The sequence below is a fragment of the Micromonospora sp. NPDC023966 genome, from assembly GCF_040639095.1.
In the GTDB taxonomy this organism is placed as follows: Bacteria; Actinomycetota; Actinomycetes; order Mycobacteriales; family Micromonosporaceae; genus Micromonospora.
This window is the reverse complement of sequence record NZ_JBEZZJ010000002.1, coordinates 222,116-337,458: the sequence shown is the minus strand read 5'-3', so window position 1 is coordinate 337,458 and position 115,343 is coordinate 222,116. Positions and strand designations below refer to the sequence as shown.

Here is a 115,343-nt window from a genome sequence, read left to right as displayed (position 1 = left end):
GTCGACCAGCATCCCGACGGCAGCACCATCCGGGCCACCGCGCCCGGCGTCGAGGTCGACCTGGTGGCGCCGCTGCGGCCCGGGCACGAGTCGCTTGGCGTGGTGGTGCCGTGGAGCACCCGCCGGTTCCAGTACACGGTGAAGGACGTCGGCCGACCGGTGCGCGGCACGCTGCGGGTGGACGGCACGGCGTACCCGGTGGACACGGGGGAGTCGTTCGCGGTGCTCGACCACGGTCGCGGCAAATGGCGGTACGCGGTGCGCTGGAACTGGGCGGCCGGCAGCGGACCGGGCCGGGCCGTCCAGCTCGGTGGCAAGTGGACCGACGGTACGGGTTCGACCGAGAACGCGGTCTTCGTCGACGGGCGGCTGCACAAGATCGGCGCCGACCTGGCCTGGAGCTACCACCGCGCCGACTGGCTGCGGCCGTGGCGGATCACCGGTGACCGGGTGGACGTGGAGTTCCACCCGTTCCACGAGCGCGTGGCGCGCACCAATCTCGGCGTGCTGGCCGGCGAGACCCACCAGTGCTTCGGGCACTTCACCGGGTGGGCCGCCACCGACGACGGCGAGCGGGTCGACCTCGACGGCCTGGTCGGCTGGGCTGAGGAGGCCCGCAACCGCTGGTGACGGCGGAGCCCCGCCGCGCCCGGCCGGCGCGGCGGGGCTCCGCTGGCGGTCAGGCCGGCAGTCGCCAGACCTGGTTGGCGCCGCCGAAGCAGTCCCAGATCTGCAGCCGGGTGCCGTTGGCGGAGCTGTTGTCGGTGGCGTCCAGGCACTTGTTCGACTGCGGGTTGCGCAGCGTGCCGTTGGACTGGGCCTGCCAGACCTGGGCGCCGGTGCCGTTGCAGTCCCAGAGCTGCACCTTCGCCCCGTTGGCGGTGGAGCCGCTGGTCACGTCGGCGCACTTGCCGAGCGCCCGGAGGGTGCCGTCGCCGGCCACGGTCCAGCTCTGCGCGGCGGTGCCGTTGCAGGTGTAGAGCTGGATCGCGGTGCCGTTGGCGGTGCTGGCGGCGGCGACGTCGACGCACTTGCCGCCGATGCCGGTGATCGGGCCGGTACGCCCGCTCGGCGGCGGCGTGCCGCCGCCCATGACGGTGTCGTAGATCGCGCTGACCAGCGAGGTCGCGCCGGTGGTGTCCTGGGACAGCTCCCAGTTCATCATCCCGCCGGCGTTGGCCAGCGCCCACTGGGTCTTGCGCTTGACGGTCGGTACGCCGTTGTAGCACTGCTGCACGCCGCTGACCGTCGTGCAGTCGCGGTTGGCGTTGGCCGGGTCCATGCCGACCAGCGCGGCATAGGTGTAGTAGCCGGGCCGGCTGTAGAAGGGCACGCCGAGCACAGCCTTGGCGGCGGGCAGGCCGCGCGACTTCCACAGGTTGACGCTGTTGATCGACCAGTCATAGTTGGCGTGCGGGCTGCCGCCGTCGTACGCCATGATGTTGAGCCAGTCGACGGAGCCGAAGACCGCCGGCGGCACGCCGTCGACGTAGTAGCCCTCGGAGACCACGGCGGCGGTGAGCAGCTTGCCGCGGCTGTGCAGAGCGCTGCCGAGCTGCTGCATCAGCAGGGTGTAGTTGTTGGCCGAGGCACCCGGGTCGGGATACTCCCAGTCGATGTCGACGCCGTCGAGGTTGTACTGGTTGACGAAGTTGACCACGTTGGTGACGAACGCGCCGCGGGCGCCGGAGTTGGCGGCGAGCGCCTCGAACGCGGAGTCGTCGCCGTCGTTCCAGCCGCCGATCGCGATCGACACCTTGACGTTGTTGGCGTGTCCGAGCGACACCAGCGAGGACAGCTTGCTGGGGTTCTCCACCGGGCGCAGGCTGCCGTCGTTGTTGGGCAGTGCGAACGCGTAGTTGATGTGGGTGAGCTTGCCGTACTGGATGCTGTTGACGCTGCCGCTCCAGGACGGCATGTAGCCCACGCTCTTGAAGTTGTTGGGCAGGACGACGGCCTCGGCGGCGGTCGGGGTGAGGGCGAGCGTCGCGGTGGCGGTGGCCAGCGCGAGCAGGCCGGCGGCCAGGGAGGAACGGCGGCGGTGGTGCGGTGCGGACATCGAGGGCCTTCCCGTTGCAGGGGGCGCCGTGCCGCCCGACCGCGCTGGTCAGGGGCCAGCGCCGGTCGGGCGTACGGGTCGGACAGGGGACGGTCTTCCTCGAGGTAGGCCAAATATTAAAGAGCATTAACTAAGCCGTCAACGATGTCTTTCGATGGTTCAGCCGGAGTAGACCTCCAGTTGGGCGAGCTGGCCGGCCGGCCAGCCGGTGTTGCCGGTGAAGCGGACCTGCACGTATCGGGCCGGGGCGGCGGCGAAGGCCAGCGCCACCTGGTTGCCGGTCGCCGGGTCGAACACCCGGCCGGCGGAGGCGACCAGGGTGATCCAGCTTCCGCCGTCGGTGCTGCCCAGCACCGAGAGGGTCTGGGTCCGCGCCGACCAGGCCGTGGACGGCGGCAGCCGGAGCACCACCCGCCCGACCGGGTTGGCCGCGCCGAGGTCCACCTGGACCCACTGGGGGAAGGCGTTGTTGGCGCTCTCCCAGTAGGTGTCGGGGTTGCCGTCGACCACGTTCCCGCTGCCGTAGCTCTGGGTGTGGCTGCTCTCGGTGGTCGGCCGGCCCCGGGCCAGGTCGGTCTGCGCCGCCGGGTCGGTGGTCACCGTGACCGCGTTCGAGGGCGCCGAGACGGCGCCCGTGGTGTCCCGGGCGACGACCGTGAAGGTGTACGTGGTGGCGGGGCTGAGCCCGGTGACGGTGGCCGAGGTGCCGGTGACCGAGGCGACCGTGCCGCCGCCCTGGCGTACCCGGTAGCCGGCGATCCCGTCGGCGTTGGTGGCCGCGGTCCAGGCCAGCGACACGCTGGTGGCGGTCCGCCCGGTCACCGTCAGGCTGCCCGGAGCGGTCGGCGGGGCACTCGTGGCGGTGCCCGCGTACACCTCGACCTGGGCGAGTTGGGCGGCCGGCCAGGCGGTGTTGCCGGCGACGGTGACCCGGACGTGGCGGGCCGTGGTGGTCGGCACGGCGACGGTGGCGGTGTTGCCGGACGCCGGGTCGAACCGGACGGCGGCCGGCGCCGCCAGGGTGGTGAAGGTGCTGCCGTCGGTGCTGCCCTGCACCGACAGCGTCTGGGTCCGCGCCTCCCAGCCCGGAGGTACGGCGAGCACGACGCGGGCCACCGGCTGGGCGGCGCCGAGGTCGACCTGCCACCACTGCGGGAAGGCGTTGTTGCCCGACTCCCAGTAGCTGCCCCGGTCGGCGTCGACGGCGTTGCCCGCGACGAACGGCCCGTTCTGGCTGCTCGCCGACGCCGGCCGGCCGGCGGCCAGGTTGCCGCCGGGCGGCTGCCCGCTCCCGGCGACCGGTGGGGTCGGCCGCACCGCGGTCAGCGCCAGTTGGCCCTTGAGCATCCGGCCGCCGTCGGCGGTGATCCGCAGGTAGTAGTCGGCCGAGCAGAGGGTGCCGTCCTCGTCGAGTGCCCGGATGCCCACGCCGGCCGGGGTGGTCGCCGCCGTCTCGCTGGTCTTGGCGATCTGGTTGCCCTCGTTGAACTCGTCGAACATCGAGACGTAGAGGCCCTGCGCGCCGAGCCGCACCATGTTGTAGAGGTGCCGCCAGTAGAAGTCGCCGTGCCGGCGGTGGCCGGCGGAGAGGTCGCCGGGCATCACGCAGGGCTGGTAGTCGATGCCGTGGGCCACGCAGTCGGCCAGGTCGGGGACGTTGACGTTGTTGTAGAACCAGTCCAGCCCGTCGAGGGTGCCGGTGCGCCCGACCATCCACGGCGAGAGCATGTGGAAGGCGTGGTAGACGTCGGCGAAGCCGGGCCGGGAGTCGTTGATGCCCTGCCGCCAGTAGGTGGGTACCCCGCCGATGACGTAGCAGCCCTGCGCCCGGAGTCACTGCACGACGTCCAGGCAGGCCGCCGGGGTGAACGGGCGGCCGTCGTCGTTGAACCCGAACCCCCAGACGCAGACCACCGGCCGGCCGTTCTGCCGGGCGTACGCCGGTGAGCCGGTGTGCGCCGACATCCGGGTCGTCCAGTCCTCCTTGAGCTGCGACTGCATGGCGGTCCAGCCGGTGACGTCGTACATGACGTAGAACTTGCGGCCGAAGCGCTCGGCGGCGGAGCGGACCTTCACGGCCATCGCGTCGCGGGTCGGCCCCTCGTCGCCGAACGGGTTGAACCGTTGCAGCGCGGCGGTGTCGCAGCCGTACTCCTGCATCCAGCGGAAGTGGGTGTCCACGGTCTGCTGGTCGTAGGAGGAGAAGAGCGTGGCCGGCTGGCCGTTGCCCAGGTTCGGGTAGGCGGTGGGGTAGCCGCGGGCGTACTCCCGCATGTCGGGCCAGGACACGATCGTGGTGTTGGTCGGGGAGGGGGACTGGAACCGGTCCCGGCTCCAGTGCCACCAGCCGCCGATCGGCGCGCCGTCACCGGGGCAGCTGAACCAGCCCTGGTAGCCGACGGAGACCTTGCCGACCACGTCGCCGGGGGGACTGGCCGCCGCGGCGGCCCGGGTGAGGGTGGGGACCAGGTCGGGGAGCGCGGCGAGGGCGGACCCCGCCGCCACGGACCGGATCAGGGTACGGCGGGTGAGCGCCATGAGGACCGCTCCTTCGGGGAAGGAAGAAATTGACGGTCATCATGGCAGTGTCGGACGTCCGATCGCAATACTTAAACAAATCAATGAAAAAGTCAGCGCAGCCGGACCGGGCCGGCGTCGATGCGGGTGCGGAACAGGGCGTACGGCTTGCGCCGCAGGTCCCGGCCGCCCTGGTACTTCGCCTGCCGGTGCAGCTGGTTGGCGGTGACGTAGAGGTGACCGTCGGCGGCGACGGACATCGTGTCGGGCCAGAGCAGCCGCGGGTCGTGCAGCACGGTCTCGAACTCGCCGTCCGCCCGGCGGCGCAGTACGGCGTTGTGCTCGTAGGAGGTCAGGTAGAACGCCCCGGAGTCGTCGGTCTCCAGGCCGTCGGAGCCGCCGCCCTTGTCGCCCTCGTCCACCACCGTGGCCGCGACCTGCTCCTCGCTCAGCGTCCGGTCGGCGAGGGCCTCGGTCGCCACGCTGTACCAGCGGCGGGAGGCGAGCGGGCAGTAGAAGAGCCGGGCGCCGTCGGCGGAGATGGCGATGCCGTCCGAGCCCCTGGCCACCGGCTTCGGCGGGCCGTCGGGCGGGCGCTCCAGGAACGGCCGGCCCTCCACCACCGGCCGGAAGGAGCCCAGCGGCTCGGGCCTGGTGGACGGGTGGTCGTGCAGCCGCCGCCACGACGCGCCGGTGGCCAGGTCCGCCACGACGATGCCGTTCGACCCGGAGTCGGTGATGTAGGCGATGCCGCCGTCACCGCGGCGCAGGTCGAAGCGGACGTCGTTGAGGTAGGTGGTGGGCAGCGCCACGTCGGCCGGGAAGGTGATCACCTGACCGACCGTGTCGCTGTCCAGGTCGACCCGGACCAGCTTCGGCCCGCCCGGCTGGGTCGGCCGGGACATCGGGCTGCCGGTGTCCAGGACCCAGAGCCGGTCGGCCGGGTCGACCACGACGCTCTGCACCGAGACGAAGGCGTTCGGGTCGTCGTCCCCGGACGGGCTGTTCCAGGCCTCGTCCGGGAAGGGCGCCTCCCGGCCGTCGCGCAGCTCGACGACGGTGGCCGACACGTCGTCCCCCCACTTGGGGAAGTTCACGAAGACCCGGCCGGTGTGCGACACGCTCACCCCGGTCGGCATCGGCCCGGTGAAGGTGTGCACGAGTTCGAGGTCGCCGACCGGCTCGTCGCCCATGGGCCCGTTCATCCGCTGCTCCTGACCGTGAGGCCAGCGTCGTTCCCGGCTCCGCCGGTCGCAAACGTCGGCCCGGGCGCGGCGCGGAGCGGCTTCAGGGCTGCCGGGGTACGGCCACGGCCGTGACCACCAGCCCGTCGGCGACCAGCCAGCGGCCGTGCAGCGTGGCCAGCGGCGGGCCGCCGTCGGCGCGGGTGGCGTCGACCAGCACCCGGGCCGTGAAGCTCCCCGCGGCCGGGTCGACCGCCAGTTCGGCGTCCTCGAAGCCGAGCCAGCGCCCGGTCAGCGGGTACCACGCCTTGTAGACCGACTCCTTGGCGCTGAACAGCAGCCGGTCCCAGTGCACCGCCGGGTGGGCGGCGCGCAGCCGGGCCAGCGACTCCGGCTCGCCGGCCGTGGTGACCACCTTGGTCACGCCGTCCGGCAGCGGCTCGTGCGGTTCGGCGTCGATGCCGAGCCCGGCCAGCGCGGTGTCCCGGGCGACCGCCGCGGCCCGGTAGCCGGCGCAGTGGGTGATGCTGCCGACCACGCCCGCCGGCCAGAGCGGCTCCCGCCTCGGGCCGGGGCGGATGGGCGCCGGGGCGTACCCGAGGCGGGCGAGGGCCTCCCGGGCGCAGCGGCGGGCCGTGACGAACTCGCGCCGGCGGGCCTCCACGGCGCGGGCGAGCAGGTCCTCCTCGCCCGGGTACGGGGCCTCGCCGGGGATGTCGGAGAACGCCTCGACGGGGACCGCCGCCGGGGGGAGCAGGGCCTCGATCACCCGGCGCCGCCGAGGATGCGCCGCATCGGCCGTGGCTCGCCGCCCCGCCGGCCCCACTCGCGCGGGTAGCCCAGCGACACCTCCTCGAAGCGCACCCCGTCGTAGTGGGTGGTGCGGGGGATGTGCAGGTGCCCGTAGACCGCCACCGTGGCGCGGTGCCGCAGGTGCCAGTCGGCCGTGCGGTCGGTGCCGCACCACTGGGCGAACTCGGGATACCAGAGCACGTCGGTGGGCTGGCGGACCAGTGGCCAGTGGTTGACCAGCACGGTGGGCAGCGCCGGGTCGACGGCGGCCAACCGTCGCTCGGTCTCGGCGATCCGCGCCCAGCACCAGGACTCCCGGTCGGGATGCGGGTCGGGGTGCAGCAGCATCTCGTCGGTGCACACCACCCCCGCCGCGTACGCGGCCCGCAGCGACTCCTCCTTCGAGTTCGTGCCGGGGGCGCGGAACGAGTAGTCGTAGAGCAGGAACAGCGGCGCCACGGTGACCGGCCCGCCCTCGCCGTGCCACACCGGATAGTCGTCCTCAGGGGTGAGCACGCCCAGGTCGCGGCACATCCCGACCAGCGCGTCGTAGCGGGCCCGGCCGCGCAGGGTCACCGGGTCGCCCGGGTGGGTCCACAGCTCGTGGTTGCCGGGCACCCAGACCACCCGGGCGAACCGGTCGCGGAGCTGCCGCAGCGTCCGCTCGATGTCCGCGAACAGCTCGCCGACGTCGCCGGCCACGATCAGCCAGTCGTCCGCCGACTCCGGCCGCAGGCCGTCCACGACCGTGCGGTTCTCGGCGTACGACACGTGGAGGTCACTGACCGCGAACAGCACACCCGTCACCCGGCCGATCTTGCCAGCGCCGCCCCCGGATGGACAGCCGCGACCTGAGCGCTGTCGGAGGTCCGACGCGGAACCGTCAGGTGAGCAGGTCGGCGAAGTGGTCGGTGGCGCGGAGCAGTTCGCGGGCGATGCCCGGCTCGGCGGCCGAGTGGCCGGCGTCGGGCACGATGCGCAACTCGGCCTCGGGCCAGCGCCGGGCCAGGTCGTACGCGGACACCGGCGGGCAGCACAGGTCGTAGCGGCCGTTGATGATGACGGCGGGCAGGTGGCGGATCCGGTCCACACCGTCGAGCAGTTGCGTCTCGGTGAGGAAGCCGCCGTTCACGGCGTAGTGGGAGAGGATCCGGGCAATCGGCAGGGCCTGCTCCTCGGCCGTGAAGTGGGCGAGCACCCCGGGGTCGGGGCGCACCGACGAGTTGACCGCCTCCCAGCGCCCCCAGGTCACCGCGCAGGCCCGGGCCTCGGCCTCGTCGGGCCCGTGCAGCCGCCGGTGGTACGCCGCCAGCACGTCGTCCCGCTCGGCGGCGGGGATCGGGGCGACGAAGCGGTCCCACTCGTCCGGCTGGAGGTGGCGCAGGCCGCCCTGGTAGAACCAGTCCCGCTCGCTGCGCCGCAGCAGCAGCACCCCACGCAGGATCAGCCCGGTGACCCGGTCCGGGTGGGTCTGGGCGTACGCCAGGCCGAGGGTCACCCCCCACGACCCGCCGAACAGCAACCAGGAGTCGATCCCGAGCCGCTCGCGGATCGTCTCCAGGTCGGCCACCAGGTGCCAGGTGGTGTTGGCCCGCAGCTCACCGAACGGGGTGCTGCGCCCCGCGCCGCGCTGGTCGAACAGCACGGCGCGGTAGCGCCGCGGGTCGAAGAACCGCCGCGCCGCCGGCACCAGGCCGCCGCCGGGCCCGCCGTGCAGGAAGACCACGGGTACGCCGTCGGGCCGGCCCACCTCCTCCACGTGGAGTTGGTGGCCGTCGCCGACGGCGATCCGGTGGGTGGCGTACGGCTCGACGGGCGGGTACAGGCGTGGCTCGGTCATGCCGGACCATCCTGCCCGCTCGCGGCGGGTCGTGCGGGGACGGTCAGCAGGCGATGCTGCTGCCGAGGTTGTCCAGCAGGGCGTCGGCGGCCCAGCCGGACACCCCGGTCGTGGTGTCCTTCAGGTAGGTCCAGGTGTAGGTGGTGTGCCCGTTCGCGCTGACCTTGTCGCCGTTGGTGTAGCAGTGGAAGTCGACGCTGTGGCTGAGCTGGCCGTAGCCGAGCGAGCCGCAGGTGGTGTGCGGGCCGGAGCGGATGTTGACGTTGCTGGCGTTGAAGAGCGTGCCGAACTTCGTGTCGATGTTGGAGTGGGAGTGGCTGCAGGTCGCGCTCGCCGGGCCCGCCGCGCTCACCAGCGCGACACCGGTGCAGCCGACCGTCAGTGTGACCGCCGCCGCGATCGAGGAAGCCTTGCGCATGTCGATCAACCCCCGAAACTCGAACCACCCGTGCAGTGATCAGAATATTGACATCTTTCGACATGCTCGGGCAAGGGTGTCACCGGGCCAGCAGCGCGCGCAGTTCCTTCACCACCTCGGCCGGGGCCTCCTCGGCCATGAAGTGCCCGTACGACACCGGCACGTGCCGCAGGTCCGGCGCCCAGGCCCGCCAGCGCGCCGCCGCGTCGAAGCCGAGCACGGCGCCCCAGTCCTGCTGGAGCACGGTCACCGGCATCCGCAGCACGGCGCCCGCCGCCCGGTCCGCCTCGTCGTGCGCCAGGTCGATGCCGGCCGAGGCCCGGTAGTCCGCCACGATCGAGGGGACCGCCGCCCGGCAGGCCCGCAGGTACGCGGCCCGCACCTCGGCGGGAATCGCGTCCGGGTCGCCGGCCCAGAGGTCGAGGAAGTGCCCGAAGAACTCGTCGGGCGCGGCGCCGATCAGCCGCTCGGGCAGGCCCGGCGGCTGGGCCATCAGGTAGAGGTGGAAGCCGACCGCGGCGCTGACCCCGTGCATCACCTCCCAGGTGTCGAGCGTGGGCAGCACGTCCAGCGCGGCCAGGTGGGTGACCGTCTCCGGGTGGTCCAGCCCGGCGCGGATCGCCACCAGGGCGCCCCGGTCGTGCCCGGCCAGGGCGAACCGCTCGTGCCCCAGCGCCCGGGCCAGCGCCACCACGTCGGCGGCCATGGTCCGCTTGGCGTACGCCGTGCCGTCGGTGTCGGCGGGCTTGTCGCTGTCGCCGTAGCCGCGCAGGTCGGGGCAGATCACCGTGTGGTCGGCGGCGAGGTCCGCGGCGACGTGCCGCCACATCAGGTGGGTCTGCGGGAAGCCGTGCAGCAGCACGACGGGACTGCCGCTGCCGCCCACCGCGGCGTGCAGGGCGACCCCGTCGGCGACGGTGACGCGGCGCTGCTCGAATCCGTTGATCATGGGAGGTCCTCTCCGGGTGCGATCGGGTACCCGTCGAGCCTGCCCGGGGCCGGTCAGTGGCCGATCAGCATCGGATGAGTGCCCTGGCCGGGCCGCCGGTGGGCGCGCCGGGTGCTGCCTAGAGTGGGCGGGGTGACCAGCCCGCCGCGCGTACCCGGAGTGACCTTCGGGGTGCTCGGGCCGCTGGTGGCGGCCGGTGCGCGGGGCCCGGTGGCGCTGAAGGGCGCCCGGCAGCGCGCGGTGCTGGCTCGCCTGCTGGTGGCCCGGGGCCGGATGGTGCCGGTCGACCGGCTCGTCGGCGACCTGTGGCCGGAGCCGCCGGAGGGCGCGGTCGGCGCGGTCCGGACCTTCGTGGCCGACCTGCGCCGGGCCCTGGAGCCCGACCGGCCGCCGCGGCAGCCGGCCCGGCTGCTGGTCACCGCCCCGCCCGGGTACGCGCTGCCAGCCGCCCCCGAGTCGGTCGACGCGGGCCGGTTCGAGGCGGCGGTCGGGGCGGCGGGGGAGTTGCTCGGGGCCGGGCGCGCCGGACCGGCGCTGGCCGCCCTGGACGACGCGCTCGCTCTCTGGCGCGGCCCCGCCTACGCGGAGTTCGCCGCCGAGCCCTGGGCGCGGGCGGAGATCGACCGGCTGGACGAGCTGCGGCTGCTCGCCGTCGAGCGGCGCGCCGAGGCGCTGCTGGCCCTGGGCCGGGCCGCCGAGGCCGCCGGTGACCTGCGCGCTCAGGCCGCCGCCCAGCCGCTGCGCGAGGAGACCTGGCGGCTGCTCGCCGTCGCCCTCTACCGGGCGGGCCGGCAGGGCGACGCGCTCGCCGCGCTGCGGGAGGCCCGCGCGGTGCTGGTCCGGGAGCTGGGGGTGGACCCCGGACCCCGGCTGCGCCGGCTGGAGGCCGACATCCTCGCCCAGGCCCCGCACCTCGACCCGACCCCGGTAGCCGCGCCGCCCGCCCCGGTCGCGCCGCCGGCCGGGGTCGCGGGGAGCAGCGGCGTCCCTTCGTCGGGCGCGAGGCCGAGCTGGCCGGCCTCGCGGGCCTCGCCGAGGAGGTGGCCCGGCGCGGCGTGCCGGCCCTCGCGCTGGTCTCGGGGGACGCCGGCGCGGGCAAGACGGCGTTCGTCGAGGCGCTCGTCGACCGGCTCGCCGCCGCCGGCTGGACCTGCGCCGTCGGGCGGGTTCCCGAGTACGAGGGCGCCCCGGCCGCCTGGCCCTGGACGCAGCTCGCCGCGGACCTGCCCGGCCCGGCGGAACCGGCGGCACCGGCGACCGGCGAATTCGCCGCCGGCGGGTCGGTGGCCGGTGGGCTGTCCGGTGCGCCGGTTCCCGGTGGGGTGTCCGCCGAGCCGGGCGGCGGCGCGGCGGCGGACGCGCCGGGCGGTGACGAGCCGGCCGTGGCCCGGTACCGGCTGCACCGGATCGCGGGCATCCGCCTCGGGGCGGCGGCGCGGCGCGGGCCCGTGCTGGTCGCCCTCGACGACCTGCACCGGGCCGACGAGGACACCCTCGACCTGCTGACCGCGCTGTTCACCGGCCCGGAGCCGGTGACCGGGCCGGTGCTGGCGGTGGGCACCTACCGGGCCACCGGGATCACCCCGGCGTTGACCGGAGCCCTGGCCCGTCTCGCCCGCACCGAGCCGGTCCGGGTCTACCTGGGCGGGCTCGCCGAGGCGGAGACCGCCGAGCTGGTCCGGACCGTGGCCGGGCCGGCGGACCCGGACACGGTCCGGGCGCTGCACCGGCGCAGCGGCGGCAACCCGTTCTTCGTCCGGGAACTGGCCCGGCTGCTCGCCGTCGAGGGGGCCGCCGCGCTGGACACCGTCCCGGCCGGCGTACGGGACGTCATCCGGCACCGCCTGGCGCAGCTGCCCGAGTCGACCCGGACCGTGCTGCGGCGGGCCGCGGTGCTCGGCCGGGACCTCGACGCGGACGTGCTGGCCGCGCTGGTCGGCGAGGAGGCCATGCTGGAGGCCGTGGACCGGGCCGCGCAAGCCGGGTTCCTCACCGCCGACGGCACCCGCTTCGGCCACATCCTGGTCCGCGACACCCTCTACACCGACCTGTCGGCGCCGCGCCGGGCCCGCTGGCACGCGGCCGTCGGGGCGGTGCTCGAACGGCTCCGGCCGGACGACGTGGCCGCCCTCGCCCACCACTTCGGACAGGCCCCCGGTCCGGACGCCGCGACGCGGGCCGCCCGGTACGCCACGGCCGCCGCCGAACGGGCCGAGCTGCGTTGCCACCCGCACGAGGCGGCCCGGCTCTGGCAGCAGGCCGTCGCCGCCCACGACCGGGCCGGCGGGCACGACGTACGCGGGCGGCTGGCCGCGGTCATCGGCTGGGGCCGCGACCTCGCCGTCACCGGCCACCTCGACCGGACCCGCGGGCTGCGCGCCGAGGCGGTCGCCACCGTCGAACGGCTCGCCGACCCCGGGCTCACCGCGGACGTGCTGGCCGCGTTCGACGTGCCGGCCGTCTGGACCAGCAACGACGACGAGGAGCTGTCCCGGCGGATCGTGGCCGCCGCCGAGGCCGCCCTCGCCGTGCTCCCCGCCGATCAGGCGGCCCGGCGCGGGCGGCTGCTCTGCACCCTCGCATTGGAGCTGCGCGGCGACACCGGCGACCGGGGCCGCCGGGCGGCGGCCGAGGCGGAGGAGATCGCCCGCCGCCTCGGTGACCCGGCCCTGCTGGCCTTCGCGCTCAACGCCCGCTTCATGCACGCCTTCGACCGCGCCGGCCTGGCCCCGGAACGGGCCCGCATCGGCGCCGAACTGGTCGACCTGGCCGCCCGGCACGGGCTGGTCACCTTCGAGGTGCTGGGACACCTCATCGCACTCCAGGCGCACTGCGCCCGCGCCGACCTCGCCGCCGCCGACGCCCACGCGGCCGCCGCCGACCGCCTCGCCGCCCGCTACGAACTGCCGCTGGTCGGCGTCTTCACCGCCTGGTACGCCGCCCTCCGGCTCGCCATCGCGGGCCGTCGCACCGAGGCCGAGGCGGCGTACCGGGCGGCGGCGGTCCGGCTGGACGCCGGGCAGATGCCGGGCATGGCGGCCGGGCTGCTGCCGTTCGCCCTGCTCTGCCTGCGGCTGTCCACCGGTGACGACCTCGGTCCGGCGCTGGCCGACGCCACCGCCGCCGGCCCGTACGCGCCGTGGGTCCGGCCGCTGGCCCTGCTCGCCGCGGGACGCCGGGACGAGGCCGCCTCCGCGCTGCGCTCCCTGCCGGAGTCACCGCACGACCTGCTGCGCGAGGCCCGGCTCTGCGTGGCCGCCCGGGCCGCCCTCGCGCTCGACGACCGGGCCACCATGGCCCGGCTGCACGCCGCGCTGCGCCCCGCCGCCGACGAGCTGGCCGGCGCGGGCAGCGGCGTGCTCACCGCGGGTCCGGTGGCCCGCCACCTCGCCGACCTGGCCACGGCGCTCGCCTGACCGCACCACCACACCCACGCACGGCCCGGCGGCGGGGACGGGCGGGGTCAGGCGTTGGCGGGCACGCCGCCTTCCGGACCGGCCGCCAGCTCCCCGGTGGTCTCCGCGTCCGACGCGGGTCGCTGCGCCGGAGTGCGCACCGCGAACGCGTCGAAGCTCGGCCGGCCCAGGGTCGCCCGCTCCAGGAACGGCTCGGCGGTCGGCCGTTCGCCGTCCGCCTGCTCGCCGGCCTCCGGGTCGACCAGCGCGGCCGGGTCCACGAGCACGGCCGGGGCCGGCACCACCACCGGCGCGGGCGCCACCACCGGGGGCGCCGCCGGGGCGGCCTCCGCGGGCGCGGCCACCGGACGCGGCGCCACCTGCGGGTACTCGGCCGTCTCGCCGCCGCCCGCGGCGGCCGCCATCACCGCCGCGGCGGCCAGGTCGGCGACCCGCTTGGCCTCCCGTTGCACCCGCGCCCGGGTCTCCTTGGCGTGCTGCTCGGCCAGGTCCGCCGCGCGGCGCGCCTCGTCCAGGCGCTTGGTCTCGGCGGCCAGGTCCCGGCGTACGCCGAGCAGCTGCTCCTCCAGCGCGGCGCCCTCCTGCTCGACCGTGGTGATCTCCCGGCGGGTGTGCTCCAGCTGCTGGCCGACCGTCTCCAGCTCGGCCTGGAGCTGGGTGAGCGCCTCCTGCCGCTGCTGGATCTCCTGCTGCACCGTGGCGAGCTGCTCCTGGTGCGCCGCCGTCTCCTCGTCGGCCCGCTCGCGGACCTCGGTGGCGTACTGCTGGGCCTCGGCGACCAGGGCGGCGATGTCCCGCTCGGCGGCCGTGGCCCGGTCGGCCAGTTCCTGCTCGGCCGCGGCCCGCCGCTCGTCCAGCTCGCGGGCCATGTTGGCCTGCCACTGGGCCAGCTCCTGCTGGGCCTTGCTCCGGTTGGCCTGCACCTCCTGCTGGATCTGCGTACGCGCCGCCTTCACCAGCGCCTCCGACGCGGAGCGGGCCTGCTCGACCTGCTGGGCGCTCTGCTCGGCGATCCGCTTCGCCTCCTGCTGCGCCCGGTCGTGGGCCGCCTGACCCTCGGTGCGCAGCTTCTCGGTCAGCTCCCGGATCGCGGTCAGCTCCGCCTGCGCGGCGGCACGCCGCTCCTCGTCCGCCTGCTCCTGCTCGGCCCGGCGGGCGGACAGCTCCTCTGCCAGCTCACGCCGCTCCCGGTCCGCGTCGTCCCGCGCGGTGGCCAGCACCCGCTCCGCCTGGGCCTGGAGGTCGGCGGCGCGCTTGGTGGCCGTCTCGGTGATCTGGCCGGCCTGCTTCTCGGCCAGGTCCAGGATCTGGTCGACCATCGGGCCGAGGTCGCGGAAGGACGCCCGGTCCACCTGCGTCGGGCGCTGGCGCAGCTCGGCGGCCTCGGTCTGCGCCCGCTGCGCCTGCGCGGTCAGCTCCCGGACCTGGGCGTACGCCCGGTCCCGGTCGGCCGTCAGGGCGGTCAGTTCGCCGTCCATCTGCTCGACGTACCGGTCCACCTGGCGTTTGTCGTAGCCGCGCAGCGCCGGGTCGAACCTCGGTCGCGCGGACACGTCGTCGTGGGGTGCGAACGGTTCCTCGCCGTTGGACATTGCGCCATCCTCCGTCGGTTCGCCAGCGCCAGGCCGGCGGATGACCGCCCCGCAGGGCATATGAGGCGCAACGGTACCGCCGTCGGCGCGCGGGTTCCGCCCCGCCCCGCCCCCGACGCGGATCCGGGTCCACACCGCCCGGTCCGGACGGCCGCCGGGTGAGCCGGCTCAGATCGGGAAGTCCGGGTTCCCCGCGGTCAGCCGGACGGTGAAGCCGTCGGCGTCGCGGTGCAGCGCCACGTGATTGCAGGACTGGTGGCTGATCCACAGGCCCAGGCCGCCGGCGGCGCCGTTGCCCGCGGGCAGCAGCCCGGCGTACGGGTCGGTGGGGCCGGGACCGCGGTCGTGCACGGTCACCACCATCCGGTCCGGGCCGCTCCACAGCCGCATCCGCACCGGCGGCACACCGTGCCGCAGCGCGTTGCTGGCCACCTCGCTGACCGACACGACCAGGTCGTCGAGGTCATCGGCGGAGAGCTGGCCCCGGTGGGCGGCGCGCACCGCGTCCCGCGCCTCGGCCGGGCTCGGGTCGGTCAGCTCGACCGCCGGCGCCGTCCACTGCAGCGGGTCGGGCAGCATCAGGTGGTGCTCGGCCAGGTAGCTGGTCGGCTCGGTGTAGCCGTCGGTCGCCATGTGGCCGCCGTCCGGCAGCGCCACCCGGGGATGGGTCCGCGCCACGTCCGTCAGCACCCGGGACGGCGTGGTCCGGGTGTCGTACGCGCACATGCTCCAGAGCGGGAAGTCGTCGTAGGCGTGGTTGATGGCCGACTCGTAGCGGGCCCACCAGTCCCAGGTGGCGCCGAGCACGGCCGGCGGCAGCTCGCCGACGATCCGGATCTGCCGGGCGCCGTCGGCCACGTACGAGCCGAGCAGCTTGCGGTAGGCGCGGATCGCGGCGGTGGGGCGGGCGTAGACGTCGCCACCGGGCAGGAAGGTGACCGCGGTGCCGGTGGGCAGGGCCCGGCGGACCAGCTCGGCGTTGCGCTCGCCGAAGCCCACCACGGTCGGCTCGCCGGCCTCGACCCCGCCGAGCAGGAACGGCAGCACCACGGCCAGCAGGTGCTCGTCGGAGTCGTAGAGGATCGCCTCGTGGTAGTAGCCGACGTGACCGGCGGCGGCTCCCGTCCTCACCGGACCACCTCCACCCGCACCTCGTCCAGGTCCAGCAACTCGGCCAGCCGGGCCGCGGCGGAGCGCGAGGTGCGCAGCACGGCGGTGGCGTCGTGCCGCCGGGCGTGGTCGCGCAGGTGCAGCAGGCAGCGGTGGTCGACGAAGCGCAGCCCGGTCGCGTCGAGCACGAGCCGGCCGTCGAGCGGTCGCGGGTCGGCCCGGTTCAGCGCGGCGGCGAAGAGCCGGTTGTTGGACGGGTCCAGCTCGCCGCCGACCTCGACGACCGCCTCGCCGCCCCCGGCGTGCAGCCGGAACAACACGTCGGCGTTGGTCTCGGGGTGCATGCAGGCCAGCTCGGCGATCGCCGCGTCGCTCAGCTCGCGCCGGTCGTAGGCGCAGATCGCCGACATCGGGTGGTGGCGCATCCAGCGGTCGATGAGGTGCTCGTAGCGGGCGAAGGCGTCCCGCTGGGCGGTGGAGCGGACCATCGTGGTCGCCTCGGCCACCACCCGCAGGCCGGTGTAGCCGGCGGCCAGCGCGTCAGCGGTGGCCGCCGCGTACGCCCGGACCTGCTTCTCCGGGTCGACGATCTCGCCGTGGCGGTAGGCCTGCTCGACCGGGACGAGCCGGAGCGCGCGCCGGCGCAGCGCCTCGTCGAGGCCGGGGAGGCGGTCCAGCCGGTGGGCCAGCGAGTCGGGGCCACCGGGAGCGACCAGCCAGACCTGCTCGCCGGCCGCGAGTCCCGCGGCCAGGTGGGCGACCGCCCGGGCCTCCAGCGCCGCCGGGTCGTCGTAGGCGAGGCAGAGGTGACCGTACGTCGTCGACGACACGCTGTCGCTGGTCACTCGGCCCGCCCCACCCGGCCAGTCTAGGGGCCACCCGGCGGGCGGGCCCGGCCGGCGGTTGCCGGGCCCGCCCGCCCTCCGGTCAGCCGAGCTGGAGGTTCCGCCTGGCGGTGGACTCCAGCGGGGGGTCGCCCAGCTCGAACTCGGCCCAGTTGTTCCAGTACGCCACCGCGTCCACGTCGCTCTGCTGGCGCGGCCACGTCACGTGGTCCCGGATGGCCTGCGCCCGGCCCGTGCCGGTGGTGTCGGCCGTGGTCCGGCTCAGCCCGTGCCACGTCGCCCATCGGCTCGTGGTGCCAGGTCAGGTGGATCGGCGGCAGATGGCGAAAACCCGGGCCGGAAACCGCTGGCCTCCGCCCGGTGCGGCCCGCATCCTGGGCCGCGTGCCGATCACCGTACGGGAGTTGACCGAGGCGGACTGGCCGCGGCTGTGGCCGATGCTGCGGGACATGGGCGTCGGCGACGAGCCCGTCGAGGTCCACCGGGAACGTTTCCTGCTCCTGCTCGCCGACCCGCACTGGGCGCTGCTCGGCGCGGTGGACGACGACGGGCTGGCCGGGTACGCCGCCGCACAGGACCACGGGCTGCACCTGCGCTCCGGCGACGCGCACCGCACCGTCCGCCTGCACGACCTGCACGTACGCCCGGACCGGCGCCGGCGTGGCGCGGGCCGCGCGCTGTTCGCGGCGGTGTCGAAGTGGGCGGCCGGGCGGGCCCGGCACCTGGAGTGGCAGGCCCACCGGGAACGGGCGGCGCCCTTCTACGAGCGGCTCGGCCACCGCGGCGACCCCTGCCCGCAACCGGACTACCCGACCTTCCTGGTCGACTTCGGGCCGCGCTGACGGCGCGCGAGCGAAGCGGGCGGAGTCAGCCGAGCGGGTGGGAGATGCCGCGGGCGTGGTCGGTGACGGCCGCGCCGACCACGGTGGCGGTCAGCGGCAGCACCTCCAGGCAGCGGCGCACCGCCGCGGCCATCAGCGCGTTCGGTACCCGCATGGAGAGCGTGCAGTGCGGCACCCAGCGGCCCGGTTGGTAGTGCTCCACCAGGCCGATGCCGGCCCGGGCCAACCGCTCGTGCACCGCGCCGTGGTGGGCCAGCAGTTCCGGCGTGGGGGCCGGACCGAGCCAGAGCACCCGCCCGACGAACTGCCCGGCGTGCTGGAACTCCAGCCGCAGCGGGGCGGCCACCACCATCCCGGCGAGCGCCTCGGCGACGCGGTGCGGATCGAGACGCGGCGCGACCGCCAGCGACACGTGCGGCCGGTGCCGCTGCTCCAGCAGCGACTTCATGCTCTGCACGCCCTCGGCCTCCAACGCGTCCCAGAGCACCCGGATCCGCCGGGTGGCGTCGATGTCGAGATACAGCTCCAGCGCCGCTACCACGCGATCACCCTAAGGGGGTGAGGTTTGCCCCCGGGACTGCGCGGTACAGCTCGGGTGGCACCGACGGCGGAGGAGCGTGGACCGTGGACGTGAACGACCTGCTGACCGAGGCGTACGGCCGGCTGCCCGACCTGGTGGCGGGGGCGCTCGACGGGCTCAGCCCGGAACAGCTGCGGCAGGCCCCGGCCGCCGGGGCGAACCCGGTGGGCTGGCTGGTCTGGCACCTGACCCGGATCCAGGACCACCACGTCGCCGACGTGCAGGGGGAGGAGCAGCTCTGGGTCACCGGCGACTGGGCGGCGCGGTGCGGGCTGACCGCCGACCCGAACGACACCGGCTTCGGGCACGGCCCCGAGCAGATCGCCGCGGTGCGGCCGGAGGACGGCCGGGTGCTGCTCGACTACCACCGGGCGGTGGTCGACCGGACCCGGGCGTACCTGCGCGGGCTGCGCCCGGCCGACCTGGACCGGGTGGTCGACGAGAACTGGGACCCGCCGGTCACCCTCGGGGTGCGGCTGGTGAGCGTGCTGGACGACGACCTCCAGCACGTCGGCCAGGCCGCGTACGTGCGCGGGCTCATCCAGCGGGGCTGACCGCCGCCCGGGCCCGCTCCAGCGCGGCGTGCCCGAGCAGGTGGAACGCCTGCGCCTCCGGCGAGGTGCCCGGCCCGGCGAAGTCCGGCGCCCCGCTCACCCCGGTCACCCGCCCGTGGCGGTCGACCCGCCGGCCCGCGGCCGCCAGCAGTTCCGCGCCGGTGCCCAGCCAGGACGCCGGCAGCCAGCCGTCGGCCACCCCGGTCAGTGCCGCGTACCCGAGCAACTGCGCGGTGTTCGCCTCCCGGAACGAGCCGGGGTCGTCGAGCACGTCGGGGAAGAGCCCGTCGTCGGTCCGGTACGCCAGGCAGGCGTCCAGCACCGTGCGGGCGTGCCCGGCCAGCTCGGCGCGGAGCCCGGCCGGCCAGTCCGGCGCCAGGCGCAGCGCCCGGGCGATCCCGGCGACCACCCAGCCGTTGCCGGTGCCCCAGGGCCCCGGCCGGTCCAGCTCGCCCCGGTCCTCGTCCCAGCGCGCCGCGTAGAGCCCGGTGCGCGGGTCGAACAGCCGGCGGCGGTGCCCGTCGACCTGCGCGGCGGCCAGGTCCGTCCGGCCGGCCAGGGCGAGCAGCGGCACCACCATGTACACGGTGTCCGCCCACACCTGCCGGTTGTCGAGCAGGTGGAACAGGGTGCCGTCGGCGGCCCGGGGCGCCCGGGAGACCAGCCAGTCGAGCTGCGCGTCCAGGGCGGCCGCGAAGCGTGGGTCGCCGTCGGCCGCGGCCGCGTACCGGACCACCTCGCCGCAGGCCGCGCCGTTCACCGCGCCGGCCTCGCCGGAGACGTCGCCGAGCCGCCCGTCCGGGTGCTGCCGGGTCACCGCCGCGTCGGCGACCAGCACGGCCAGCTCACCGAGCCCGAGGTCGAGCAGCGCCTGCCCGGTCACCCCCTGCTCCCAGGACTGGCGCTGCATGGCCAGCAGCGCGGCGAGCACGCGGTCGGTCGTGACGTCCCCGGTCATCCCCATTCCTCCGGACTACCCGACTTCACCCCGGCGCACCAGCCCGGCTCACCCGGACGGGGTGAGTTGGCCTCACCCGACCGGCGGGGACGCTGCGGGAGCGGGCGGACCCGCCCGGCGGGGAGCCGCGACCACGGACACGGGGAGGGACCGATGAGCGCCTCGGCGGCGGAGTACCTGGCCCGGCAGGTCGCCGGCCCGCACCCTGACCTGCCGGAGACCACCGCCGGCACGGTCCGCCTGGACCTGCGTGACGGGGCGCGGACCGACCACTGGTACCTCACCATCGACCATCAGGAGGTCCGGGTGGATCGCCTGGCGGACGAGGCCGAGCTGGTGATCGGCGCCGACCGGGAGGTGTTCGACCGGATCGCCTCGGGCCGGCTGAACCCGGCCGCCGCGCTGCTGCGCAACGACCTGACGGCGCAGGGCAACCTGCGGCTGCTGCTGACCCTGCGCCGGCTCTTCCCGGGCCCGCCCGGCGCCCGGCACCCGCGTGAGGTGGCCGGCGAGCGGATCCGGGTGGGGGCGGCATGAGGCAGGAACTGGTGAACGTCCTCGCCGGCAACGCGTTCGCGCTCAGCGACGCGCAGGGCGACATGGAGGCCGAGCCGTACGCCCCGATCGGCCTGTTCTCATTCGACACCCGCTTCCTGTCCCACTGGGTGCTCACCGTCGACGGCGAACGGCTGAACGCCCTGTCCCGGGACGAGCTGGCCTACTTCGAGACCCGGTTCGTGCTGGTCCCCGGCGCCGCCAGCCACTACGTGGACGCCGACGTCTCGGTGATCCGGCACCGGTCCATCAACGACAGCTTCAACGAGCGGCTCACCGTGCTCAACCACTCGGCCGAGCCCGCCGAGTTCACCGTGCGGATGGAGATGGGCAGCGACTTCGCCGACACCAGCGAGATCCTCCGCCCCGCGCCGCGAGGGCCGGTGGTGGTCGCCGACCCGGTCCAACGGCAGCTGCGGATCTGCCACCAGCGCGGCCGGTTCACCCGGGAGACCGTCGTCACCAGCACGGCCCCGGTGGAGGTCGACCAGCAAGGCATGACCTTCCGGATCCGGGTCGCCCCGGACGGCGAGTGGCACACCGACCTGCACATCGCCATGATCATCCACGGGGCGCAGGGCCGGGATCTGCGGGCCAGCCTGGAGTTCCACCGCCGGCACGTCCGCCAGGACATGCGGGAGGACCTGGCCCGCTGGTTCGACCACGCGCCGCAGCTCATGGCCGAGCGGGAGCCCCTGATGTCGGCGTACCGGCAGGCGCTGACCGACTTGGCCTCACTGCGGTACACGCCGCTGTCCTACATCGAGCGGGTGCCGGTGGCCGGCCTGCCCTGGGCGATGGCGCTGTACGGCCGGGACGCCATCATCACCTGCCTGGAGACGTTGCCGTTCACCCCGGAGCTGACCCCGGCGACGCTGCGCCTGCTCGCCCTGCTCCAAGGCGGCCGGCTCGACGACTACCACGACGAGGAGCCCGGGAAGATCCTCGCCGAGCTGCGCTACGGCGAGTCGGCCGCCTTCGGTGAGCAGCCCACCGCGTTCTACTACGGCGCGGCCGACACCACGCCGCTGTTCGTGGTCCTGCTCGACGAGTACGAGCGCTGGACCGGCGACGTCGACCTGGTCCGGCAGTTGCGCCACCCGGCCCGGATGGCGCTGGACTGGCTCGACGAGTACGGCGACTCCGTCGGCGACGGCTACCTGCGCTACCAGCCACGCAACACGGTCAACGGGGTGGCCAACCAGACCTGGCGGAACTCGCCGGGGGCCATCGTCGACCGGAACGCGGTCGAGCCGCCGTATCCCCGGGCGACCTGCGAGCTGCAGGGGTACGCCTACGACGCGAAGGTGCGGGGCGCCCGGCTGGCCCGGGAGGTCTGGGGCGACCCCGGTTACGCCGACCGGCTGGAGGCCGAGGCCGCGCGGCTGCGCGAGCGGTTCGACCGGGACTTCTGGCTGCCGCACCGGGGCTACTACGCGCTGGCGCTCACCCCGGACGGGCAGCCGGTGGACGCGCTCACCTCACACCTCGGGCACCTGCTGTGGAGCGGCATCGTCGAGCCGAAGCGGGCCGACGCGGTCGCCACGCACCTTGTCGGCCCGGAGCTGTTCTCCGGCTGGGGGGTGCGTACCTACGCCACCGGGCAGCGGCCCTACAACCCAGTCGGCGCGCACCTCGGCGCGGTCTGGCCGTCGGACAACGCGCTCGTCGCGGCGGGCCTGCGCCGCTACGGGTACGACGCCGAGGCGGCCCAGGTCGCGGCCGGCATCTTCGCCGTAGCGGAGACGGTCGGCGGGTCGGTGCCGGAGGTGATCGCCGGCTACCCGCGCGAGATCACCAAGTACCCGGTCCAGCTGCCGGCGGCCGGCCGGCCGCAGTCGTGGGCCTCGGGCGGCCTGCTCATGCTGCTCGCCACCATGCTCGGGCTGCGCCCCTGCGAGGAGAACCTGCTGGCCGACCCGTACATCCCCGACGGGTACGGCCGGATCGAGCTGCTGGACGTGCCGGGGCGCTGGGGGCGGGCCGACGCCTACGGCCGCGACCGCACCACCGGCCGGCGGGTCCGCGTCGGGGGCCTGGCCGGTGAGCGGCGCACCGTCGGGTGACCGTCCGGGCGGGGCCGCCGGTCAGCGGGGCCAGGCCGCGCTCTCCTCGGGCGCGACGACGAGGGCCGGTGCGGGCTCGGCCGGCACGGCACCGGTTCGCCGCGCCAGACCCCGGTCGACGCCGACGAGGAGGAGGCCGAGCAGCCAGAACGCGACGGCGAAGAAGATCGCGCTGAGCCCGACGCCGCCGTAGCCGAGCTGCCCGGCGTCGAGGAACGGGTACGGGTAGCGGTGCACGAGCAGCCCCCGCACCAGGGCGAACCCGAGATACGCCAGCGGGAACGCCAGCCACCAGGCGGCGTACCGCGGGCGCAGCCGGCCCCGCCGGTCGAGCAGCGCCCAGTCGGCGATCGCCAGCAGCGGCACCACGGTGTGCAGGAACTGGTTGCCCCACCACTCGCCCGGCGCCCGGTGCGGCTGGGCCATGGCGAACGGGCTGGCCGGGTTGGCGAGCACCAGGTGGTAGACCGTGCCGGTGATGGCGATGTAGAGGGTGACGGCGCCCTTGAGCGCGCTCGGCGGCTCCGGGCGGCCCTGCCAGGCCCGCCAGGCGGCGTATCCGGCGAAGACACCGACGGCCACGTTGCTCTGGATGGTGAAGTAGGGCAGCAGGCCGGTCACCGTGGCCGGACCCAGCGCGGTGAGCATGATGCCGGCCACCACGCCGAGCACGACGGCGAGGCGGAAGAGGATCGCCAGTCGGCGACGCCGCGGAGTCACCGGGGCAAGCTACCAGCCGGCCGACCCCGGTCACCGGGGTGAGAACCGGTGCCCGGCTGCTCCGGCGCGGCGGGTCGGGCCGCGTGCGGCTCGACCGCCGGGACACTCCCCCTGGCGGCCGGCGGGTCGGCGGAGCGGCCGCGGGACGGCGCCTCGCCGGGGGCGGGCCGCGGCCGGGCCGCGGTGGCCGGCGGCGTGCCCGCCGCGGACCCGCGCCGGCCGGCGCCGGCGCCCGTGGCCGGCCGGTCCGGCGCGGTGTGCCTGCCGGTCCGCGGGGTCGGCCGGTCCGGGGTGGTGTGCCGGTCGCGGCCGGTGCCGGTGAGCGGTGCCGTCGTGGCCGGAGCCGTCGCGGGCGACGTGGTGGCGGGCGGTCGCCCGGGTGTGCGGTCGTGGCCCGGGTCGGGCGCGGGGTCGCCGTCGGCGGGCAGGACCGTGGCCGGGGTGGTGGACACGTCGTCGGTCCGTTCGGGAGCGATCGGCGTGGCACCGGGGGTCGCGGGCGGGGCCGGCGACGGAACCGGGGCCACCCCGGGCGCCGGCAGGCGCTGCCACAGCTTCGCCAGGTCGTCGCGGATCCGGGTGGCGCCCGGGCCGTCGCCCAGGCGGGTCAGGAGCGCGGCGGCCCGTTCGAGGTCGGTGCGGGCCTCGGCGTACCGGCCGGCGCGCAGGTCGCGCCGGGCCTGGTCGAGCATCCGGTCGATCTCCCGCTCGGCGACCAGCGTGTCGGCGCGTTCGGTCCAGACCAGCTGGGTGACCGGCCAGAGCAGTCCCCCTGGCTCGGCCCGGGCCGAGCCGAACCCGAGACCGCCGGCCAGGGTCACCAGGGTGAGCGCCGCCCCGGAGAGGACGCGGACCCGCCGGCGCGGGATCCGGCCGCCGGGCCGTCGCCGTTTCGGAGCGGTCCCGGCCGGCTCGCCGTGCTCCGGCGTACCCGTCGGGTCGACCGGGCGGTCGAGCTTTTCGGCGGGCGGGACGGCCCGGACGGGCACCGGCCCGGCCGGGTCCAGGTCCCGGGCGGCCCCGGGGGCATCCGCCGGCCGGCCGTCGAGGGGTGGCCACGGCCTGGCCTCCAGCTCGACGGCGCGGGCCTCCACCTCGGCCTGCCAGCCGCCGAGCAGGGCGGCCACCGGGTCGTCCGCCGGGGGCGCGCCGCGGCGGAGCGCGTCGAGCAGCTCGTCGTCGCGCCGCACCGGGTCCTCGTGCGGCGGGGTGGGGCCGGTGGCGCTCATCCGATCACCGCCGACAGGGAGTCGCCGGCGAGCGCGCGCAGCCGGGTCAGCGCGCGGTGCTGCGCCAGCCGTACGGCCCCACCGCTCATGCCGAGCACCGTACCGACCTCGTCGGCCGTCATGCCGACCGCCAGGCGGAGCACCAGGATCTCCCGGTGGGTCGCCGGCAACTGGGCGAGCAGCTCGCTGAGCCGGGCGCCCAGGTCGGCGGTGACCGCGCGGGGCTCCGGCCCGGGCGACGGATCGGCGGTGTCGGGCACCTCGGCGACGCTCTCCGACCGGTCGCGGCCCGCGCTCCGGCAGGCGTCGGCGACCTTGCGGGCGGCGATGCGATAGACGAAGGCGAGGAACGGACGGCCCTGGTCGACGAAGCGGGGCAGCGCGCGCAGCACCGCGAGGCAGACCTCCTGGGCGACGTCCTCGGCGGTCGCGCCACCCGCGCCGACGTGGCCCAGCCGGGCCAGGCTGTAGCGCACCACGATCGGCCGGATCTCGGTGAGTATCCGGGTCACGGCCGCCGGATCGCCCGCCGCCGCCCGCCGCACCAGGTCGGGATCCGGTGTGTCCATAGAGGTCAACGAAGCCCTTCCGCTCTGGCTGGATCGACCGTAACGGGCGCCCGCCGTGCCGCCAAGTGGTGGGGTGAAACACCGCGGCGGCCGGTGGCGATAACCGGGCAGGAGGCCGTGCCCCCGCTCGTCGACCTGGTGTTCCCGACATCGGGTCGGTCGTTGTGCGGCTTTTCAACCTAATTTATATATTTCCAATAACGAATGTCGTCACCCTCTGGTCCGGCGGCCCCCCACGGGTCAGCCTCGGCGTGGGCCATCCGCCCTTACCGCACGTGGAGAGGAACCCCCATGCGCAAGACACTGGGCGTCGCGATGCTCACCGGCATCGTCGTCGCCGCCTCGGCGACCGGCGCCACCGCCGCCCCGCGCGCCGAGGTGGAGAGCGGCTACATCGTCGTCCTCCGCGCCGACGCCAACTCGGCGTCGGTCGCCGCCGAGCAGTCCCGGGCGACCGGCGCCACCGTCGGCCACGTCTACGAGCACGCCCTGCACGGCTACTCCGCCCGGATGAGCGCCACCGCCGCGGCGCGCCTCGCCCGCGACTCGCGGGTGCTCCTCGTCCAGCCCGACGGGGTGGTGACGGCCGACGCCCAGACCACGCCGACCGGCATCAACCGGGCCGACGCCGAGCTCAGCCCGACCGCGAAGATCAACGGCGCCGACGAACGGGTGAACGTCGACGTGGCGGTCATCGACACCGGCATCGACCTCACCCACCCGGACCTGAACGTCTACACCGCCGGAGCGAAGAACTGCTCCACCGGAACCAGCGCCGCCGACGGCAACGGCCACGGCTCGCACGTCGCCGGCACCATCGGCGCGCTCGACAACGGCATCGGCGTGGTGGGCATGGCCCCGGGTGCCCGGCTCTGGCCGGTCCGCGTGCTCAACAACGCCGGCAGCGGCTCGTTCTCGAGCATCATCTGCGGCATCGACTACGTGACCGCGCACGCCAGCGAGATCGAGGTCGCCAACATGAGCCTCGGCGGCGCCGGCTCCGACAGCGCCTGCGGCAGCAACACGGACGCGATGCACGAGGCGATCTGCAACTCCGTCGCGGCCGGCGTGACGTACGTCGTGGCCGCCGGCAACGAGACCGACAACGCCGCCAACCACGTTCCGGCCGCGTACGACGAGGTCATCACGGTCTCCGCGCTGGCCGACTTCAACGGTGTGCCCGGCGGCGGCGCCGCGGCCACCTGCCGCAGCGACGTGGACGACACCATCGCCGACTTCTCCAACTACGGCGCCGACGTCGACCTGATGGCCCCGGGCGTGTGCATCTACTCGACCTGGAAGGGCGGCGGCTACAACACCATCTCCGGCACCTCGATGGCGAGCCCGCACGCCGCCGGTGGCGCCGCCCTCTACAAGGCGACCCACCCCACGGCCACCCCGAGCGCGGTCAAGTCGGCCCTCCAGGCGGCCGGTACGACCAACTACAGCTGGCCGGCCGGTGACCCGGACGGCATTCAGGAGAAGCTGCTGAACGTGGCCACCTTCTGACCGTCACGCCACGACCGTGCCGGCCCGACGCGGGCCGGCACGGTTCGTGCGGATCCGGGGGAGCGCCCCGTGCGCGCGGGTCAGCGCGGGGACGCGCCGACCGAGGCGGGCTGCCGCACCGACGGGCCGGCGGGGCGGCTGGTCGGCGCTGTTTCGGCCGACGGCTTGGCCGGCGTCTGCTCCGGCCGACCGGTGACCCGGTCGCTCGGCGCGGAGCTCGGCCGCCGCGTCGGTCCCGCGCCGGGCCCGCTCGGTTTGTCCTTGTCGTCGAGCAGGTCGTCGCAGTAGCCGGCGACCTGCTGCCGCCCGCCGGCGGCGGCGACCAGGTCGGCGTAGCGCGGCGTCTCCAGCACGCGGCGCCGGTCGTCGCCCTCCGCCCGGTACGCGGTGCAGAGCCCGGCCAGCGCGGACGGGCTGGCCGGGTGGTCGCTCGGGCCGACCGCGGGGGTGGTCGGAGCGGTGGCGGGCGTGGGCCGCCCGTCGGGCCGGGTGCTCGGGGTCGCGGAGCTGGCTGCGCCGTCACCGCCCGGCAGCGGACCGGGCAGGTTGCCGGTGACGGCGGCCAGGGCCACCCCACCGGTGGCGGTGGCGAGCAGGCCGGCCAGGGCGAGCTTGGCGCCGAGCAGCCCGGCGCGGAGCCGCCGCTCGGGACGGGAGACCGCCACCGGGCCGCCGGCCCGCGCCAGGCGGAACGCCTGAAGGGCCGCCCCCTCACCGTCGAGTTCGTGCGGGCGGGGTGCGGCGCGGACGGCGGCGAGGAACCGGACGAGCGCCTCCGGACCGTCCTGCGCGTCGGCGACGGGACCGACGAGCAGGCGCTCGGCGGTCTCCTGGTCCATGCGGTGTCCGTTCATCTCGTGTCCCTCAGCGCCGCCCCCGGTCGTGGCGTCACACCGGAACCGCGCCGGCCGCCCGTGCGGGCGGGTGAGATCGATCACCGCACCGCGGTCAACCCATGGTCTTCGCCCCGTCGATCGACTCGCGGATGATGTCGGCGTGCCCGGCGTGCTGCGCGGTCTCGGCGATCAGGTGCAGCAGCACCCGGCGGACCGTCCAGCTCGCGCCCGGCTCGAACCAGGGCGCGCTGGGCAGCGGGTGCGCGGCGTCGAGGTCGAGCGTGGCGACCAGCGCGTCCGTCTCGGCGGCCACCCGGTCGAACTCGGCGAGCAGCCCGGCCAGCGTCTCGCCCTCGGTCATCCGGAACTGGCCGGCCCAGTCGATCGGCTCGCTCTGCATCGCCGCGGCGCCGCCCACCGCGAACCGCATCCACCGGTGCTCGGTGCCGGCCACGTGCTTGATCAGGCCGCCGAGGCAGAGCTCGCTGGCCGTGCTGCGCCGGGCGGCCTGCTCGTCGTCGAGCCCCGCCACGGTCTGCCGGAGGAAGTCGCGGTGCCGCTGGAGGGAGGCGAGCAGATCGGCCCGCTCGCCCGTGAGGACCTGATCGGAGACGCCCATGCCGCCCGCCTTTCGTTGAGGACCGGGGACACCGTACGACCCGTCACCGACAGTTTTCCGGCTCCGCACCGGACCGTCCCGGGTTGCCGTTTCGTCCGGATCGGGGTGCACTGAATTACATGGGTGTCATCAAGGTGGGCACGTCCTCCTGGGCCGACCAGATGCTGGTCCGCTCGGGCTGGTATCCCCGCGCGGTCAACACCCCGGCCGGCCGCCTCGGGTGGTACGCCGAGCGGTTCGGTCTGGTCGAGGTGGACACCTCGTACTACGCCATCCCGGCGCCGGAGACCGCCGAGGGCTGGGCGGCCGCCACCCCGCCCGGCTTCACCTTCGACGTCAAGGCGTTCCGCCTCTTCACCGGCCACCACACCCCGGTCGACGCGCTGCCCAGGGAACTGCGCCCGGCCGGCGGCCCGAGCCGGATCCGCTGGCGCGACCTCTCCGCCGGGGCGTACGACGAACTCTGGGACCGGTTCCACGCGGCGCTGGCGCCGCTCGCGGCGGCCGACCGGCTCGGCGCCGTGCTGCTCCAGTTCCCACCCTGGCTGGCCCGCGGCGACGCGGCGAAGCAGCGGATCCTCGCCGCGGCCCGGCGGTGCCGGCCCTGGCCGGTCAGCGTGGAACTGCGGCACTCCTCGTGGTTCACCGAGGACGCCGTGGTGGACACGGTGACCTTCCTGCGCGAGCACGGGCTCGGTTACGTCTGCGTGGACATGCCCCAGGGGCACGTCTCCTCGGTGCCGCCGATCCTCGTCGCCACCGGCGACCTGGCGGTGGTCCGGTTCCACGGCCACAGCACCGCCTGGGAGAGCGGCGACAAGCAGGACAGGTTCCGCTACGCCTACGGCGAGGAGGAGCTGCGGCGCTGGTCCGTGCTGCTGCGCGAACTGGCCGACCAGTGCGCCGAACTGCACGTGCTGCTGAACAACTGCTGCGGCGACCAGGCCCAGCGGGACGCCGCCCGGCTCGCCGGGCTGCTCGGCGTCGCCCCCGCCGCCGCGCGCGCCTGAGGTTTCCGCCGGTACGCCCCGGGTACCGGCGGTGCCGAGGAACAACAACGAGGGGGACGCGTGGACGAGCGGCGGGACGAGCCCGGCGGCCTGGCCCGGGACGACCGGGATCCCCGGGCGACCCGGGAGGCCGAGGAGGCGCACGGCGGCAGCATGGCCCCGGGCGTGGTGGACGACACCGGGCACCCGGTGGGCGAACCGGACGGGCCGGAGAACGAGCCGTCGGTGCTGGGCCGGCCGGGGGAGGACGGCACCGGTTCCTGACCGGTGGGCGGACGCCCGGGGCGGTGAGGCGCCCCGGGCGTCGTGTCGTCCCCGTCCGCACCCTTCGGGCGGGCGGTGCGGGTCAACCGCGCCGGCTGACCCCTTCCGGACGCATGCCGGTGGCGTCCTCCAGCGGGTTGTCGCCGAGGTCCCCGTCGGCGCGGTCGTCCGGGAAGGTGCGTCGCGACGGCGCGGGGTCCGGCGGCGCGCCGGGTCCCGCCTCGGTGGCCCGGGTGGGCTCGACCGAGCCGAACCCGTGCCGGCCGGCCTTCGGACCGTCCGGTCCGGCGCCCGCCGCCCGGCGTTCGCCCCGCCGGCCCTCGGGCACCGCGTTCTCCTCGCTGCCCTCGTCCATCGGGTCGTCGTCGCCCGCGCCCCACGGCGGGTCGGCGTCGAAGCCGTCGGTGGTGCCCCACGGCGCGGCCGACTCCGGCCCCCGCGCCTCACCCCTGCCCGATCGGTCCTTGCTGCTCATGGCCACCTCACCTGGCTGGATTCCCGTGCCCGCGCTGATTGCCCGCCAGCGGTCCGGTCATGCGCCGGACCCGGGTACGCCGCGGCCGGCGCCCCCCACGAGGTGGGCCGCCGGCCGCGGGACGGGTCACTTGCCGGCCATGGCCATCTGTCGCTTGTTCGCGCCCATCCCGGCCATCCTGCCGATCGCCGCCGGGGCGGTCGCCAGCCCGCCGGCCCGGCCGAGCAGGCCCCGGAACACCTGTCCGGGCTTCTGCTGCTCGCCCATGTACGCCGACACCACCACCAGGGCGCCGGTCAGCGCCGGGACCGCCCACTGCAGCAGCTTCATCTGCCGCTGCGAGGAGGCGACGTGCGCCGGAGTCTGGTAGCTCGGCTCGGTGGTCCCCTCGACGGGCGGCGAGCCCGCCTTCTGCAGCTTCATGCCGAGCAGCCGGCTGTAGCCGGTCACCGCCAGCGCGCCCACCGTCAGGGCGGTCTTCACCGTGCTCATCCTCGCCACGCCGGCCTGGCTGGCCACCCGTGGGCTCTCGGTCACCAGCTCGCCGACCGCGCCGGCCAGGTGCGCGCCGATCGCGGCCGCGTTGACCGGGGTCCAGCGGGCCCAGCCGGCCGAGGCGACCGGCAGCCGCTGGGTCGAGTCGTCGATTTTCGCCGCCGCGCCGTTGACGCCGAGCGCCCCCATCAGTGAGCCGCCGAACCAGGCCGCCAGGCCCAGATCGTGCATCGAGCGCAACGCGGTGTGCCGTTCGGACATCCTGATCCCCCTCCGCCGTGTTCGGGCGGTGCGGCTTACCCACCTTCGGCGCGGCTACGCATCCGATTTCCGGCGGCGGACCCACCGGCCCGGCTGTCCCGGGTCAGCGGGGCGGCAGCGCGGCGGCGAACGCGGCGACCCGGGCGGCCAGCGGGGTGGCGGCGCGTACCCAGGTGAAGTGGTCCAGCGCGGCGCCCGCCTCGGCGACGGTGTAGCGGTGTCGGGTCACCGGCGCGGCGGCGAGCTTGCTGCAGAGGTGGTCCAGCGTCTCGTGCGGCGTGTACTGGTCGTCGTCGACGCTGACCGCGAGCACCGGGGTGCGGACCCGCCGGACGGCCGCCTCGGCGTCGACCCCGTCGAGCACCGGGAAGCGCCCGGTCCGCGCGGTGTACGCCCAGTCGCGGATCACCCCGCGCGCCTGCCGGCCGCCGAACCCCCAGCCCGGCCAGACCCCGAGCAGCCGCGCGATCGCCGCGATGCCCTGGGTGTACGGCAGCACGCCCCAGCCGCGCCGTCCCGGGTACCCCCGCCACCAGGGGATGCCCACCGCCACCAGGGCCAGCCCGTCGACCCGGTCCGGGTCATGCAGCGCCTGGTGCAGCACGGCGACCTGCCCGCCGAGCGAGTGCCCGAGCAGCAACCGGGTCCGGCCGTCCAGCCGGGGCTTGAGCGCGTCGAGTACCGCGCCGACGTCGCCGGCCAGCTCGGCGTAGCCGTACCGGCAGGCGCGGGCGGGGGCCGGGGTGCTCTCGCCGGTGCCCCGCAGGTCGGCCACGACGACGGCCAGCCCGGCGTCGCGCAGCGCGGCGGCGAAGGGCCGGTAGTAGCGGGCGCGGACCCCCATGGCGGGCCAGATCACCACCACCGGCGCGCCGGGCGGCCCGTCCGGCTCCGGGTAGACCTGGACGCCGATGCGCGCGCCGTCGACGTCCACGAACTCCTGCGTGTACTCCCCGCTCACCGGCTCAGCCTACGGCGGGAAGCTACCGGCGGGTAGCAAGGGGTGGCTCGGCCGCCGCCTGCAGCGGCACCAGGCGCGCGGTGACCGCCCGCGTCCGCGACCGGTCGGCCGCCGTCACCCGGTCCACCGCCGCCAGCACCGCCGGCACGTCCAGCTCGGCCAGCGCCGGGTGCACCGCCGGGCCCTCGCCGGCCGGGCGTGGCCCCACCCAGAGCGCCTCGTGCCACGGCCGGTCCGCCGGTGGCCCCCACCACGCGGGGGGCACCGGGCCGAAGAGCAGCACCGACGGGGTGGCGAAGGCGGTGGCCAGGTGACCGATGCCGGTGTCCCCGCAGACCACCAGGCGGGCGTGGGCGACCAGCGCGGCCAGTTCGCCGACGTCGGTCGCGCCGGCCAGCACGGCGTCGGCCGGCAACCCGGCCCGGCGGGCCACCTCGCCGGCGATTCCCCGCTCGCCGGGACTGCCGGTGACCACCACCCGGTGGCCCCGTCCGGCCAGCTCCCGGGCCACCGCCGCGAAGCGCTCCGGCGGCCAGCGGCGCTGCACCGCCTTGGCGCCCGGGTGCACCACCGTCACCCCGGTCGGCAGCCCGCCGGGCCCGGGACGGCGCAGCGCCAGGTCGGTGCGGTCGGCGGCGATGCCGTACCAGCCGAGCAGCCGGCACCACCGGTCCACCTCGTGCTCCTCGGCCCGCCACGGCGGACCGTCGTGCCACCCGGCCTCGGCGTTGGCGAAGGCCAGCAGCCGCCGCGGCCGGACCTCGGCCAGCATCCGGTGCGACTGCGGCCCCCGGCCGTGCAGGTTCACCGCCACCGCGGGCGGCGGGCCGGACCACCCGAGGTGGCCCAGCCCGTCCGCGAACACCTGTCGGTCCACGCCCCCGACCAGCTCGACCAGCGGGGTCAGCCAGCGCGGCGCGACCAGCGCCAGCTCCCGTCCGGGGTACGCGGCACGCAACGCGCGCAGCGCCGGCACCCCGGTGGCGAGGTCGCCGACGCCGAGCGCCCGGAGCACGAGGATCACGGGTACGACGACTCCTGTTCGGCGCAGACCACCAGCTCGCGTACGGCGCAGCCGGGCGGCTGGGAGAGGGCGAACATGATCGCCTCGGCGGTGTCCGCCGGGTCGTTGAGCACGGCGTCCGGGCCGGGCTTGTACCGCTCGTCCCGGTCGTCGAAGAACGCGGTCCGCATGCCGCCGGGGATCAGCAGCGTGACGCCGACCTTCCCGGCCAGCTCGGCGGCGAGCGCCCGGGTGAAGCCGACCACCCCGAACTTCGCCGCGCAGTACGCGGTCGCGTCGCTGACCGCCTTGACGCCCAGCGTGGACGCCACGGTCACCACCGTGCCGTGCGCCCGCTCCAGGTGCGGCACCGCGGCCCGGATCACCGCGGCGGTGCCGAGCAGGTTGATGGTGACGATCCGGTCCCAGGTCGCGCCGTCGACGTCGGCGAGCCTGCCGGGCACGTCCATGCCGGCGGCGGTCACCACGGCGGCCAGCTCGCCGGCCTGCTCGGCGAGCTGCCGGGTGGCCGCCTCGGCGGCCCGGGTGTCGGCCAGGTCGCACTCGACCCAGGGCACCCCGTCCGCCGGCGCCTGCCGGTCCAGCACGTACGGCCGGCCGCCGGCCTTGCCCACGGCGGTCACCACCGCCGCGCCGAGGCCGCTCGACCCGCCGGTGACCAGAATCGCCCGTCCGTTCAAGTCCCTGCTCATACCGCTCCCTTAACGAGGTGGAGGCCGCGCTGGCGCGCGGCGGAGATGGTGCCGGTGGTGGACCGGCCGGCCAGGAAGGGCACGGTGACGACCCGGCCGCCCCAGCGGTGCACCAGCTCCGCCTCGGGCAGCTCGGGCGCGCCGTCGCCGGCGTAGTCCCCGCCCTTGACCCAGACGTCGGGGCGCAGCCGGGCGAGCACCTGGTGCGGGGTGGGCTCGTCGAAGACCACCACCGCGTCGACGCAGTCGAGGGCGGCCAGCAGCCGGGCCCGGTCCTGCTCGGGGTTGAGCGGGCGGTCGGGCCCCTTGAGGCCCCGGACGCTGCGGTCGGAGTTGAGGCAGACCACCAGGCAGTCGCCGAGGCGGCGGGCCGCCTGGAGGGTGGCCAGGTGACCGGCGTGCAGGATGTCGAAGCAGCCGCCGGTGGCGACCACCGTGCCGCCGTCGGCGCGTACGTCGGCCACCAGCTCCTCGGCGGTGCGCGCGACGGCCGGCGCGGCCGGCGGCTCCGTCGCCCGGTGCAGGCCGGCCGCCCCGCCGGCCGCCACGTACGCGGACGCGGCCTCGACCGCCGCCTGCACCGCCTCGGCGACCGACGCGCCGTCGGCCAGCGCCAGCGCGGCGGTGGCGGCGAACCGGTCCCCGGCGCCGCAGGTGTCCTCGACGTGCTCCAGGGTGGACGGCGGCGGCACCACCAGCGGGGTGCTGCCGGAGTGACAGAGCACCGCCCCGTCCGGCCCCATGGTCACCGCGACCGCGCCGACCCGCCACCGGCGGCGCAGCTCCTGCCCGGCCCGGGTGGCGGTGGAGAGCGCCGAGCCGGCCCCCGCGTCGCCGGTGAGCCCGCGCAGTTCGCCGAGGTTGGGCGTGGTCAGCCGGGCGCCGGCCACCGCGGCGGGGCCGCGCGGGTGCGGGTCCCAGACCACCGGGGCGGCCGCCTCGGCCAGCGCCGCGCGCAGCGTGGGCTGCCGGGCCAGGCCGCGACCGTAGTCGCTGACCAGGATGGCGCGGGCCCGGGAGAGCAGGTCCAGCACGGCCTCGGACGGCTCGCCCGGCGGCCGCGGCTCGCCGCCCCGGTCCAGCCGCAGCAGCGTCTGCCCGCCGGCGCGCAGCCGGATCTTCTCGGCCGTCGCGCCGGGCAGGCGCATCGGGTACACGGCCACCCCGGCCCCGGCCAGCAGCTCGGCCAGGCGGGCTCCGCCGGTGTCGTCGGCGAGCGCGGTCACCAGCGCGACCTCGGTGTCCTGTCCGGCGGCGAGCAGCGCGGCCAGTCCGGCCCCGCCGGGCCGGTCGACGGCCGACCGTTCGTCGAGCACCGGCACCGGCGCGTCCGGGGCGACCCGGCCGACCACGCCGGCGACGTCCCGATCCAGCAGCGCGTCGCCGACCACGACCAGCGGGCCGCTCACGGCTGCACCCACCCGGTGCCGGTGGACCCGTGCCCGGCGCGCCCGTTGGCCGGCCGCCCGTTGGACGCGTGCCCGTTCGCCGCGTGCCCGTTGTGCCCGTTACGGCCGTGCCCGTCGACCGGGCGGTGCCCGTTCGGGCGCGCCTCGTCCCGGGCGTGCCCGTCCAGCCCTCGGCCGATGCCCAGGTGCGAGCCGGAGCCGACCCCGGCCAGCAGATGGCCGTCCGCCACGGTCCCGTCGACGCCGTTCCGGTCGTCGCCGGTGGGGACGGGTGGCGGTGCCCAGCGGGCGAAGGTCCCCGCCCGGGGCGCCGGGACGGACGCGGTCGGGAGTTGCCGGATCAGCGGCAGCGCCTGGTCGACGTACTCGCAGAGCAGGTGCGTGGACACCAGGTGCAGCTCCTGCACGACCTGGCTGTCCGGGGACGGCACGGCGAGCACGTCGTGGCAGGACCCGGCGAGCGGGTTGGGGGCGGGGCCGGTGAAGGCCCAGCAGCGCAGGCCGGTGTCGTGGCCGGCTCGGGCGGCGGTGAGGAGGTTGGTGCTGGTGCCGCTGGTGGACATGAGCAGGAGGATGTCGTGGGGTCGGCCGTGGGCGCGGACCTGGCGGGCGAAGACCTCGTCGTAGCCGTAGTCGTTGCCGATGGCGGTGAGGGCGGAGGTTTCGGCGTGCAGGGCGATGGCGGAGAGGGGTTCGCGGTCGTCGCGGAGTTTGCCGACGAGTTCGGCGGTGAGGTGCTGGGCTTCGGCGGCGCTGCCGCCGTTGCCGGCCACCAGCAGCCGCCCGCCCCGGGCCAGGGTCCAGGCCAGCTCGGTTCCCCAGGCCGCCAGCCGCTCGGCCTCCCGCCGGTACGGCAGCAGCGCCGCGGCCAGCCCGGAGAGGTGGGCGTCGAGGGTGTCGTGGTGGGTCATCAGGCCACCGCCGGCGCGGGCCGGGACACCGTGGTCAGCGCGGCGTAGACCGCGCCGAGTTGTTCGGCGCAGCGCTTCCAGGAGTACCGGCTGCGGATCCGGTCCAGCGCGGCCGTGGCGTACGCGAAGCGGCGGACCTTGTCGGTCAGCAACCGGCGCAGCGCGGTGCCGAGTGCGCGGGGATCGCGCGGCGGCACCAGCTCACCGGTGAGCCCGTCCACGACGGTGTCCGCGATGCCGCCCACGTTGGTGCCGATCACCGGCACGCCGCAGGCCATCCCCTCCAGCGGGGTGAGCCCGAACGGCTCGTACCAGGGGGCGGCGACCAGCACGTCCGCCGAGCGGTACCAGGCGCCCATCTCCTCGCGCGGCACCGCGCCGACCAGCTTCACCCGGTCGGCCACGCCGCACGACTCGGCCAGCGCGGACAGCCGCCGGGCGAACGAGTCGGCGGGGAGCAGGTCGGCCGGCGGGCCGCCGACCACCACGCACTCGGTGTCCGGCACCGCGGGCAGCGCCCGGACCACGTCCAGGAAGCCCTTGCGCTCGACCATCCGGCCGACGGTGAGGATGCGCGGGCGGGCCGGGTCGCGCGGGGCGACCCTGCCGTCGGGGCGGAACACCGCCTGGTTGACGCCGGACGGGACGAGCGCCATCCGGGAGCGGGGCACGCCCATCCGGACCAGCTCCCGGACCTCGTCCTCGCACTGCACGATCACCCGGTCGACCGCTCGGCCGAGCGCCCGCTCGTAGCCGATCCGCCCTGGTGGACTGGTGTCCTTCGCGCCCTGGTGCCGGCGCTTGACCGTGCCGAGCGCGTGGTACGTCAGCACGGTCGGCACCCCGGTCCGCCGGCCGGCGTGCACCGTGGCCAGCCCGCTCATCCAGAAGTGCGCGTGCGCCACGTCTGGGGTCCAGCCGCCGTGCCGCCAGGTGTCCGCCAGCCAGCTGCCGAACTCGCCCATGTACGGCAGCAGTTCGTCCTTCGGCACCCGATGCGCCGGGCCGGCCGGCACGTGGCACACCTGATAGCCGTCCGGGGTGGACACCGCCTCGGGGAGGGTGGTGGAGTCCCGGCGGGTGTAGACGCGGACGTCGTGTCCCTCGCCGACCAGCGCGGACGCGAGCTCCGCCACATGGGTGTTCTGACCGCCGGCGTCCTCCTCGCCGAGGACGGCGAGCGGGCTGGCATGCTCCGAAATCATCGCGATGCGCATGTCTCCTCCTCCATGATCCGGTCCCAGTCGGCGAGGAACCGGTCGAGCCCGAAGCGTTCCTTCGTCACCTCGCGTGCCCGCGCCCCCAGCCGGTACGCGGCGTCGCGGTCCTCGGCGAGCCAGCGGGCCGCCTCGACCAGCGTGTCCACGCGGGTGGAGAGGACCCCCGCGTCGGGCGGCACGGCGTCCACGGCCTCGGTGGTGGCCAGCGCGACCACCGGCATGCCGATGGTCATGGCCTCGATCAGGCTCAGCCCGAGCGACGTCCAGCGGCACAGGTGCAGGTAGGCCCGCCGCCGGGCCACCTCGGCGTGCATCCGGTCCTGCGGCAGGTCGTCGTGGGTGGCCAGGCGCTCCGCCGGCAGGCCGAGCCGGTCGGGCAGGCCGTCCACCCCCATCCCGAACACGTCCAGCGGGGCGACCGCGGCGAAGCGGGGCATCAGGTCGGTGCCGGTGACCCGCCAGCGGCGGACCGGCTCGTTGGTGACCACGGCGAGGCGGTCCAGCTCGCCGGTCCACTCCACCCTCGGCGGCACGATGCCGTGCTCGACGACCGCGGTGCGGGTGCCGCCGTTGTCCCAGAACAGCTCGTTGAAGTGGGTCACGTGGGTGAGCAGCAGGTCGTCCCGGTCGGCCATCGGGTGGCGGGTGTTCGGCACGTCGCCCTTCGGGGTGTTGTGCTCGACGTAGACGGCCGGCACGTCCCGGCCGGGCCGGCGGCCCAGCCACCGCTCGGCCAGCTCCAGCTCCTCGGGCCGTTGCAGGACGACCAGGTCGACCTCCGCCCGTCCCAGCTCCTCCGGGGTCACCTCGACGGCCTTCTCCGGCCAGGCGTAGGTACGCGCCCGACCCAGCCCGTACGGGCCGCGGTCGGGCGTGACCGGCACCAGGTACCGATGTCTCCCGTGCACGAACGACGTCGTCCAGGAGCCGTGCACGTGCCACAGCAGAACGTTCATCTCTCTCCTCGTCGGCGACTGTGCGGGGGGCGGGGGCGGGGTGGGGGTGGGGGTCAGCCGGGGGCGAGCAGGCGGACGGCGGCGACCACCCGGGCCGGGTCGACGCCGCTCAGGCAGGGGTGCCCGGCGACCGGGCAGCGGGCCGCCCGGGTGTCCCGGCAGGCCGCTCCGGCGTCGCCGAGCCGGACCGTCGGCACCCGGTAGGGCGCCCACTGTCCGAACGGGACGGTCGGGGCGAAGAGGCTGACCACCGGGGTGCCGACGGCGGCGGCGAGGTGGGCCGGCCCGGTGTTGCCGACCACCAGGCAGCGGGCCCCGGCGACGATCCGGGCCAGCCCGGCCAGGTCGGTCGCCCCGCCGAGGTCGGTGCCGCCGGCGGCGGCGACCCGGGCGGTCAGTTCCCGTTCCCCGGGCCCGCCGGTGACCAGCACGCGGTGCCCGTCGGCCGCGAGGGCGGCCACGATCTCGGCGCAGCGCTCGGGCGGGCAGGCCCGGGCCGGCGCCGACGAGCCGGGGTGCACCACCAGGTAGCCGCCGGCGGGCAGGTCGACGGAGCGCGCGGGCAGGTCGGCGCGGAGCCGCAGCACCGGCTCGTCGCCCGCCGGCAGCGCGAAGCCGGCCGCGGCGGCCAGGGAGAGCGCCCGCTCCGGTTCGGGGACCCCGACCGGCACCCGGTGCCGGACGTCCAGCAGGGAGCCGGGGTAGTCGTCGCTGATCGCGCTGATCCGGGGGACGCCGGCCATCCGCAGCAGCAGGGCGAGGGGAAGCGGCGACTGGTGGAAGGAGGTGAAGACGACCGCCTCGTCGGCCCCCACCGCGGCCAGCCGGGCGGTGAGCCGGCGCATGTCCTCGGGGTCGACCGGCTCGGGGGACCCGTCGATCCAGGGCAGCCGCCACTCGATCAGCTCGTCGACGCCGGGCAGCAGCTCCGCCGCCGCCCGGCCGCGTGGCCCGCAGAGCAGCACCACCCGTTCCGCCCCGGCCGCCACCGCGCGGATGCCGGGGCCGGTGACCAGCACGTCCCCGGCCGAGTCGCTGCGCACCACCAGCACCGTGCCGGCCCGGCCGGTACGCGGCGCCACCGGCCGTACCGCCCGGTCCCGGCGCAGGATCTCGTCCGCCGCGCCGGGCAGGTCCAGGGCGACGGTCGGCGCCTCGGCGACCTCCTCGGGGCGGGTGACCGGGGTGGGCACCAGGATCCCGGTGGCGCCGGCGGCGAGCGCGGCGGCCATGTCGCGGCCGATGTCGCCGACCAGCACGCAACGCCGGGGCGCGGTGCCGAGCGCCCGCGCGGCCTCGTGCACCAGCCCGGGGGCCGGCTTGCGACAGGCGCAGCCGTCGGCGTCGTCGTGCGGGCAGATCGCCCAGTGGTCGAAGGGGCCCAGCAGCTCCTCGATCCGGGCGTGCACCGCGTGCATCTGCGCCTCGGTGAAGTAGCCCCGCGCCAGCCCGGACTGGTTGGTCACCACGCCCAGCCGGAGTCCGGCCGCGCGCAGCCGGTCCAGCGCCGCCCGGGCCCCGGGCAGTGGCCGGACCTTCTCCGGGTCGCCGTTGTAGGGCACGTCCTCGACCAGGGTGCCGTCGCGGTCGAGCAGCACCGCGTCGTAGAGGGCGGGACCGGACGGATTCATGGGTGGACAGTTGCCCTGCGACAAGGAAGTAAACATCACCTTCCCGCCCCTGGGTCAGGGGCGGCGACGAGCGCCCCGGCGGGAACGGCGCGGGCACGCCACCAGCCGCGTACCCAGTGGACGACCGCCAGCGGCGGGATGAGCGCGCTGGTCACCAGCATGGTGGCGACCTCGTCGGGGGTGCGCGGGCCGGGCGCGACGCGGGCCCGGGTGAACTCGGCGGTGCCGGCCGCCCAGCCGAGCGCGGCCAGGCCGCCGACGGCGCCGAGGGCCCACCGGGCGCGGGCGGAGCGGAGGGAAGCGGCGCGCACCGTCGCGGCGGCCAGGGCCAGCGCACCGGCCGTGGCGACCGCCAGGTGCCGGGGCCGCCGCCCCGGCGGCAGGCCGAGGTCGGTGCGCCAGGCCGGGCCGTAGAGCCGGCGGAGCAGCGCGTCGTCGGCGTTGCCGCGCTGGGTGCGCAGGCTGATCCAGCGACTCTCCGGGCGGACCGGGTGGGTCACCCGACGGTGACCGCGGACCAGGTCCCAGCCGGCGCGCCGGACCCGGTGGGCCAGCTCGGCGTCCTCCCGGTAGGCGCGCGGGAAGCGCTCGTCGAACCCGCCCACGGCGGCGAGGGCCGCCCGGCGGTAGGCCATGTCCGCGGTGATCCACTTTCCCTCGGCCAGGCCGGCGGTGCCGCGTTCCCAGTCGGTGGGGCGCCGGTGCGCGGGCAGCGGCACGTCCACCACGCCCTGCACCCCGCCGATCCCGCCGGCCACCGCGAGGTCCTCGCGCAGCCGTCGGACCCAGTCCGGCGCCGGCACGACGTCGTCGTCGAGGAAGACCACCCACTCGCCGCGGGCGGCCCGCCAGCCCAGGTTGCGGGCCGCCGCCGGGCCCGCGCCGCGTCCGGTCAGCACCTTCGTGTACGCCGCCAGCGCCCCCGGCACCGCCAGTTCCCCGGTGTCGTCGCGCCGGTCGTCGACCAGCAGCAGTTCGGCTCCGGGCAGCTCGTCGAGCTGGTCGGCCAGGGCGTCCAGCAGGGTGGCCAGGCTCGGCCGCCCCAGCGTGGGCACCACGACGCTGATCACCGGGCACCACCGAGCCCTCGGCGGTGCACCGCGAACGGCCCGAGGGCGAGCAGATCCACCGGGGCGGAGCCGAACAGCTCCATGGCCTCGCGCGGGGTGTCCACCATGGGCCGCCCGGCGGTGTTCAGCGAGGTGTTCACCACCACCGGCAGCCCGGTGCGCCGCTCGAACTCGGCCAGCAGCTCGGCCACCACCGGCTCGGATTCCGCGTGCACGGTCTGCACCCGGGCGGTCCCGTCGACGTGGGTGACCGCCGGGATCCGATCCCGCCAGTCGGGCTTCACCCGGTGCACGAAGAGCATGTACGGGCTGGGGTAGACCCCCTCGAAGATCTCCGCGAAGCGTTCCGCGCGGACCATCGGGGCGATCGGCCGGAACTGCTCGCGGCCCTTGACGTCGTTCATCCGGCGGGTGGTGTCCGGGTCGCCGGGATGGGCCAGCAGCGACCGGTGGCCGAGCGCCCGCGGGCCGTACTCGCTGCGCCCCTGGTACCAGGCGACGATGCCGTTGTCGGCGAGCACCCGCGCCGCCTCGGCGGCGATCGACGCCGGCCGGGTGTACGGCAACGCCGCCCGGCGCAGCTCCGCCTCCAGCTCCTCCTCCGACCAGCCCCGGCCGAGGTCCGCGCCGGTCATCGGGGTGGACCGGTCGCCCAGCTCGCCGGCCACGTGCAGGGCCGCGCCGAGCGCGGTGCCCGCGTCGCCGGCCGCCGGTTGCACCCAGACGTCCCGGTACGGCCCCTCGGCCGCGATCCGCGCGTTGGCCACGCAGTTCAGCGCCACCCCGCCGGCCATGGCCAGGGTGGTGGCGGCGCCGGAGGCGTCGTACAGCCAGCGGGACAGGTCGAGGATGACCTCCTCCAGCCGGGCCTGCACGCTGGACGCCAGGTCGGCGTGCTCCTCGGCCAGCTCGCCGCCGGCCGCGACCGCCTTGGCCATGCTCGTCCAGTCGATCCGCTCGACCTGGAATCCGCCGTCGTCGGTGACCCGCACCAGCTCGCGGAGCATGCCCAGGTGCTTCGGCCGGCCGTAGGAGGCCAGCGCCATCACCTTGTACTCGTCGCTGGAGTGCAGGAAGCCGAGGTGCCGGGTGAGGTCCTCGTAGAGCAGGCCCAGCGAGTGGGGGAGCTGCTGCGAGTACAGCGGGGACAGCCGTCCGTCCCGGTAGACGCCGGCCAGGTGGCTGGCCACCTCACCGCGGCCGTCGAGCACCAGCACGGCGGTGTCGTCGCCGGCCGGTGGGGCGGCCAGGCCGGCGGAGGCCGCGTGCGCGACGTGGTGGGGCACGAACCGCACCCTGTCCGGGTCGAGCCCGGGCAGGGCGGCGGCGAGGAACTGCGGGGCCCGCCGGGCGTAGTCGACCCGCAGCCAGTCCCAGGGGTCGCTGAGGCCCAGCTCAGCGGCGTCGCGGCAGAGGCCGGGGTCGAAGGAGTACGCCACCGCGTCGAGGCTGTCCACGTCGATCCCCGCGCTGGCCAGGCACCACGCGGCGGAGAGCTCGGGCAGCTCCCAGGCGGAGAACGGGACCGGGCGCTTGCCGTGCTTGCGGCGGCTGAACCGTTCCTCTTCGGCGGCGGCCACCACCCGGCCGTCGACCACCAGGGCGGCCGCGGGGTCGTGGAAGACCGCGTTGATTCCAAGGACGCGCATGAGTGGTCCCTACCCTGGCGACCACGGCCTAACCTGTAGATCATCGACTTCTCCGAGGAGCCGAATCTCCGTTGTGGAGTTTCCTGAGTCGGGACCAAAGCCCCCGGTCGCCGCGGTCGGCGAGCCTCAGCGCAGCATGCCCGGACCGAACACCTCGTACGCGATCCGCTCGGCCGGTACGCCCCGGCGCAGCAGGCCGCCCCGGACCAGGGCCATGAACGGCACCGGCCCGCACAGGTGCACGTACGCGCCGGGGGCGAGCGGGACCAGCGCCGGGTCGACGAGCCCCTCGGCGATCTCCGCCTTGACCCCGGCCAGTTCGCCGCCGGCCGTGTCCTCGTACCAGAGGCAAACCGACAGGTTCGGCAGCCGCTCCTGGAGCGCGGGCAGTTCGCGGCGCAGCGCGTGCGCGGCTCCGGTCCGGTCCGCGTGCACCAGCGTCACCGGCCGCTCGGGCTCGGTGGCCGCCAGGTGCGCCAGCGCCGACATGGCCGGGGTCAGCCCGATGCCGGCGCTGACCAGCAGCAGCGGCTGCCCGTCGCCGAGCGCGCTGACCTCGCCGAACGGCGGGCTGAGCCGGAGCGTTTCGCCGACGGCGACGCGCTCGTGCAGGAAACCGGAGACCATGCCGTCGGGCGCGCCGGCGGTGGCGCGTACCCGCTTCACGGTGATCCGCCAGTGGTCGGCGCCGGGCCGGCCGGAGAGGCTGTACTGCCGGATCTGCTGGCCACGACCGCCGTCCAGGTCGACCGCGACGGAGGTGTACTGGCCGGCGGTGAAGCCGGGCACCGGACCGCCGTCGGCCGGGACCAGGGTGAAGGACACCACCTCCGGGGTCTCCGCGGTCTTCCCCGTGACCCGCCACTCGCGCCACACCGAGCCGTTCTCCGGCACCCCGGCCTCGGTGTAGAGGCGCGCCTCCCGGGCGATCAGCTCGCAGGCCAGCAGCCAGTACACCTCGTCCCAGGCCGCCGCGACCTCGGGGGTGACCGCCTCGCCGAGCACCTCGGCCACCGCGGCCATCAGATGCCGGCCGACGATCGTGTACTGGGTGGCGGTGATCCCCAGGGAGACGTGCTTGTGCGCGATCCGGTCCAGGATCGGCCCCCACGGCATCCCGCTGCCCCCGGTCAGGTGCTCGGCGTACGCGACCACGGCGCCGGCCAGCGCCGCCTTCTGCGTGCCGGTGGCCTGGTTGCTCCGGTTGAAGATGTTCAGGAGCTCCGGGTGGGCGGCGAACATGCGCTGGTAGAACCGGCCGGTGATCGCCTCGCCGTGGGCCTGTACGGCGGGCAGGGTCGCCGTCACCACCGCTGCTGAGGATTCCGAAAGCACGACTACTCCTTGTGGCGTCGAACGGGTCGATCACCACTGAACAGGAGTCCGAGATTCGCCTTCAGGGTCGAAGGTCCCGGGACCGGCGTGGTGTGGATCACCGCCCCGAACGGCCTGGTCGGCCCGTGTCGCGCCGAGCGCGCGCTGGCTAGGGTCGAGGCGTGAAGCTCAACCGGTCGACCGACATGGCCCTGCGGATCGCCATGCTGACCGCCGCGTCCCCGGCCCGGACCACCGTGGACGAGCTCGCCACCCAGCTCGCGCTGCCGCGCAGCCACGTGGCCAAGGTGGTGCAGCGGTTGCAACGGCTCGGCGTGCTGGTCACCATCCGGGGCCGCTCCGGCGGGGTGTCCTTCGCCGAGCCCGCCGGGGAGTTGACCGTCGGCCACGTGGTCCGGGCCTTCGAGGGCAACGACGAGGTGGTCAACTGCGAGCAGCCGTCCTGCCCGCTGGTCGCCGGCTGCCGGCTGCGCGGCCAACTGCGTCGCGCCCAGGCCGCCTTCCTCGCCGTGCTCGACGGGGTACGCCTCGGCGACCTGGTCGACGGCGCCGCCGGTCCCCTGCTGCTCACCCTCAGCGCTGCGGAGGCCCGTGCCTGATGGCCGTCTCGCATCCGATCTTCGCCCGGGTCTTCGCCCGGGCCAGCGTCGTCATGGACCGGGCCGGCGCCGCCGCGCACCGGCGCCGGCTGGTGGCCGGGCTGCGCGGCCGGGTGGTCGAGGTGGGGGCCGGCAACGGGCGGAACCTCCCGCACTATCCGCCGACCGTGACCGGGGTGCTCGCCGTGGAGCCGGAGTCCCGGTTGCGCGACATCGTCCGGGCCGCCGCGCCCGCCGCGCCGGTGCCGGTGACCGTCGCCGCCGGCCTGGCCGAGGCGCTGCCGGTCGCCGACGCGAGCGCCGACGCGGTGGTGCTGTCGCTGGTGCTCTGCTCGGTGCCCGACCAGGCGGCGGCGCTGCGCGAGGCGCGCCGGGTCCTGCGCCCGGGCGGAGAACTCCGCTTCTACGAGCACGTCGTCGCGGAGACCCCGGGGCTGCGCCGGGCCCAGCGCCTGGCGGACGCCACGCTCTGGCCGCTCTGCTGCGCCGGCTGCCACACCGCCCGGGACACCGTGGCGGCGATCCGGGCGGCCGGCTTCACCGTGACCGAGCTGGACCGGTTCCGCTTCCCGCCGACGGGGATGCCGGGACCGGCGTCGCCGCACGTGCTCGGCCGGGCCGTCGGTCCCTGACCGCGACGAGGCGCGCCGGGCTTCGGGACGCCTCGCGGCTGGCGGCGGGTCAGCCCACCGTGACCGTGCCGTCCGGGGCGCGGACGCAGGACACCGCCCGGGCGCCGGTCGCGGCGGCCCCGGTCAGGCAGCGGCCCAGCACCCGATGGCCGGCGGCGCTCGGGTGCCAGGACTCCTGGCAGGTCTGGAAGTACGTGCCGCAGGCGTTCGCGATCCGCTGGATGTCGAGCTTGTCGTAGCCGGAGAGGCTGGTCACGAAGACGCCGGTCGGGCCATCCATCAGCCGGATCGGGGTGGCCAGGGCGTTGCCCGGGCTGCCCGCCGACTCGCAGAGCCGGGCGCCGTCGAAGGCGCGCTGCACGTTGAGGTAGACCAGGTCGTCCTGCGGGAACTCGGCCGCAAGGGTGCTCCGCACGGCGTTGACCAGGGTGCCGAGGCCCTGCGAGAAGCGCTGGCCCGGCGCCAGGCTGCCCCGGTGGATCGGGCAGCCGGCCGCGTACCGCTCGGCGCCGAGGGCGCGGAACTTGTCCCGGGTGTCGTCCCGGTCGTCCTCGGTCCAGTAGACCGAGGCCAGGTCGGCGGGGAGCGGGTTGGTGTAGTCCTGGAACACCACCCGGTGCTGGCCGTCGGCATCGACCTGGTCGAGGGTGGTGAGCAGCTGCCGGACCGCCGCCGTGGTCTCGGCGGTCGCGGCGCTGAACTGCGCGGCGGTGGCCAGGTCGGCGTCCGTGCACGGCTCCTGCTCGACCGGCCCGCCGAGGTACGCCCAGAACTCCCACCAGCCGGTCCAGGCGTCGGCGATGAACCGGTTGGCGCACTTCTCCGCCACGCTGCCGAAGGTGAACGAGCTGTTGTTCGAGCCGAGGCCGACCAGCACCAGGTCGATGTCGTGGGTGCTCGCCACCGCCCGGAGCTGGTCGAGCTGGGCGCTGACCTGCCGGCCCTTGGTCCGGGTGGCGGAGGCGGCGGCGATGTCGTAGGGCTGCCCGCCCGAGCAGGCCAGGTTGAACCGGGCCGCGATGCCCGGCAGGTCGGCCTGGAACAGCGAGGCGTTCGGCGAGCGGTGGCAGAAGTAGGCGTTGTTGTTCGGCGCCGACCAGCCGGGGAAGCCCTGGGCCACCCCGTTGACGTCGACCACCGGCGCGTACGCTCCGGCGCCCTCGCCGCTGATGAAGCTGTCGCCCAGCGCCACCGCGGCGGTGGGCAGGGCGGCGGCGGCGGGTCCGGCGGGCGCCACGGCGGCCGGCAGCGCCACCGCGGCGACGGCCAGCGCCGTCGCGAGCGCGGCACGACGGAACACGGACATGGCCCGACCCCCTCACACATCGAAATGTGAAAGATTCTTCGAGGAGGCGATCAGACCACGCTCGTGTGACGCCCGTCAATGGACGGACGTCCGGGCGGCCGCTGCCGGAACCCCGGCCGGGAAGACAGCGGCGGGGCCCGTCGTTGTCGTCCACGGACGCCTCCTCGCCACCGGCCGCGCCGCACCGCACCGGGTGCCACGGGTCTGTCGGAGCGCCGGGCTAGGCTCGCTCCGGCGCGCCGCGCCTGGCGATCGACGTGGGGGATCGCACGGTGAGCGGCACCACACCGCCGAGACCTGGGAGTACGACCAGTTGACCGCACAGCCTGAGACCCTGTATGGGGCCGACGACCTGACGCACCTGGAGGGCCTGGACGCCGTCCGGAAGCGCCCCGGCATGTACATCGGCTCGACCGACAGCCGTGGCGTGGGTCACCTCGTCAACGAGATCCTCGACAACTCGACCGACGAGGGTGTCGCGGGTCACGCCACCAAGGTCGACGTGATCCTGCACGCCGACGGCTCGGTGCGGGTCGACGACGACGGTCGCGGCATCCCGACCGACGTGCACGCCAAGTCCGGCATCTCCGGCGTCGAGCTGGTGCTGACCCGGCTGCACGCGGGCGGCAAGTTCGGCGGCTCCGGCTACAAGACCTCCGGCGGCCTGCACGGCGTGGGCGCCTCGGCGGTCAACGCGCTCTCCCGGCGGTTCGACGTCACCGTCCGCCGCGGCGGCAAGGTCCACTCGATGTCGTTCCGGCACGGCGTACCCGGGATCTTCGACGGCGACGGCCCGGACGCGCCGTTCACCCCCGGCCCCGGCCTGCAGGTCGTCGGCGCCATGAAGCGCGGCCAGCGCACCGGCACCTCCATCCGCTGGTGGCACGACCCGCGCTACTTCGAGACGGGCGCGGCCCTCGACACCGAGGCGGTCCGGCTCAAGCTGCGCAACACCGCCTTCCTGGTGCCGGGCGTGGCCTACCGGCTGCGCGACGAGACCGGCGAGAAGGTCGTCGAGGAGAGCTTCCACTTCCCCGACGGCCTCACCGACATGGTGGAAAACCTGGCCCCGGCCGGCGACCGCCCGGTCTCGGGCACCCTGCTGGTCACCGGCGAGGGGACCTACCGGGAGAACGCCGCCGACGCCAACGGTGTCATGCAGTCCAACGTGCAGCGCCGGGCCGAGGTCGAGGTGGCTTTCCGCTGGGGCACCGGCTACGAGCGCACCGTCGAGTGCTTCACCAACACCATCCGCAACGCCCACGGCGGCACCCACCGCAAGGGCTTCGAGCGGGCCCTGGCCCGGACCCTCGCCGAGGCCGCGCGCAACACCCGCGGCCTGCTCAAGCCCAAGGAGGACGCGCCCACCCTGGACGACGTCCTGGAGGGCATGACGGCCGTGGTGCACGTGCGGATCCCGGAGCCGCAGTTCACCTCGCAGACCAAGGACGAGCTCTCCACCGCCGGCATCACCAAGGTGCTCCAGGGCCTGGTCGAGGCGCACCTCAAGGCGTGGCTGGAGGACCGGAAGACCAAGGCCGAGGCCCGGACGGTGCTCCAGAAGATCGTCGACGCGGCCCGGGTCCGGCTGACCCAGAAGCAGCAGAAGGACGCCGCCCGGCGCAAGACCGCCCTGGAGGGCGCGTCGATGCCGGCCAAGCTGGTCGACTGCCGCGCCACCGGGGTGGAGCGCAGCGAGCTGTTCATCGTGGAGGGTGACAGCGCGCTCGGCACCAGCCGGATGGCCCGCTCCTCGGAATACCAGGCCCTGCTGCCGATCCGCGGCAAGATCCTCAACGTGCAGAAGGCGAACCTCCAGCAGGTGCTGGACAACGCCGAGTGCGCGGCGATCGTGCAGGTGCTCGGCGCCGGTTCGGGGCGGACCTTCGACCTCTCCGCGCTGCGCTACGGCCGGGTGCTCATCATGGCCGACGCCGACGTGGACGGCGCGCACATCCGCACCCTGCTCATCACGCTCTTCGCCCGCTACATGCGGCCGCTGATCGAGGCGGGCCGGCTCTACGCGGCCATGCCGCCCCTGCACAAGATCACCACCAAGGGGCGCAACCCGCAGACCGTCTACACCTACACGCAGGCCGAGATGGAGGCGACGGTCCGCAAGCTGGAGAAGGCCGGCAAGCAGATCGTCACGCCGATCCCGCGGTTCAAGGGTCTCGGCGAGATGGACGCCGACGAACTCTGGGAGACCACCATGAACCCGGCCACCCGGGCGGTCCGCCGGATCACCCTCGACGACGTCGAGGCCGCCGAGCGGATCCTCGAACTGCTCATGGGGGAGAAGGTCGAGCCCCGCCGCAACTGGCTCATCGACTCGGCCGACCTGGTCGACCGCGACGCCATCGACGCCTGACCACCGGGTTCTTCGAAGGGAAAGCTGAACCATGGCACGCCGCAAGGACGACCGCGCGAAGGCGGACCTCTCCGCCTTCGACCAGGCCGGCGCCCGGGTCTTCGACAACCCGCTGGTAAACGAGGTGTCGGACTCCTACCTGGAGTACGCGTTCTCGGTCATCCACTCCCGGGCCCTGCCCGACGCGCGGGACGGGCTCAAGCCGGTGCACCGGCGCATCCTCTGGTCGATGCACGAGCAGGGCCACCGCCCCGACCGGGGCCACGTGAAGTCGGCCCGGATCGTCGGCGACGTGATGGGCAAGTACCACCCGCACGGCGACGCGGCGATCTACGACGCGATGGTCCGGCTCGCCCAGGACTTCTCGCTGAACGCGCCGCTGATCGACGGCCACGGCAACTTCGGCTCGCCCGACGACGGCCCGGCCGCCGCCCGCTACACCGAGGCCCGGATGTCCCGCGAGGCCATGCTGCTCGTCGGCGAGCTGGGCGAGGACACCGTCGACGTCGAGCCCAACTACGACGGCTCGCTGACCCAGCCCACCGTGCTGCCGGCGGCCTTCCCCAACCTGCTGGTCAACGGCGCGTCCGGGATCGCGGTCGGGATGGCCACCAACATGATCCCGCACAACCTGGCCGAGGTCGTCCAGGCGGCCCGCTGGCTGATCAACCACCCGGACGCCACGCTGGACAAGCTCATGGAGTTCGTCCCCGGCCCCGACCTGCCCACCGGCGGGCTGCTGCTCGGCCTGGACGAGGTGCGCCGGGCCTACGAGACCGGGCGCGGCGTGGTGCGGATGCGGGCCCGGGTGCAGACCGGCCCGCTGGAGGGCAGCCGGGGCCGGCAGGCCATCACGGTCACCGAGCTGCCCTACGGGGTCGGCGCGGAGAAGGTCATCGCCGCCATCACCAACGAGGTCAACAAGACCAAGCGGCTGACCGGCATCGCCGACGTCAAGGACCTCACCGACCGGGAGAACGGCACCCGGCTGGTCATCGAGTGCAAGGTCGGGGTCAACCCGCAGGCGCTGCTGGCCGACCTCTACCGGCTCACCCCGCTGGAGCAGTCCTTCGGCGTCAACAACCTGGTGCTGGTGGACGGCCAGCCGCAGACGCTGGGGCTCAAGGAGCTGCTGGAGGTCTTCCTCGCCCACCGCTACGAGGTGGTCACCCGGCGCAGCGCGTACCGCAAGCGCAAGCGCGAGGAGCGGCTGCACCTGGTCGACGGTCTGCTGATCGCCCTGCTCGACATCGACAAGGTGGTCCGGCTGATCCGGGCCAGTGAGGACGCCCAGGCCGCCAAGGACGGCCTGATGCAGAAGTTCAAGCTCTCCGAGGTCCAGGCCACCTACATCCTGGACACTCCGCTGCGCCGGCTGACGAAGTACGACCGGCTGGAGTTGGAGGCCGAGCAGGAGAAGCTGCGCGGTGAGATCGCCGAGCTGTCGAAGATCCTCGACGACCCGAAGGTGCTGCGGAAGCTGGTCTCCGACGAGCTGGCCGCCGTGGTCAAGCAGTTCGCCGCCGACCGCCGCACCACCCTGGTCGACGGCGACCTCAAGGAGGTCCTGGCCGCCTCCGTGCCGGCCGGCCCGCTGGAGGTCGCCGACGACCCCTGCCAGGTCATCCTCTCCGCCACTGGGCTGGTCGCCCGGACCGCGGCCGAGTCGGAGGAGGCCGCCGAGGCGCGCCGGCGCAGCGGCCGGGTCAAGCACGACGCCGTACGCGCGGTGGTGCACTCCACCGCCCGCGGCCGGGTGCTCCTGGTGACCAGCGCCGGGCGGGCCTTCAAGATCGACGTGTTGCCGCTGCCGGTGCTGCCCGAGCAGTCCGGCACGGTGTCGCTGCGCGGCGGCATGTCCGCCGCCGAACTGGTGCCGCTGGAGCCCGGCGAGACGGTCGTCGGGCTGGCCCCGCTCGGCCCGTCCGCCGAGGGCTCACCCGGGCTGGCGCTCGGCACCCGGCAGGGCGTGGTGAAGGTCTGCGCGCCCGAGTGGCCGGTCCGCTCGGACGAGTTCGAGGTGATCTCGCTGCGCGACGGCGACGAGGTCGTCGGGGCGACCTGGCTCACCGACGGGGCGGAGACGCTGGCGTTCGTCTCCTCGGAGGCGTCGCTGCTGCGCTTCGCCGCGTCCGTGGTGCGGCCGCAGGGCATCAAGGGCGGCGGCATGGCCGGCATCAACCTGCCGGCCGGGGCGCGGGTGGTCTTCTTCGGCGCGATCCGCACCGACGACCCGGGTCACGGTGAGCCGATGGTGGTCACCTCGACCGGCGCCACGGTCAAGGTGACGCCGTTCAAGGCGTACCCGGCGAAGGGGCGGGCGACCGGGGGCGTGCGCGCCCAGCGGCTCCTCAAGGGCGAGCTGGACCTGGCCGTGGCCTGGATCGGCGCGCGCCCGGTCGGCGCCACCGCCACCGGCGACCCGGTCGAGCTGCCCCCGGCCGACCCCCGCCGCGACGGCTCCGGCTTCGCGGTCATGCTCGGCCCCACGGTCATCGGCCACCAGATCGACCGCGACTGACCCTGACTGAAGGGGCCCCGCGGCTGCGCCGCGGGGCCCCTTCCGCACGTCCCACCCGCCCACCGCCGTCGAGCATGAAGTTGACGGCGCGGAACCGGGCAGTTCGCACCGCCAGCCTCATGATCAACGGCGCTGGCGGGGTCAGAGTTCGGGTTCGGGGCCCTGGCGGGAGGCGGGGGTGGTGCCGCGGAGGTGGGCGATCAGGCGCATGCCGTGGTGGATGACCAGGGCGGCGGCGGTGCCCAGGGCGATCCCGTTGAAGGAGAGGTCGCCCGCGGTGAGGGTGTAGTTGGCGGCGCCGACGATCACCGCGACCGCGGCCGTCATCAGGTTGACCGGGTCGTGGAAGTCCACCCGGTTCTCGATCCAGATCCGGGCGCCGAGCACGGCGATCAGGCCGTACAGGGCCGTGGTGGCGCCGCCCAGCACGCCGGCCGGCACGGTGAGGATCAGCGCGCCGAACTTCGGGCAGAGCCCGAGCAGCACCGCGGCGAACCCGGCCACCCAGTACGCGGCCGTCGAGTAGACCCGGGTCGCCGCCATCACGCCGATGTTCTCCGCGTACGTGGTGGTGCCGGAGCCGCCGCCGGCGCCGGCCAGCACGGTGGCGACGCCGTCACCGAGGAACGCGCGGCCCATGTCCCGGTCCAGGTTCCGCCCCGTCATCGCGGCGACAGCCTTGACGTGCCCGGCGTTCTCCGCGATCAGCACCAGGATCACCGGGATGACCAGCACCACGGCCCGCAGGCCGAAGCTCGGCGCGTGGAACTGCGGCAGCCCCACCCAGGCGGCCTCCTTCAGCGTGGTCACCGCCTTCGCGTCGAGTTGGCCGAGCAGCGCCGCCAGCACCCAGCCGACCACCACGCCGACCAGGATCGACAGCCGGGCCAGGAAGCCGCGGAAGAGCACCGTGGTGACCAGGATCGCGACCAGGGTGATCACCGCGATCAGCGGCTGGGCCTTCACCCCGGTGCCGCTGCCGCCGCCGTCCCAGGCAACCGGGGCCAGGTTGAGCCCGATCAGGGCCACGATCGCGCCGGTCACCACCGGCGGCATGAGGGCGTCGATCCAGCGTGCCCCGGCCAGTTGCACCACCACGCCGACCAGCGCGAGCACCGCGCCGGCCACCAGGATGCCGCCGAGCGCCGCGCCGATGCCGCCGTCGGTCTTGGCGGCCAGCACCGGGGCGATGAAGGCGAACGACGACCCCAGGTACGAGGGCAGCCGGTTGCGGGTGATGAGCAGGAACAGCAGCGTGCCCAGCCCGGAGAAGAAGAGCGTGGTGGCCGGCGGGAAGCCGGTGATCAGCGGCACCGTGAAGGTGGCGCCGAACATGGCGACCACGTGCTGCACGCCGACACCGACGGTGCGGGGCCAGGAGAGCCGCTCGTCGGGGTGGACCACGTCGCCGGGCGTGACGGCACGGCCGTCGCCGTGCAGGGCCCAGGGGGACCGGCGGGAGGTGGGGGACTGGGTCATGGGTCGCCCTTCGCGTCGTCAGGTGACGGGGGCGTGATCGACCCTGAGAGTTGTTTCTAGCATGCCGCCGGCCCCGGCCTCGGGGCCGGCTCGGCGTCAGGCCACGCCGGCGGGGCGGAACTGGACGCTGACCCGGGGGCCGACCGGCCGCGCCGTCTTCGGGATCGCGTGCTCCCAGGTGCGCTGGCAGGAGCCGCCCATCACCACCAGGTCGCCGTGGCCGAGCGGGAAGCGCAGGCTGGTCCCGCCGCCGCCCCGGGGGCGCAGCAGCAGCGGCCGGGGCGAGCCGAACGAGACGATGGCCACCATGGTGTCGGTGTGCGCGGAGCGGCCCTGGGTGTCACCGTGCCAGGCCACGCTGTCCCGGCCGTCCCGGTAGAGGCACATGCCCGCGGTCACGAAGGGCTCGCCCAGCTCGGCGGCGTAGTGCCGGGTGAGCGTGTCGCGCGCCGCGGTGAGCACCGGGTGGGGCAGCGGCCGCCCGGCGCCGTACCAGCAGAGCAGGCGGGGGACGTCGACCTCGGCGTCGTACATGGTGCGGCGCTCGGCCCGCCACGGCACCTCGTGCAGCAGCGTGTCGAGCACCGCGTCGGAGCCCGCCACCCAGCCGGGCAGGTGGTCGACCCAGGCGCCCCGGCTCAGCTCGTGCCGACGGAGCCGGCCGGCGAGCGGACCCAGCGTCGGGCCCTGCTCGGCGAAGTCGAGCATCGAGGGCTGGTACGCGACGTCGGACACCCGCCGATCCTACCCCGCCGATCGAACAGGCGTACGAGGATCAGCGCTTCAGCAGTCGACGGACCGGGCCGCGGACGGCCTGCTTGATCCGCTCGCGCAGCGGGGCGACCCGGGCCGAGCCGGCCCCGACCTCGCGGCACCCCGCGCCCGGCGGCTCGTCCACCCTGGCCGGTGCCGCGCTTCCGGGGCGGTGCGACACGCCCGGCGACGGTGCGATGTGGTGGCATCGGCGGTAGTTTGTACCCGTGCTGCCGATCGCGCTCACCTGTCCCTTGTGGTGGGTGGCGCGCTGGACCGCCCGGATGCTGGCCAGCCTGGCCGTGCTCGTCGCCTGCTCGTTCGGCGCGGCGACGCTGCCGATCGGCGGGGCCGCCACCGCACCGGTGGCACCTACCGTGGCGGCCTCCGTCGATGGCCTGGCCCTCCGGGCCGTTGCCGTCGAGGCTGCCCCCAGGATCCTCCGGGATGACGAGGCCGTCGACCGGCCGGCCGTGTCGGCCGGTGGGCTGGGGTCGGTGGGGGCGCTCCGGGCCATGACCCGCCCGGCCGACCGGCCGCTCGTTCTGGCCGGGCTGGTCCCGGCGACCGTCGGCTCCCGGGCCCCGCCCGCGGGCTGACGCCCCCGTGGGCCATCGGCCCGCGCCCGCCGCACCCACCGAACCTCACCCCCGCACCCGCCCGTCGGCGGCCCGGCGGCACCCTTTCCCCGGTGCGCCCCCGCCGCTCCCACGGGTCGTGCGGACACCTCTCCGCCACGTTCTCTCTGTGAGGTGCCGACCATGCCGCAGACCGTTCTTTATCACTTCCTGACCGAGGTCCCCGAGGCCGCCGCGATCTGGTCGGCCCTGCTCGTGCTCGCCCTCGGGGTGCTCGCCGTGCTGGTCGCCCGCCCGGAACGGGACGACGGGTCCGACCCGGCTCCCGACCCCGCTGCCGAGGAGGCCGCCCGCCGGGCCGATCTGCTCCGGTACGCCGACGAGGTGGCGGTGGCCGCCGCCGGCGCCGCCCAGACCGCCCGCCGGCGGCGGGAGCAGTGGCTGACCGTCCAGGACGAGGCCGAGCGGGCCTGGCGGGCGTACGACGAGGCCGAGGCGGCCGCCCGCCGATTCGCCGGCGCCGCCGCCCTGCCCGCGCCGCACACCCCGCGCACGCCGGCCGAGTACGCGGCCCGGGAGCGCTGGCTGCACCACGCCGCGATGACGGCGCACTGGCGGGGCTACCTGACCGCCCGGCAACTCGCCGACGTGCTGGCCCACCGCAACGGGTGGGACCCGCGCCGGCACCCGGCCGAGCAGGAGATCGTCCTGGCCCGGGCGGTACGCGAGGGCCGTCGGGCCGGCTGGGCGGCGGCCGCCGAGCGGGAGCGGCGGGCCTGGCGGGACGCCGAGTCGGCCGCCGAGGCGGCCCGCACCCTGGCCGCCGAGGCGTACGCGGCGACCGCCGCGCTCCGCCCCGCCCGCGCCGACGAGGCCGCGGCACCGGTGAAGGGGCGGGACGAGGCGGCGACGGTGCGGATCCCGGTCCAGGGGTCGGCCGCCGTGTCCGGCGCGCGCTGGCGCCCCGCCCGGGTCGGCTGACGCCTGGCCCGATCCGGCTCGCACCCACGGGATCTCGGCCGAATCGTTACCCGAATTCCGTGAGCCCGGTCACCCGTCCGCCGGAAACGGTCATCGAGGTCAGGCCGGCCTATTGGCCCCGCAATTCCAGGGCAGGTCGCCACCGGATGTCCGCTTTCCGCCGGACGGTGCCGCCGTAACTGCTCGTCCCATTGAGTGAAGTCAGTGACCGACTGTTCCGATATCCGTAGTGGTGCACGAGGTTTAAGCAGGTGGGAGCGCTTGGCAGGCGAGGTACCCACCGGTAGTGTCGGCGCGTCCGGAGCGGTTTTCGATCGCAAGTGGCGACGCCGCGCCGACCCGCCTAATCGTGCTTCCACGAACCGGGGACCCACAGCAACACCGGGGTGAATCCGCGGGCCACGGCCTGCGGTAGGGCGTACTTCCCGCCCGAATCCGTCAGCTAACCCGGTCGGCGGTCACGGAAGGAGTGCCATTCCCCGTGCTCACCACCCCCCGCTCGTCCCCCCGCCTCCACGGCATCCCGGTGCCGGCGCTCGCCTGACGGCGACCGACCCCGGCAACCGACCCGATCGCCCGGCCCCCGGGCGCTCCCTTTCCGCGGCAGACCCGCCCCGCCAACGCGCGTGAGTTCCTCCGCGCGTCGGGCCGGTGTGCGCCGCTCACGCACCGTGGAGGAAGAACCCGTGAAGCACCACCTGAAGCGCCAGCTGCGGCGCCTCGTGACCGAACGCCCGTACCAGATCCTCGCCGGCTCGGCCGTGGCACTCGTGCTGGCCGGCGGCACCGGCGCCGCCGTCGCCGCCACCGACGACGCCCCGGTCCGGGAGAACACCGCCGCCGTCGCCGAGCTGGGCTCCCGGCTCGGTGAGGTCGCCACCCGGGGTGAGGCCCGGGTCGCCGTCCCGTCGCCGTCCGCCTCGCCGAGCGCGTCGCCGTCGGTTGCGAAGTCCGCCGTCAAGGCGGCCAGCACCGACCCGGACACCACCCGCCCGGCCAAGCCGAAGCCGCCGTCAACCAAGGTGCTCGACTACGACTACGAGGCGCAGACCACCTACTGGAACTGCGGCCCGGCCGCGGTGCGGAACGCGCTCAGCGCGAGCGGCGTCGAGACCACTCAGGAGGCGATGGCCGGCCCCCTCGGCACCACCGAGAGCGGCACCAACTCCGCCGAGGACACCACCCGGGGCCTGAACCAGATGGTCAAGGGCAACCCGTACCGGACCCACATGTTCGGCGGCTCGGCGAGCCCGGCCGAGATGGACCAGCTCCAGGCTGACGTGGTCGAGGCGATCACCGACGGCCGGGGCGTGGTGGTCAACGTGGCCGGGGACGCCACCGACACCGACGGCGGCTGGCACTCGTTCCCGGGCGGCCACTACATCGCGGTGGTCGGCTACAAGAACGACGGCCGGACCGTGCGGATCGCCGACTCGGCGAACCCGGCGCTGCCGGCGTACTGGATTACCACGATCGACCTGGCGAACTGGGCGGCCACCCGCGGCTACTCCGCCTGATCGAACCCCTCCCGTCGGGCACCGGCTCCTCCGAGCCGGTGCCCGACGTCGTCGCGCCGGCTGTCCGCTCTCGCGCATGCTGTCCGTCCGGTGGCACACTGCGCCCTATGGGCGACGCGACGGGTACCCGCCATCTGCTGCTTCTGCACGGCATGGGCGCCACCGGTGAGGTGTGGCTGCCGTGGGCGCCGCTGCTGGAGCGCCACTGGGCGGGGCGCTGGCTCGCCCCCGACCTGGCCGGCCACGGCTGGTCGCCGCCGCTGTCCGCGTACTCCTTCGAGGAGCTGGCCCGTCGGGTGCTCGAAGGGCTCGGCCCGGTGGCCGAGCGGCTCGGCCCCCGCGACCGGCTCGTGCTGCTCGGGCACTCGCTCGGCGGGGTGGTGGCGCTGGCGCTGGCCGCCCGGTCACGGCGCCTGCCGGTCGACGCGGTGGTCGGGCTCGGCATCAAGGCCGTCTGGTCCCCGGCCGACCTGGAGAAGGCCCGCGAGCTGGCCGCCCGCCCGGTGACCTGGTTCGCCACCCGGGACGAGGCGGCCCGGCGCTACCTGCGGGTCTTCGGGCTGGCCGGGCTGTTCGCCCCCGACCATCCCGTGGTGGAGGCGGGGCTGCGCCGCGAGGACGGCCGCTGGCGGCTGGCCATGGACCCGGCCGCCTTCGCGGTGGGCGAGCCCCGGCTGCCCGCGCTGCTCGCCGCCACCGACGTCCCGGTGCTGCTGGCCCGGGGCGAGCAGGACCCGATGGTGAGCGACGCGCACCTCAAGGAGCTGGGCGTCCCGGTCGCCACCCTGCCCGGGCTGGGCCACAACGCGCACGTCGAGGACCCGGCGGCGGTGCTCGCCCTCCTCGACCCGTACCTCTGAGCGCCGGTCAGGCGGTGGGGGAGAGCGGCGAGCCTTCCCGCGGGGCCGGCGCGGTCCAGTCCGCTGCGAGCTGCCGGCGGGCGGCGTCGAGGAACACCTCAGCGTACGAATCGGCCGGGAAGTCACCCAGGTAGCGGGTCCGGGTGGCCCAGCGGGCCGCCGCCTTCGGGTCGGTGTCCAGCAGCTCGGTGAGCACCTCGTCCACGTTGGACATGTCGCGGCGCAGCACGTAGCCGGAACCGGCCAGCGGGAACCGCTCGACGAAGTGCTCCCCGTCGACGCCCATGTCGGTGACCGCGTACGGCTTGCCGGAGTAGAGCCAGTCGGAGATCACCCCGGAGACGTCCGCGACCAGCGCGTCGGCGCGGTTGACGCACTCGGTGAGGGTCAGCTCGCGCCCGGCTGCCGCGCCCCACAGGTGCGCCCGGCCGGTCTTCGCCCGGTCGGCGGCGAGCAGCTCGGTGAGGCGGGCCAGCTGCCGCGCGGAGGCCGGGTTCTGCGCCGTGTACGGGTGCGCCCGCAGGATCACCGTCGCTCCGCGGTCGAGCAGCCGGCGGATCACCGTCTCGGCCACCGGCAGCGAGCAGTAGTTGGCGTCGGCGTGGTGCCCGGTCCAGGTGGGGGTGTAGAGCACCGTCGGGTGGGCCAGGCCGGGGGTCGGCTCCCGGCGTACCTCGATGGCCTCCACCTGGGGGCGGCCGACCACGACGAACTTCTCGGCGGGGATCTCGACGCCGGCCCGGGCGTACCGCTCGATGGCGGCCGGCCCGGCCACGAAGATCTTGTCGAAGATCGCCGAGACCGGGTTGGCGCTGGGCGCCTTGTCGCTGTCGCCGTGGTGCAACTGGACGTGGGTGAGCTGCGAGAAGCGGATGCAGTGGCTGTTCTTCGCGCCGTGGTTGACGTAGAAGGCCGCCCGCAGGCTCGGCACCAGCGCCTCGTCCATGGTCTTCAGCGTGGGGCAGAAGACGACCGGCGCGCGGGTCGCGGCGGCCACGGTGTGCAGGAACTCGGGCTCGCGCAGCAGCACCAGGAACGGCCGGCCGATCCGCTCCAGGTAGGGCAGCCACATGGTGACCTGGTACTCGGAGCCGGGCGGGGCGGAGAAGTAGAGCAGGAACTCGGGCTGGTGCCGGCGCAGCGCCCGGCCCACCGGGCCGCCGCCGGCCGGCGGCCGGAACCGGCGCCGGGCCAGGTCGAGGCCGACCGCGCCGCAGCCCGCCCCGACCAGCAGCGCGGCGGCCAGGGCCACCCAGGCGGGCAGGGCCAGGCCGGCGGCGAGCGCCACCAGGGCGAGCAGCACCAGCAGCGCGTCGCCGAGCCGGGCGGTGACCAGCGGGGTCCAGGACCGGACCGGCAGGTTGGCCGCCCGGATTTCCAGCGCGCCGGCGTCGCGCAGCGGCCCGACCAGCAGCACCAGGCCGAGCAGGACCAGTGCGGTGGCGGCCAGCGCCGGGTCGAAGCCGGCGTCCAGCCGGCGGGCGTAGCCGACCAGGATGCCGGCGGCGATCAGCACCGACTCGGCGAGGCCGTCGGCGGTCGGCCGGACCCGGCGCTCCCAGGCGGCGGCGGCCAGCCCGGCAACCGCGAGCGTCAGCCCCCACCCGGTGGCCCCGGTGAGCGCCACGACGAGGAAGGCCAGCACCGCCAGCCCGGTGGTCAGCACCCGGGCGAGCAGCTTCCGGACCAGGTCACCACGCATCTGGCTCGTGTCCCGTCCCGCTGATCAGGCGTTGACGCCGGTGGGCAGTTGCTCTCCGGGGTGCGTGCCCGGCTGGGCGGGCACCGCCGCGACCGGCTCGCCGGGCGCCCGGCGGACGTCGATCACCTGGCCGGTCAGCTCGGAGATCAGCACGTCCAGGGAGGCCTGGGCGACCGCCTCGGCGGAGAGCAGGGTGTGCTCGGGCTCCTCGCCGAACGCCTTGGTGCGCATCGGGGTGGCGGTGCGCTCCGGATTGACGCAGTTGACCCGTACGCCGAACTCGGCCCACTCGTCGGCGAGTGCCTGGGTCAGGTTGACCAGTGCCGCCTTGGTGGCCGAGTAGAGCGCGTAGCGCGCCCGGCCCCGGGTGTAGGAGCTGGAGGTGTAGAGCAGCAGCTGGCCCTTGGTCTGCTGGAGGTACGGCAGCGACTGCCGGGCGATGGTGACCGGCCCGACGAAGTTGACGTGCAGGAGGCGGTCCATCGTCTCCTCGTCCATCTCCGCCAGCGCGCCCTTCTCCAGGATCCCGGCGGTGACCACCACATGGTCGATCCGGCCGGTCGCCTCGAAGGCGGTCTTCAGCGCGGCGGACACGTCCTCGGCCCGCTCGACGTGGGTGCCGGTGGTGGAGCGGCTGAACGGGAAGACCTGGGCGCCGTAGCGGCGGGCCAGCTCGGTGAGGTCGTGGCCGATGCCGTAGCTGCCGCCGAAGACCACGATGGTCCGGCCGGTCAGCTCCTCGGTGTAGCTGCGGTGGTCGCTGACCTTGGGCGCCTGGGCGGCGGCGAGCTGGAAGAGCTTGTCCGCCAGGTGGACGTCGACCGGGTGGGTGACCTTGATGTTCTCGTCCGAGCCGTCGATCACCTTGATCGGCGTGCCGGGCAGGTAGCGCAGCACCACGCCGCAGTCGTCGGTGGCGGCGAAGTCCGGGTCGCCCTCGGCCCGCCGGTACGCCTCGCGGATGGTGCCGGAGCGGAAGGCCTGCGGGGTCTGGCCGCGGCGCAGGGTGGCGCGGACCGGGATGTCGGTGATGCAGTCGTCCTGGTCGACCTGGATGATCGTGTCGGCGGACGGGATGGCCACGTCGACCGCCGCGTAGGTCCAGAGCGCGTTCACGCACTCGCGCACGATCCGGGTGCTGATCAGCGGGCGCACCGCGTCGTGGAAGAGGATGTTGACGTCACCCTCGCCGACGGCGTCCAGCGCGATCCGGGTGGTGTCGTTGCGGGTGTCGCCACCCTCGATCACCTTGCTGACCTTGCGGAAGCCCGCGTTGGCGACGATCCGCTCGGCGTCGGGCACGTGACCGGCCGCCATCAGCACGATGATCTCGTCGATCTCCGGCGCGGCCTCGAAGACCGCCAGGGTGTGCTCGATGATCGGCTTACCGGCGATCTTCAGCAGCTGCTTCGGGATGCCCAGCCCGAGACGCGTCCCGGTCCCCCCGGCGAGGATCACGGCCACCGTCCGCGAGGGGCGCCAGGGTGCCGGGCTCGCCGGCGCGGCGTCCGGTGCGGGGGTGCGGTCCTGCGTCATTGCCGTTCCTCACTTCTGCGGTGGATGAGGGGTTTGCGCGTCGGTGACCGGGTGGTGAACTTTGGTCGGCGCCGAGGAGAACCTTAACGCGTACGACGGAGCGCACCGACCCGGGCGAACCCGGGACCGGTGCGCTCCGGGCGGCTACTTCTGGTTCTCGTAGGCGTCGCAGACCTCCTGGGTGGGGCCGTCCATCTTCAGGACGCCGCTCTCCAGCCAGATGGTCCGCTCGCAGGTGTCCCGGATCGAGCCGATGGAGTGGCTGACCAGGAAGACCGTGCCGGCGCTGTCGCGCAGCTCCCGTACCCGCTGCTCGCTGCGGACCCGGAACTTGCGGTCGCCGGTGGCCAGCGCCTCGTCGATGAGCAGTACGTCGTGCTTCTTCGCCGAGGAGATGGCGAAGCGCAGCCGGGCGCCCATGCCGGAGGAGTAGGTGCGCATCGGCAGCGAGGCGAAGTCGCCCCGCTCGTTGATCCCGGAGAACTCGATGATCTCCGGTGCCAGCCGCTTGACCTCCTCCGGCGGCATGCCCATGGCCAGGCAGCCGAGCACCACGTTGCGCTCGCCGGAGAGGTCGTTGAGCAGGGCGGCGTTCACGCCGAGCAGGGACGGCTGACCCAGCGTGTAGACCGCGCCCCGGGCCGGCGGGAGCAGCCCGGCGATGGCCCGCAGCAGGGTCGACTTGCCGGAGCCGTTGCTGCCGATCAGGCCGATGGCCTCACCCTGGTAGGCGGTGAAGCTCACTCCCTTGACCGCGTGCACCTCACGGATGTTCGGCGCGCTGGTCCGGGACACGATGCGCTTGAGGGCGGAGACCGGGCTCGTGCCCCCGGTGGCGCCCTTGTGGATCTTGTAGATCACGTGCACGTCGTCCACCACGACGGTGGGGACCCGTCCCGCGTCCACCACGGCGTTGCCCGCCGGCTGGGTCTGCTCAGCCACGGCCGTACTCCTCTTCTCCGCGCCAGAAGTAGACGAATCCGCCGATGCCCATGACGACCGCCCAGCCCAGGGCGAGCAGCCAGAGCCGGCCGGGCGAGGTGACCAGGTTCTCCTGGTTGGACTCGAGCAGCGCATGCCGGGCCAGCTCGATGAAGATCAGCGGGGGGTTGCACTCGAGCAGGTTGGCGGCCCAGTTCGGCAGGTGCTCCCGGAACAGCGAGACCGGGTAGAGCACGCCGGAGGCGTACAGCCAGGTCCGCATCACGAAAGGCATGACCTGCTTGAGGTCGGTGACCTTGGCGCCGAGCCGGGCCATCACCATGGTCAGCCCGACGTTGAAGATCGTCTGGAGCAGCAGCACGGGCACGATCAGGAACCAGCGGAAGGTCAGCGGCTCACCGGTCACCAGCACGATGCCCGCCAGCACCACCATCGACATGAGCAGCTGCTGGAGCTGCACCAGGGTGACCGTGATCGGCAGCGCGGCCCGGGGGAACTGGAGGGCCCGGATCAGGCCGAGGTTGCCGGTGATCGCGCTGGTGCCGTTCTGCACGGCGGTCTGGGTGAACATGAAGATGAACACGCCGGTGCAGAGGTACGCGATGAAGTTCGACACGTTCCGGTGCTGGGAGAGGATCACGCCGAAGATCAGGTAGTAGACCGCCGCGTTGGTGAGCGGGGTCAGCACCTGCCAGAGCTGCCCGAGCTGGGTGTTGCTGAGCGAGGACGCGACCTTCGCCCGCGAGTACGCAGTCATGAAGTGTCGGTACGCCCACAGCCGGCGGGCGTACTCGGCCAGAGGCGGGCGTTCCCCGGCGACCCGCAGCCCGTACCGCTGGGCGAGCTGGGCCCGGGTCAGCCCGGATTCGGGGTCGGCCACCGCGGTGTTGGCCATGGTCAAGGCGCTCCGATCTTTCGTGCCGATGGGGAGCTGGGATGTGTCGCGGCGTTGAAATCTAGCGTGGCCGGCCGGGGAGGGTGCCTCGCTGCTGCGTGGAAGGTAGTCCAAAACACGTCGGGACGCAACCGTAGCGTCGTTGCGCTACATTGTCCCACGTGACGACCGAGAAGAGGCGTGCCCCGGCCGGCGCGGCGGTGCTGCGCGGGGAGATAACCAGTGCCATCCGCGCCGCCGTGATGCAGGAGTTGGCCGAGGTCGGCTACGGCCGCCTCTCCATCGAGGCGGTGGCCCGCCGGGCGGGGGTCAGCAAGACCGCGATCTACCGCCGCTGGCGGTCGAAGCTCGACTTGGTGCTCGACATGGTCTCGGCGGCGGCCGGGCGCAACCTGCCGCTGCTGGACACCGGGAGCCTCCTCGGCGACCTGGAGATCCTGCTCCACGTGATGGCCCGCGCGCTGCGCCACCGGCTGGCCTCGCAGATCATCCCGGACCTGCTGGCCGAGGCGGCCCGCAACCCGCAGATAGCGGAGAAGCTCCAGGCCGCCCTGGACGACTACCAGCAGGCCGTCGGCCGGATCCTGATCGGCCGGGCCGTCGAGCGCGGGGAACTCTCCCCGGACACCGACCGGCGCGCCGCGGTGGACCTGATCGTCGGTCCGGTCTACTGGCGGATGGCCATCTCCCGGGCGCCGCTGGAGCTCGAGGAGGTGCCCCGACTGGCCTCCGCGATCGTGGCGGCCCTCCGGGTAGCATGCTTGGGGCCTGTCCGCGACGAGGTGGAAGTCTGACCCCCGGTCCCCGGCGCGGTGTGCCAGTCGATCATGAACATCAGGACACAACTGGTCGGACAATGGTTGCGACCGGGTTGTTTCCGGCAGCAACCGCTACCATCCCCCCAAACCGTCCCCCGAATTGAGAACCGTGTCGACAGGAGGAAGCCCCATGGTCGGGCCGCACCCAGAGTTCATTCCCCCAGCACGACCGATCATCGGTGAGGCCGAGATCGAGGCGGCTGTCCGGGTGCTGCGGAGCGGCCGGGTCGTGCAGGGCCCCGAGGTCGCGGCGTTCGAGGAGGAGTTCGGTGACCTGGTCGCCGGCCGGCACTGCGTCGCCGTCAACTCCGGCACCTCGGCGCTCCAGCTCACCCTGATGGCGCTCGGCTTCGGCCCGGGTGACGAGGTCATCGTGCCCTCGTTCTCCTTCGCCGCCAGCGCCAACGCCGTCCGGCTGGTCGGCGCCGAGCCGGTCTTCGTGGACATCGAGCCGGGCAGCTTCTGCGTCGACCCGGAGGCGGTCGCCGCCGCGGTCACCCCGCGCACCGTCGCCATCATGCCGGTCCACCTCTACGGCCACCCGGCCGCCATGGACCAGATCATGGCGATCGCCGAGCGGCACGGCCTCGCCGTGGTGGAGGACGCCGCCCAGGCGCACGGGGCCACCCTGCACGGCACCCCGGTCGGCGCGTTCGGCACCGCCGGCTGCTTCAGCTTCTACCCCACGAAGAACATGCACGCCCTGGAGGGCGGCATGGTCACCACCGCCGACGCCGAGCTGGCCCGCACCCTGCGGCTGCTGCGCAACCAGGGCATGGAGCAGCGGTACGCCAACGAGATCGTCGGCGCCAACATGCGGATGACGGACGTGGCCGCCGCCATCGGCCGGGTGCAGCTCACCCAGCTGGCCGAGTGGACCGAGCAGCGGCGGGCCAACGCCAAGTTCCTCGACTCGAAGATCACCGGGATGGTCACCCCGCCCGTGGCGGACGCCGCCAAGCACGTCTACCACCAGTACACGGTGCGGGTGCAGGGCAACCGGGACGCGGCCATGGCCCGCCTCACCGAGCTGGGCATCGGCAACGCGGTCTACTACCCGACCCCGATCCACCGGCTCAAGCCCTACCTGGACTCCGACGGCAAGCCCGGCCCGTGGGACCTGCCGGAGACCGAGCGGGCCGCCGCCGAGGTCGTCTCGCTGCCGGTGCACCCGTCGCTGAGCGCGGCCGACCTGGAGCGGATCGCCGAGGGTGCGAACCTGGCCGGGGGTGCCCGGTGAGTGAGAGCCGCAAGCTGCGCGCCGGCCTGATCGGCCTGGGCGCGATGGGCCGCAACCACGCCCGCGTGCTGTCCAACCTGGACGGCGTCGAGCTGGTCGGCGTGGTCGACCCGGCCGGCGACGTGACCGGCACGCTCCGCGCCCCGGTCGTTCCCGAGCTGTCCGACCTGCTGGCCCTGGGCGTCGACTACGCGGTCGTCGCCTGCCCGACCGCGCTGCACGAGCGGATTGGCCTGGAGCTGGCCGCCAACGGCGTCTGCGCGCTGATCGAGAAGCCGCTGGCCCAGTCCGTCGAAGCCGCCACCAAGCTGGTGGAGGCGTTCGAGTCCGCCGGCCTGGTGGCCGGTGTCGGGCACATCGAGCGCTACAACCCGGCGCTGCAGAGCCTGCGTACCCGGCTGGAGGCCGGCGAGCTGGGCGAAATCTTCCAGGTCGTCACCCGGCGCCAGGGCCCGTTCCCGCACCGGATCGCCGACGTCGGCGTGGTCATGGACCTGGCCACCCACGACATCGACCTGACCGCCTGGGTGACCGGCCGGGAATACGTTTCGGTGTCGGCCCGGACCGTCTCCCGCAGCGGCCGGCTGCACGAGGACATGGTCGCCGTGGTCGGCCAGCTCTCCGACGGCACGATGGTCAACCACCTGGTCAACTGGCTGAGCCCGCTCAAGGAGCGGTCCACCGTGGTCACCGGTGACAAGGGCTGCTTCGTCGCCGACACGCTCACCGCCGACCTCACCTTCTATGCCAACGCCGCCATCGACACCGAGTGGGAGGCGCTGCGCGCGTTCCGCGGCGTGGCCGAGGGCGACATGGTCCGGTACGCGATCCCGAAGCGGGAGCCGCTGCTGGTCGAGCACGAGCGCTTCCGCGACGCCGTCGAGGGCAAGCAGAGCGACATCGTCACGCTGCGGCAGGGCCTGCGTACCGTGCAGGTCGCCGCGGGGCTGCTGGAGTCCGCCTCGGACGGCAAGGTGGTGTCGGTCGCGCCGAGCGGCAGCGACGTGGAGTCGGCACTGCGATGAGCCCGGCGCCGGTGCGGCGGACGGTCTCCGCGGTAGGACGGCGGATCCCCCGGCGGTGGCGCATCGCGCTCCGCCGGGCCGCCGCCGGGGACCGGCCCTGGGAAACCCCCTCGGTACGCGAGGTGTGCGAGCTGCCCGCCACCACGCCGTTGCTGGTGCACGCGGGCGGGATCGCGGACGACCGGGCGCTGGGCCGTGTCATCGACGCCCTGGCCCGGTTGCCGGAGTTCCACCTGGCCCTGGTCCGAACCGACGCGGAGCAGGCGGCCGTGCGGGAGTTGGTACGCCGCGCCGGCAAGGCGCGACGGCGGGTGCACGAGGTGCCCCGGCCCCGCCGGCTGACGCCCGAGTTCCTCGCCTCGGCGGATCTGGCCGTGCTCGGGTTCGCCGAGGCCGGGGGCGAGGCGCCGCTGGTGCCCGCCGTGCTCGACGTGTACCTGGCGGCCGGGCTGCCGGTCGTGGCGGGCAACACCCGCGCGGTGCGGGAGCACCTCGCCCGCCGCCGCGCCGGCGAACTCTTCGTCCCCGGCTCGGTCCCGTCCTTCGCGAAGGCCGTCGAGCGGGCGTGGGGGCGCGCGGTGGACGAGGCGGACCGGACGGACGAGGCGCCGCCCGTCGCTCCGGTCGAGGCCGGCACGCCGGGCCCCTGGCGGGCGCTCGGCTCGGCACCGGTCCGACTCGGCCTGGGCACCGCCAACTACGCCGGTCAGCTCTCCGCCCTGGCGGCCGCGATCAGCGCCGCCCGCCCGGACGTCGGCATCGAGCTGGTGGTCGCCAAGCCGCCGGCCACCTTCCGGCACCCGGCGGACCTTTACCTCCACTTCCCGGCCGAGCACCAGCTGGACGTGCAACTGGACCGCATCCGCCGGGTGCTCGGTGGCTACACCCACCTGATCGTCGACGCCTTCCGCCCGGTGCTCGGCCGGGTCAACGGGGACGACATCGCGGCCGACCTGCCCGCCCTGCGCCGGGCCCGGATCAAGGTCGCGCTGCTCGCCCACGGCAGCGAGATCCGCCATCCCGGCGCACACCTGGAGCGGCACGCCGAATCGGCGTTCCGGGACGCCCCGGACGACCTGCGGGAGCGGCTCACCACGGTGGCCGAGCAGAACCGGCGTACCGCCGAGGAGAGCGGCCTGCCGCTCTTCGTGACCACTCCCGACCTGCTGGACGACGTGCCCTTCGCCACCTGGGCGCCCCTGGTGGTCGACGTGGACGGGTGGGCCTGCGACCGGCCGGTGCTGGAACGGTCCCGGCCCGTGGTGCTGCACGCCCCGTCCAACCGCTGGACCAAGGGCACCGATCGGCTGCTGCCCGCGTTGCAGGAGCTGCACGACCGGCGGATCATCGAGTTGCGGCTGGTGGAAGGCCTGCCGTACACCGAGATGCGTCGATACGTGCAGGACGCCGACATCGTCGTCGACCAGCTCGTGATCGGCAGTTACGGCACCTTCTCCTGCGAGGGGATGGCCGCCGGGAAGGTGGTGGTGGCCTACCTCAGCGAGGGAGCGCACCGTGCGGTCGGCGTACGACCACCGATCGCCAACGCCACGCCCACCACCCTGGTCAAGACGATGGAGTCGCTGCTCGACGACCGTCCCGCGGCGATCGCCCTTGCCGCCGAGGGGCCCCGCTACGTCCGTGAGAACCACGACGGCAGGCGAACGGCGGAGGTCTTCGACGCCTTCCTCCGGTGATCGGCGCCGGTCGTGCCGACGACCGGCGACCGCGATCCGGGCCGCCCCTGCCACACCCCGTCAACGAGGAGAAGCACCCAATGCAAGCTGTCCCCCGTACCGACGCCCGACCGACCCGGGGACGGGTGGTGATGCTGGTCGACAACGGTGTCCACGGTGACTCCCGGGTGCAGAAGGCGGCGCGGTCGGCCGCCGAGGCCGGCTGGGAGGTGATCCTGGTCGGCATCCTGAAGGGTGCCGCCGCGGAGGAGAACTGGCGGATTGGCGACGCCGAGGTGCGCCTCATCAGGGTGCCCCGGCGGCTCCCGCACCCGGTCACCTACCGCCGCGCCCTGCTGCGCCGTCCGCTGGCCTACAAGCCGGGGCCGGTGGCGAAGCGGAGGCTCAACAAGCTCAGGGCCCGGCGGGACGACCTCAACTTCCAGCTCTCGGAGATCAAGGTCGCGCGGCGCGAGGGCGGCCCGCGCTGGGCGGAGCTGGCCGGCAAGGCCCGGCTGGCCACGCCCTACTTCGTCAACAAGGCGATGTTCCAGTGGGTCAAGCTCCGCTCCAAGGAGCTCAAGCGCCTCCAGGAGAGCCAGCAGGACCCGAACTCCCGGCTCGACCGGGCCGCCCTGCGGTTCTGGCAGGGCCTCCAGGGTGACCGGGCCTGGCGCCGCCTGGACCCGGAGCTGTGGGACTTCGAGCTCGCCTTCGCCCCGGTCGTGGACGAGTTGGCACCGGACCTCATTCACGCGCACGACTTCCGGATGCTCGGCGTCGGCGCGCGCGCCGCCATGCGGGCCCGGGCCGGTGGCCGGGACGTCAAGCTGGTCTGGGACGCCCACGAGTTCGTGCCGGGCATCATCGGCCGGCCCACGAACCTGCGCTGGCTGCCCGCCCAGATCGCCTACGTGCGGGAGCACGCCCCGTACGCCGACGCCGTCATCACGGTCTCGTCGACCCTGGCCGACCTGCTGCGCGAGACGCACGACCTGCCCGAGCAGCCGGGCGTGGTGTTGAACGCCCCGCCCGCGGCACTCACCCCGGAGCAGCGGGCCGTGCCGGTGCCGGACATCCGGGCGCTCTGCGGCATCGACGCAAACACCCCGCTGCTGGTCTACTGCGGCGGCATCAACCCGTCGCGCGGGGTGGACATCATGATCCGGGGCCTCACGCAGATGCCGGACGCGCACGTCGCGCTGGTGTCGCTGCACCCGAACGGCAAGGTGCCGATCATGTACGAGCTGGAGGAGCTCGCCGCCGAACTGGGTGTGGCCGACCGGGTGCACCTGCTGCCGTACGTGCCGCACTGGCAGGTGTCCGCCTTCGTGGCCCCCGCCGATCTCGGCGTCATCCCGATCCACCACAAGCCGAACCACGAGATCGCGCTCATCACCAAGTTCTTCGAGTACGCCCACGGTCGGCTGCCCATGGTGGTGAGCGACGTCAGGACCATGGCCGAGGCGACCCGGGCCACCGGCCAGGGCGAGGTGTTCCGGGCGGAGGACCTGGACGACTACCTGCGCGCGGTGCGTGCGGTGCTGGACGACCCGCGGCGGTACCGCGCCGCGTACGACCGGCCGGGCGTGCTGGAGCAGTGGACCTGGGAGGCGCAGGCCCGGGTGATGGACGAGGTCTACACCCGGCTGCTGCCGGACCACCCGAAGGCGGTCGCCTCGACGGATGCCGCCCCGACCGTGCCGGCGCAGCGATCGGCCGTGCCGGTCCGCTGACCGACGACGAAAGGGGCCCGGCCGATCGGCCGGGCCCCTTTCGCGTTCGCCTCCGCTGCTCCGTCGGCGGCGGGGCGGTTCAGTCGTCCAGCAGCAGCCGGTCGTAGCCGGTCTGGGTGACGGTCCAGTCCCAGGTCTTCAGGACGTGCTCGGACGCGGCCCGACCGGCCTCCGCCCACCGCTCCTCGGTGGCCGTGGCGGCCAGGATCCGCTCCGCGGCCTCCTCCGGAGTGGCGGCCACCCAGTCGGCGGGGAAGAGCGTACGGGCGCCGTGCGCCTTCCCGGCGAAGAACGGCCAGTCCCGGACGACCGGCACCGCCCCGCTGGCCGCACCCTCCACCAGGCCGCAGTGGAAGCTCTCCCGCACCGAGGTGCTGAGGATGACGCCCACCTCCTGGAGCGCCGCCGGGACGTCGTCGGTCTGCCCGTACCGCCGAACGGCGCCGAGCGGCTCCAGTTCGGCCAGGTCCTTGCTGAGCAGCTTGCCGTAGTCCTTGGCCGGCTTGCTGGTCCGGTTGTTGAAGTCGCTGCCGATGAGGGTGAGCCGGTAGCGCTCGTCCCGCTCGCGCAACCTCCGGAGCACCTCGATCGCCCAGCGCGGGTCCTTGGCCACGGAGCTGAACCCGACCATGCCCAGGGTGAACCGGGCGTCCGCCGGCTTCGAGCGGGGGTACCGCTGCAGGTCCATCGCGTTGTCGATGACCCAGAGCCGGGGACCGTGGGCCTCGGTGAGCTGGGGCAGCACCGCGGTGGACAGGTCCTTGAGGTGCTCGGAGACGAAGACGACGTCGTCGACCCGGGAGAAGTCGACCAGGTGCGGCCAGAAGTTGAAGGCCTCGAAGCTGTGCAGCCGGACGATGATCCGGGCGCTACCCGGGTCGTGCAGCGTGAACAGCGCGGCGGTGGCCTGGCACCAGTCGACGAAGACCGTGTCGGCCCAGTCCAGGTGCGGCCGCAGCCACTCCTCGATCTTCGCGCCGTACGACGACTCGCCGGCCAGCAGGTGCTCCATCACCGCGCTGCCGCTCAGGGCCAGCGGGCGGGTCACCGGGTCGTCGTAGAGGTCCAGGAACCGGACCTCCACGTTGGGCATCGCCCGGTAGCGCTCGAGGATCTCCTGCAGGAAGTTGTCGTTGATCAGAGTGGTGACCAGCAGGCGCAGCGGCCGGTCGGTGGGCACCGGAGCGGCGGGGGCGAGCCGCCCCCGCTTCGCGGACAGCTTCCGGGCCGCGGTGCTCTCCCGGAACGGCGCCAGGAACGCCCCCGGGTCCTCGCTCATCGGCGAGGTGAGCCGGTCGAAGTGCAGCACCCGGTTGGAGGCCAGGCTCCACGCCCTGGACACCGCCGCGGCGGCCTTCTTGCTGTCCCGGGGGAGCAGGCTGTCCGCCAGCGTGAGCTGGGCCCGGATCGCGTCGTGCAGGCCGGTCGGCACCCGGCCGAGGGCCAGCTCCGCCTGCGCCGCCTTGGTCAGCACGTCCGCGCGGGTACCGGCGCTGTTGATCCGGTTCGCCGCGGCGGAGGCGGCGCGGGCCGCGACGGCCGGCCGACCGGCCTTGACCGCGCTGTCGTGCAGCCGGACGGCGAGCTTGCTGCGGAACCGGTCCGGAACGCGAGGAGCCGCCACGGCGTGGGTCCAGAACCAGGCGCCGGCCGGGTTGCTCATGACCGTCTGGCCGGTGGCCTTGCGCAGGGTGGTCCGGACGGTCTGGACCGCCGCCCGCCGGGCTCCGCGGGCGCCGATGCCGGCTGCCGCCGCCACCTGGCGCTCCAGCCGCCGGCCCACCGACTCGGTCCGCCGCGCGTCGAGCGCCTTCTGCGCCGGCACTAGCCCGTAGTAGGCGCCGGCCCGGGTGTTGCGCTGGGCCATCTCCCAGACGGCGTGCACGGCCCGGGCGTCGAGCGCCACCAGGAGGTCCGCCGCGCGGTACCGCTGCCGCACCCAGCTGTTGTGCCGGGCGTGCAGCCACACCTTCCGGTTGGCCGGTGCGCGGCCGAGGGCCTTGCGGAGCCGGGCGTCCCGCTTCTCCCCGGGTACGGCGAAGGTGCGCACCTCCGCCAGCGCCGGGTCGATCGGCAGGTCCGCGCTGTTGAAGAGGCAGGCCACGGTGACCCGGGCGCCCCGGCTGCGGAAACGCTCCAGCGCCTCGATCAGGACGGCCGGCTGCTTCGGCGCGGTGGCGGCCACGATGAGCACGGTGGTCACGGTTGGACATCCTCCGTCGAAGCGGCCACGGCCGGGGTGGAATCGCCGGCCGTGGTCGGCCGGACGAGCTCGGTGAGGTGCCGGACGGCGGGGCCGAGCACGGCCGGGCGGGCGAACCGGCGGGCGAGTTCGCGCGCCGCCCTCCGGTCGGCGTCGGTCGCCTTCAGGGCCATCCGGGCCGCCTCGCTGAAGGAGTTGGCGAGCCGGTGCGGGTCCAGGCCGACCGCCCCGGTCCAGAGCGGATGCCCGGCCAGGATGTTCGCCGCGTCGTGGTCGACGTCGTGGGCGGAGAGCACCGGCAGACCGGTTGCCATGAACTCGTACACCTTGCCCGAGGTGACGAAGCGGCCGCCGACCAGCATCAGGACCAGGGCGTCCCACGAGCCGTAGGTCGCCGCCAGGTCGGCCTTCGGCACCGGGCCGCCGAAGCTGACCCCGTCGGCCGCGGCCTCCTTGAGGAGGTCCATGTGGCGGTTGGCCTCGCGGGCCGGACCCGCGCCGATGTGGCCGCGCACCTCGAACCGGGAGCGGGCGACCACCGGGTCGTCCCGCCGGGCGATCCGCCAGCCGTCGAGCACCGACTCGAGGAAGGCGGGCGTGAAGTTGACCGAGCCGAGGTAGCCGAAGGTGAGCCCGGCGGCCGGGTCCGGCGAACGGCCCGTGACGTCGGGCAGGCTGTCCTCGTCGTAGCCGTTGCGCACGACGTGCACCCGGTCGGCGAGGTGCGGGTAGCGCTCCCGGTAGAAGCCGGCGATCGGGTCGTTGACGCACCAGACCGCGACGGCGTGCTCGAGGACCTTGGACTCCCAGCGGCCGGAGACCGAGTCCCGGGTGAACGCCTCACCGCCGCCGATCACGTCCAGCGACCAACCGTCCCGGAAGTCGATCGCGTAGGGGACCTTGTGCTCCTCCCACAGCTTCCAGGTGGCGGCCAGGTTCACGTACGGGGCGCAGGAGGCCAGCAGCAGGTCGGCCGGGTGCTCACGGTGCACCCGCAGCACCGCCGCCTCCAGCTCGTACCGCCACCCGCCGAAGACCGGCTCGGGGAAGACCTTCTGCTCCCGCTGGCGCAGCCGCTTGATCCAGCCCGCCGGGTCGAGCGAGCGCTCCTCCGAGAAGGCCCGGATGTCGGTCTCCAGGTCCTCCCGGATCAGCGGCAGCTCGACCACCTTGACCCGCGGGTCGACCTTTTCGGACAGCGTGTGGTCCAGGCCGTACTCCCGCTCCCATGCCTCCTGGCAGATGGTGATGACGGTGATGTCCCAGCCCAGGGCGACGAACTGGTTCGCCGTCTCGCGCAGCCGGTACGCGCTGCTCTTCGCCGCGGGCGGGAAGCCGATCGCCAGGTAGATGGCGTGCGGCCGCGACCCGCCGCCGGACCGGGGGAGGGGGACAACTCGATTGCTCATCGCAGGTAGCCGATCGTGAAGAGGGGACGTGCCGTCATGCCAGGTGCCGGCGCAGCGTCTCGGCGACCCGGTGGGCGGCCCGACCGTCGCCGTACGGGGTGCCGCGGGGCGCCTCCGGGGCGGGACGGGTCGCCGTCGTCGCCCACTGCGCGCCCAGCTCGCGCGGGTCCGGGACGAGCACGTTCCAGCCGTCCGCGAGGGTCTCCACCCACTCCGTCTCGGTGCGCAGGGTGGTGCACGGGCGGTCCAGCAGGTAGGCCTCCTTCTGGAGGCCGCCCGAATCGGTGACCACGCCGACGGAGCCGAGCACGGCGGCCACCATGGCGGCGTACGGCAGCGGACGGCCGGCGTGCAGCGAGCCCCGGGACAGCTTCAGGCCGTGCTCCTCGGCTCGGGCGACCAGCCGCGGGTGGGCCAGCAGCGCGACCGGCACGGGCAGGTCGGCCAGCGCGTCGAGCAGCGTGGCGAGCCGCTGCGGGTCGTCGGTGTTCTCCGCGCGGTGCAGGGTGGCCAGCAGGTAGGGGGCGTCCGGGTCGATCCCCTCGGGCAGGGCCGGCCGGGGCCGGCCGCCCTGCGACACGTCGTCCCGGACCCGCAGGCAGACGTCCACCATCACGTCGCCGACCAGGTGTGAGCGGGAGGCCAGGCCCTCGGCGGCCAGGTGCCGCATCGCCTCCTCGGTGGGAGCGAGCAGCAGGTCGGCGGCGTGGTCGGTGAGCACCCGGTTGTGCTCCTCCGGCATGCGCCGGTTGAACGAGCGCAGCCCGGCCTCCAGGTGCGCCACCCGCAGGTGCTGCTTCACCGCCGACAGCGTGCCGGCCAGGGTCGAGTTGGTGTCGCCGTAGACCAGGACCCAGTCCGGTCGCTCGGCGGCGAGCACCGGGTCCAGCGCGGCCAGCGTGGTGCCCGTCTGCACACCGTGGCTGCCGGAGCCGATGCCCAGGTGCACGTCCGGGTCCGGGATGCCGAGGCCGGAGAAGAACACGTCGGACAGGTCCGCGTCGTAGTGCTGACCGGTGTGCACGATCACGTGCTCGCACCCGTCCTCGGCGAAGGCCGCGGCGATGGGCGCCAGCTTCACCAACTGCGGTCGGGCGCCGACGATGCTGACGACCTTCACTGCGTGACTCCTCGTGATCTGCGACGGGGACTACGGGCGGACCGGGGGCCGCCGCCTGCGGCGGGGGTGGGGGTGCTCACCGGGGGACGACCACGGCGGACGACCACGCCCGCCGACGCCGTGGAGACGTCCCTGCCGACCGCGGGAGCCCGGGTGACGGGCGACGGCACTTGGAATAGTAGTGCCCCGAGCGGCGCCCGGGCACGGACGCGGCCGTCGCCGGGCCGGGATGGTGCGCGACGCCACCGGTCGGTTCCGGTCATCCGCGTCCGGGCAGGCCGGAGGGCGACGAGCGACGTGGGAAGGGACACAGCGCACCACCCTAACCGAACCCGCCTGGTCCTCCGGCCCCGCCGGTCGGCCGCGCCGCGTGGCGGTGGCGGCGGATCCGCCGGGCCGCGGGTTGCCGCTGCCAACCGTTCGCCGGACCGGCGGCCGATCTTCCGCGGCCGTTCACGGGCCGTCCACCCGCGCACAGCGGCGCCGTCGCCGCCCGGCGGCCTGGTGAGCCGGACCGGGGCGGCCGCCCTGGCTTGCGTAAACTACGGCGCCATGACCGCCCCGGGGCCCGACATCCGCACCAGCACGTCCGCCGCCGGCGACCCGGTGGCCGACGCCACCGGCGGGGCACCGGAGCGGTCCGAGTCGCCGACCGACGCGGCGGAACGCCCCGCCCCGGCCGCGGCCGGCCCCTCGCGGTGGCGGCGGCTGCGCCCGGACCTGCTGGTTGCCGCCGTCTACCTCGCCGGCGCCCTGTGGGTGACCGCCCGTGGCTGGCTGGACCACGGCGGCCGGCTGCTCGGCAGCCGTCCCAACGACCAGGGCTTCAACGAATGGATGCTGGCGTACGCGGCGCACGCGGCCAGCCACCTGGAGAACCCGTTCTTCACCACGCTGCAGAACGCCCCGAACGGGGTGAACCTGATGACCAACGTCGGGATGCAGCTGCCCGGGCTGGTGCTGGCGCCGTTCACCCTGCTGTTCGGCGCCTCCTTCTCGTACCTGCTGTTCATCACGCTGAACCTGGCCGGCACCGGGTACGCCTGGTACCACGTGCTCTCCCGGCACCTGGTGGCGTCGCGGGCCACGGCCTTCGTCGGCGGCCTGTTCTGCGCCTTCGCGCCGGCCCTGGTCTCGCACAGCAACGGGCACCCGCACATCACCGCCCAGTGGCTGGTGCCGTTCATCGTGTGGCGGGTCGTCCGGCTGGCCCGTGGCGGCCGCACCGTCCGGGACGGGCTCGTGCTGGGCGCTCTCGTGGTGGCGCAGTTCTTCGTCAGCCTGGAGATCCTCTTCCTGCTGGCGCTGGGCTGCCTCATGCTGGTGGTCGGCTACGTGATCTTCCGGCCCCGCGAGGCGCTGCGGCGGGCCCGTCCGCTGCTCGGCGGCCTCGCGATCACCGGCGTGCTGGTCGCCGCGGCCGCCGCGTACCCGCTCTGGATGCAGTTCGCCGGGCCGCAGCACCGGGTCGGGCACCCCGGCGATCCGGACGACTACGCGCTGACCCTCGGCTCGTTCGTGCGCTACGCCACCGAGTCGGTGGCGGGAAGCGCCACCAGCGCGCTGCACTGGGCTCCCAACACGACCGAGCAGTCGAGCTTCTACGGCTGGCCGCTGGTGATTCTGGCGTTGGTCGCCTGCTGGTGGCTGCGCCGGGAGATCGTCGGTCGGGTGCTCGGCGTGGTGATCGCGATCTCCGCGCTCTTCTCGGTCGGCACGACCTGGACCTGGGGGACCCGGCGTACCGATGTTCCGGCGCCGTTCGCGCTGGTGAGCGACCTGCCCGTGTTCGACTCGGTGGTGGTCTCCCGGTTCGCGCTGATCACCACGGCGGCGCTCGGGGTGCTGTTCGCGGTCGCCGGGGACCGCCTCACCCGGATGCGGGCGACCGAGGCGGGCCGGGCCCGCCTGGTCACCCGGCTGGTCACCGTGGCGGGGCTGGCCGCGCTGCTGCCGATCCTGCCGACCCCGCTGGAGGCCCGCGACCGGATCCCCGCCCCCGACTTCGTCACCAGCGGCGCGTGGAAGGACCATGTCGCGCCGGGCCGCACCCTGGTGCCCGTCCCGGTCAGTCAGATGACCTCGGTCTACTGGAGCTCCGCCGCGGTGGCCGGCTTCGCCGTCCCCGAGGGCTACTTCCTCGGTCCGGTCTCCGCCACCGACGCCACCGGCCGCTGGGGCGTCGAGCCCCAGCCGACCGCGAAGCTGCTCACCGCCGTTTCCCGGGGCGAACGGGACACCCAGGTCGGTCCGGCGGAGATCGCCCAGGCGCGCTCCGACGTCCGGTACTGGAAGGCTGACGCCGTGGCACTGCCCGTGGACGTCCGGAGGCACGACAACCTGAGGATCGTGCTGGACGCGTTGTACGGCCCGGGGCAGCGGGTCGACGACGTCTGGCTCTGGGACGTGCGCCCGTTCACCCGGTGACGGGCGTCCGGGCCCGCACCGGGTGACCGGTCACGGCGACTTCGTCCAGATCAGCAGCAGGTATCCGCCGAAGTAGGCGGAGAAGACGGTCGCCGCCACCAGCACGGTGGCCGCCCGGGCCCAGCCGGCCCGGGCCAGGCCCACGGCCGCCGGGAGCAGCAACGCGAAGGCCGGCAGCAGGAACCGCGCCTTGGCGTGGTAGTAGCCGGCCGCGCCGAGCGTGGTGACCAGGAGCAGCCCGCTGTAGAGCAGCAGCTGCCAGGGCTGCCGGTCGATCAGGCTCAGCACGAACAACATCACCGCCAGCAGCGACACCACGCTCACCACCAGCATCTGCGGGGTGGTCGTCTCGGCGAGCACCTCCTGGCCCCGGCGGACGGTGTAGGCGCCCAGGTCGAAGGTGCTGCCCCAGCCGGCGGACTGGATGTGGAACCAGCCGTCCGGCCGTCCGGTCTGCGTGCCCACCCAGGCCAGGTAGCCGAGCCAACCGGCGGGCGCGAGCAGCAGGGCGACCCAGGGCCGCCAGCCGTCCCGCCGCCGGACGATCGCCACCAGCGCGGCGAGCCCCACCACCGGGATCAACGACGAGGCGGTCGGCCGGGTCAGCCCGGCGAACAGGCACAGCACGCCGGCGGTGAGCCACTGGTTGCGCAGCAGCGCGTACAGCGTCCAGACCGCCAGGGCGGTGAACAGGCTCTCGCTGTAGGTCATCGACTCGACGATGGCGTGCGGCAGCGCGGCCCAGAGCGCGGCCAACAGCACACCGGTGCGCCGATCGTGCAGGTGTGCCCCGATCGCGAAGAGCCCCCAGGCGGCCGCGAGGCCGGCCAGCCACGCCACGATCAGCGCCGCCTCGCGGGGACTGAACGGGGTGATCCGGTCCAGGACGCCGGTGAGGCCGGGATAGAGCGGGAAGAACGCCATGTCGCTCTGCGTCTTCACGTACCCGTCGTAGCCGTGCTGGGCGATCGAGAGGTAGTAGGTGCCGTCCGACTTGCTGAGCCGCTGCTCGGGGGAGAGGCCCAGGTTGCGGGCCCAGACGTACACGGTCAGCACCCCGACCAGACGGATCACGGCGTAGGCCGCGAGCGCGGGCAGCGCGGCCCGGCCGGCCGCCGACAGCCGACGGCCAAGACCGGGACGACCCGGGAGCGGGCTCGCCTGCGTGGCCGAGGGGGACGGCGTTCGGCTCGGCTCCTCGGTTGTCACCATGTCCATTGTGCGATCCTGTCCGCGCTGAGCTGGGGTGATCCGACGGCGGGCCCGGCCCGTCGGAGAGGCTCGACGCCGGCCCGGCCCGGGAACTGGCGAGGTCACCGGTCGTTGAACAGCATGGAGGGTAGCAACCGGCGCGGCCGGGCGCGGACCGCCGACGGCGGCGGACGTCTGCGGCCGAGGCGTTGTCGTAGACTCGCTCGGGTCCGCGGGTGCGGTGCTGGTGACGACGGAAACGGGCAGGAATGGGATCTGACGGCACGACCGCCCCGGCGGCCACCCGGGGACGGATCGTCATGCTGGTGGACAACGGGGTCCACGGTGACTCCCGGGTGCAGAAGGCGGCCCGTTCGGCGGCCGAGGCCGGCTGGGAGGTGGTCCTCCTCGGGCGCGCGCCCGTCGGGCAGCCGCAGCGCTGGCGGCTCGGCGACGCCGAGGTCCGCCTGATCCCGATGCCCGAGCCGCTCGCCAAGCGCCGGCACGAGTTCCGCCGCGTCTGGCTGCGCCGGCCGCTCGCCTATCCGCCGTCCGGCATCGCCGCCCACCGTACCCAGGCCATGAAGGCCTGGCGGGCCGACCTGGCGGTCCGGCGGGCCGCGCTGACCACGGCGGCCCGGGAGTCCGGCGCCGGCCGGCCGGGCGGCCTCCCCTGGGCGGCGCTGCGCGCCGAGGAGAAGCTCGCCGGCCTGACCCGCAAGTGGGTGGGCTTCCGCCACCGGCAGCTCAACCAGGCCCGGAAGAGCCGCAAGCTCCACGGCGCCTGGGACCGGGCGTACACGCTGTTCTGGCAGCGGCTGCGCGGCGACGGCGCCTGGCGCCGCATCGAGCCGGGGCTGTGGGACTACGAGCTGGCCTACGGCCCGGTCGTCGACGAGCTGGCACCGGACCTGATCCACGCCAACGACTTCCGGATGATCGGCGTCGGCGCCCGCGCGAAGATCCGGGCCGCCGCCAAGGGCCGCCGGATCGCGCTGCTCTGGGACGCCCACGAGTACCTGCCCGGCGTGCAGCCGTGGCGCGACAACGCCCGCTGGCTGCCCGGCAACGTGGCCCACGAGCGGGAGTACGTGCCGTACGCGGACGCGGCGATGACCGTCTCCGGCGGCCTGGCCGACCTGCTGCGACGCGAGCACGGGCTGGCGGAGCGCCCGGCGGTGGTGCTCAACGCCCCCGCGGTGGACGAGCTGCCGGCCGACGCGGGTGAGCCGGTGCCGGACATCCGCGCGCTCTGCGGCATCGGGCCCGACACGCCGCTGCTGGTCTACAGCGGGGTGGCCGCCGCCAAGCGGGGCCTCGGCGTGATGGTGGAGGCGCTGCCCCGGCTGCCCGGCGCGCACGTCGCGTTCGTGGTCAACAAGCCCGCGTCGGCGTACGTCACGGGCCTGGTCACCCGGGCCGGTGAGCTGGGCGTGGCGGACCGGGTGCACGTGCTGCCCTACGTGCCGCACCACCAGGTGGTCCGGTTCCTCTCCGGCGCGCAGGTCGGTGTCATCCCGATCCAGCACTGGCCCAACCACGAGATCGCGCTGATCACCAAGTTCTTCGAGTATTCACACGCCCGCCTCCCGCTGGTCGTCTCCGACGTGCAGACGATGGCCGAGACTGTCCGGGAGACCGGTCAGGGCGAGGTGTTCACGGCCGAGGACGTGGCCGACTTCGTCCGGGCGGTCACCGCGGTGCTCGCCGACCCGGCGCGCTACCGCGCCGCGTACGACCGGCCCGGTCTGCTGGCCGGCTGGACGTGGGAGGCGCAGGCGCAGGTGCTCGACGGCGTCTACTCCCGGCTGCTGCCCGACGCTCCGCCGCGCCCGGCGCCGGCCGGCGACCCGGCTCCCGGCCCGGCCCCTGCCTCGGTGGGGGTGGGCGCGTGAGCCAGCCCGACGTGACCGTCGTCGTCGCCGTCTACAACACCATGCCGTATCTGACCGCCTGTCTGGATTCGCTGGTCGGGCAGACCATCGGGCGGGACCGGCTGGAGGTCGTCGCAGTCGACGACGGCTCCACCGACGGCAGCGCCGCCGAGCTGGACCGGTACGCCGCCCGCTACCCGGACACCGTCCGGGTGCTGCACCAGGCCAACTCCGGTGGCCCGGCCGCCCCGAGCAACCTCGCCCTGGACCACGCCCGCGGCCGGTACGTCTTCTTCATCGGCTCCGACGACCACCTCGGCCCCGAGGCGCTGGAGCGCCTGGTGGACGCCGCCGACCGGTGGGGCTCCGACGTGGTGCTCGGCCGGATGGTCGGCACCAACAAGCGCTACGTGCACCAGGCGGTCTACGCGAGCACGGAGGAGCGGGTCGACCTCTTCGACAGCGCGCTGCCCTGGTCGCTGTCGAACACCAAGCTGTTCCGGCGGGACCTGGTCGAGCGTCACGGCCTGCGGTTCCGCACCGACATGCCGATGGGCAGCGACCAGCCGTTCACGCTGGAGGCCTGCTTCCGGGCGGAGAAGATCTCCGTGCTCGCCGACTACGAGTACTACTACGCGGTCAAGCGGGGCAACGCGCAGAACATCACCTACGCCAGCCGCTTCGAGGAGCGGCTGCGCTGCGCCGAGGAGCTGGTCGGCTTCGTGGCCGGGCTGATCGAGCCGGGTCCGCGGCGCGACGCGGTGCTGCTGCGCCACTTCAGCTGGGAGGTGGCGAAGCTGCTCCGGGCGGAGTTCCTCGACCTCTCGGCGGACGTCCAGCAGCACGTCCACGACCGGATCCGCAAGCTCGCCGAGGCGTACCTGACCGAGGGCATCCTGGCCCGGATGGCGCCCGACCTGCGGCTGCGGCTCGCCGTCGCGCGTGACGGCGAGCTGGCGCGGCTCCGCGAGCTGATCGGGCAGCAGGCCGACAAGACGCTGCCCGAGGTCACCATCGAGAACGACCGCTGGTACGCCCGGCACGTCGGCTTCCGCGACCCGGCGTTCGGCTATCCGGACGACTGGTACGACATCACCGACCAGGCCGCCAAGGCGCTGGCGAAGCTGACCGCGACCGGGCTGGCCTGGGGCCGGGACGCCGCCGGCGCCCGTGCCCTGGTGGTCACCGCGCGCAGCCGCTGGGCCGAGCTGTCCGAGCTGGCCGACGAGGCGGTCCGGGTCAGCTTCGGCGAGTTGGTGGGTGTCACGTCGGTCGCGCCCGACGGCACCGGTACCGTCGTACGGACGGACTTCGCGGTGGACCGGCTGCTCTCGGTCGTCGCGGCGAGCGGGGAGCGTCGGGTGGCGCGCGCCGAGGTGACCGCGCTGGGCGGGACCGGCTCGGCGCCGCTGCGGACGGATCACCGCGTCGCGGCGCCCCGGCTGCTGGCCCGGCACGGCGTCCGGTTCCACCTCGTCACGCCCACCACCAACCACAAGGGCCAGGTGATCGTCGCGATCACGCCGGTGACTCCCCGTCGGTTCCTTGCCCGCCTGCGCCGAATCTGGCCCTCTGGAGGAAAGTAGTTTCATGAACATCTGCGTCGTCGCGCTCGGCAAGATCGGTCTGCCGCTCGCCGTGCAGTTCGCCTCGAAGGGGCACCGGGTGATCGGTGCCGACGTCTCCGAGCGGGTCGTCGGGCTGGTCAACGACGGTGCCGTGCCGTTCCCCGGCGAGGCCGACCTGGACGTCAAGCTGAAGGAGGCGGTGGCCGCCGGGCTGCTGTCGGCCACCACCGACACCGCCGCCGCGGTCGCCGAGTCCGAGGCCGTCGTCGTGGTCGTGCCGCTCTTCGTCGACGCCGAGGGCGTGCCGGACTTCGGCTGGATGGACGACGCCACCCGGGCCATCGCCCGCGGGCTCAAGCCGGGCACCCTGGTCAGCTACGAGACCACCCTGCCGGTCGGCACCACCCGCAACCGCTGGGCCCCGATGCTGGAGGAGGGCTCCGGCCTGACCGCCGGCCAGGACTTCCACCTGGTGTTCAGCCCGGAGCGGGTGCTCACCGGCCGGGTCTTCGCCGACCTGCGCCGCTACCCGAAGCTGGTCGGTGGCATCGACGAGGCGTCGGCCGAGCACGGCGTGCGCTTCTACGAGGCCGTGCTGGACTTCGACGAGCGCGCCGACCTCGACCGCCCGAACGGCGTCTGGGACCTCGGCTCGGCCGAGGCGTCCGAGCTGGCCAAGCTCGCCGAGACGACCTACCGGGACGTCAACATCGGCCTGGCGAACCAGTTCGCCCGCTTCGCCGACACCGTGGGCGTCGACGTCACCAAGGTCATCGAGGCCTGCAACACCCAGCCGTACAGCCACATCCACTCGCCGGGCATCGCCGTCGGCGGCCACTGCATCCCGATCTACCCGCGGATGTACCTGTGGAACGACCCGGCGGCCACCGTGGTGCGCTCGGCCCGCGAGGCCAACGCCGCCATGCCGGAGTACGCCGTCGACCTGCTCGCCGCCGCGTACGGGGACCTGACCGGGGTGGGCGTGCTGGTGCTCGGCGCCGCCTACCGGGGCGGCGTCAAGGAGACCGCCTTCTCCGGCGTCTTCCCGACCGTCGAGGCGCTGCGCGCGCGGGGTGCGGTTCCGTACGTCTCCGACCCGATGTACACGAACGAGGAGTTGGCCGCGCACGGCCTCCCCGGCTACGAGGGTGAGCCGGTCGGCGCCGCGGTCATCCAGGCCGACCACGCCGAGTACCGCAACCTCGCCCCGGCCGACCTGCCGGGCGTGACGGTGCTGGTCGACGGCCGTCGGGTCACCGACCCGGCCCGCTGGACCGGCGTCCGCCGGGTGGTCATCGGCGGCTGACCCGTCCGTCGCCCGCGGGCCCCGGCCGTTCGACGGCCGGGGCCCGCTGCGTTGCGCCGCCCGGGGCCGACACCGCTCCTGAGCACCGTCGTCAGCCGGTCACCCGTCGGGCACCCGGGGAATACTTGTGTTAATTGCCCCGGTTCAAGGTCGCAGCTGCCCGGTATCGGACCGGAGCGACGCCGGTGGGCAGACAGGAGCGTGTCGTTGTTCAGCAGAGTGCGCAGCCGGCAGGGTCTGGCCGTCGTCGGCCTGACGCTGCTCGGCTACGGGATCATGATCCTCTCCGGAGTCCTCGGTCTGGTGGTCCCGTACGCGGTCGCCGCGCTGGTCGTCATCGCCGGTGAGCTGGCCCTCGCCACCCGCTACGCCGAGACCGGCGAACTGCTCCGCAAGGCCGGCCTCGGCCTGGTCTTCCGGCGGCTGGTCCGCGACCTGTCCGTGGTGCTGCTGGTGGTCAGCACGGTCCGCCCCGGCGTGGGCGGCACCGTCACGGTGCTGCTGCTGCCGGCCGCGCTCTGGACCGTGGCGGTCGGCACCACCGCGCTGACCAAGGTGGTCGACGGGCGGGCGGCGACCCCGGCGTTCACCCGCAACCTCGACCTCGGCACGCTGCGCGGGGTGCCGATCCCGCCGGCCTGGGCGCGGCTCCTGGCCGGCCTGCGGCTGCCACTGCTCAACGTGCTGCTGGTGCCGGCCGCCGTGGTGGCCGCGGTCACCGACCGGATCGCCCCGGTGGTGGTCACCGGACTGGTCACCCTGGCCGCCGGGCTGGTCACCGCCGCGGTGCTGGCGTTCACCTTCGTGCGCGGGCGCGGGAAGGCCCCCGGGATCCTGCCCGCGGTGCACGACTGGCTGGCCCGGGAGCGGCCCGAGGTGGCGCTCTACTTCGCCGGTCCCGCCAAGGACGTCTACCAGGCCAACATGTGGCTCGCCCCGGTCGAGGCGGCCGGCCGCCGCGCGGTGGTGCTGCTGCGCGCCGACGACGCGTTCCGCGAACTGGCCGACACCCGGCTGCCGGTGATCTGCGTACCGGCCGGGGTGGACTTCATGAACCTCGACCTCAGCTCGATCCGGGTCGCCCTGTACACGGCCAACGTCGGCGCCAACATCCACATGCTGCGCGAGCCGGGCATGAAGCACGTCTTCGTCGGCCACGGCGACAGTGACAAGCAGGCCAGCGTCAACCCGTACAGCAAGGTCTACGACGAGGTCTGGGTGGCCGGGCCCGCCGCCCGGGAGCGGTACGCCCGGGCCGGGGTGGGCGTGCTGGACCGGGACATCGTCGAGATCGGCCGGCCGCAGCTCGCCGGGGTGCACACCTTCGGCTCGGGCGCCGCCGACCACGTCTTCACCGTGCTCTACGCCCCCACCTGGGAGGGCTGGCTCGACGACGACCCCTACCACACGTCGCTGGTGCTGATGGGGGAGCGGATCGTGTCCGGGCTGCTCGCCGCCGGCAACCTGCGGCTGATCTACAAGCCGCACCCGCTGACCGGCAGCCGCTCGAAGGAGGCCCGGGCCGTGCACCAGCGCATCGTGGCAAGGATCCGCGCCGCCGGCGGCCAGACCGACCCGTCCTCGCTGGACGGCACCGCCCACCTGGTGGTCACCGGCCGGACGCCGGCCCTGTTCGACTGCTTCAACGTCACCGACCTGCTGGTCAGCGACGTCTCCAGCGTGGTCTCCGACTTCGTGCAGAGCGAGCGGCCGTACGTGGTGGCCAACCCGGCCGGCCTGCCGGAGGACGAGTTCCGCCGGGCCTTCCCCACCGCGCGGGCGGCATACCTGCTCTCCGCGGACTGCGGTGAGCTGCCGAAGGTCCTCGCGGTCACCCGGGCCGGCGACGACCCGATGACCGAGGCGCGGCGGCAGCTGAAGGAGTATCTGCTCGGCCCGGCCGGGTCGAACCCGATGGACCGGTTCCGCGACGAGATCGGCCGCCTCTGCGGCTGACCGCCACCTCGACGCACGGGGGCGGCGACCGGTCCGGTCGCCGCCCCCGTCGCGTGCTCAGCTCTGGTACGGCGGGTTGTCCACGTCCCGGGAGACGACCTCGCCCTTCTCGTCCACCCAGCCCTTCGGCCGGGCCGGGTTGCCGGCCACCAGCTGGTACGGCTTGACGTCGCGGGTCACCACCGAGCCGGCCGCGATCATCGCGTACTCGCCCACCTCGATCCCGCAGACCAGGGTGGCGTTGGCGCCGATCGAGGCGCCCCGGCGGACCATGGTCGGGGTGATGGTCCAGTCCGGGTTCTGGGCGCGCGGGCGGAAGTCGTTGGTGAACACCGCGCACGGGCCGACGAAGACCTCGTCCTCGATGGTCACGCCCTGGTAGACCGAGACGTTGTTCTGGATCTTCACGCGGTCGCCGACGGTCACACCCGCGTCGACGTACACGTTGCGGCCGATCACGCAGCCGGCGCCGACCTGCGCGCTCGACCGGACGTGGGCCAGGTGCCAGACCTTGGTGCCGTCGCCGACCTTGGCGCCCTCCTCAACGTCGGCCGTCGGGTGGACGAAGACGGAGGCGGACCGGTCGTTGGTGTCAGTCATGTCAACTCGCATCGTCGCAGGGCGCGTCGTCGCGCCGTCGGTGCCGGACGGTCGCGCCGGCTGACCACCGCGCGCCCGGCCGGGCCAGGACCACCCGGCGACGCCGGGCTCCCGGAGCCGGCGCGCGGGCTCGAAGAGCATAGCGAGCCGTCAGGCCAGCAGCTCCGCCACCGCGTCGGCGGCGGGCCGGTCGGCGGGCAGCGGATGGGCGGCCAGCACCGCGTCGACCGGCAGCGCCGCGTAGAGGTGCGGGAAGAGCGCGCCGCCCCGGGACACCTCCCAGCGCAGCGCGTCGCCGAGCCGCACCTCGTCCACGGCGAGCACGGTGAGGCCGGTGACCCCGGCGAAGACCCGGCGGGCGGTCTCCACCACCTGGTCCGCCGCGGACAGGTGGACGAAGCCGTCCTGGCGGTCCATCGCCGTGCCGGTGAACCGGCCGGCCGCCTGCGCCTGCTCCCACTCGCCGTTGGTCAGAATCTTGTAGATCACCACCGCAGCCTAGAAGCCGCCGCCCGCCCGCCGTGCGCCGGTTCCGGCGTACGCCCCCTGCCGTCCGCCCGGGCCCGGCATGCTCGGGGTGCAGCGGCCCGCGGAGGGATGGGGATGCAGAGCTACGACGAGGACTGGACCGACGGCCAGCGGGGCGTCTACGACGAGTGCTACCGGGCCGGTGCCGACTGGGCCGGCGACCCGGACACCCCGACCGACGAGGTCCAGCACGTGATCAACCTGGGGCAGGCCGACGACGACGCCTTCGCCGACGCCGAGATCGACTTCCCGCCGCTGGTCGACGCGGTCACCCAGGCGATCGGGGAGAACGTGACGAGCGTGCCGGCCAGCCACTCCGACCCGGGCTTCCGGGGCTTCACCGACGGGGTCCGCGACGCCACCGCCGAGGAGGTCTTCGGTCTCTGACCGTGTACCGGCCCTCCCGTCCCGCCGGTTCGTCTGCCACCATTCGCAGGGCAGCACGTCGAGCGGATGGAGGCACGGGTGCGGATCCTCCTGGTCGAGGACGATCGTCGGGTGGCCGCCGCCCTGTCGTCCGCGCTGACCCGGCGCGGGTACGAGGTCGAGCACGCCGCCACCGTCGAGGCCGCGCTGTCCGCCGCCCCCTGCGACCTGGTGCTGCTCGACCTGACCCTGCCCGACGGGGACGGCACCGACCTGTGCCGGGAGCTGCGCCGGCGCAGCAGCCAACTCGGCATCATCGCGGTGACCGCCCGGGGTGAGGAGCGCGACCGGGTGCTGGGGCTGCGGCTGGGCGCCGACGACTACGTGGTCAAGCCGTTCTCGATGGTGGAGCTCCAGGCCCGGATCGAGGCGGTGCTGCGCCGGGCGGCGCACACCGTGCCGGAGCGCAACCTCATCGAGGCGGGCGACGTCCGCATCGACGTGGGCGGCCGGACGGTGACCGTGGCGGGGCGGCCGGTGGCCCTCACCCGCAAGGAGTTCGACATTCTGCTCTCGCTGGCCCGCCAGCCCGGGGTGGCCGTGCCGCGGGACCGGATCCTGCTCGACGTCTGGGGCACCACCTGGGCCGACCGGCACACCGTGGAGGTGCACGTCGGCTCGCTGCGCGGCAAGCTCGGCGACCCGACGCTGGTGGAGACCGTCCGCGGGGTCGGCTACCGGCTCCGCGGCGAGTGAGGGGGCCGGGGTGCGCCGCCGGCTGGTGATCAGCTACCTGCTGCTGATGGTGCTGGTGCTGCTCGCCCTGGAGACGCCCCTGGCGGCCACACTGGCCACCCGGGAGACCGACCGGGTCCGCGCCGACCGGCTCGCCGACGCCACCCGGTTCGCCTCGCTGGCCGGTCCGGCGCTGCGCGGCGGCACCCCGGGCCCGCTGGACGGGGAACTGGCCGCCTACGACGACCTCTACGGCGTCGGCGCGGCCGTGGTGGACCGGGACCGCCGGACCGTGGTCGTCTCGGCCCGCTGGCAGTTCGGCGCGGGCACCGACCCGGCCCTGGACACCGCGCTGTCCGGGCAGCAGTTCAGCGGGCCGGAGTCGGTCTGGCCCTGGGTGGAGGGGCCGCTGGTGGTGGCGGTGCCGATCAACGACGGCGGCGAGGTGCTCGGCGCGGTGGTCACCACGACTCCGGCGGCCAAGGTGCGCCGCACCGTCACCGCCTGGTGGCTGCTGCTCGCCGGGATCGGCCTGCTCGCGGTGCTGGCCTGCGTCTCCACCGCGTTCGGGCTGGCGGGCTGGGTGCTGCGCCCGGTCACCGAGCTGGACGCGGTCACCCACGAGATCGCCGAGGGGCACCGGGCCCGGGTCCGTCCCCGGCTCGGCCCGCCGGAGCTGCGCCGGCTGGCGACCAGCTTCAACGACATGGCCGACGCGGTCTCCGACGTGATGGACCGGCAGCGGGCGTTCGTCGCGCACGCCAGCCACCAGCTGCGCAATCCGCTGACCGCGCTGCGGCTGCGGGTGGAGGAGCTGGGGCCGAGCCTGACCGACCCCGACGGCCGGGCCGAGCACCGGCTGGCGCTGGAGGAGACCGACCGGCTGGCCACCGTGCTCGACGCGCTGCTCACCCTGGCCCGGGCTGAGCGGGAGGAGAACCAGCGGGTCACCGTGGACGCCGCCGAGATCGCCGCCTCCCGGGTCTCGGCCTGGCTGCCGCTGGCCCGGCACCGGTCGGTCACCCTCACGCTCGACACGACCGGGGCGCCCGCGTACGCCCGGACCGTGCCGACCGCCATCGACCAGGCGCTCGACGCGCTGATCGACAACGCCGTCAAGTTCAGCGGTGCCGGGGGAGCGGTGACGGTGACCGTACGCCCGGCCGAGGGCGGAACTGCGCTGGAGGTGCGGGACACCGGCCCCGGCATGACGGCCAGCCAGCTCGACCAGGCCACCGAGCGGTTCTGGCGGGCCCCGGACGTGCAGAACGTCGATGGGGCCGGGCTCGGGCTGACCATCGTCGCGGTGCTGGTCGACGCCTCCGACGGCCGGCTGACCATGCGCCAGGGCGAGCCCCGCGGGCTGGTCGCCGAGCTGTGGTTCCCGGCCCCGGACGAGCTGGCCGAGCCGGACGAAAATGTTCCGGCGCTCGGCGGCGACCCGGTCGACCGGGTCGGTTCCGAGGCCGGGCGGTGTTGACCCGGTTCAGGGCTTGGTGGCCCGGTACCAGTCGGCCGCGCCCGGGTGCAGCGGCAGCGGGGTGGTGACGATCGCCGATCGGGGACTCATCCGGCCGGCCGCCGGGTGCGCCGCGGCCAGCTCCTCCCGGCGCTCCATCAGCAGCCGGGTCACCTCGCGCACCAGCGCCGGCGGCAGGTCGGCGCGGACGATCAGGTAGTTCGGGTTCGCCACCGTGCTGACCGGGTCCGCCCCGTAGACCGAGCGGGGGATGTCCCGGGTCACGTAGACCTGCCCGTACCCGCGGCGCAGCGGCTCGGTCCACTCGCCCAGGTCGACCATCCGCACCGCTGTGTTCCCGGCCAGCTCGGCGACGCCGCGGACCGGCAGGCCGCCGGAGAAGAAGAAGGCGTCGATCCGGCCGGCGCGCAGCGCCGCCACCGAGTCGTCCAGGCCGAGGTGCTCCTTGCGGATCGCGTCGCCGCCGAGCTGGGCCACGTCGAGCAGCCGGGTGGCGGTGACCTCGGTGCCGGAGCCGTCGGCGCCCACCGACACCCGCCGCCCGCGCAGGTCGGCCAGGGTGCGTACCGGGCCGCCGGCGGTGGTGACCAGGTGCAGCAGGTCGTCGTAGACCCGGGCCACGGCGAGCACCGTGGGGTGCTCCGGTGCGTGCGGCGGCAGCACGTCGGCCTGGGTGAAGCCCAGCTCCGCCTCGCCGGAGCCGACCAACCGGACGTTCTGCGCGGAGGCCGCAGTGATCACCACGCTGGCCTGCACGCCGGGCATCTCGCGGTTGAGCAGGGCTGCCAGCGACTGGCCGAAGGCGTGGTAGACCGCGGTGGGGCTACCCGTGGCGATCCGGATGCGCACCGGCTCGGTGGGCTCGTCCCGGCAGCCGGCCAGACCGGCGAGCGCCGACACCAGCAGCAGCACCAGCGCCATCGGCGCGGCGGTCCGGCGTCGGCCGGGCACGGGCCAGTGTCGGTTCACGGGCTGCACTGTGCGCCGTGCACGGCCCGCCGCGCAAGCCCGCCGGGCCGGTGGCCCGGCGGCGCGGTGGGGCGGAGCTGACTGCTCCGCCCCACCGCATCCGGTATCAGCCGGTCACTCCCACCAGAACTGCTCGGTGGAGACCAGATGTCCGGGGACCACCTCCCCGTTGGTGGAGAACTCGGTGTACGCCCAGTACTCGACGTTCTCCTCCAGCGGGGCGTCCGGCCGGAGCTTGTACGACGGGGTCGTGCCCCGTTCCACCCGGGCCGGCAGTTCCAGCGTGGCGGGGGCGTACTGGCCATCGCGGCTGAGGATCACGTGGCCGAGCCGGTAGTCGACGACCGGGCCGCCGGAGGCCTGCGCGAAGACGTACGCCGTGTAGGTGCCGGCTTCCGGCATGAAGACCCAGGCCCGCTCACTGCTGTGCCAGGCGGCACCCCGGTACACCAGCTTGTTCCCCTTGTAGAGCCAGAGGTCGAGGTTGGTGTTCGGGTCGTCGGTGGCGGTCTCCACCACGATCCCGGCGCTGCCCGCCGGCACGGTGAAGGTGTGCGCCCGCACTCCGAGGGCCTCCGGGTCGAAGACGCCGCCGTTGACTCCCGCCGGCATCGAGTACGAGTCCCACTGGATGGGGGTGTAGCCGGTCGACCGGCCGGAGATCTTGCCGGTGAAGCCCGGCTCCATCAGCCCGAAGGCGCCGGTGACGAGCCGGCCGAACTCCTCCAGGTTGTCGTCGAACAGTCGGGGGGAGACGCCCCACGGGCGCGCGGCGACCGGAATCCGTACCTGGTGGGCAGCGCTGCGCCAGGTGATCGCGCCGGTGACGTAGCGGTCCCACGGCGCGCTGCCGCGCCGCAGCGTGATGGTGACCGTGGCGGTCTTGCCCGGTGGCACCGTCACCGCCTTCGGCGACACGCTGACCTCCATGCCCGGCAGCCCGGTGACCGAGGCCTGGTACGTCTCCTGCCTGCCGCCGACGTTGGTCAGCTTGCGGGTCAGCGTCACCGATTTGGTCCCGTCGTACTCGCGCAGCGAGATCGACGGCAGGTTCAGGTCCCGGCCGTCCGGCTGGGCCGCCGCGCCGAACGCGACCAGGTCCGCGGCGGCCGGCTCGATGACCAGCCCCGGGTCGTCGGCCCGGTCCAGGGCGAGCATGCCGCTGCCCTGGGCCAGCGGGTTGTCGGTGCCCACGGTGTCGGTGGCGGTGGTCCGCAGCGCCGAGGCGACCGCCCCGGGCGACCAGTCGGGATGCTCCGCCCGCAGGATCGCGGCCGCGCCGGCCACCTGCGGGGCCGCCATCGAGGTGCCCGAGTATGCGTCGTACTGCCGGCCGAAGTTACCGGGCGGGGAGACGGCCGCGATGATGTCGCTGCCCGGCGCGACCAGGTCGGGCTTCATGAGCCCGTTGTGCGTCTTGTCCGGCCCGGTGGACGAGTAGTCCGCGACGCTCGGCACGCCGGCGGGGACGCTGGAGCCGTCACCGCCGGAGGTGACCATCGCGGTGCCGTCGGTCGGGTGGCGCATCAGGTAGTTGAAGAGCTTGCCGGCTTGCTCCCTGGTGTTCAGGTAGAGCACCGGGAAGTCGTAGATCGAGTTGACCCGGAAGTTGCCCCAGGGGTCGAAGAGGATGAGCGCCGCGGCGCCGCTGGCCTTTGCCTCCGCCACCTGGCCGTACGGGTAGTCCAGGGCGCAGGCGACCACCTTGCCCTTCACCTTCGCCGGGTCCAGGCCGTAGCAGTACGCCGAGCCGTCGTCCAGACTGCCGGCCTGCTCGCCGAAGACCAGCGGTCGGGGCTGGCCACCGGGGAGGACGTCCAGCGAGGCACCGACGATCTTGGTGCCGTTGCCGAGCTGGAGCGTCCCCTCGTTCACGTTGGTCACCGCCGCGCCGACCGTGGTCACCCACGGCTGGGCGTTGCTGATCGCGCCGCTGAAGCCGTCGTTGCCGGCGGCCGCCGAGACGAAGACCCCGGCCAGCGTGGCGTTGAGGAAGGCGGTGCCGATCGGGGTGTTGGGTTCCCAGTCCCCCAGCTGCTTTCCGATCGAATAGTTGAGCACCTGCACGCCGTCGGCGACCGCCGCGTCGATGCCGGCGATGATGTCGGCGTCGTACCCCGAACCGCCCCAGAGGACCTTGTAGACGGCGATCTGCGCGTCCGGCGCCACGCCGGAGGTCGAACCGAAGTCCCGCCCCGAGATGGTGACGTGCTCGACGGGCAGTCCGGCCGCGGTCGACGCGGTGTGCGTACCGTGCCCGACCATGTCGCGGGGGGACAGGTACTCGCCCTCCGGCAGTCCGCCGGTGGCGGCGAGGTACGTGTCGGCGAAGTACCGGGCACCGACGATCTTGCCGTTGCAGTGTTCGACCACGAAGGCGTACCCGGTCTGGCAGGTGCCGTGCCAGCCCGCCGGCGCCGGCATGGTCTTGGCGAACGACGGGCTGTCCGGCCAGATGCCGGAGTCCAGGACACCGATCACGATCCCGGCGCCGGTGTCGCTGCCCGGCTTCGACCCGGTGGGCGTCTGCGCACCGGCCGTCGCGGCGCCGGTTGCCTCGGCGGTTGTCGGCGCGGCGGGCGTCGGGGTGGGCGTGGCCGCCCCCGGCGTTGCCTGGTTGATGCTGAACGCCCGGGACGCGGTGACCGAACGGACCCGCTTGTCCCGCTTCAACGCGTCGACCTGAGCGGGAGTCAGCGTGGCGGAGAACCCGTCGAAGGCGGTGGTGTAGACCTGGTCGACCTTGACCTTGGCCGCCTCGGCCACAGCGCTGCGCTGGATGCCCAGGTGCTGCCGGTACGCCTTCGCCGCCGCCGAGTGCGGCTCCAGCCGCTTGCCCGCTGCCGGGCGGGTCCGGGCCAGCCCGGGGATCCCGCCGGTGTACGTGGTCACCGGATCATCAACCAGCTCGACGACGTATCGCGCGGGGCTGGTGGGGATGCTCTTCTGCGTCTTGTCGGACTTCCCGCTCCGGCCCCCGCCGCCGGTCAGGTCCACCCGGTCACCGTTCTCGGCGGGCCTGAAGTCGAGGCCGCTGTCCGCCACCCTGGCCGACCCGGTCGATGCGGCCGACGCCGTGCCCGCGGTGGCGACCGTGCCGGCGCCGGCCAGGGTGAGGACCAGCAGCGGTACGGCCAGCCCCTTCCGGCGCCGGGTACTACTCGTGCTCGTAGCCACGAGGCTCCTTTCAGAACCAATGCTTGGAAGCGCTCCCAAAGCCTGGACACGCCACCCGACCGGTCCGGTTCACCACCATTGGCGGGCTGCCATTCGTCGTCGGCAGCCTGGATGACGTTCAAGGAGACGCTAAGGTCGACGACCTCGGTCGACCAGGCAAGATCACCGGCAATTTGCCGTATCGGCGCCTGGGCGGGGGTCGAGCAGCTGCCGGGCCCGCGCCGCTCGCGCCTGGTCGCCGTCGGCCTCGAAGTCCCGTACCGCGTCCAGCAGGACCCGCTTCCCGCGGGAGTCGCCGGCCCGCAGCAGCGCCTCGGCGAGGCCCAGCGCGGCTTCACCAGAACCGTAGGGGTCGCCCCCGGCCGCGAAGTCGGCGGCTGCCGCCTCCATCGAGGCGATCGCCTCGGGCCACTGCGCCAGGTCCGCGTGGGCACGTCCGAGCCGGTGGTGGATCCAACCCGTCAGGGGACGACTGGCGAGGTGGTGGTGGGCCGGCTGGTCGACCATGGCGGCCTGCCAGTCGTCGAGCGCGCGCCGGAGGTGGGTGACGGCGGCTCCGGCCTCGCCGCGCTGCCGCCGGATGTCGGCCAGGGTGTACGACGTGACGATCTGCCCGGTCAGGTCCCCCGCGCCGGTCAACTCGCGCAGCGCCCGAGCGCAGGCTTCGGCGGCGCCCGCCAGGTCGCCGGCGCGGTAGCGCTCCCCGGTGAGGTAGAAGCACGCCCAGCCGAGGTTTCGCCGGTCACCTGCCGCAGCGGCCAGTCGGAAGGCCTCGCGGTGCTGCGCGATCGCGTCCGCCGGTTGGTCGAGCACCACGGTCTGCACCCAGCCCAGGGCGTTGCGCTGCGCGGCCTCCGCCACCGTGTCGCCGCTGGCCTGCGCCGCGGTGACGGCGAGGCCGAACAGCTCCGACCAGTCGATCACGTGGTGGTAGCGGTCCGAGTACCAGTAGAGCGCGTCGGCGGCCGCGATCACGTCCCGGTGCCGCCCGGTCGCCGCGGCCTGCCGCACGGCCCACCACCAGCCGTGCCGCTCGGCGGTGAGCCACGCCATGGCGGCATGGACGTCGCCGAACCCGGTGCCGGCGGCCGGTTCCCGCCTGGGGTCGGGGTCGAGCCACCGGCCGGCGACCTCCACCATCCCGAGCAACCACGCCCGGACCCGGGCGGCGGCCTCGTCGCGATCCGACGGCGGTTCCTCGGCGGCGAGGCGCTCGGCGGCGAAGACGCGAAGCAGGTCGTGCAGCAGGTAACGGTCGGGCGCCGCCGCCGGTGACAGCAGACTCGCGTCCGCCAGCGTCTCGAGCGCCGCCTCGGCCACACCGACGTCGACCCCCAGCAACTGCGCCACCGGGGCGGCGGAGTAGTCCGGCCAGGGCAGCAACGCGAGCCGGCGCAGGGTCCGCCGCGCGATCTCCGGCAGCTGGTCGTACGACAGGCTGAACCCGGCGCGGAGCCGGGTGTCGCCGGGATGCAGCAGGTCGAGGCGGCGGGTCTCGTCGCGGATCCGCTCGACCAGCCAGCCGACGCTCCAGGACGGTCGGGAGGCCAGCCGGTTACCGGCCACCCGCAGGGCGAGGGGCAGCCCGGTGCACAGCCGGACGAGTTCCGTGGTGGCCTCCGGTTCGGCCGACACCCGGTCGGCGCCGACGATCTCCTCGATCAGCCTCGTCGCGGTGGCCTCGTCGAGGTCCGTCAGGCGCAGCCGGCCGGTGCTCTCCAACCCGCCGAGGTTGAACCGGCTGGAGACCAGCGTCACCCAGCCGGGACCCGTCGGGAGCAGCGGTCGTACCTGCGCCTCGGTGGCCGCGTTGTCGAGCACCAGCAGCCCGGGGCGGGTGGCGGTCAGCATCCGGTAGAGGGCGAGCCGTTCGCCCGGGCCGGGCGGCAACGGCCCGCCCCGGCCGCCACGAAGGGTGGTGAGCAGCTGTTCCATCGCCTGGTCGGCCGGAAGCGGCGCCAGGTCCATGCCGCGCAGGTCGACGTGGCACGCGACACCGGGTATCTCCCCCGCGAGGGCGTGCGCGGCCCGCACGACCAGGCTGGTCTTGCCGACGCCCGGCTGGCCGCTGATCACGACCGTGGCGTTGCCCGGCTGTTCGGCGAGGCACCGTGCCTGCGCGACCAGCTGGTCCAGTTCGGCCTGCCGACCGACGAAGTCGGGCACCACCGGGGGGAGGCTGCTGTGCTGCCAAGCCGGCGCCGGCGCGATCCCGTGCACCGTCCGGAGCAGCCGGGCACGCGGTTCGCCGGTCAGGCCGAGCGCGTTCGCGAGCTCCTCCACGGTCCGGCGACGCGGCCGGGCGATCCGGGAGCCCTCCAGGTTCCGTACGGTCCGCACGGCCACCCCGGCCGTCTCCGCGAGCGCCTCCTGGCTGAGCCGCGCCGCCATCCGGTGCTCGCGCAGCAGGGCCGCCAGCTGTCGCACGTCACCGGTGTGCCACCCCGGTACGGGCGGGACCGCGTGGTCGGCACTGGGGGGAAGCAAGCTGGATCCACACTTTCGGTGACGGGTCGGCCCGCAGGTCGCGGCACAACACCTGGACGCTAGCCCGGTGCTGTTGCAGGCACGTTGCCGCGGTACGGCAGCCGCCGCCGCTCCGCGGCGCAAGGAGCCGCCGTCTGGGTCACCGGCTGGCGTCGACCGGGCATGCCGGCCGGCGGGACGACCGGCGGGCGCGGCTCAGCAGGCCGCCGGGGCCAGCGCCGCGCTCTCGGTGATCCGCACCCGGTGCGCCCCGTTGGCCACGCTCACCAGGAAGCAGCCCGAGCCGGGCCGGAGCGCTGCCGGGACCTCCAGCAGCGCCGCGCTCCGGACCAGCACGGCGGCCAGGTCCCGGTCGGCCAGCCGGATGCCGAGGCTGTGCCGGCGCACGTGCCGCCCACCGGCCAGCAGCGCCGCGCGCCACGCCGCGGCGGCCAGCCGGGGCCGCCACACCCGGCGGGCCGTGGAGGCCCCGGGGAAGGGCCCGCCGAGCAGCTCCCGGCGGCCCTGCCGCCAGCCCGCCTCCAGCAGCTTCGCGTACGCCGCCCGGTGCTCCCGGGACACCGACAGGCGGTGCAGCTCGTAGCGGCGGCGCAGCCCGCCCGTGGTCAGTTCGTGCTCCACCGGCACGTCCAGCCGATGCAGCAGCTGCCGCATCCGCTGCGCCGCGTCCTCGCGGTTGAACTCGGCGATCCCGCCCCGGTACCGCCCGACGTCGATGCGCCGGGCGTCGGCGGCCGGGGGCGGGGTGCAGCGCACCAGGCAGGCGACCTCGAAGGCGTCGGCCAGGGTGAGCCAGTCCAGTGGCGGAGGCGGCGACGACTGGCGGGGCCGGTCGAGCAGGGTGGCGGACTCGGGGGCCATCGGAACAGCTCCTTGGTCGGTGTCGGGGTTCCCTAACCGTGACCCCCGCCGTCCGCGCCGCGAAACCGCTGCGCCCGAGCCTTGAGCAAAATTTGCGGCAACCCACCCTCAGAGCTCGGTCACCACCACGTCGAGCCGGCGCGGCCGGCCGGCCGCCCGCGGCTGCTCCTCGACCGCGTACTTCAGCTCGCGCAGCGCCCCGACCAGCGCGTCGGCGGTGCGTGGCCGGGCCCCGTCGGTGAGCAGGTCGCGGACCAGCCGGCCCTTGGTGGCCTTGTTGAAGTGGCTCACCACCGACCGGGTCGGCACCCCGTCCACGTCCCGCTCGTGCAGCACCCGCACGGTCACGGTGCGCTCGGCGACCGCCCCGTGCGGCGCCCAGGTGGCCGCGTACGCGCCGGAGCGCAGGTCCAGCACCGGGCCCTTCCCGGCGGCCGCCGCCATCGCCTCCGCCAGCGCCGTGCGCCAGTACGCCGACAGCGCCCCGATCCCCGGCAGCCGCGCCCCGACCGGACAGCGGTAGGGCGGGATCCGGTCGGTGAGGCGTACCGCGCCCCAGAGACCCGAGCTGATCAGCACCGAGCGGCGGGCCAGCCGCTCCGCCGCCGGCGGCAGCGTGGCCAGGTCGAGCGCCTCGTAGAGCACCCCCGTGTAGATCCGCCCGGCCGGCGCGGTGGCCGCCGCCCGCAGCCGCGCGTTGCGCCGCAGCTCGCCGCGCTGCCCCTCGCTCAGGCCCAGCGCCTCGCGGGCCGCCGCCTCGTCCGGGCCGGCGCAGAGGTCGACCAGGGCGGCCAGCACCTCCTCCCGGGCCGGGTTCAGCTCCGGCAGGGAGAGCTTCGACAGGTCCAGCCGCCGGCCGGTGCCGGCCTCGGCCTTCCCCTCCGACGGGGGCAGCAGGATGAGCATCGGCACAGCGTACGGGCCGGGTTCAGCGCCACGGCCGCACGGCGCTCTCCGGGTGGTACACCCGATAGCCACCGGCCTCGGCCACCACGGCCGCGTCGGCCCGGTCGCCGAGCAGCCGGCGCAGCCCGCGCTCCGCCGACGATCCGGCGGGCACCACGTACCCGGGGCGGGCCGCCCGCCCCACCCGCTTCCAGTACGCCGGGTAGCGGTTCTGCCCGGGGGTCAGGTTCCCGTCGAGCACCCCGCAGACCACCGCCTCGCCGGTGTTGAAGATCAGCCGGTTACAGGTCCAGTAGTCCGTGTACACCTCGTGCAGGCCCACCCGGCGCACCGCGTCGGCCAGCTCCCGGGCCCGCCCCTCCTCGGCGCGCAGCGACGGGGCGTCCGCCACGAACGCCACCGTGCCGGCCAGCGTGGCGGCGGTCAGCGCGGCCAGCACCAGCCCGGCGAGCGCGCCGCCCAGCCGGGCCGCCACGCCCGCGGTAACCCGCACCCCGTGCGCGGCCGCCAGCCAGAGCGGCCAGAGCACCGCCGGCAGCGAGATCTGGAGCACGGACAGGTAGCGGGAGTTCCCCAGCGGGTCGGTCGCGGCCAGCGGGCTGCGCACGTACGCCAGCAGGGTCAACGCCGCCCCGACGACCAGGGCGAGGATCGCCACGGCCCGGACCCGCGCGGCCGGATCCGCGGCCCGGCGGAACGCGACCAGCCCGAGCCCGGCGGCGGCCACCAGCAGCACCGGATAGAGCACCCCGAACCACTGCGCCCAGCGGGCGCAGCCGTCCATCGGGCAGAGCCCGGAGGCCAGCGGCACCCCCTCCAGCAACCCGCCGTGCAGCCGCTCCCACACCGACGGCGTCGCTCCGTCCTTGGTGCTGATGTCCCGGAACACCGACAGCGAGTCCTGTCCCTCCGGGGCGACCAGGTTGTCCTTAACAATCGGCGCGACCCCGACCAGGAAGCCCACCACCAGCAGCACCCCCGGCCACCCCACCAGGTCCCGCGGCGCGGCCCAGACCAGCAGCAGCCCGGCCACCGCCAGGTAGGGCACGATCAGCCAGTCCGACCAGAGCGCCACCCCGGCCAGCAGCCCGAACAGGCCGGTGGCCAGCCAGCGGTGCCGGACCCGGTGCTCGGCGAGGGCGACCGCGATCAGCACCATCGCCAGCACCGCCGGTTTCACCTCCGGCCGGCCGCCGACCACGGTGAGCTGGTCGCGGACCACCCGTTCGGAGCCGAGCGCCAGCAGGCCCACCACGAAGGTGGCCAACCAGGGGGAGAAGAGCCGGCGGGTCAACCGGTACGCCAGCCACAGGAAGACCGCGTAGAGCGCCACCAGCGGCAGCCGCAGCAGCGGCCAGCTCGCCCCGCCCCAGCCGACCAGCGGGGCCGCCAGGTAGGACTCCAGCACGCCCATGTAGCGCTGGCCGTAGAGGAAGACCGGCCGCTCGTGGCCGGTGGCGATGTGCAGGGCGGCCAGGCCGAACGTCGCCTCGTCGCTGTTGGAGGTGGGCAGGGTGAGCAGCGTCAGCACCAGCCGGTAGCCGACCCCGGCCACGCCGAGCAGCAGCGCGACCAGCGCCGGCCGGTCCAGCGCCGGACGCCACCGTCCCGGGCCCCGCTCTGGTGTTGACACGACCAACGCCCCCGTCGTCGCCTCGACCGCAGTCTGTCACGCTGGGCACCGGGCGGCGGGGTGGATCGGCGGACACCACTCGCGTGGCCGGTCCGCACGGGTTGTGGCAGGGTGACAGCGTGCCACCCACACCACCCGACCAACTGGCCGTGCCGCAGCTGCATCGGGCCGCGCGCATCGAGGACGCCCTGCACGGCCTGGTGGAGCGCCGGCTGCGGCGCACCGGGTGGCAGGTCAACATCGTCGCGTACGCCGGTTACGGCGCCCCCGGCTGGGCGCGGGTGCTCTGCCGGGTGCTGCTCGGCCGGCCCGACACCCGTCAGCGTGGCCGGCTGGAGAAGGTCCGGGGCTGGCGCAGCTTCACCACCCTGCCCGCCAAGTACGCCAAGGTCACCATCGAGGCCGGCGGCGTACGCCAGGAGGCGACCGCGGACCGCAGCGGCTTCGTGGACGCCATCATCAAGGCCGACTTCACCCCGGGCTGGGGCTGCGTACGCCTGAGCGTGGCCGACGCCGAGCCGGTGGAGGCGCTGGTCCGCATCCTCGACCCGGAGGTCCGGTTCGGCATCCTCTCCGACATCGACGACACGGTCATGGTGACCGCGCTGCCCCGGCCGCTGCTCGCCGCCTGGAACACCTTCGTCCTCGACGAGCACGCCCGGGCCGCCGTTCCCGGGATGGCGGTGCTCTACGAGCGCCTGGTCACCGCCCACCCCGGCGCCCCGGTCTTCTACCTCTCCACCGGCGCCTGGAACGTCGCGCCGACGCTGACCCGGTTCCTCTCCCGGCACCTCTACCCGGCCGGGCCGCTGCTGCTCACCGACTGGGGGCCGACCGCCGACCGGTGGTTCCGCAGCGGCCGGGAGCACAAGCGGGCCACCCTGGCCCGGCTGGCCCGGGAGTTCCCCGACGTCCGCTGGCTGCTGATCGGCGACGACGGGCAGCACGACCAGGAGATCTACCGCGAGTTCGCCGCGGCCCACCCGGACAATGTGGCCGGGGTAGCGATCCGCCGGCTCTCGCCCACCCAGTCGGTGCTCGCCGGCAGCCTGCCCGCCCCGCCGGGCCGCCCCTCCGCCGGCCCGGTGGGCCAGAAGTGGCTGGCCGCCCCGGACGGCGCCGGCCTCTGGAAACTCCTCCGCGAAGCCGGCCTGGTCTGACCCGCCACCCTCACCTCAGGCCGTTGATCATGAGGTTGCCGGCGAAGACGATCTCCTCCGGTGCCGCCAACCTCATGATCACGCGACGAGGCGGCGGACCGCCTCGACGACGGCGCCGCGGCGGCTCGCCCGGTCGACCGCTGCGGCGGCGCCGGCGAACTCCGGGTTCATCGTTCCCCAGGAACTCGCGATGGCCTGGACCAGGGTGAGCAGTTCGACGGGGGAGAAGGCCGCGCCGATCCGGCCCGTCGCCTGAGCGGCGGCGAGCGCCTCCAGCCGGGTCCGGTTGGCCTCGACGACCGCCCGCAGGGCGGACCCGGACGGGCGCTCCAGCCGGTACCAGGTGGTGAGGCGCTGGGCCTGCGGGTGGTCGGCGAAGTAGTCGAACATCCGGCCCGCGTACCCGGGCAGGTCGGCGGCGTCGAAGTCGACCGCGTCGAGGGTCTCCCGGATCACGGTGGTCAGGACGATCTCGAACAGCTCGTCCTTGTTCCCGAAGTACGCGTAGATGCGCTCCTTGGCGCTCTCCGCCTGGGCCGCGACCCGATCCATCCGGGCGCCCGCGATCCCGTACGCCGCGAACTCGGCGGTGGCGGCGCGCAGGATGCGAAGGCGGGCCGCGTCGGCGTCGCGGGTTCGGACCATGAGCCAAGGCTACCTACCGACTAGTTGGTTGTCGACGCTGCGGCGGCGCGGCATACTGGAGGCAACCAACCAACCAGTAGGTAGGTAAGCACATGACTCGCACCTGGTTCATCACCGGCAGCTCGCGCGGCCTCGGCCGCGAGTTGGCCGTCGCCGCGCTGGAGGCCGGCGACAACGTCGTCGCGACCGCGCGGCGCCCCGAGCAGCTCGCCGATCTGGTCGAGCGGTACGGCGACCGCGTCCTCACCCTCGCCCTCGACGTCACCGACCCGGAGGCCGCGGAGACCGCGGTCCGCCGCGCCGTGGAGCACTTCGGCTCCCTGGACGTGGTGGCCAACAACGCCGGATACGGCAACTCCGGCTCGATCGAGGACACGCCGGCGGACGACTTCCGCGCCCAGGTCGACGCGAACTTCTACGGGGTCGTGCACGTCACCCGGGCCGCGCTGCCGGTCCTGCGAGCCCGGCGCTCGGGGCACTTCCTGCAGTTCTCCTCGATCGGCGGCCGGGTCGGCGGCACCCCCGGCATGGCCGCGTACCAGTCCGCGAAGTTCGCCGTCGAGGGCTTCTCGGAGGTGCTCAACGCCGAGGTGAAGCCGCTCGGCATCAAGGTCACCATCGTGGAGCCCGGCCCGTTCCGCACGGACTGGGGCGGCGCCTCGATGCGGTTCCACCCGGTCCACCCCGACTACGAGGAGACGGTCGGCCGGACGAACGCCTTCCGCCGGGAGACCGACGGCACCTGGCCCGGCGACCCGGCCCGGGCGGCGCGCATCCTGGTCGACATCGTCGACCACCCGCGTCCGCCGCTGCGCCTCCTGCTGGGCGCGACGGCGGTGGAGCTGGCCCGGACGTCGTCGGAGCAGCGGGCTGCCGAGGCCGCCGAGTGGGCGGAGGTGAGCCGCTCCGCCGACTTCCCGTCCTAGGTCCGCCGGCCGGCCGACCGGGGTCGGGCCGGGGCGCGGCGCCGATCCGCGGTCAGGCGGGGCGGAGCCAGAGGACGCCGAGCGGCGGGACGCGCAGCGCCGCGGACGCCGGCATGCCGTGCCACGGCACGCTTTCGGCCCGCACCGCGCCCAGGTTGCCCACGCCGGAACCGCCGTAGTGGTGGGCGTCGGTGTTGAGCAGCTCGGTCCAGGTGCCGCCGGCCGGCAGCCCGACCCGGTAGCCCTCCAGCGGCAGCGCGGAGAAGTTGGCCACACAGACCAGGGTCTGGCCGTCGGGGGCGATCCGGATGAACGACACGGCGTTGTTGGCGACGTCGTCCCCGGCGATCCAGCGGAAGCCGGCGGGGTCGGTGTCCTGCGTCCAGAGCGCCGGGGTCTCCCGGTAGACCCGGTTCAGGTCGCCGACCAGGCGCTGCACGCCGGCTCGCGCCGGGTCGTGCAACAGGTACCAGTCGAGGCCGCGCTCCTCGCTCCACTCGCGGTCGTCGGCGAGCTCGCAGCCCATGAAGAGCAACTGCTTGCCGGGGTGCGCCCACATGTACGCGAGCAGCGCCCGGACGTTGGCCAGCCGCTGCCAGGTGTCGCCCGGCATCTTGCCGACCAGCGAGCCCTTGCCGTGCACCACCTCGTCGTGGCTGATCGGCAGCACGTAGTTCTCGCTCCACGCGTACGCCAGGGAGAAGGTGAGCTGATGGTGGTGGTGCTGCCGGTAGATCGGGTCCTTGGAGGTGTAGAGCAGGGTGTCGTGCATCCAGCCCATGTTCCACTTGAAGCCGAAGCCCAGCCCGCCCTCCGCCGTGGGGCGGGTGACGCCCGGCCAGGCGGTGGACTCCTCGGCGATCATCAGCACCCCGGCGTGGTGCTTGTAGATGGTGGCGTTGACCTCCTGGAGGAAGGCGATGGCCTCCAGGTTCTCCCGGCCGCCGTGCACGTTGGGCGCCCACTGGCCCTCCTGACGGGAGTAGTCCAGGTAGAGCATCGAGGCGACCGCGTCGACCCGCAGCCCGTCGACGTGGAACTCGTCCAGCCAGTAGAGGGCGTTGGCGACCAGGAAGTTGCGCACCTCGCGGCGGCCGAAGTCGAAGACGTAGGTGCCCCAGTCCGGGTGCTCGCCGCGGCGCGGGTCGGGGTGCTCGTAGAGCGGGGTGCCGTCGAAGCGGGCGAGGGCCCACTCGTCCTTGGGGAAGTGCGCCGGCACCCAGTCGAGGATCACCCCGATGCCGGCCTGGTGCAGCCGGTCGACCAGGTGGCGGAACTCGTCGGGGTCGCCGAACCGGGCGGTGGGGGCGTAGTAGCCGGTGACCTGGTAGCCCCAGGAGCCGCCGAACGGGTGCTCCATCACGGGCAGGAACTCGACGTGGGTGAAGCCCAGCTCGGTGACGTACGCGGTGAGCTGCTCGGCCAGCTCCCGGTAGCCGAGGCCGGGGCGCCAGGAGCCGAGGTGCACCTCGTACACGCTCATCGGCTCCTGGTGCGGCTGCCGCCGGGCCCGGCGGGTGAGCCAGTCGGCGTCGCCCCAGGCGTAGCGGGAGTGGTGCACCACGGAGGCGGTGGCCGGCGGCACCTCGGTGCGGGCCGCGAGGGGGTCGGCCTTGTCCCGCCAGTGCCCGTCGGCGCCGAGGATCCGGTACTTGTACCGGCTGCCGACGGTGGCGCCGGGCACGAAGATCTCCCACACCCCGCTCGAACCGAGCGAGCGCATCGGCCAGCCGTCGTCCGGCCCCCAGCCGGTGAAGTCGCCGACCACCCGGACCCCGCGGGCGTTGGGCGCCCAGACGGTGAACGCCACGCCCTCGTCGAAGACCCGGGCGCCGAGCGCCTCCCAGAGCCGCTCGTGCCGTCCCTCGCCGATCAGGTGCAGGTCCAGCTCGCCGAGAGTGGGCGGGTAGCGGTAGGGGTCGTCGTGCGCCGCGCCGTCGACCTCGACCCGGTAGTCGAGCACCTCGCCGGGCAGCACGGCCTCGAAGACGCCCACGTCGTGCACCCGCTTCATGGGGTGCCGCTCGTCGCCGGCGAGCACCGCCACGTCGGCCGCGCCCCGACGCAGGGTCCGGATGGTGGTGCGCCCGTCGGCGGGGTGCGCGCCGAGCACGGCGTGCGGGTCGTGTGCCTGGCCGGCGATCAGCTGCTCCATCGTGCGTCGTCCTTCGCGGCCGGTGCGGTCGGGGCGGTGCCGCCGGAGAGGTCGGCGGGTACGTCTTCGACGGTCAGGTCGGGCGCGGCCGGGGCCGGCGGCGCGGGCTCGGGCTCGGCCGGCGGGGCGGGCCGGCGCACGGTGAGCACGTGCGCCGGTTGCAGGTACGGGTCGAGCCGCACCGCGTTGCGCTGCCCCCAGTCGTAGTCGGCGCCGGAAAGCTCGTCGTGCACCGTGAACCGCTCGTGCCAGTCGAAGCCGAGCGCCGGCATGTCCAGGGTGGTGTTGCCCCACTGGACGGACCGGGAGTCGAACGAGCAGATCACGATCACCGTGTTGCCGGTGTCCGGGTCGTGCTTGGACCAGCAGAGCAGCGCCGGGTTGTCGATGTCGTGGAAGCGCAGGTTGCGCAGCCGGTGCAGGGCGGGGTTGTCGCGGCGGACCCGGTTGAGGGTGGCGATGAACGGGGCGAGCGAGCGGCCCTGCTCCTGCGCGCCGGCCCAGTCCCGGGGGCGTAGCTCGTACTTCTCGTTGTCCAGGTATTCCTCGGCGCCCGGGCGGGCGACGTGCTCGAACAGCTCGTAGCCGGCGTACATGCCCCAGGAGGGAGAGAGCAGCGCGGCCAGCACCGCCCGGATCTTGAACATCGGCGGGCCGCCGTGCTGGAGCGAGGAGTGCAGGATGTCCGGGGTGTTGGGCCAGAAGTTGGGTCGCATGTAGTCGGCCGCCGCGACCAGTTCCGCGCAGTACTCCCGCATCTCGGCCGGGGACGTGCGCCAGGTGAAGTAGGTGTACGACTGGGTGAAGCCGATCTTCCCGAGGCCGTGCATGATCGCCGGGCGGGTGAACGCCTCGGCGAGGAAGAGCACGTCCGGGTCGACCTTCTTGACCTCCCAGATCAGCCAGTGCCAGAAGTCGAACGGCTTGGTGTGCGGGTTGTCGACCCGGAAGATCCGGATCCCCTCGCCGACCCAGTGCAGCACCACCCGCAGGATCTCCGCCCGGATGCCCTCCGGGTCGTTATCGAAGTTCAGCGGGTAGATGTCCTGGTACTTCTTCGGCGGGTTCTCCGCGTACGCGATGCTGCCGTCGGCCCGGGTGGTGAACCACTCCGGGTGCTCGGTCACCCACGGGTGGTCCGGGGCGCACTGCAACGCCAGGTCCATCGCCACCTCCAGGCCCTGTTCGGCGGCGGCGGCGATGAAGTCGCGGAAGTCCTCCGGCATACCCAGGTCGGGGTGGATGGCGTCGTGGCCGCCCTCGGCGGCGCCGATCGCCCACGGCGAGCCGACGTCGTCCGGCCCGGCGGTGAGCGCGTTGTTCGGGCCCTTGCGGTTGACCCGGCCGATCGGGTGGATCGGCGGCAGGTAGAGCACGTCGAAGCCCATGGCGGCGACGCCGGGCAGCCGGTCCAGGGCGGTGACGAAGGTGCCGGACCGGGCGGGCGCGTCGACGGTGGCCGGGATCGCGCCCTCGGAACGGGGGAAGAACTCGTACCAGGCGGAGAAGAGCGCCCGCGGCCGGTCGACCCAGAGAATGTGCTCGTCGCCGGTGGTGACCAGTTCGCGGACCGGGTGGTCCCAGAGCAGCGGGGCCAGGTCGAGCGCCGGGCCGACCCGGCGGGACAGCTCCTCGTCCTCGTCGCGCAGCGCGGCCAGCGCCGCCCGGACCCGCTCCTGGTCAGCCTCGGGCACGAGGTCGAGGGCGGCTTCCAGCACCCGGGCGCCCTCGGCCAGGTCGTTGGCCAGCTCGGACGGGCCCTGGCCGGCGGCGAGCTTCTTGGTGACGGCGTTCTGCCACGTCAGGTACGGGTCCTGGAAGGCCTCCACGGTGAACCGCCAGGTGCCGACGGCGTCCGGGCGGATGGCGGCGTGCCAGCGGTCCTGGCCGGGCTCGCCGGGGCGCATCCGGGTGAACGGGCGGGCGGCGCCGTCCGGGCCGAGCCAGACCACGTTGCAACCGAGCGCGTCGTGGCCCTCGCGGTAGGCGCGGGCCGACACGGGCACGATCTCGCCGACCACCGCCTTGGCCGGGTAGCGACCGCAGGCGACGACGGGGGAGACGTCTTCGATCGGGAACCGTCCAGTCACCGGTTCAACCTACTGCGCGAGATCGCTTCGTGCTCGGGTCAGCCGGCCGCTCCCACCGACCGGTACACCTCCAGCGTCCGCTGGGCGATGGTGTCCCAGGAGAAGTGTTCGACGGCCCGGCGGCGGCCGGCGAGACCGAACTCCTCGGTCCGCTTCGGGTCGGCCAGCAGGTCGTTGACCGTCGCCGCCAGGTCGGCCACGAAGCGCTCCGGATCGAGCGGCCGACCGCTGCCGTCGCCGGCCTGCTCGATCGGGACCAGCAGCCCGGTCTCGCCGTCGGCGACCACCTCCGGGATGCCGCCGGTGGCGGTGGCCACCACGGCGGTCTCGCAGGCCATCGCCTCCAGGTTGACGATGCCCATCGGCTCGTAGACGGACGGGCAGACGAAGACGGTGGCGTGGGTGAGCACCTGGATCACCTCGTGCTTGGGCAGCATCTCGGCGATCCAGACCACGCCCGAGCGGTTGGCCCGCAGCTCGGCGACCAGGCCCTCCACCTCGGCGGCGATCTCCGGCGTGTCCGGGGCGCCGGCCAGCAGCACGAGCTGGGTGTCCGCGGGCAGCTCCCGGGCCGCCCGCAGCAGGTACGGCAGGCCCTTCTGCCGGGTGATCCGGCCGACGTAGACCACGCTGGGGCGGGCCGGGTCGATGCCGAGCCGGTCCACCACGTCGGTGCCGGGGTCCGGGGTGTACTGCGCGGTGTCGATGCCGTTGTAGACCACCCGAACCCGGTCCGGGTTGACCTCCGGGTACGCGGTCAGCACGTCCCGCCGCATCCCCTGGCTCACCGCGATGATCGTGTCGGCGGCCTCGAACGCGGTCCGCTCGCACCAGGAGGAGAGCGCGTAGCCGCCGCCGAGCTGCTCGGCCTTCCACGGGCGCAGCGGCTCCAGGCTGTGCGCGGTCACCACGTGCGGCACCCCGTGCAGCAGCTTCGCAGTGTGCCCGGCCAGGTTGGCGTACCAGGTGTGGCTGTGCACCACGTCGGTGCCGGCGGCACCGGCGGCCATCTCCAGGTCGACGCCCATGGTGCGCAGCGCGGCGTTCGCGCCGGTCAGCGCCGCCGGCTCGACGTACGCGGTGACGCCGGGCTCGTCCCGGGGCGCGCCGAAGCAGTGCACCCGCACGTCGGCGAGGCGGCGCAGCTCGCGCGCGAGGTACTCGACGTGCACCCCGGCGCCGCCGTAGACCTCCGGCGGATACTCGCGGGTGAGCAGGTCGACGCGCAGCCGGGCGGAATCGCTCATGCCCGGCACCCTAGCGCGGAATCCGGCCCGGCACCCGGGGGCAAACTGTGCCCGTACGAGTGGTGAAGTCGGGGCGGGATGGATAGCGTCTGAGCATGGCTGCCAAGGTGCTCGCGATCGTCCTGGCCGGCGGGGAGGGCAAGCGCCTGATGCCCCTCACCACCGACCGGGCGAAGCCGGCCGTCCCCTTCGGCGGGATGTACCGCATGGTCGACTTCGTCCTCTCCAACCTGGCCAACGCCGGCTATCTCAAGATCGTCGTGCTCACCCAGTACAAGTCCCACTCGCTGGACCGCCACATCACCCAGACCTGGCGGATGTCGACGATGCTCGGCAACTACGTCACCCCGGTGCCGGCCCAGCAGCGTCGCGGCCCGTGGTGGTTCGCCGGCTCGGCCGACGCGATCTACCAGAGCTTCAACCTGATCAACGACGAGCAGCCCGACCACGTGATCGTCTTCGGCGCCGACCACATCTACCGGATGGACCCCCGGCAGATGGTGGAGGACCACATCGCCTCCGGCGCCGCGGTGACGGTGGCCGGCATCCGCCAGCCGCTGTCGATGGCCGACCAGTTCGGCGTGATCGAGGTCGGCGCGGACGGCCGGCGGATCCGCGCGTTCCGCGAGAAGCCCACCGACGCGGTCGGGCTGCCCGACGCGCCCGACCAGATCTACGCCTCGATGGGCAACTACGTCTTCAGCACCAAGGCGCTCTGCGAGGCCGTCGAGCGCGACGCCGAGGACAAGACCAGCAAGCACGACATGGGCGGCAGCATCATCCCGGTGCTGGTCGAGCGGGGCGAGGCCAACGTCTACGACTTCAAGGACAACGAGGTGCCGGGCAGCACCGACCGCGACCGCGGCTACTGGCGCGACGTGGGGACGCTCGACTCCTTCTACGACGCCCACATGGACCTCATCAACGTCCACCCGGTCTTCAACCTCTACAACTTCGACTGGCCGATCTACAGCAACCAGCCGCCGTACCCGCCGGCCAAGTTCGTGCACGCCTGGGGCGAGCGGGTCGGCCGCGCGGTCAGTTCGATGGTGTCGCCCGGGTCGGTGATCTCCGGCTCGCTGGTGGAGAACTCGATCGTGGCCCCCCGGGTGAAGGTGCACTCCTGGGCGCACGTGGACGGGGCGGTGCTCATGGAGGGTGTCGAGATCGGCCGGCACGCCGTGGTCCGCCGGGCCATCCTGGACAAGAACGTCTACGTTCCGGAGGGCGCCGAGATCGGCGTCGACCTGGAGAAGGACCGCCAGCGCTACACCGTCTCCGACAACGGCATCGTCGTCATCGGCAAGGGCCAGCGCGTCGAGCCCTGATCCACCCGTACACCGCAAGGAGGTTCCGACCGTGGCCCACCCCCGTGCCGGCCAGCCCGCCGAGCCCGCCGACCTGGTCGACGTGCCCCGGCTGGTCACCGCCTACTACGCCGGGCACCCCGATCCGAGCGACCCGGCGCAGCAGGTCTCCTTCGGCACGTCCGGGCACCGCGGGTCGAGCCTGCGCAACGCCTTCAACGAGGACCACATCCTCGCCGTCACCCAGGCGCTCTGCGACTACCGCCGGGAGCAGGGCCTGGACGGCCCGCTCTTCCTCGCCCGGGACACCCACGCGCTCTCCGCACCGGCTGAGGCCAGCGCGCTGGAGGTGCTCGCCGCCAACGACGTCACCGTGCTGGTGGACAGCCGGGACGGCTACACCCCCACCCCGTCGCTATCGCACGCCATCCTCACCCACAACCGGGGCCGCACCGCCGGGCTCGCCGACGGCATCGTGATCACCCCGTCGCACAACCCGCCGGACGACGGCGGCTTCAAGTACAACCCCACCCACGGCGGGCCCGCCGACAGCGACGTCACGAAGTGGATCCAGGACCGCGCGAACAGCATCCTCGCCGCCGGGCTCAAGGAGGTGAAGCGCATCCCGTACGCGCGGGCGCGCGCCGCCGACACCACCGGGGAGTACGACTTCCTCGCCCGGTATGTCGACGACCTGCCCGCCGCGCTGGACATCGCCGCGATCCGGGACGCCGGGGTGCGCATCGGCGCCGACCCGATGGGCGGGGCCAGCGTGGCGTACTGGGGGGAGATCGCCGAGCGGCACCGCCTCGACCTCACGGTGATCAACCCGACGGTCGACCCGACCTGGCGGTTCATGACCCTCGACTCCGACGGCAAGATCCGGATGGACTGTTCCTCGCCGAACGCGATGGCCTCGCTCATCGCGGCCCGCGACCGGTTCAACGTCTCCACCGGCAACGACGCCGACGCCGACCGGCACGGCATCGTCACACCGGACGGCGGCCTCATGAACCCCAACCACTACCTGGCCGTGGCCATCGGGCACCTGTTCCGCACCCGGGAGCAGTGGGGGCCGGCCGCGGCGGTCGGCAAGACCCTGGTCTCCTCCTCGATGATCGACCGGGTCGCCGCCGACCTGGGCCGGCCGCTGCTGGAGGTGCCGGTCGGCTTCAAGTGGTTCGTGCCCGGCCTGCTCGACGGGGCGGTCGGCTTCGGCGGCGAGGAGAGCGCCGGCGCGTCCTTCCTGCGCCGCGACGGGAGCACCTGGACCACCGACAAGGACGGCATCCTGCTCTGCCTGCTCGCCTCGGAGATCATCGCCACCACCGGGAAGACCCCGAGCGAGCACTGGGCCGAGCTGGCCGAGCGCTTCGGCGCGCCCGCCTACGCCCGGATCGACGCCCCGGCCAGCCGGGAGGAGAAGGCGGTGCTGGCCAAGCTCTCGCCCGAGCAGGTGACCGCGACCGAGCTGGCCGGCGAGCCGATCACCGCGACCCTCACCACGGCGCCGGGCAACGGGGCGTCGATCGGCGGGCTCAAGGTGAGCACCGCGTCGGGCTGGTTCGCCGCCCGGCCGTCGGGCACCGAGGACGTCTACAAGATCTACGCCGAGTCGTTCCAGGGCCCGGAGCACCTCACCCGGATCCAGGAGGAGGCGAAGGCGCTGGTCTCCGACGTGCTCAAGCAGGCCTGACCCGGCCGGTCAGCAGGGTGGTTCCAGCTCCCGCTGGTTGCGCTCGCGCCGCAGCTCCTCGGGGAGCAGCTCGCGGAGCTGGTCGGGCAGGAAGGGCAGGTCGAGCAGGCTCAGCTTGAGCTGGTTGCGCTCCTGGTAGCGCTTCGGGTCGAAGCGCACCACCAGGCCGGCGTTCCGCTGGTAGCGGATCTGCACCGCGCCCTCGGTCGCCGCGTCCTTGATCACCAGCCCGTCCATCTCGACGGCGACCGCCGCCGAATTCGGCCGGAGGTCCAGCCGAATGCTCTCCTCCGGGGCGAGCACCACCGACCGGGAGATGCCCGCCATCGGCGCCGACGGGGTCACCACCACGGCGTCCGCCGCCGGTGAGATGAGCGGTCCGCCCGCCGCGTAGCTGTACGCGGTCGAGCCGGTCGGCGTGCTGACCACCAGGGCGTCGCAGCGGTAGTAGCCGTACCGCTGGCCGTCCACCGCCAGGGTGGCGGTGACGAACCCGGAGCCTGGCTGGCGGACCAGCGCGATGTCGTTGAAGGCGACCACGTCGTCGCCGCACACGTCGCAGGCGAGGCAGGCGTGCGACTCGACGGTGAAGTCCTTCGCCAGCAGCCGGCTCAGCGCGTCGGGCAGGTCCGGCGGCTCGACCTCCACCAGGAAGCCGAGCCGGCCCAGGTGCACGCCGAGCACCGGCTTCGGGTCGTGCACCGCCATGCGCAGCGCGCCCAGCATGGTCCCGTCGCCGCCGATGCTGATCAGCGCGTCGGCGCGGACGGCCAGCTCCTCGGCGGGGACCGGCTCGACGCGGGACGGCACCCGGTGCTCGTCCTCGGCGCGGACCAGCAGCGTCTTGCGGTGGCGCGACGCCCACCGCTCGATGATCCCGACCACCTCGGAGACGTCCCGGGTGGGGTGCAGCACCAGACCCAGTCCCGCCACCCGTACAGCTCATCACATCCGGGCCCGGTCGGCGGGGCGTACGGGCAGGCGCGCCGGCGGCGGGACCACCGCCGGCGCGCCCGTCCCGGACTCAGCGGCGCGGCCGGCCGGTGAGGTGGGTCAGCGACCGGGCGACCAGGTCGTTCCGGGCCGCCGGGGCCAGCCCCTCCAGCCCGAAGCCGAGGTAGACGCTGTCGGCGGTGACCACCGCCGAGCCCTCCTCGAACGCCTGCTCACTGCGGGTCCAGTCGTTGGCCGCGGGCCCCGAGCCGGCCGGCGGCCCGGCCACCGTCCAGCCGCCCAGGTCGGGCGTCTCGAACGAGGTCTCCGAGACCACCGACCCGTTCACCGTCACCCGGGCGTCGTCCAGGAACACGCCGAGGCCCTGGGTGCCCCAGTCCGAGACGTACGAGATGGCGACCTCGACCTTCCTGCCGGCGTAGCCGGAGAGGTCGACGGCGAACTCCTGCCATCCGCCGGACGACCCGGTGGCCGCGTGCCAGCTCCCGGTGGTGCCCGTCGGGGAGCAGTCCGCGCCCTGGTAGTGGGCGAGGAACGGGTGCAGCTCGTCCACCCAGCCCGAGGCGCAGCTCTCCCCGGCGACCGGGCGGGTGTGGCCGTTGGCGTCCGGGAGCGTGGTCCAGTCGTCGCTGCCCACCTCGTGCGCCTCGACGATCATGAAGTCCCAGTTCTCCTCGATGTCGTACGAGGTGGCGAAGCGCAGCTCGGCAGCGGTCGCCGAGGTCAGGTCGACGGTGCGGGTGAGCCGCTTGTACGCCTCGTCGGCCCGGCCGCTGTACACGTACCAGTCCCCGGTGCGCGGGTCGTACGGCGCGGCGCCCGGCCGGGCCCAGTCCACCGCCGCCGAGCTGGCGAACTGCGGGTACCGGTCCGGCGGCAGGAAGCTCGACGTGCTGAGGAACGAGGCGGTGTGGTCCTGGTTGCCCGCCGACCCGGGCGCGTTGAGACTCCCCGCGAAGCCGGTGAACGCCCCGGCCGAACCGCGCACCGGGTACGGCTCGCCGGACGGGTCGGTGCCCCCGTCGCCGAGGTAGTTGTACGCCCCGAGCCAGTACTGCTGGAAGTCGTTGAGCAGTGGCAGGCAGGCGACGTCGTCCGGGTCCAGGCACTCCGGCGGGGCGCCCGGCCGGTAGACGTACCCGCCGTCGGAGCCCTGCGCGAACAGCGCGTACCTGCCGCTGATCAGAACCTTGCCGCCCTCGTTGAGATAGTCCCGGACGGCCAGCTCGGTGGTGAGCGCCGCCTCGGCCGTGGTGCCGGCGACCTGCCCGGGGGAGCGGAGGATGACGTCGTCCCCGGTCTCCCAGACCACCGCCCGGTAGTGCGAGAGCACGCCGAGCGGGTGCGGCGCCTTCCGGCCCATCGCGTCGAAGTCGTACACGTCGGCGCGGTGCCCGGCCTTCTCGACGGACGCGGCGATGCCGGCGGCGTACTTCGCGGTGGTGGCGTCCTGCGCCGGGCTGGGCCCGGTCACGTCCTCCACGGCGAGGATCAGCACGTCACCACCGATGTCCGGGTGCACCCGGTAGGTGAAGTGCGCGCTGGCCACCGGGCCCTGGCGCGGCTTCACCCCGGTGAACCAGACCTCCACCCGGTCGCCGGGTCGGGTGCCGGTGACCGTGCCACGCAACTCGGCGTAGTAGCGGTCGTTGGTGTCGCCGTACCGCTCGCCGCCGCGCCACTCGCGGACCTTGGTGGTCTTCGGCCGGCCGCCGTTGACCGTCCAGTGCATCCGCACGTCCTTCAGGGCGCGCCGGGTGATCGAGGCGACCTGCTGGGTCCGCCCGTACGAGGTGTCGAACGCGTCCACCACGAAGTCGGGGGTGCTCCGGCCGACCACCGAGGCGGGATCGTCCGGGTCGGCCGCGGACTTCGCCACGGCCAGGGCGAACGGCAGGTTCTTCGCCACCTCCGCCGAGATCAGCTTCTCGTCGTCGGGGAAGACGAAGCCGCTGACGCAGTCCTCCGGGCGCCACTGGTCGTCCGGGTCCGACGCGGCGGCCGTCTGGCAGGTGGACATCTCCGGGGTGAAACCGAGCGCGCCGTAGCGGACCTGCGCGTGCGAGTCGGTGTCGCCGTTGGTGGTGTACAGCTCGGCCGAGATGTCCGGGTCGTAGCCGGGCACCGCCGGGTGGGCGTCGTCGCCGGCCATCGCCTCGTAGATCACGTCGTCCGGGGTGGGGGTGCTCACCTGCCAGCCGACGCCGTAGAGCAGCAGCTGGGCGGCGGAGTGGTAGTTGACGAAGAACTCGAAGCCGACCCGGCGGAACAGCCCGTCCAGCGCCCTGGTCTCCGGCTCCGAGTTGGGCGAGGCGCCCCGGTAGGTGTCGCTGGCCGGCTCCGGCGAGGAGCCCTCGTCGTCGTACCCCCACTTGTAGCTGAAGTTGCGGTTGAGGTCGACGCCGTCCGCGCCGGTGATCCGGCCGTCGCCGTCGTTGTCCCGCAGGTTCTTGCGCCACAGCCGGTTGCCCGGGGTGAACGTGTGGTCGTAGCCGTCCGGGTTGGCCACCGGCAGGAACCACAGCTCGGTGGTGTTCAGCAGCCGGGTGATCCCCGGGTCGGCGCCGTACTTGTCCAGCACGTGGTGCAGCAGCCGGCGGGTCATCTCCGGGGTGATCCACTCGCGGGCGTGCTGGGTGCTCGCGTAGAGCACCGCCGGCCGCTTCCCGTCCGGCAGCGTGCGCGCGCCGCGGGTGACCTTCACCGCCAGGATCGGCTGGCCCTGCACCGTACGCCCGATGGTCTCCACCTTCGCCAGCCCGGGATACCGGGCCGCGGTGGCGGTCAGCTCGTCCCGGATGCCGCCCGGCTCGCTGTACGACCGGAACGCCGTCCAGCCGGCCGCGGCCTGCTCACGCAGCGCCTGGGAGGCCGGCCTGCCGCGGACCTTCTTGACGGTCAGCGGCACGCCCTGGCTGGTGAGCCGGGCCGCCGTCCGTCGGGTGAGCACGGTCTCGATCGTGGTGGCCCCGGCCGGATCGGCGGACCGGTGGTCCTCGTCCAGGTCGACCCCGGCCGCCCGCAGCTTCTCCAGTTGCGCCGCGTCGACCGTGCCGACGTAGACCTCCAGCCCGTCGCGGCCGCCCGGGTCGGACGGTGGCCGCGCACTGGCCGGAGCGGTCAGCGTCATCGCGCCGACCAGGGTGAACACGCCGGCGATCGCCAGCCGTGTCGGTCTCATCGCGCCCCCTTCGGTGGAAGGACATCAGGCGCGAGCCTGGCCGCTGTGCGGCATGTATGTCAATGGTTCGATGGCTGCGTCTGATACCCGGCGTGTCGGGGCGGCGACTCCACGTGGCGGTCTTGGTGGATCCGACCGGGTGGCGGCGCGTGACCTGCCGGGTGGCGTGTCGTTGACCGTGTTGTGCCGCGGGGCGGAGCCGCACCCTGCCCGAGTTTCGGCGGACGGGTCCAGACGATGATCGGATTCAGCAAGCGATGATGTTGCTTCTCGTTCCAGTGCTCCTGCTCGCCGCCCTGCACTACGTCGTCGCCGTCCGCACCTACGGGCTGCTCACCCCGGACGGGCTCTTCGTGGTGTCGCAGTTGCTGATGGCCTTCGGGACGGTCCAGCTCATCGACCCGGACTCGCGCACCGAGACGTTCTACGGCCACCTCGTGCTCGGGGCGGTGGCGACGTACCTGCTGGTGAGCATGGTGACGTTCATGTGCCTGCGCACCAGCCGGCGAACCGTGCCCCGGCGGGTGGGTGACCACGCGCCGTACACCTTCCGGCTGGTGCGGCCGACGCCGGCCGTCGTGCTGGTGATCATGGTGTCGATGGTCGCCACCGGGCTGTACTTCGCCGCCGTCGGCTACAGCGCCTTCGTCGTGGGCCTGCGCGGCCTGCTCACCGGTCAGGCGGAGGACGTGACCACGCTCCGGCTGCAGTCGTACGCGGGAGAGGACTACTTCTTCCCGGGCTATGCCAACCAGTTCCGCAACATCCTCCTGCCGTCGCTCGCCGTGCTCCTCGCCGTCTGGTACTTCAACCGGCCCGGCCTGCTGGGGCGGGTCTGCGCCCTGCTCCCACTGGGTCTGGCGGCGCTGGCGCTCATCGGCACCGGCCAGCGCGGCGCGTTCTTCCTCTTCCTGCTGACCCTGGTCGTCTACTCGTTCCTCGCCGTCGGCCGTGCGATGTCCCGGTGGGTCCTGCTGGTGCCGCTGATCGGCGCCCCGGTGGTGCTCGTCGCGACGCAGGTCCTGGGTCGCAGCGAGGACGGCGGTCATCCGCTCCGGGCATCGGCGTCCGAGCTCTACCGGCGTTTCCTGGAGGACAACCAGCTCTCCGGTCTCGCCGCCTTCAACTACACGTCTCAGCTGCCGGTCCGCTACGGCGGCGAATGGCTGCGCTCACTGTTGGGCGTCCTTCCGGGCGACCGGGGAAGCACCCTGGCCAACGAGGTGTTCGCCACGCTCTACGGCTCGCCCGTCGGCACCTCTCCGCCGTCGCTGTGGGGCTCGATCCACTACAACTTCGGCACCCTCGGCGTCCTGGCCGGAGCCGCCGGCCTCGCCATCGTCCTGCAGACGATCACCTTCAACGGGCTGCGCCGGCGCAGCTACAACTCCCTTGAGCTGATGGGGTACGCCGGCATGACGGTCGTGCTGGGAACCTGGGCGGTGGGCGGCCCGGAGACGCTGCTGAACACCGGCCTCGTGGCCTACCTGGCGCTCTGGTACTGGGGCGGCCGGATCAAACGGGCGGACACCGCCCTCCCGGCCCGCGCCCGCGCCGCGGAGTCGTCCTCGACGGGCCCGGCGCCGCAGCGGTACGGGCCGGTCGGCTGGCAACCGGGGCGGACCGTCCCCGTCCGGGAGGGGCGCGATCCGGTGGCGGCGGGTCGATAGGGCGTGCGCGGCGACGCGATGCGGTGGACGGGACTGCGCGCGGCGGCGCGGTCCCGGCTGAGCGTGAGCCGTCGAGGCGTGCTGAGCATCGCCTCGGGCACCGTCGGCGGCCAACTGCTCCTGCTCGCCGCGGCACCCGCACTGGCGCGCCTCTACTCACCGGCCGACTTCGGCGTCTTCACCGTGATCGCGACCCTGGTGGCAACCCTGGGGACGGTCGCGGCGTTCCGCTTCGACCTGGCCGTGCCGCTTCCGGAGCAGGAACGCGGCGCGCACGCGCTGGTGGCCCTGGGGCTCAACTGCGCCCTGCTGACGGCGACGCTGGGCACCGCCGTGGTGGCGGTGGCCGGCGACCCGGTCGCCGACGCGTTCGGCCAGCCCGCCCTGCGGACCTGGCTGTGGCTGGTCCCGTGGGCCTCCGCGGCGATGGGGTGCCTCCTGGTGCTCAACCAGCTCGCGATCCGCCACCGCCGGTACGCCTCCATCGGCCGCCGGAACTTCCTGCAGTCCGTCTCGATGCTGGTCACCCAGCTCCTCGCGGGAGCGGCCGGTGTGCGTGCGGGCGGCCTTGCCCTGGGCCTGGCTCTCGGTCAGGCGGCCGGCGCGCTCATGCTGGCTCCCGGCGCCCGCCTGGGCGGCGCGGAGGCCAGAGCCGCCCGCAGTCCTCGGGAGCTGTGGCGGACCGCGCTGCGGTACCGCCGGTTTCCCCTCGTGCTGGCGCCGTCGGGGCTGCTCAACGTGCTGGGGCTCCAGCTTCCGGTCTTGCTGATCGCCTTCTGGTACGGCAGCACCGCCGCGGGACTGCTCGGCCTCACCCAGCGGGTCCTCGCGGCGCCGGCGGCCCTGCTCGGCACCGCCGTCGCCCAGGTCTACCTCGGCGAGCTCGCCCGGGCAGCCCGCGAGACGCCCGAGCGGACGCCGCGGATCTTCCTCAACGCGAGCCGTCAGCTCGTCCTGATCGCGTTTCCGGCCGCGGCCCTCGTCGTGCTGGCGGCGCCGATGCTCTTCCGGCTCGTGTTCAGCGACGAGTGGGCGGGCAGCGGGGCGTTCGCCCAGGCCCTGGCGATCGGCACGGCCGCGCACCTCGTCGCCTCGCCGTTGTCGCAGACGCTGGTCGTCTTCGGTCGCCAGGGTCTCCAGCTCACCTGGGACGTGGCGCGGATCGTCGTCGTCTCCGGCACGGTCGGGATCACCTGGCTCGCCGGTGGGTCGGCGCTGACCGCCGTG

92 protein-coding genes, 3 pseudogenes and 1 riboswitch (2 of these 96 running past the window's edge) are annotated in these 115,343 nt (G+C 74.3%); of the genes and pseudogenes, 37 read left to right on the top strand and 58 right to left on the bottom strand.

What is annotated here, in order from left to right; genetic code table 11:
• Positions 1–630: the 3' portion of a DUF2804 domain-containing protein gene (locus AB0F68_RS05665; protein WP_357333178.1), read on the top strand. 351 nt of this gene lie to the left of the window's left edge; the window shows 630 of its 981 coding nt (coding positions 352–981); the start codon falls outside the window, past its left edge; the stop codon is at positions 628–630.
• A gap of 49 nt (positions 631–679) precedes the next feature.
• Here AB0F68_RS05665 and AB0F68_RS05660 read toward each other — a convergent pair whose 3' ends face one another.
• The 8 genes and pseudogenes from AB0F68_RS05660 to AB0F68_RS05625 form a co-directional block, all read right to left on the bottom strand.
• Positions 680–2,059, bottom strand: a complete 1,380-nt coding sequence (locus AB0F68_RS05660; protein ID WP_357333177.1) for a glycosyl hydrolase family 18 protein — start codon at positions 2,057–2,059, stop codon at positions 680–682.
• A 159-nt stretch (positions 2,060–2,218) separates the two neighbouring features.
• Positions 2,219–4,597: pseudogene (locus AB0F68_RS05655) on the bottom strand (discoidin domain-containing protein).
• A gap of 92 nt (positions 4,598–4,689) precedes the next feature.
• Positions 4,690–5,781: an L-dopachrome tautomerase-related protein gene (locus tag AB0F68_RS05650; RefSeq protein WP_357333176.1), complete on the bottom strand. Its 1,092-nt coding sequence runs from the start codon at positions 5,779–5,781 to the stop codon at positions 4,690–4,692.
• Positions 5,782–5,863: 82 nt separating this feature from the next.
• Positions 5,864–6,529, bottom strand: coding sequence for a 4'-phosphopantetheinyl transferase superfamily protein (locus AB0F68_RS05645; RefSeq protein WP_357333175.1), 666 nt, complete (start codon positions 6,527–6,529; stop codon positions 5,864–5,866).
• The gene (locus tag AB0F68_RS05640) at positions 6,526–7,359 is read right to left on the bottom strand and encodes a metallophosphoesterase (RefSeq protein ID WP_357333174.1); all 834 of its coding nucleotides are present in this window, start codon (positions 7,357–7,359) and stop codon (positions 6,526–6,528) included. Before AB0F68_RS05640 ends, AB0F68_RS05645 begins: the two co-directional genes overlap by 4 nt.
• Before the next feature lie 76 nt (positions 7,360–7,435).
• On the bottom strand, positions 7,436–8,392 hold the full coding sequence (gene pip / locus AB0F68_RS05635) for a prolyl aminopeptidase (protein WP_357333173.1): 957 nt from the start codon (positions 8,390–8,392) through the stop codon (positions 7,436–7,438).
• A 43-nt stretch (positions 8,393–8,435) separates the two neighbouring features.
• On the bottom strand, positions 8,436–8,810 hold the full coding sequence (locus tag AB0F68_RS05630) for a hypothetical protein (RefSeq protein WP_357333172.1): 375 nt from the start codon (positions 8,808–8,810) through the stop codon (positions 8,436–8,438).
• Between the two features lie 79 nt (positions 8,811–8,889).
• Positions 8,890–9,759: an alpha/beta hydrolase gene (locus AB0F68_RS05625; protein ID WP_357333171.1), complete on the bottom strand. Its 870-nt coding sequence runs from the start codon at positions 9,757–9,759 to the stop codon at positions 8,890–8,892.
• A gap of 273 nt (positions 9,760–10,032) precedes the next feature.
• Here AB0F68_RS05625 and AB0F68_RS05620 point away from each other — a divergent pair.
• Together AB0F68_RS05620 and AB0F68_RS05615 are read left to right on the top strand one after the other, a co-directional pair.
• Positions 10,033–10,596 (top strand): annotated as a pseudogene (locus AB0F68_RS05620) (BTAD domain-containing putative transcriptional regulator); the annotation flags it as partial.
• 203 nt (positions 10,597–10,799) lie between these two features.
• Positions 10,800–13,175, top strand: coding sequence for an AAA family ATPase (locus AB0F68_RS05615; RefSeq protein ID WP_357333170.1), 2,376 nt, complete (start codon positions 10,800–10,802; stop codon positions 13,173–13,175).
• Positions 13,176–13,222: 47 nt separating this feature from the next.
• On the opposite strand, the gene AB0F68_RS05610 is transcribed toward AB0F68_RS05615, so the two are convergent.
• From AB0F68_RS05610 to AB0F68_RS05595, 4 genes are all read right to left on the bottom strand, one after another.
• Positions 13,223–14,767, bottom strand: coding sequence for a hypothetical protein (locus tag AB0F68_RS05610; RefSeq protein WP_357333169.1), 1,545 nt, complete (start codon positions 14,765–14,767; stop codon positions 13,223–13,225).
• Positions 14,768–14,935: 168 nt separating this feature from the next.
• Complete coding sequence (locus AB0F68_RS05605) at positions 14,936–15,898, bottom strand: sensor histidine kinase (RefSeq protein WP_357333168.1); 963 nt, start codon at positions 15,896–15,898, stop codon at positions 14,936–14,938.
• Positions 15,895–16,722 (bottom strand): MEDS domain-containing protein, encoded by an 828-nt coding sequence (locus AB0F68_RS05600; protein ID WP_357333167.1) that lies wholly within the window; start codon positions 16,720–16,722, stop codon positions 15,895–15,897. The genes AB0F68_RS05605 and AB0F68_RS05600 overlap by 4 nt, the downstream gene beginning before the upstream one ends.
• An 82-nt stretch (positions 16,723–16,804) precedes the next feature.
• Positions 16,805–16,927, bottom strand: a complete 123-nt coding sequence (locus AB0F68_RS05595; RefSeq protein ID WP_357333166.1) for a hypothetical protein — start codon at positions 16,925–16,927, stop codon at positions 16,805–16,807.
• 178 nt (positions 16,928–17,105) lie between these two features.
• On the opposite strand from AB0F68_RS05595, the gene AB0F68_RS05590 reads away from it, so the two are divergent.
• Positions 17,106–17,564 (top strand): GNAT family N-acetyltransferase, encoded by a 459-nt coding sequence (locus AB0F68_RS05590; protein ID WP_357333165.1) that lies wholly within the window; start codon positions 17,106–17,108, stop codon positions 17,562–17,564.
• 25 nt (positions 17,565–17,589) lie between these two features.
• Here AB0F68_RS05590 and AB0F68_RS05585 read toward each other — a convergent pair whose 3' ends face one another.
• Positions 17,590–18,105, bottom strand: a complete 516-nt coding sequence (locus AB0F68_RS05585; RefSeq protein WP_357333164.1) for a 2'-5' RNA ligase family protein — start codon at positions 18,103–18,105, stop codon at positions 17,590–17,592.
• An 83-nt stretch (positions 18,106–18,188) separates the two neighbouring features.
• On the opposite strand from AB0F68_RS05585, the gene AB0F68_RS05580 reads away from it, so the two are divergent.
• Positions 18,189–18,698 carry a DinB family protein gene (locus AB0F68_RS05580; RefSeq protein WP_357333163.1) on the top strand — a complete coding sequence of 170 codons (510 nt, stop codon included), beginning with the start codon at positions 18,189–18,191 and terminating at the stop codon, positions 18,696–18,698.
• On the opposite strand, the gene AB0F68_RS05575 is transcribed toward AB0F68_RS05580, so the two are convergent.
• Positions 18,682–19,656 carry a glycoside hydrolase family 88 protein gene (locus tag AB0F68_RS05575; protein ID WP_357333162.1) on the bottom strand — a complete coding sequence of 325 codons (975 nt, stop codon included), beginning with the start codon at positions 19,654–19,656 and terminating at the stop codon, positions 18,682–18,684. The two genes, AB0F68_RS05580 and AB0F68_RS05575, sit on opposite strands and share 17 nt — an antisense overlap.
• 153 nt (positions 19,657–19,809) lie before the next feature.
• Between AB0F68_RS05575 and AB0F68_RS05570 the strand changes: the two genes are divergently transcribed.
• Together AB0F68_RS05570 and AB0F68_RS05565 are read left to right on the top strand one after the other, a co-directional pair.
• Positions 19,810–20,193, top strand: a complete 384-nt coding sequence (locus AB0F68_RS05570) for an SCP2 sterol-binding domain-containing protein (protein ID WP_357333161.1) — start codon at positions 19,810–19,812, stop codon at positions 20,191–20,193.
• Positions 20,190–22,277 (top strand): glycogen debranching N-terminal domain-containing protein, encoded by a 2,088-nt coding sequence (locus tag AB0F68_RS05565; protein ID WP_357333160.1) that lies wholly within the window; start codon positions 20,190–20,192, stop codon positions 22,275–22,277. The genes AB0F68_RS05570 and AB0F68_RS05565 overlap by 4 nt, the downstream gene beginning before the upstream one ends.
• A gap of 21 nt (positions 22,278–22,298) precedes the next feature.
• On the opposite strand, the gene AB0F68_RS05560 is transcribed toward AB0F68_RS05565, so the two are convergent.
• Genes AB0F68_RS05560 through shbA form a run of 3 tightly spaced genes read right to left on the bottom strand, consistent with a single transcriptional unit; the run spans position 22,299 to position 24,795 of the window.
• Entirely contained in the window at positions 22,299–22,997 is a 699-nt protein-coding gene (locus AB0F68_RS05560; protein WP_357333159.1) for a Pr6Pr family membrane protein, read from the bottom strand.
• Positions 22,994–24,226: a hypothetical protein gene (locus AB0F68_RS05555; RefSeq protein WP_357333158.1), complete on the bottom strand. Its 1,233-nt coding sequence runs from the start codon at positions 24,224–24,226 to the stop codon at positions 22,994–22,996. The genes AB0F68_RS05560 and AB0F68_RS05555 overlap by 4 nt, the downstream gene beginning before the upstream one ends.
• Positions 24,223–24,795 (bottom strand): RNA polymerase sigma factor ShbA, encoded by a 573-nt coding sequence (gene shbA, locus AB0F68_RS05550; protein WP_357333157.1) that lies wholly within the window; start codon positions 24,793–24,795, stop codon positions 24,223–24,225. Before shbA ends, AB0F68_RS05555 begins: the two co-directional genes overlap by 4 nt.
• Positions 24,796–25,086: 291 nt before the next feature.
• Here shbA and AB0F68_RS05545 point away from each other — a divergent pair, with 291 nt between their 5' ends.
• Positions 25,087–26,304 carry a S8 family peptidase gene (locus tag AB0F68_RS05545; RefSeq protein ID WP_357333156.1) on the top strand — a complete coding sequence of 406 codons (1,218 nt, stop codon included), beginning with the start codon at positions 25,087–25,089 and terminating at the stop codon, positions 26,302–26,304.
• Positions 26,305–26,384: 80 nt separating this feature from the next.
• Here AB0F68_RS05545 and AB0F68_RS05540 read toward each other — a convergent pair whose 3' ends face one another.
• Both AB0F68_RS05540 and AB0F68_RS05535 read right to left on the bottom strand, forming a co-directional pair.
• Positions 26,385–27,158 (bottom strand): hypothetical protein, encoded by a 774-nt coding sequence (locus tag AB0F68_RS05540; protein ID WP_357333155.1) that lies wholly within the window; start codon positions 27,156–27,158, stop codon positions 26,385–26,387.
• Positions 27,159–27,252: 94 nt separating this feature from the next.
• A complete protein-coding gene (locus tag AB0F68_RS05535; protein ID WP_357333154.1) occupies positions 27,253–27,759 on the bottom strand; it encodes a DinB family protein in 507 nt (168 codons plus the stop codon).
• A gap of 119 nt (positions 27,760–27,878) precedes the next feature.
• Between AB0F68_RS05535 and AB0F68_RS05530 the strand changes: the two genes are divergently transcribed.
• Together AB0F68_RS05530 and AB0F68_RS05525 are read left to right on the top strand one after the other, a co-directional pair.
• Positions 27,879–28,769, top strand: a complete 891-nt coding sequence (locus tag AB0F68_RS05530) for a DUF72 domain-containing protein (RefSeq protein ID WP_357333153.1) — start codon at positions 27,879–27,881, stop codon at positions 28,767–28,769.
• A gap of 60 nt (positions 28,770–28,829) precedes the next feature.
• Positions 28,830–29,033, top strand: a complete 204-nt coding sequence (locus tag AB0F68_RS05525; RefSeq protein WP_357333152.1) for a GTPase activator — start codon at positions 28,830–28,832, stop codon at positions 29,031–29,033.
• Between the two features lie 82 nt (positions 29,034–29,115).
• Here AB0F68_RS05525 and AB0F68_RS05520 read toward each other — a convergent pair whose 3' ends face one another.
• From AB0F68_RS05520 to AB0F68_RS05460, 13 genes and pseudogenes are all read right to left on the bottom strand, one after another.
• Positions 29,116–29,508 carry a hypothetical protein gene (locus tag AB0F68_RS05520; protein ID WP_357333151.1) on the bottom strand — a complete coding sequence of 131 codons (393 nt, stop codon included), beginning with the start codon at positions 29,506–29,508 and terminating at the stop codon, positions 29,116–29,118.
• A 126-nt stretch (positions 29,509–29,634) separates the two neighbouring features.
• Positions 29,635–30,264: a hypothetical protein gene (locus AB0F68_RS05515; protein ID WP_357333150.1), complete on the bottom strand. Its 630-nt coding sequence runs from the start codon at positions 30,262–30,264 to the stop codon at positions 29,635–29,637.
• Between the two features lie 103 nt (positions 30,265–30,367).
• Positions 30,368–31,225 carry an alpha/beta fold hydrolase gene (locus tag AB0F68_RS05510; protein ID WP_357333149.1) on the bottom strand — a complete coding sequence of 286 codons (858 nt, stop codon included), beginning with the start codon at positions 31,223–31,225 and terminating at the stop codon, positions 30,368–30,370.
• A 22-nt stretch (positions 31,226–31,247) separates the two neighbouring features.
• Positions 31,248–32,249 carry a glycosyltransferase family 9 protein gene (locus AB0F68_RS05505; protein WP_357333148.1) on the bottom strand — a complete coding sequence of 334 codons (1,002 nt, stop codon included), beginning with the start codon at positions 32,247–32,249 and terminating at the stop codon, positions 31,248–31,250.
• Positions 32,246–32,929, bottom strand: coding sequence for an SDR family oxidoreductase (locus AB0F68_RS05500; protein ID WP_357333337.1), 684 nt, complete (start codon positions 32,927–32,929; stop codon positions 32,246–32,248). The genes AB0F68_RS05505 and AB0F68_RS05500 overlap by 4 nt, the downstream gene beginning before the upstream one ends.
• An 8-nt stretch (positions 32,930–32,937) precedes the next feature.
• A complete protein-coding gene (locus AB0F68_RS05495) occupies positions 32,938–34,350 on the bottom strand; it encodes a PfkB family carbohydrate kinase (protein WP_357333147.1) in 1,413 nt (470 codons plus the stop codon).
• 344 nt (positions 34,351–34,694) lie between these two features.
• Positions 34,695–35,261, bottom strand: a pseudogene (locus tag AB0F68_RS05490) (SIS domain-containing protein); the annotation flags it as partial.
• Entirely contained in the window at positions 35,261–36,478 is a 1,218-nt protein-coding gene (locus AB0F68_RS05485; RefSeq protein WP_357333146.1) for a glycosyltransferase, read from the bottom strand. The gene AB0F68_RS05485 and the pseudogene AB0F68_RS05490, both read right to left, overlap by 1 nt.
• The gene (locus AB0F68_RS05480) at positions 36,463–37,437 is read right to left on the bottom strand and encodes a glycosyltransferase (protein WP_357333145.1); all 975 of its coding nucleotides are present in this window, start codon (positions 37,435–37,437) and stop codon (positions 36,463–36,465) included. Before AB0F68_RS05480 ends, AB0F68_RS05485 begins: the two co-directional genes overlap by 16 nt.
• Before the next feature lie 53 nt (positions 37,438–37,490).
• Complete coding sequence (locus AB0F68_RS05475) at positions 37,491–39,068, bottom strand: HAD-IIIA family hydrolase (protein ID WP_357333144.1); 1,578 nt, start codon at positions 39,066–39,068, stop codon at positions 37,491–37,493.
• 35 nt (positions 39,069–39,103) lie between these two features.
• Positions 39,104–40,138, bottom strand: coding sequence for a glycosyltransferase (locus AB0F68_RS05470; RefSeq protein ID WP_357333143.1), 1,035 nt, complete (start codon positions 40,136–40,138; stop codon positions 39,104–39,106).
• The gene (locus AB0F68_RS05465) at positions 40,135–41,787 is read right to left on the bottom strand and encodes a carbamoyltransferase C-terminal domain-containing protein (RefSeq protein WP_357333142.1); all 1,653 of its coding nucleotides are present in this window, start codon (positions 41,785–41,787) and stop codon (positions 40,135–40,137) included. The genes AB0F68_RS05470 and AB0F68_RS05465 overlap by 4 nt, the downstream gene beginning before the upstream one ends.
• 126 nt (positions 41,788–41,913) lie before the next feature.
• Positions 41,914–43,122, bottom strand: a complete 1,209-nt coding sequence (locus AB0F68_RS05460) for a globin domain-containing protein (protein ID WP_357333141.1) — start codon at positions 43,120–43,122, stop codon at positions 41,914–41,916.
• A 161-nt stretch (positions 43,123–43,283) separates the two neighbouring features.
• On the opposite strand from AB0F68_RS05460, the gene AB0F68_RS05455 reads away from it, so the two are divergent.
• Together AB0F68_RS05455 and AB0F68_RS05450 are read left to right on the top strand one after the other, a co-directional pair.
• Positions 43,284–43,721, top strand: a complete 438-nt coding sequence (locus AB0F68_RS05455; protein ID WP_357333140.1) for an Rrf2 family transcriptional regulator — start codon at positions 43,284–43,286, stop codon at positions 43,719–43,721.
• The gene (locus AB0F68_RS05450) at positions 43,721–44,353 is read left to right on the top strand and encodes a methyltransferase domain-containing protein (protein ID WP_357333139.1); all 633 of its coding nucleotides are present in this window, start codon (positions 43,721–43,723) and stop codon (positions 44,351–44,353) included. The genes AB0F68_RS05455 and AB0F68_RS05450 overlap by 1 nt, the downstream gene beginning before the upstream one ends.
• 49 nt (positions 44,354–44,402) lie before the next feature.
• On the opposite strand, the gene AB0F68_RS05445 is transcribed toward AB0F68_RS05450, so the two are convergent.
• On the bottom strand, positions 44,403–45,659 hold the full coding sequence (locus AB0F68_RS05445) for a hypothetical protein (protein ID WP_357333138.1): 1,257 nt from the start codon (positions 45,657–45,659) through the stop codon (positions 44,403–44,405).
• A gap of 313 nt (positions 45,660–45,972) precedes the next feature.
• Between AB0F68_RS05445 and AB0F68_RS05440 the strand changes: the two genes are divergently transcribed.
• Together AB0F68_RS05440 and AB0F68_RS05435 are read left to right on the top strand one after the other, a co-directional pair.
• Positions 45,973–48,030 (top strand): DNA topoisomerase IV subunit B, encoded by a 2,058-nt coding sequence (locus tag AB0F68_RS05440; RefSeq protein WP_357333137.1) that lies wholly within the window; start codon positions 45,973–45,975, stop codon positions 48,028–48,030.
• A gap of 31 nt (positions 48,031–48,061) precedes the next feature.
• A complete protein-coding gene (locus AB0F68_RS05435) occupies positions 48,062–50,551 on the top strand; it encodes a DNA topoisomerase (ATP-hydrolyzing) (RefSeq protein WP_357333136.1) in 2,490 nt (829 codons plus the stop codon).
• A 141-nt stretch (positions 50,552–50,692) separates the two neighbouring features.
• On the opposite strand, the gene AB0F68_RS05430 is transcribed toward AB0F68_RS05435, so the two are convergent.
• The 3 genes from AB0F68_RS05430 to AB0F68_RS05420 form a co-directional block, all read right to left on the bottom strand.
• Positions 50,693–52,030: a solute carrier family 23 protein gene (locus AB0F68_RS05430; protein ID WP_357333135.1), complete on the bottom strand. Its 1,338-nt coding sequence runs from the start codon at positions 52,028–52,030 to the stop codon at positions 50,693–50,695.
• A 96-nt stretch (positions 52,031–52,126) separates the two neighbouring features.
• Positions 52,127–52,765, bottom strand: a complete 639-nt coding sequence (locus AB0F68_RS05425; protein ID WP_357333134.1) for an alpha-ketoglutarate-dependent dioxygenase AlkB — start codon at positions 52,763–52,765, stop codon at positions 52,127–52,129.
• A 40-nt stretch (positions 52,766–52,805) separates the two neighbouring features.
• Complete coding sequence (locus tag AB0F68_RS05420; RefSeq protein WP_357333133.1) at positions 52,806–52,964, bottom strand: hypothetical protein; 159 nt, start codon at positions 52,962–52,964, stop codon at positions 52,806–52,808.
• 46 nt (positions 52,965–53,010) lie between these two features.
• Here AB0F68_RS05420 and AB0F68_RS05415 point away from each other — a divergent pair, with 46 nt between their 5' ends.
• The 4 genes from AB0F68_RS05415 (at position 53,011) to AB0F68_RS05400 (ending at position 56,719) form a co-directional block, all read left to right on the top strand.
• Positions 53,011–53,382 carry a hypothetical protein gene (locus tag AB0F68_RS05415; protein ID WP_357333132.1) on the top strand — a complete coding sequence of 124 codons (372 nt, stop codon included), beginning with the start codon at positions 53,011–53,013 and terminating at the stop codon, positions 53,380–53,382.
• A 162-nt stretch (positions 53,383–53,544) separates the two neighbouring features.
• Positions 53,545–54,342 (top strand): hypothetical protein, encoded by a 798-nt coding sequence (locus AB0F68_RS05410; protein ID WP_357333131.1) that lies wholly within the window; start codon positions 53,545–53,547, stop codon positions 54,340–54,342.
• A 330-nt stretch (positions 54,343–54,672) separates the two neighbouring features.
• Positions 54,673–54,814, top strand: a riboswitch (cyclic di-AMP (ydaO/yuaA leader).
• Positions 54,815–55,028: 214 nt separating this feature from the next.
• Positions 55,029–55,859, top strand: a complete 831-nt coding sequence (locus AB0F68_RS05405; RefSeq protein WP_357333130.1) for a C39 family peptidase — start codon at positions 55,029–55,031, stop codon at positions 55,857–55,859.
• A 107-nt stretch (positions 55,860–55,966) separates the two neighbouring features.
• Entirely contained in the window at positions 55,967–56,719 is a 753-nt protein-coding gene (locus tag AB0F68_RS05400) for an alpha/beta fold hydrolase (protein WP_357333129.1), read from the top strand.
• 7 nt (positions 56,720–56,726) lie between these two features.
• Here AB0F68_RS05400 and AB0F68_RS05395 read toward each other — a convergent pair whose 3' ends face one another.
• The 4 genes from AB0F68_RS05395 to AB0F68_RS05380 all read right to left on the bottom strand — a co-directional run bounded on the left by AB0F68_RS05395 (position 56,727) and on the right by AB0F68_RS05380 (position 61,794).
• Positions 56,727–58,421: a CDP-glycerol glycerophosphotransferase family protein gene (locus tag AB0F68_RS05395; protein ID WP_357333128.1), complete on the bottom strand. Its 1,695-nt coding sequence runs from the start codon at positions 58,419–58,421 to the stop codon at positions 56,727–56,729.
• A 24-nt stretch (positions 58,422–58,445) separates the two neighbouring features.
• Positions 58,446–59,957: a bifunctional cytidylyltransferase/SDR family oxidoreductase gene (locus AB0F68_RS05390; protein ID WP_357333127.1), complete on the bottom strand. Its 1,512-nt coding sequence runs from the start codon at positions 59,955–59,957 to the stop codon at positions 58,446–58,448.
• Positions 59,958–60,101: 144 nt separating this feature from the next.
• Positions 60,102–60,899 (bottom strand): ABC transporter ATP-binding protein, encoded by a 798-nt coding sequence (locus AB0F68_RS05385; protein ID WP_357333126.1) that lies wholly within the window; start codon positions 60,897–60,899, stop codon positions 60,102–60,104.
• Complete coding sequence (locus tag AB0F68_RS05380; RefSeq protein WP_357333125.1) at positions 60,892–61,794, bottom strand: ABC transporter permease; 903 nt, start codon at positions 61,792–61,794, stop codon at positions 60,892–60,894. The genes AB0F68_RS05385 and AB0F68_RS05380 overlap by 8 nt, the downstream gene beginning before the upstream one ends.
• Before the next feature lie 161 nt (positions 61,795–61,955).
• Here AB0F68_RS05380 and AB0F68_RS05375 point away from each other — a divergent pair, with 161 nt between their 5' ends.
• The 5 genes from AB0F68_RS05375 (at position 61,956) to AB0F68_RS05355 (ending at position 68,289) form a co-directional block, all read left to right on the top strand.
• Positions 61,956–62,588 carry a TetR/AcrR family transcriptional regulator gene (locus tag AB0F68_RS05375; protein WP_357333124.1) on the top strand — a complete coding sequence of 211 codons (633 nt, stop codon included), beginning with the start codon at positions 61,956–61,958 and terminating at the stop codon, positions 62,586–62,588.
• Positions 62,589–62,742: 154 nt separating this feature from the next.
• Positions 62,743–63,852: a DegT/DnrJ/EryC1/StrS family aminotransferase gene (locus AB0F68_RS05370; protein WP_357333123.1), complete on the top strand. Its 1,110-nt coding sequence runs from the start codon at positions 62,743–62,745 to the stop codon at positions 63,850–63,852.
• Positions 63,849–64,877 (top strand): Gfo/Idh/MocA family oxidoreductase, encoded by a 1,029-nt coding sequence (locus tag AB0F68_RS05365; RefSeq protein WP_357333122.1) that lies wholly within the window; start codon positions 63,849–63,851, stop codon positions 64,875–64,877. Before AB0F68_RS05370 ends, AB0F68_RS05365 begins: the two co-directional genes overlap by 4 nt.
• Positions 64,874–66,574, top strand: a complete 1,701-nt coding sequence (locus tag AB0F68_RS05360; RefSeq protein WP_357333121.1) for a glycosyltransferase — start codon at positions 64,874–64,876, stop codon at positions 66,572–66,574. The genes AB0F68_RS05365 and AB0F68_RS05360 overlap by 4 nt, the downstream gene beginning before the upstream one ends.
• Positions 66,575–66,654: 80 nt before the next feature.
• Positions 66,655–68,289: a glycosyltransferase family 4 protein gene (locus AB0F68_RS05355; protein WP_357333120.1), complete on the top strand. Its 1,635-nt coding sequence runs from the start codon at positions 66,655–66,657 to the stop codon at positions 68,287–68,289.
• A gap of 79 nt (positions 68,290–68,368) precedes the next feature.
• On the opposite strand, the gene AB0F68_RS05350 is transcribed toward AB0F68_RS05355, so the two are convergent.
• From AB0F68_RS05350 to wecB, 3 genes are read right to left on the bottom strand one after another with little or no spacing between them, the layout of a single operon-like run.
• A complete protein-coding gene (locus AB0F68_RS05350) occupies positions 68,369–70,492 on the bottom strand; it encodes a glycosyltransferase (protein WP_357333119.1) in 2,124 nt (707 codons plus the stop codon).
• Positions 70,489–71,901 carry a glycosyl transferase gene (locus AB0F68_RS05345; protein WP_357333118.1) on the bottom strand — a complete coding sequence of 471 codons (1,413 nt, stop codon included), beginning with the start codon at positions 71,899–71,901 and terminating at the stop codon, positions 70,489–70,491. Before AB0F68_RS05345 ends, AB0F68_RS05350 begins: the two co-directional genes overlap by 4 nt.
• Before the next feature lie 34 nt (positions 71,902–71,935).
• On the bottom strand, positions 71,936–73,021 hold the full coding sequence (wecB, locus tag AB0F68_RS05340) for a UDP-N-acetylglucosamine 2-epimerase (non-hydrolyzing) (protein WP_357333117.1): 1,086 nt from the start codon (positions 73,019–73,021) through the stop codon (positions 71,936–71,938).
• A gap of 552 nt (positions 73,022–73,573) precedes the next feature.
• Between wecB and AB0F68_RS05335 the strand changes: the two genes are divergently transcribed.
• A complete protein-coding gene (locus AB0F68_RS05335) occupies positions 73,574–75,448 on the top strand; it encodes a hypothetical protein (RefSeq protein ID WP_357333116.1) in 1,875 nt (624 codons plus the stop codon).
• A gap of 30 nt (positions 75,449–75,478) precedes the next feature.
• On the opposite strand, the gene AB0F68_RS05330 is transcribed toward AB0F68_RS05335, so the two are convergent.
• The gene (locus AB0F68_RS05330) at positions 75,479–76,666 is read right to left on the bottom strand and encodes a hypothetical protein (protein WP_357333115.1); all 1,188 of its coding nucleotides are present in this window, start codon (positions 76,664–76,666) and stop codon (positions 75,479–75,481) included.
• Between the two features lie 293 nt (positions 76,667–76,959).
• Here AB0F68_RS05330 and AB0F68_RS05325 point away from each other — a divergent pair, with 293 nt between their 5' ends.
• The 4 genes from AB0F68_RS05325 (at position 76,960) to AB0F68_RS05310 (ending at position 83,343) form a co-directional block, all read left to right on the top strand.
• Positions 76,960–78,534 carry a glycosyltransferase family 4 protein gene (locus AB0F68_RS05325; protein ID WP_357333336.1) on the top strand — a complete coding sequence of 525 codons (1,575 nt, stop codon included), beginning with the start codon at positions 76,960–76,962 and terminating at the stop codon, positions 78,532–78,534.
• Positions 78,531–80,099, top strand: coding sequence for a glycosyltransferase (locus AB0F68_RS05320; protein WP_357333114.1), 1,569 nt, complete (start codon positions 78,531–78,533; stop codon positions 80,097–80,099). The genes AB0F68_RS05325 and AB0F68_RS05320 overlap by 4 nt, the downstream gene beginning before the upstream one ends.
• Positions 80,100–80,103: 4 nt before the next feature.
• A complete protein-coding gene (locus AB0F68_RS05315) occupies positions 80,104–81,387 on the top strand; it encodes a nucleotide sugar dehydrogenase (protein WP_357333113.1) in 1,284 nt (427 codons plus the stop codon).
• Between the two features lie 207 nt (positions 81,388–81,594).
• A complete protein-coding gene (locus AB0F68_RS05310; protein WP_357333112.1) occupies positions 81,595–83,343 on the top strand; it encodes a CDP-glycerol glycerophosphotransferase family protein in 1,749 nt (582 codons plus the stop codon).
• A gap of 57 nt (positions 83,344–83,400) precedes the next feature.
• Here the strand turns inward: AB0F68_RS05310 and AB0F68_RS05305 are convergent, their stop codons facing one another.
• Positions 83,401–83,943: an acyltransferase gene (locus AB0F68_RS05305; RefSeq protein WP_357333111.1), complete on the bottom strand. Its 543-nt coding sequence runs from the start codon at positions 83,941–83,943 to the stop codon at positions 83,401–83,403.
• A 150-nt stretch (positions 83,944–84,093) separates the two neighbouring features.
• A complete protein-coding gene (locus AB0F68_RS05300; RefSeq protein WP_357333110.1) occupies positions 84,094–84,432 on the bottom strand; it encodes a DUF952 domain-containing protein in 339 nt (112 codons plus the stop codon).
• Positions 84,433–84,546: 114 nt separating this feature from the next.
• On the opposite strand from AB0F68_RS05300, the gene AB0F68_RS05295 reads away from it, so the two are divergent.
• From AB0F68_RS05295 to AB0F68_RS05285, 3 genes are all read left to right on the top strand, one after another.
• A complete protein-coding gene (locus AB0F68_RS05295) occupies positions 84,547–84,858 on the top strand; it encodes a hypothetical protein (protein WP_357333109.1) in 312 nt (103 codons plus the stop codon).
• A gap of 66 nt (positions 84,859–84,924) precedes the next feature.
• Entirely contained in the window at positions 84,925–85,593 is a 669-nt protein-coding gene (locus AB0F68_RS05290) for a response regulator transcription factor (protein WP_357333108.1), read from the top strand.
• 10 nt (positions 85,594–85,603) lie between these two features.
• Positions 85,604–87,052: a HAMP domain-containing sensor histidine kinase gene (locus AB0F68_RS05285; RefSeq protein ID WP_357333107.1), complete on the top strand. Its 1,449-nt coding sequence runs from the start codon at positions 85,604–85,606 to the stop codon at positions 87,050–87,052.
• 6 nt (positions 87,053–87,058) lie between these two features.
• On the opposite strand, the gene AB0F68_RS05280 is transcribed toward AB0F68_RS05285, so the two are convergent.
• The 6 genes from AB0F68_RS05280 to AB0F68_RS05255 form a co-directional block, all read right to left on the bottom strand.
• The gene (locus AB0F68_RS05280) at positions 87,059–87,973 is read right to left on the bottom strand and encodes a TAXI family TRAP transporter solute-binding subunit (RefSeq protein ID WP_357333335.1); all 915 of its coding nucleotides are present in this window, start codon (positions 87,971–87,973) and stop codon (positions 87,059–87,061) included.
• Positions 87,974–88,135: 162 nt separating this feature from the next.
• Positions 88,136–91,198, bottom strand: a complete 3,063-nt coding sequence (locus AB0F68_RS05275; RefSeq protein WP_357333106.1) for a S8 family serine peptidase — start codon at positions 91,196–91,198, stop codon at positions 88,136–88,138.
• Positions 91,199–91,360: 162 nt separating this feature from the next.
• Complete coding sequence (locus tag AB0F68_RS05270; protein WP_357333105.1) at positions 91,361–93,625, bottom strand: helix-turn-helix domain-containing protein; 2,265 nt, start codon at positions 93,623–93,625, stop codon at positions 91,361–91,363.
• 255 nt (positions 93,626–93,880) lie between these two features.
• Positions 93,881–94,546 carry a hypothetical protein gene (locus AB0F68_RS05265; protein WP_357333104.1) on the bottom strand — a complete coding sequence of 222 codons (666 nt, stop codon included), beginning with the start codon at positions 94,544–94,546 and terminating at the stop codon, positions 93,881–93,883.
• Between the two features lie 108 nt (positions 94,547–94,654).
• Positions 94,655–95,452, bottom strand: a complete 798-nt coding sequence (gene yaaA, locus AB0F68_RS05260; RefSeq protein WP_357333103.1) for a peroxide stress protein YaaA — start codon at positions 95,450–95,452, stop codon at positions 94,655–94,657.
• A gap of 22 nt (positions 95,453–95,474) precedes the next feature.
• A complete protein-coding gene (locus AB0F68_RS05255) occupies positions 95,475–97,085 on the bottom strand; it encodes a hypothetical protein (protein ID WP_357333102.1) in 1,611 nt (536 codons plus the stop codon).
• 119 nt (positions 97,086–97,204) lie between these two features.
• Here AB0F68_RS05255 and AB0F68_RS05250 point away from each other — a divergent pair, with 119 nt between their 5' ends.
• Positions 97,205–98,245: a phosphatase domain-containing protein gene (locus tag AB0F68_RS05250; protein WP_357333101.1), complete on the top strand. Its 1,041-nt coding sequence runs from the start codon at positions 97,205–97,207 to the stop codon at positions 98,243–98,245.
• A 78-nt stretch (positions 98,246–98,323) separates the two neighbouring features.
• Here the strand turns inward: AB0F68_RS05250 and AB0F68_RS05245 are convergent, their stop codons facing one another.
• Positions 98,324–98,890: a TetR family transcriptional regulator gene (locus AB0F68_RS05245; RefSeq protein WP_357333100.1), complete on the bottom strand. Its 567-nt coding sequence runs from the start codon at positions 98,888–98,890 to the stop codon at positions 98,324–98,326.
• Positions 98,891–98,982: 92 nt separating this feature from the next.
• Here AB0F68_RS05245 and AB0F68_RS05240 point away from each other — a divergent pair, with 92 nt between their 5' ends.
• A complete protein-coding gene (locus AB0F68_RS05240; protein WP_357333099.1) occupies positions 98,983–99,816 on the top strand; it encodes an oxidoreductase in 834 nt (277 codons plus the stop codon).
• A 52-nt stretch (positions 99,817–99,868) separates the two neighbouring features.
• On the opposite strand, the gene glgB is transcribed toward AB0F68_RS05240, so the two are convergent.
• Genes glgB through glgA form a run of 3 tightly spaced genes read right to left on the bottom strand, consistent with a single transcriptional unit; the run spans position 99,869 to position 105,308 of the window.
• A complete protein-coding gene (glgB, locus tag AB0F68_RS05235; protein WP_357333098.1) occupies positions 99,869–101,971 on the bottom strand; it encodes a 1,4-alpha-glucan branching protein GlgB in 2,103 nt (700 codons plus the stop codon).
• The gene (locus AB0F68_RS05230) at positions 101,959–104,061 is read right to left on the bottom strand and encodes a maltotransferase domain-containing protein (RefSeq protein WP_357333097.1); all 2,103 of its coding nucleotides are present in this window, start codon (positions 104,059–104,061) and stop codon (positions 101,959–101,961) included. The genes glgB and AB0F68_RS05230 overlap by 13 nt, the downstream gene beginning before the upstream one ends.
• A gap of 38 nt (positions 104,062–104,099) precedes the next feature.
• Complete coding sequence (glgA, locus tag AB0F68_RS05225) at positions 104,100–105,308, bottom strand: glycogen synthase (RefSeq protein WP_357333096.1); 1,209 nt, start codon at positions 105,306–105,308, stop codon at positions 104,100–104,102.
• A gap of 95 nt (positions 105,309–105,403) precedes the next feature.
• Between glgA and glgC the strand changes: the two genes are divergently transcribed.
• Together glgC and pgm are read left to right on the top strand one after the other, a co-directional pair.
• Positions 105,404–106,636, top strand: coding sequence for a glucose-1-phosphate adenylyltransferase (gene glgC, locus AB0F68_RS05220; protein WP_357333095.1), 1,233 nt, complete (start codon positions 105,404–105,406; stop codon positions 106,634–106,636).
• Between the two features lie 31 nt (positions 106,637–106,667).
• Positions 106,668–108,311 (top strand): phosphoglucomutase (alpha-D-glucose-1,6-bisphosphate-dependent), encoded by a 1,644-nt coding sequence (pgm, locus tag AB0F68_RS05215; RefSeq protein ID WP_357333094.1) that lies wholly within the window; start codon positions 106,668–106,670, stop codon positions 108,309–108,311.
• Positions 108,312–108,320: 9 nt separating this feature from the next.
• On the opposite strand, the gene AB0F68_RS05210 is transcribed toward pgm, so the two are convergent.
• Positions 108,321–109,244, bottom strand: coding sequence for an NAD(+)/NADH kinase (locus AB0F68_RS05210; RefSeq protein ID WP_357333093.1), 924 nt, complete (start codon positions 109,242–109,244; stop codon positions 108,321–108,323).
• A gap of 91 nt (positions 109,245–109,335) precedes the next feature.
• Positions 109,336–112,446: a M14 family zinc carboxypeptidase gene (locus AB0F68_RS05205; RefSeq protein WP_357333092.1), complete on the bottom strand. Its 3,111-nt coding sequence runs from the start codon at positions 112,444–112,446 to the stop codon at positions 109,336–109,338.
• Positions 112,447–112,703: 257 nt separating this feature from the next.
• Here AB0F68_RS05205 and AB0F68_RS05200 point away from each other — a divergent pair, with 257 nt between their 5' ends.
• On the top strand, positions 112,704–114,116 hold the full coding sequence (locus AB0F68_RS05200; RefSeq protein ID WP_357333091.1) for an O-antigen polymerase: 1,413 nt from the start codon (positions 112,704–112,706) through the stop codon (positions 114,114–114,116).
• A gap of 18 nt (positions 114,117–114,134) precedes the next feature.
• Positions 114,135–115,343 carry the 5' portion of an oligosaccharide flippase family protein gene (locus AB0F68_RS05195; protein WP_357333090.1) on the top strand. 144 nt of this gene lie beyond the right edge of the window, so only the first 1,209 of its 1,353 coding nucleotides appear in the window; it begins with the start codon at positions 114,135–114,137; its stop codon lies off the right edge, out of view.

Excerpts from the sequence above, each read along its gene's own strand:
- AB0F68_RS05465 (WP_357333142.1), bottom strand. The coding sequence starts at position 41,787 with ATGCGCGTCCTTGGAATCAACGCGGTCTTCCACGACCCCGCGGCCGCC.
- AB0F68_RS05325 (WP_357333336.1), top strand. The coding sequence starts at position 76,960 with ATGCTGGTGGACAACGGGGTCCACGGTGACTCCCGGGTGCAGAAGGCG.
- AB0F68_RS05200 (WP_357333091.1), top strand. The coding sequence starts at position 112,704 with ATGATGTTGCTTCTCGTTCCAGTGCTCCTGCTCGCCGCCCTGCACTAC.
- AB0F68_RS05245 (WP_357333100.1), bottom strand. The coding sequence starts at position 98,890 with ATGGTCCGAACCCGCGACGCCGACGCGGCCCGCCTTCGCATCCTGCGC.
- AB0F68_RS05535 (WP_357333154.1), bottom strand. The coding sequence starts at position 27,759 with ATGGGCGTCTCCGATCAGGTCCTCACGGGCGAGCGGGCCGATCTGCTC.
- AB0F68_RS05240 (WP_357333099.1), top strand. The coding sequence starts at position 98,983 with ATGACTCGCACCTGGTTCATCACCGGCAGCTCGCGCGGCCTCGGCCGC.
- AB0F68_RS05430 (WP_357333135.1), bottom strand. The coding sequence starts at position 52,030 with ATGACCCAGTCCCCCACCTCCCGCCGGTCCCCCTGGGCCCTGCACGGC.
- shbA (WP_357333157.1), bottom strand. The coding sequence starts at position 24,795 with ATGGACACACCGGATCCCGACCTGGTGCGGCGGGCGGCGGCGGGCGAT.
- glgA (WP_357333096.1), bottom strand. The coding sequence starts at position 105,308 with ATGAGCGATTCCGCCCGGCTGCGCGTCGACCTGCTCACCCGCGAGTAT.
- AB0F68_RS05335 (WP_357333116.1), top strand. The coding sequence starts at position 73,574 with ATGACCGCCCCGGGGCCCGACATCCGCACCAGCACGTCCGCCGCCGGC.
- AB0F68_RS05625 (WP_357333171.1), bottom strand. The coding sequence starts at position 9,759 with ATGATCAACGGATTCGAGCAGCGCCGCGTCACCGTCGCCGACGGGGTC.
- AB0F68_RS05295 (WP_357333109.1), top strand. The coding sequence starts at position 84,547 with ATGCAGAGCTACGACGAGGACTGGACCGACGGCCAGCGGGGCGTCTAC.
- AB0F68_RS05565 (WP_357333160.1), top strand. The coding sequence starts at position 20,190 with ATGAGGCAGGAACTGGTGAACGTCCTCGCCGGCAACGCGTTCGCGCTC.
- AB0F68_RS05480 (WP_357333145.1), bottom strand. The coding sequence starts at position 37,437 with ATGAACGTTCTGCTGTGGCACGTGCACGGCTCCTGGACGACGTCGTTC.
- AB0F68_RS05345 (WP_357333118.1), bottom strand. The coding sequence starts at position 71,901 with ATGAGCAATCGAGTTGTCCCCCTCCCCCGGTCCGGCGGCGGGTCGCGG.
- AB0F68_RS05360 (WP_357333121.1), top strand. The coding sequence starts at position 64,874 with ATGAGCCCGGCGCCGGTGCGGCGGACGGTCTCCGCGGTAGGACGGCGG.
- AB0F68_RS05515 (WP_357333150.1), bottom strand. The coding sequence starts at position 30,264 with ATGTCCGAACGGCACACCGCGTTGCGCTCGATGCACGATCTGGGCCTG.
- AB0F68_RS05370 (WP_357333123.1), top strand. The coding sequence starts at position 62,743 with ATGGTCGGGCCGCACCCAGAGTTCATTCCCCCAGCACGACCGATCATC.
- AB0F68_RS05435 (WP_357333136.1), top strand. The coding sequence starts at position 48,062 with ATGGCACGCCGCAAGGACGACCGCGCGAAGGCGGACCTCTCCGCCTTC.
- AB0F68_RS05280 (WP_357333335.1), bottom strand. The coding sequence starts at position 87,973 with ATGGCGCTGGTGCTGCTGCTGGTGTCGGCGCTCGCCGGTCTGGCCGGC.
- AB0F68_RS05570 (WP_357333161.1), top strand. The coding sequence starts at position 19,810 with ATGAGCGCCTCGGCGGCGGAGTACCTGGCCCGGCAGGTCGCCGGCCCG.
- AB0F68_RS05540 (WP_357333155.1), bottom strand. The coding sequence starts at position 27,158 with ATGAACGGACACCGCATGGACCAGGAGACCGCCGAGCGCCTGCTCGTC.
- AB0F68_RS05475 (WP_357333144.1), bottom strand. The coding sequence starts at position 39,068 with ATGAATCCGTCCGGTCCCGCCCTCTACGACGCGGTGCTGCTCGACCGC.
- AB0F68_RS05450 (WP_357333139.1), top strand. The coding sequence starts at position 43,721 with ATGGCCGTCTCGCATCCGATCTTCGCCCGGGTCTTCGCCCGGGCCAGC.
- AB0F68_RS05410 (WP_357333131.1), top strand. The coding sequence starts at position 53,545 with ATGCCGCAGACCGTTCTTTATCACTTCCTGACCGAGGTCCCCGAGGCC.
- AB0F68_RS05290 (WP_357333108.1), top strand. The coding sequence starts at position 84,925 with ATGGAGGCACGGGTGCGGATCCTCCTGGTCGAGGACGATCGTCGGGTG.
- AB0F68_RS05400 (WP_357333129.1), top strand. The coding sequence starts at position 55,967 with ATGGGCGACGCGACGGGTACCCGCCATCTGCTGCTTCTGCACGGCATG.
- AB0F68_RS05445 (WP_357333138.1), bottom strand. The coding sequence starts at position 45,659 with ATGTCCGTGTTCCGTCGTGCCGCGCTCGCGACGGCGCTGGCCGTCGCC.
- AB0F68_RS05485 (WP_357333146.1), bottom strand. The coding sequence starts at position 36,478 with ATGCGCATCGCGATGATTTCGGAGCATGCCAGCCCGCTCGCCGTCCTC.
- AB0F68_RS05530 (WP_357333153.1), top strand. The coding sequence starts at position 27,879 with ATGGGTGTCATCAAGGTGGGCACGTCCTCCTGGGCCGACCAGATGCTG.
- AB0F68_RS05390 (WP_357333127.1), bottom strand. The coding sequence starts at position 59,957 with ATGACGCAGGACCGCACCCCCGCACCGGACGCCGCGCCGGCGAGCCCG.
- AB0F68_RS05380 (WP_357333125.1), bottom strand. The coding sequence starts at position 61,794 with ATGGCCAACACCGCGGTGGCCGACCCCGAATCCGGGCTGACCCGGGCC.
- AB0F68_RS05555 (WP_357333158.1), bottom strand. The coding sequence starts at position 24,226 with ATGAGCGCCACCGGCCCCACCCCGCCGCACGAGGACCCGGTGCGGCGC.
- AB0F68_RS05355 (WP_357333120.1), top strand. The coding sequence starts at position 66,655 with ATGCAAGCTGTCCCCCGTACCGACGCCCGACCGACCCGGGGACGGGTG.
- AB0F68_RS05610 (WP_357333169.1), bottom strand. The coding sequence starts at position 14,767 with ATGTCCAACGGCGAGGAACCGTTCGCACCCCACGACGACGTGTCCGCG.
- AB0F68_RS05575 (WP_357333162.1), bottom strand. The coding sequence starts at position 19,656 with ATGACCGGGGACGTCACGACCGACCGCGTGCTCGCCGCGCTGCTGGCC.
- AB0F68_RS05315 (WP_357333113.1), top strand. The coding sequence starts at position 80,104 with ATGAACATCTGCGTCGTCGCGCTCGGCAAGATCGGTCTGCCGCTCGCC.
- AB0F68_RS05330 (WP_357333115.1), bottom strand. The coding sequence starts at position 76,666 with ATGGACATGGTGACAACCGAGGAGCCGAGCCGAACGCCGTCCCCCTCG.
- glgB (WP_357333098.1), bottom strand. The coding sequence starts at position 101,971 with ATGGAGCAGCTGATCGCCGGCCAGGCACACGACCCGCACGCCGTGCTC.
- AB0F68_RS05305 (WP_357333111.1), bottom strand. The coding sequence starts at position 83,943 with ATGACTGACACCAACGACCGGTCCGCCTCCGTCTTCGTCCACCCGACG.
- AB0F68_RS05545 (WP_357333156.1), top strand. The coding sequence starts at position 25,087 with ATGCGCAAGACACTGGGCGTCGCGATGCTCACCGGCATCGTCGTCGCC.
- AB0F68_RS05520 (WP_357333151.1), bottom strand. The coding sequence starts at position 29,508 with ATGAGCAGCAAGGACCGATCGGGCAGGGGTGAGGCGCGGGGGCCGGAG.
- pip (WP_357333173.1), bottom strand. The coding sequence starts at position 8,392 with ATGACCGAGCCACGCCTGTACCCGCCCGTCGAGCCGTACGCCACCCAC.
- glgC (WP_357333095.1), top strand. The coding sequence starts at position 105,404 with ATGGCTGCCAAGGTGCTCGCGATCGTCCTGGCCGGCGGGGAGGGCAAG.
- AB0F68_RS05630 (WP_357333172.1), bottom strand. The coding sequence starts at position 8,810 with ATGCGCAAGGCTTCCTCGATCGCGGCGGCGGTCACACTGACGGTCGGC.
- yaaA (WP_357333103.1), bottom strand. The coding sequence starts at position 95,452 with ATGCTCATCCTGCTGCCCCCGTCGGAGGGGAAGGCCGAGGCCGGCACC.
- AB0F68_RS05395 (WP_357333128.1), bottom strand. The coding sequence starts at position 58,421 with ATGCGTGGTGACCTGGTCCGGAAGCTGCTCGCCCGGGTGCTGACCACC.
- AB0F68_RS05265 (WP_357333104.1), bottom strand. The coding sequence starts at position 94,546 with ATGGCCCCCGAGTCCGCCACCCTGCTCGACCGGCCCCGCCAGTCGTCG.
- AB0F68_RS05660 (WP_357333177.1), bottom strand. The coding sequence starts at position 2,059 with ATGTCCGCACCGCACCACCGCCGCCGTTCCTCCCTGGCCGCCGGCCTG.
- AB0F68_RS05205 (WP_357333092.1), bottom strand. The coding sequence starts at position 112,446 with ATGAGACCGACACGGCTGGCGATCGCCGGCGTGTTCACCCTGGTCGGC.
- AB0F68_RS05650 (WP_357333176.1), bottom strand. The coding sequence starts at position 5,781 with ATGAACGGGCCCATGGGCGACGAGCCGGTCGGCGACCTCGAACTCGTG.